Source organism: Flavobacterium sp. N2550, from assembly GCF_025947265.1.
GTDB classification, from domain to species: domain Bacteria; phylum Bacteroidota; class Bacteroidia; order Flavobacteriales; family Flavobacteriaceae; genus Flavobacterium; species Flavobacterium endophyticum.
Genome location: NZ_CP110007.1, coordinates 2,884,642 through 2,999,984 on the forward strand (window position 1 = coordinate 2,884,642; position 115,343 = coordinate 2,999,984).

The 115,343-nt window shown below is 40.2% G+C and carries 98 protein-coding genes, 2 tRNA genes and 3 rRNA genes (1 of these 103 running past the window's edge); 43 read left to right on the forward strand and 60 right to left on the reverse strand.

Features of this window, described 5'->3' with window-relative positions:
• On the forward strand, positions 1-546 hold the 3' portion of the coding sequence (locus tag OLM56_RS12730) for a YebC/PmpR family DNA-binding transcriptional regulator (RefSeq protein ID WP_264527227.1). It extends 171 nt beyond the left edge of the window; only the last 546 of its 717 coding nucleotides appear in the window; the start codon falls outside the window, past its left edge; its stop codon occupies positions 544-546.
• Positions 547-651: 105 nt separating this feature from the next.
• Positions 652-1,404, forward strand: a complete 753-nt coding sequence (locus tag OLM56_RS12735) for a head GIN domain-containing protein (protein WP_264527228.1) — start codon at positions 652-654, stop codon at positions 1,402-1,404.
• 72 nt (positions 1,405-1,476) lie between these two features.
• On the opposite strand, the gene OLM56_RS12740 is transcribed toward OLM56_RS12735, so the two are convergent.
• Both OLM56_RS12740 and OLM56_RS12745 read right to left on the reverse strand, forming a co-directional pair.
• Entirely contained in the window at positions 1,477-2,517 is a 1,041-nt protein-coding gene (locus OLM56_RS12740) for a PLP-dependent cysteine synthase family protein (RefSeq protein ID WP_121377144.1), read from the reverse strand.
• Positions 2,518-2,595: 78 nt separating this feature from the next.
• A complete protein-coding gene (locus tag OLM56_RS12745; protein WP_413614431.1) occupies positions 2,596-4,656 on the reverse strand; it encodes a S9 family peptidase in 2,061 nt (686 codons plus the stop codon).
• A gap of 145 nt (positions 4,657-4,801) precedes the next feature.
• On the opposite strand from OLM56_RS12745, the gene OLM56_RS12750 reads away from it, so the two are divergent.
• Entirely contained in the window at positions 4,802-5,125 is a 324-nt protein-coding gene (locus tag OLM56_RS12750; protein WP_264527230.1) for a YbaB/EbfC family nucleoid-associated protein, read from the forward strand.
• Positions 5,126-5,189: 64 nt separating this feature from the next.
• Here OLM56_RS12750 and OLM56_RS12755 read toward each other — a convergent pair whose 3' ends face one another.
• Positions 5,190-6,215, reverse strand: a complete 1,026-nt coding sequence (locus tag OLM56_RS12755) for a threonine aldolase family protein (RefSeq protein WP_264527231.1) — start codon at positions 6,213-6,215, stop codon at positions 5,190-5,192.
• A gap of 48 nt (positions 6,216-6,263) precedes the next feature.
• On the opposite strand from OLM56_RS12755, the gene prfB reads away from it, so the two are divergent.
• Both prfB and OLM56_RS12765 read left to right on the forward strand, forming a co-directional pair.
• A protein-coding gene (prfB, locus tag OLM56_RS12760) for a peptide chain release factor 2 (protein ID WP_121377148.1) occupies positions 6,264-7,362 on the forward strand; the annotation gives its coding sequence in 2 pieces (ribosomal slippage) (positions 6,264-6,326 and positions 6,328-7,362; 1,098 coding nt in all).
• 164 nt (positions 7,363-7,526) lie between these two features.
• Positions 7,527-8,753, forward strand: a complete 1,227-nt coding sequence (locus OLM56_RS12765; RefSeq protein WP_121377149.1) for a GAF domain-containing sensor histidine kinase — start codon at positions 7,527-7,529, stop codon at positions 8,751-8,753.
• Here the strand turns inward: OLM56_RS12765 and OLM56_RS12770 are convergent, their stop codons facing one another.
• The 3 genes from OLM56_RS12770 to OLM56_RS12780 form a co-directional block, all read right to left on the reverse strand.
• Positions 8,754-9,518, reverse strand: coding sequence for a dienelactone hydrolase family protein (locus OLM56_RS12770; protein WP_264527232.1), 765 nt, complete (start codon positions 9,516-9,518; stop codon positions 8,754-8,756). It abuts the gene before it with no gap.
• A 112-nt stretch (positions 9,519-9,630) separates the two neighbouring features.
• Positions 9,631-10,914 carry an inorganic phosphate transporter gene (locus OLM56_RS12775; protein ID WP_121377151.1) on the reverse strand — a complete coding sequence of 428 codons (1,284 nt, stop codon included), beginning with the start codon at positions 10,912-10,914 and terminating at the stop codon, positions 9,631-9,633.
• Between the two features lie 25 nt (positions 10,915-10,939).
• The gene (locus OLM56_RS12780; protein WP_121377152.1) at positions 10,940-11,584 is read right to left on the reverse strand and encodes a DUF47 domain-containing protein; all 645 of its coding nucleotides are present in this window, start codon (positions 11,582-11,584) and stop codon (positions 10,940-10,942) included.
• Between the two features lie 196 nt (positions 11,585-11,780).
• Here OLM56_RS12780 and OLM56_RS12785 point away from each other — a divergent pair, with 196 nt between their 5' ends.
• From OLM56_RS12785 to OLM56_RS12795, 3 genes are read left to right on the forward strand one after another with little or no spacing between them, the layout of a single operon-like run.
• Positions 11,781-13,409, forward strand: a complete 1,629-nt coding sequence (locus tag OLM56_RS12785; RefSeq protein WP_264527233.1) for an acyl-CoA carboxylase subunit beta — start codon at positions 11,781-11,783, stop codon at positions 13,407-13,409.
• Between the two features lie 5 nt (positions 13,410-13,414).
• Positions 13,415-14,080, forward strand: a complete 666-nt coding sequence (locus OLM56_RS12790; protein WP_264527234.1) for a class I SAM-dependent methyltransferase — start codon at positions 13,415-13,417, stop codon at positions 14,078-14,080.
• A gap of 6 nt (positions 14,081-14,086) precedes the next feature.
• The gene (locus tag OLM56_RS12795) at positions 14,087-15,703 is read left to right on the forward strand and encodes a M1 family metallopeptidase (RefSeq protein ID WP_264527235.1); all 1,617 of its coding nucleotides are present in this window, start codon (positions 14,087-14,089) and stop codon (positions 15,701-15,703) included.
• Between the two features lie 25 nt (positions 15,704-15,728).
• On the opposite strand, the gene OLM56_RS12800 is transcribed toward OLM56_RS12795, so the two are convergent.
• Both OLM56_RS12800 and OLM56_RS12805 read right to left on the reverse strand, forming a co-directional pair.
• On the reverse strand, positions 15,729-16,775 hold the full coding sequence (locus OLM56_RS12800; RefSeq protein WP_264527236.1) for an AMP-binding protein: 1,047 nt from the start codon (positions 16,773-16,775) through the stop codon (positions 15,729-15,731).
• Positions 16,768-17,739: a CPBP family intramembrane glutamic endopeptidase gene (locus tag OLM56_RS12805; protein WP_264527237.1), complete on the reverse strand. Its 972-nt coding sequence runs from the start codon at positions 17,737-17,739 to the stop codon at positions 16,768-16,770. Before OLM56_RS12805 ends, OLM56_RS12800 begins: the two co-directional genes overlap by 8 nt.
• A 124-nt stretch (positions 17,740-17,863) precedes the next feature.
• Between OLM56_RS12805 and arsC the strand changes: the two genes are divergently transcribed.
• Together arsC and OLM56_RS12815 are read left to right on the forward strand one after the other, a co-directional pair.
• Positions 17,864-18,205, forward strand: coding sequence for an arsenate reductase (glutaredoxin) (arsC, locus tag OLM56_RS12810; RefSeq protein ID WP_264527238.1), 342 nt, complete (start codon positions 17,864-17,866; stop codon positions 18,203-18,205).
• Between the two features lie 98 nt (positions 18,206-18,303).
• Positions 18,304-20,787 carry an outer membrane beta-barrel family protein gene (locus OLM56_RS12815; RefSeq protein WP_182494343.1) on the forward strand — a complete coding sequence of 828 codons (2,484 nt, stop codon included), beginning with the start codon at positions 18,304-18,306 and terminating at the stop codon, positions 20,785-20,787.
• A gap of 86 nt (positions 20,788-20,873) precedes the next feature.
• Here OLM56_RS12815 and OLM56_RS12820 read toward each other — a convergent pair whose 3' ends face one another.
• On the reverse strand, positions 20,874-21,044 hold the full coding sequence (locus tag OLM56_RS12820) for a hypothetical protein (RefSeq protein WP_056073767.1): 171 nt from the start codon (positions 21,042-21,044) through the stop codon (positions 20,874-20,876).
• A 188-nt stretch (positions 21,045-21,232) separates the two neighbouring features.
• Between OLM56_RS12820 and OLM56_RS12825 the strand changes: the two genes are divergently transcribed.
• From OLM56_RS12825 to OLM56_RS12835, 3 genes are all read left to right on the forward strand, one after another.
• Positions 21,233-21,787 (forward strand): STM3941 family protein, encoded by a 555-nt coding sequence (locus OLM56_RS12825; protein ID WP_264527239.1) that lies wholly within the window; start codon positions 21,233-21,235, stop codon positions 21,785-21,787.
• Positions 21,788-21,808: 21 nt separating this feature from the next.
• Positions 21,809-23,206 carry a class II fumarate hydratase gene (fumC, locus tag OLM56_RS12830; RefSeq protein WP_121377160.1) on the forward strand — a complete coding sequence of 466 codons (1,398 nt, stop codon included), beginning with the start codon at positions 21,809-21,811 and terminating at the stop codon, positions 23,204-23,206.
• Between the two features lie 469 nt (positions 23,207-23,675).
• The gene (locus OLM56_RS12835; protein WP_264527240.1) at positions 23,676-24,968 is read left to right on the forward strand and encodes a hypothetical protein; all 1,293 of its coding nucleotides are present in this window, start codon (positions 23,676-23,678) and stop codon (positions 24,966-24,968) included.
• A gap of 97 nt (positions 24,969-25,065) precedes the next feature.
• Here the strand turns inward: OLM56_RS12835 and OLM56_RS12840 are convergent, their stop codons facing one another.
• From OLM56_RS12840 to corA, 3 genes are all read right to left on the reverse strand, one after another.
• Entirely contained in the window at positions 25,066-25,626 is a 561-nt protein-coding gene (locus OLM56_RS12840; protein WP_264527241.1) for a hypothetical protein, read from the reverse strand.
• 40 nt (positions 25,627-25,666) lie between these two features.
• On the reverse strand, positions 25,667-26,374 hold the full coding sequence (locus OLM56_RS12845) for a DUF1003 domain-containing protein (protein ID WP_264527242.1): 708 nt from the start codon (positions 26,372-26,374) through the stop codon (positions 25,667-25,669).
• A 113-nt stretch (positions 26,375-26,487) separates the two neighbouring features.
• Positions 26,488-27,570: a magnesium/cobalt transporter CorA gene (gene corA / locus OLM56_RS12850; RefSeq protein ID WP_264527243.1), complete on the reverse strand. Its 1,083-nt coding sequence runs from the start codon at positions 27,568-27,570 to the stop codon at positions 26,488-26,490.
• Between the two features lie 127 nt (positions 27,571-27,697).
• On the opposite strand from corA, the gene hutI reads away from it, so the two are divergent.
• Entirely contained in the window at positions 27,698-28,933 is a 1,236-nt protein-coding gene (gene hutI / locus OLM56_RS12855) for an imidazolonepropionase (protein WP_264527244.1), read from the forward strand.
• On the opposite strand, the gene OLM56_RS12860 is transcribed toward hutI, so the two are convergent.
• The 3 genes from OLM56_RS12860 to OLM56_RS12870 form a co-directional block, all read right to left on the reverse strand.
• Complete coding sequence (locus tag OLM56_RS12860) at positions 28,911-29,150, reverse strand: hypothetical protein (protein WP_264527245.1); 240 nt, start codon at positions 29,148-29,150, stop codon at positions 28,911-28,913. The two genes, hutI and OLM56_RS12860, sit on opposite strands and share 23 nt — an antisense overlap.
• Positions 29,151-29,224: 74 nt before the next feature.
• Positions 29,225-29,458: a hypothetical protein gene (locus OLM56_RS12865; protein WP_121377167.1), complete on the reverse strand. Its 234-nt coding sequence runs from the start codon at positions 29,456-29,458 to the stop codon at positions 29,225-29,227.
• Between the two features lie 202 nt (positions 29,459-29,660).
• Positions 29,661-30,542, reverse strand: a complete 882-nt coding sequence (locus OLM56_RS12870) for a hypothetical protein (RefSeq protein ID WP_121377168.1) — start codon at positions 30,540-30,542, stop codon at positions 29,661-29,663.
• A gap of 108 nt (positions 30,543-30,650) precedes the next feature.
• On the opposite strand from OLM56_RS12870, the gene OLM56_RS12875 reads away from it, so the two are divergent.
• The 8 genes from OLM56_RS12875 (at position 30,651) to OLM56_RS12910 (ending at position 41,618) form a co-directional block, all read left to right on the forward strand.
• Positions 30,651-31,688 carry a formimidoylglutamase gene (locus OLM56_RS12875; RefSeq protein ID WP_121377169.1) on the forward strand — a complete coding sequence of 346 codons (1,038 nt, stop codon included), beginning with the start codon at positions 30,651-30,653 and terminating at the stop codon, positions 31,686-31,688.
• Positions 31,689-31,691: 3 nt separating this feature from the next.
• Positions 31,692-32,366 (forward strand): response regulator transcription factor, encoded by a 675-nt coding sequence (locus tag OLM56_RS12880; protein ID WP_182494336.1) that lies wholly within the window; start codon positions 31,692-31,694, stop codon positions 32,364-32,366.
• A 3-nt stretch (positions 32,367-32,369) separates the two neighbouring features.
• On the forward strand, positions 32,370-33,722 hold the full coding sequence (locus OLM56_RS12885; protein ID WP_264527246.1) for a sensor histidine kinase: 1,353 nt from the start codon (positions 32,370-32,372) through the stop codon (positions 33,720-33,722).
• A 95-nt stretch (positions 33,723-33,817) separates the two neighbouring features.
• A complete protein-coding gene (locus OLM56_RS12890) occupies positions 33,818-35,104 on the forward strand; it encodes a TolC family protein (RefSeq protein WP_264527247.1) in 1,287 nt (428 codons plus the stop codon).
• A gap of 25 nt (positions 35,105-35,129) precedes the next feature.
• On the forward strand, positions 35,130-36,209 hold the full coding sequence (locus OLM56_RS12895) for an efflux RND transporter periplasmic adaptor subunit (protein ID WP_264527248.1): 1,080 nt from the start codon (positions 35,130-35,132) through the stop codon (positions 36,207-36,209).
• A 24-nt stretch (positions 36,210-36,233) separates the two neighbouring features.
• Complete coding sequence (locus OLM56_RS12900; protein WP_264527249.1) at positions 36,234-39,323, forward strand: efflux RND transporter permease subunit; 3,090 nt, start codon at positions 36,234-36,236, stop codon at positions 39,321-39,323.
• 164 nt (positions 39,324-39,487) lie between these two features.
• Positions 39,488-40,738 carry a DEAD/DEAH box helicase gene (locus OLM56_RS12905; RefSeq protein ID WP_264527250.1) on the forward strand — a complete coding sequence of 417 codons (1,251 nt, stop codon included), beginning with the start codon at positions 39,488-39,490 and terminating at the stop codon, positions 40,736-40,738.
• A gap of 49 nt (positions 40,739-40,787) precedes the next feature.
• Positions 40,788-41,618 (forward strand): endonuclease/exonuclease/phosphatase family protein, encoded by an 831-nt coding sequence (locus OLM56_RS12910; protein ID WP_182494331.1) that lies wholly within the window; start codon positions 40,788-40,790, stop codon positions 41,616-41,618.
• Position 41,619: 1 nt separating this feature from the next.
• Here the strand turns inward: OLM56_RS12910 and OLM56_RS12915 are convergent, their stop codons facing one another.
• Together OLM56_RS12915 and ettA are read right to left on the reverse strand one after the other, a co-directional pair.
• Positions 41,620-43,827 carry an ATP-binding protein gene (locus OLM56_RS12915; RefSeq protein ID WP_182494330.1) on the reverse strand — a complete coding sequence of 736 codons (2,208 nt, stop codon included), beginning with the start codon at positions 43,825-43,827 and terminating at the stop codon, positions 41,620-41,622.
• A 70-nt stretch (positions 43,828-43,897) separates the two neighbouring features.
• A complete protein-coding gene (ettA, locus tag OLM56_RS12920; protein WP_121377178.1) occupies positions 43,898-45,592 on the reverse strand; it encodes an energy-dependent translational throttle protein EttA in 1,695 nt (564 codons plus the stop codon).
• 144 nt (positions 45,593-45,736) lie between these two features.
• Here ettA and OLM56_RS12925 point away from each other — a divergent pair, with 144 nt between their 5' ends.
• Complete coding sequence (locus OLM56_RS12925) at positions 45,737-45,913, forward strand: hypothetical protein (protein ID WP_182494329.1); 177 nt, start codon at positions 45,737-45,739, stop codon at positions 45,911-45,913.
• Between the two features lie 50 nt (positions 45,914-45,963).
• Positions 45,964-46,569, forward strand: a complete 606-nt coding sequence (locus tag OLM56_RS12930; RefSeq protein WP_264527251.1) for a DKNYY domain-containing protein — start codon at positions 45,964-45,966, stop codon at positions 46,567-46,569.
• Between the two features lie 793 nt (positions 46,570-47,362).
• Here the strand turns inward: OLM56_RS12930 and OLM56_RS12935 are convergent.
• Both OLM56_RS12935 and OLM56_RS12940 read right to left on the reverse strand, forming a co-directional pair.
• Positions 47,363-50,164 carry a T9SS type A sorting domain-containing protein gene (locus tag OLM56_RS12935; RefSeq protein WP_264527252.1) on the reverse strand — a complete coding sequence of 934 codons (2,802 nt, stop codon included), beginning with the start codon at positions 50,162-50,164 and terminating at the stop codon, positions 47,363-47,365.
• Positions 50,165-50,313: 149 nt separating this feature from the next.
• Entirely contained in the window at positions 50,314-51,039 is a 726-nt protein-coding gene (locus tag OLM56_RS12940; protein ID WP_264527253.1) for a hypothetical protein, read from the reverse strand.
• A gap of 173 nt (positions 51,040-51,212) precedes the next feature.
• Here OLM56_RS12940 and OLM56_RS12945 point away from each other — a divergent pair, with 173 nt between their 5' ends.
• Positions 51,213-51,776, forward strand: coding sequence for a Crp/Fnr family transcriptional regulator (locus OLM56_RS12945; protein ID WP_264529018.1), 564 nt, complete (start codon positions 51,213-51,215; stop codon positions 51,774-51,776).
• Between the two features lie 101 nt (positions 51,777-51,877).
• The gene (locus OLM56_RS12950; protein WP_121377181.1) at positions 51,878-52,204 is read left to right on the forward strand and encodes a DMT family transporter; all 327 of its coding nucleotides are present in this window, start codon (positions 51,878-51,880) and stop codon (positions 52,202-52,204) included.
• A 16-nt stretch (positions 52,205-52,220) separates the two neighbouring features.
• Here OLM56_RS12950 and OLM56_RS12955 read toward each other — a convergent pair whose 3' ends face one another.
• A complete protein-coding gene (locus tag OLM56_RS12955; protein ID WP_264527254.1) occupies positions 52,221-52,949 on the reverse strand; it encodes a siderophore-interacting protein in 729 nt (242 codons plus the stop codon).
• 118 nt (positions 52,950-53,067) lie between these two features.
• Here OLM56_RS12955 and OLM56_RS12960 point away from each other — a divergent pair, with 118 nt between their 5' ends.
• Positions 53,068-54,063 carry an AraC family transcriptional regulator gene (locus OLM56_RS12960; RefSeq protein ID WP_264527255.1) on the forward strand — a complete coding sequence of 332 codons (996 nt, stop codon included), beginning with the start codon at positions 53,068-53,070 and terminating at the stop codon, positions 54,061-54,063.
• A 49-nt stretch (positions 54,064-54,112) separates the two neighbouring features.
• On the opposite strand, the gene OLM56_RS12965 is transcribed toward OLM56_RS12960, so the two are convergent.
• The 3 genes from OLM56_RS12965 to OLM56_RS12980 all read right to left on the reverse strand — a co-directional run bounded on the left by OLM56_RS12965 (position 54,113) and on the right by OLM56_RS12980 (position 56,090).
• The gene (locus tag OLM56_RS12965; RefSeq protein ID WP_121377184.1) at positions 54,113-54,295 is read right to left on the reverse strand and encodes a CAL67264 family membrane protein; all 183 of its coding nucleotides are present in this window, start codon (positions 54,293-54,295) and stop codon (positions 54,113-54,115) included.
• Between the two features lie 105 nt (positions 54,296-54,400).
• A complete protein-coding gene (locus tag OLM56_RS17500; RefSeq protein ID WP_319800565.1) occupies positions 54,401-55,519 on the reverse strand; it encodes a GyrI-like domain-containing protein in 1,119 nt (372 codons plus the stop codon).
• 4 nt (positions 55,520-55,523) lie between these two features.
• The gene (locus OLM56_RS12980; protein ID WP_264527256.1) at positions 55,524-56,090 is read right to left on the reverse strand and encodes a YdcF family protein; all 567 of its coding nucleotides are present in this window, start codon (positions 56,088-56,090) and stop codon (positions 55,524-55,526) included.
• Between the two features lie 1,075 nt (positions 56,091-57,165).
• Between OLM56_RS12980 and OLM56_RS12985 the strand changes: the two genes are divergently transcribed.
• Positions 57,166-61,569 (forward strand): GEVED domain-containing protein, encoded by a 4,404-nt coding sequence (locus OLM56_RS12985; RefSeq protein WP_264527257.1) that lies wholly within the window; start codon positions 57,166-57,168, stop codon positions 61,567-61,569.
• 133 nt (positions 61,570-61,702) lie between these two features.
• Here OLM56_RS12985 and OLM56_RS12990 read toward each other — a convergent pair whose 3' ends face one another.
• The 11 genes from OLM56_RS12990 to OLM56_RS13040 all read right to left on the reverse strand — a co-directional run bounded on the left by OLM56_RS12990 (position 61,703) and on the right by OLM56_RS13040 (position 69,407).
• A complete protein-coding gene (locus tag OLM56_RS12990) occupies positions 61,703-62,197 on the reverse strand; it encodes a hypothetical protein (protein ID WP_264527258.1) in 495 nt (164 codons plus the stop codon).
• 23 nt (positions 62,198-62,220) lie between these two features.
• The gene (locus tag OLM56_RS12995) at positions 62,221-62,592 is read right to left on the reverse strand and encodes a hypothetical protein (RefSeq protein ID WP_264527259.1); all 372 of its coding nucleotides are present in this window, start codon (positions 62,590-62,592) and stop codon (positions 62,221-62,223) included.
• A gap of 32 nt (positions 62,593-62,624) precedes the next feature.
• Complete coding sequence (locus OLM56_RS13000; RefSeq protein WP_264527260.1) at positions 62,625-63,146, reverse strand: hypothetical protein; 522 nt, start codon at positions 63,144-63,146, stop codon at positions 62,625-62,627.
• A 52-nt stretch (positions 63,147-63,198) separates the two neighbouring features.
• Positions 63,199-63,699, reverse strand: a complete 501-nt coding sequence (locus OLM56_RS13005) for a hypothetical protein (RefSeq protein ID WP_264527261.1) — start codon at positions 63,697-63,699, stop codon at positions 63,199-63,201.
• A gap of 86 nt (positions 63,700-63,785) precedes the next feature.
• Positions 63,786-64,298 carry a hypothetical protein gene (locus OLM56_RS13010; RefSeq protein WP_264527262.1) on the reverse strand — a complete coding sequence of 171 codons (513 nt, stop codon included), beginning with the start codon at positions 64,296-64,298 and terminating at the stop codon, positions 63,786-63,788.
• Between the two features lie 43 nt (positions 64,299-64,341).
• Complete coding sequence (locus tag OLM56_RS13015; RefSeq protein WP_264527263.1) at positions 64,342-65,547, reverse strand: PQQ-binding-like beta-propeller repeat protein; 1,206 nt, start codon at positions 65,545-65,547, stop codon at positions 64,342-64,344.
• Positions 65,548-65,650: 103 nt separating this feature from the next.
• Positions 65,651-66,406 (reverse strand): LuxR C-terminal-related transcriptional regulator, encoded by a 756-nt coding sequence (locus OLM56_RS13020; protein ID WP_121377193.1) that lies wholly within the window; start codon positions 66,404-66,406, stop codon positions 65,651-65,653.
• A gap of 127 nt (positions 66,407-66,533) precedes the next feature.
• Entirely contained in the window at positions 66,534-66,821 is a 288-nt protein-coding gene (locus OLM56_RS13025; RefSeq protein ID WP_264527264.1) for a hypothetical protein, read from the reverse strand.
• A gap of 120 nt (positions 66,822-66,941) precedes the next feature.
• Positions 66,942-67,946: a DNA polymerase III subunit delta gene (gene holA / locus OLM56_RS13030; RefSeq protein ID WP_121377195.1), complete on the reverse strand. Its 1,005-nt coding sequence runs from the start codon at positions 67,944-67,946 to the stop codon at positions 66,942-66,944.
• Between the two features lie 131 nt (positions 67,947-68,077).
• Positions 68,078-68,479, reverse strand: a complete 402-nt coding sequence (locus OLM56_RS13035; RefSeq protein ID WP_182494310.1) for a hypothetical protein — start codon at positions 68,477-68,479, stop codon at positions 68,078-68,080.
• Positions 68,480-68,582: 103 nt separating this feature from the next.
• Complete coding sequence (locus OLM56_RS13040) at positions 68,583-69,407, reverse strand: helix-turn-helix domain-containing protein (RefSeq protein ID WP_264527265.1); 825 nt, start codon at positions 69,405-69,407, stop codon at positions 68,583-68,585.
• Positions 69,408-69,486: 79 nt separating this feature from the next.
• On the opposite strand from OLM56_RS13040, the gene OLM56_RS13045 reads away from it, so the two are divergent.
• The 3 genes from OLM56_RS13045 (at position 69,487) to OLM56_RS13055 (ending at position 71,863) form a co-directional block, all read left to right on the forward strand.
• Positions 69,487-69,933, forward strand: a complete 447-nt coding sequence (locus OLM56_RS13045) for a type I restriction enzyme HsdR N-terminal domain-containing protein (protein WP_121377197.1) — start codon at positions 69,487-69,489, stop codon at positions 69,931-69,933.
• A 23-nt stretch (positions 69,934-69,956) separates the two neighbouring features.
• Positions 69,957-70,943: a glycosyltransferase family 2 protein gene (locus OLM56_RS13050; RefSeq protein ID WP_264527266.1), complete on the forward strand. Its 987-nt coding sequence runs from the start codon at positions 69,957-69,959 to the stop codon at positions 70,941-70,943.
• Between the two features lie 83 nt (positions 70,944-71,026).
• Positions 71,027-71,863, forward strand: coding sequence for a flagellar motor protein MotB (locus OLM56_RS13055; RefSeq protein WP_121377199.1), 837 nt, complete (start codon positions 71,027-71,029; stop codon positions 71,861-71,863).
• Positions 71,864-72,074: 211 nt separating this feature from the next.
• Here the strand turns inward: OLM56_RS13055 and OLM56_RS13060 are convergent, their stop codons facing one another.
• Together OLM56_RS13060 and OLM56_RS13065 are read right to left on the reverse strand one after the other, a co-directional pair.
• Positions 72,075-72,695 (reverse strand): L-threonylcarbamoyladenylate synthase, encoded by a 621-nt coding sequence (locus OLM56_RS13060; protein ID WP_264527267.1) that lies wholly within the window; start codon positions 72,693-72,695, stop codon positions 72,075-72,077.
• A gap of 48 nt (positions 72,696-72,743) precedes the next feature.
• Complete coding sequence (locus OLM56_RS13065) at positions 72,744-75,068, reverse strand: ATP-dependent helicase (RefSeq protein WP_264527268.1); 2,325 nt, start codon at positions 75,066-75,068, stop codon at positions 72,744-72,746.
• 151 nt (positions 75,069-75,219) lie between these two features.
• Here OLM56_RS13065 and OLM56_RS13070 point away from each other — a divergent pair, with 151 nt between their 5' ends.
• Positions 75,220-75,741: a hypothetical protein gene (locus tag OLM56_RS13070; protein WP_121377242.1), complete on the forward strand. Its 522-nt coding sequence runs from the start codon at positions 75,220-75,222 to the stop codon at positions 75,739-75,741.
• A gap of 48 nt (positions 75,742-75,789) precedes the next feature.
• Here the strand turns inward: OLM56_RS13070 and OLM56_RS13075 are convergent, their stop codons facing one another.
• Both OLM56_RS13075 and OLM56_RS13080 read right to left on the reverse strand, forming a co-directional pair.
• Entirely contained in the window at positions 75,790-76,692 is a 903-nt protein-coding gene (locus OLM56_RS13075) for a patatin family protein (protein ID WP_121377202.1), read from the reverse strand.
• 66 nt (positions 76,693-76,758) lie between these two features.
• On the reverse strand, positions 76,759-78,831 hold the full coding sequence (locus OLM56_RS13080) for a M1 family metallopeptidase (protein ID WP_264527269.1): 2,073 nt from the start codon (positions 78,829-78,831) through the stop codon (positions 76,759-76,761).
• 110 nt (positions 78,832-78,941) lie between these two features.
• Between OLM56_RS13080 and OLM56_RS13085 the strand changes: the two genes are divergently transcribed.
• Both OLM56_RS13085 and OLM56_RS13090 read left to right on the forward strand, forming a co-directional pair.
• Positions 78,942-79,445, forward strand: coding sequence for a hypothetical protein (locus tag OLM56_RS13085; protein ID WP_264527270.1), 504 nt, complete (start codon positions 78,942-78,944; stop codon positions 79,443-79,445).
• A gap of 3 nt (positions 79,446-79,448) precedes the next feature.
• The gene (locus OLM56_RS13090; RefSeq protein ID WP_264527271.1) at positions 79,449-80,138 is read left to right on the forward strand and encodes an aspartyl/asparaginyl beta-hydroxylase domain-containing protein; all 690 of its coding nucleotides are present in this window, start codon (positions 79,449-79,451) and stop codon (positions 80,136-80,138) included.
• On the opposite strand, the gene OLM56_RS13095 is transcribed toward OLM56_RS13090, so the two are convergent.
• Both OLM56_RS13095 and OLM56_RS13100 read right to left on the reverse strand, forming a co-directional pair.
• A complete protein-coding gene (locus OLM56_RS13095; RefSeq protein WP_264527272.1) occupies positions 80,139-81,836 on the reverse strand; it encodes a carbamoyltransferase in 1,698 nt (565 codons plus the stop codon).
• A gap of 3 nt (positions 81,837-81,839) precedes the next feature.
• On the reverse strand, positions 81,840-82,385 hold the full coding sequence (locus OLM56_RS13100) for a DUF1697 domain-containing protein (RefSeq protein ID WP_264527273.1): 546 nt from the start codon (positions 82,383-82,385) through the stop codon (positions 81,840-81,842).
• A gap of 162 nt (positions 82,386-82,547) precedes the next feature.
• Between OLM56_RS13100 and recG the strand changes: the two genes are divergently transcribed.
• Positions 82,548-84,653 carry an ATP-dependent DNA helicase RecG gene (gene recG, locus OLM56_RS13105; protein ID WP_264527274.1) on the forward strand — a complete coding sequence of 702 codons (2,106 nt, stop codon included), beginning with the start codon at positions 82,548-82,550 and terminating at the stop codon, positions 84,651-84,653.
• A gap of 28 nt (positions 84,654-84,681) precedes the next feature.
• Positions 84,682-85,548 carry a bestrophin family protein gene (locus tag OLM56_RS13110; protein WP_121377209.1) on the forward strand — a complete coding sequence of 289 codons (867 nt, stop codon included), beginning with the start codon at positions 84,682-84,684 and terminating at the stop codon, positions 85,546-85,548.
• A gap of 67 nt (positions 85,549-85,615) precedes the next feature.
• On the opposite strand, the gene OLM56_RS13115 is transcribed toward OLM56_RS13110, so the two are convergent.
• The gene (locus OLM56_RS13115) at positions 85,616-87,559 is read right to left on the reverse strand and encodes a KUP/HAK/KT family potassium transporter (protein ID WP_121377210.1); all 1,944 of its coding nucleotides are present in this window, start codon (positions 87,557-87,559) and stop codon (positions 85,616-85,618) included.
• Positions 87,560-87,810: 251 nt separating this feature from the next.
• Here OLM56_RS13115 and pheT point away from each other — a divergent pair, with 251 nt between their 5' ends.
• Positions 87,811-90,234 (forward strand): phenylalanine--tRNA ligase subunit beta, encoded by a 2,424-nt coding sequence (pheT, locus tag OLM56_RS13120; RefSeq protein ID WP_264527275.1) that lies wholly within the window; start codon positions 87,811-87,813, stop codon positions 90,232-90,234.
• Positions 90,235-90,315: 81 nt separating this feature from the next.
• Here pheT and OLM56_RS13125 read toward each other — a convergent pair whose 3' ends face one another.
• The 10 genes from OLM56_RS13125 to OLM56_RS13170 form a co-directional block, all read right to left on the reverse strand.
• Complete coding sequence (locus tag OLM56_RS13125) at positions 90,316-90,879, reverse strand: fasciclin domain-containing protein (protein WP_121377243.1); 564 nt, start codon at positions 90,877-90,879, stop codon at positions 90,316-90,318.
• Positions 90,880-91,026: 147 nt separating this feature from the next.
• Positions 91,027-91,587 carry a fasciclin domain-containing protein gene (locus tag OLM56_RS13130; RefSeq protein WP_264527276.1) on the reverse strand — a complete coding sequence of 187 codons (561 nt, stop codon included), beginning with the start codon at positions 91,585-91,587 and terminating at the stop codon, positions 91,027-91,029.
• Between the two features lie 148 nt (positions 91,588-91,735).
• Positions 91,736-93,508 (reverse strand): 30S ribosomal protein S1, encoded by a 1,773-nt coding sequence (rpsA, locus tag OLM56_RS13135; RefSeq protein ID WP_121377213.1) that lies wholly within the window; start codon positions 93,506-93,508, stop codon positions 91,736-91,738.
• A gap of 269 nt (positions 93,509-93,777) precedes the next feature.
• On the reverse strand, positions 93,778-95,103 hold the full coding sequence (locus OLM56_RS13140) for a nucleoside permease (RefSeq protein WP_264527277.1): 1,326 nt from the start codon (positions 95,101-95,103) through the stop codon (positions 93,778-93,780).
• Positions 95,104-95,181: 78 nt separating this feature from the next.
• Positions 95,182-95,868 carry a (d)CMP kinase gene (cmk, locus tag OLM56_RS13145; RefSeq protein WP_264527278.1) on the reverse strand — a complete coding sequence of 229 codons (687 nt, stop codon included), beginning with the start codon at positions 95,866-95,868 and terminating at the stop codon, positions 95,182-95,184.
• Between the two features lie 6 nt (positions 95,869-95,874).
• Positions 95,875-96,894: a type IX secretion system protein PorQ gene (gene porQ, locus OLM56_RS13150; RefSeq protein WP_264527279.1), complete on the reverse strand. Its 1,020-nt coding sequence runs from the start codon at positions 96,892-96,894 to the stop codon at positions 95,875-95,877.
• Positions 96,895-97,038: 144 nt separating this feature from the next.
• Positions 97,039-99,489 carry an endopeptidase La gene (gene lon / locus OLM56_RS13155; protein ID WP_264527280.1) on the reverse strand — a complete coding sequence of 817 codons (2,451 nt, stop codon included), beginning with the start codon at positions 99,487-99,489 and terminating at the stop codon, positions 97,039-97,041.
• Between the two features lie 195 nt (positions 99,490-99,684).
• Entirely contained in the window at positions 99,685-100,578 is an 894-nt protein-coding gene (locus tag OLM56_RS13160; protein ID WP_264527281.1) for a DUF6252 family protein, read from the reverse strand.
• Positions 100,579-100,661: 83 nt separating this feature from the next.
• Positions 100,662-101,975, reverse strand: coding sequence for an MFS transporter (locus OLM56_RS13165; protein WP_182494293.1), 1,314 nt, complete (start codon positions 101,973-101,975; stop codon positions 100,662-100,664).
• Positions 101,976-102,057: 82 nt separating this feature from the next.
• Complete coding sequence (locus OLM56_RS13170) at positions 102,058-102,876, reverse strand: M48 family metallopeptidase (protein ID WP_121377221.1); 819 nt, start codon at positions 102,874-102,876, stop codon at positions 102,058-102,060.
• 234 nt (positions 102,877-103,110) lie between these two features.
• Here OLM56_RS13170 and OLM56_RS13175 point away from each other — a divergent pair, with 234 nt between their 5' ends.
• Genes OLM56_RS13175 through OLM56_RS13190 form a run of 4 tightly spaced genes read left to right on the forward strand, consistent with a single transcriptional unit; the run spans position 103,111 to position 105,519 of the window.
• Positions 103,111-103,971 (forward strand): alpha/beta fold hydrolase, encoded by an 861-nt coding sequence (locus OLM56_RS13175; protein WP_264527282.1) that lies wholly within the window; start codon positions 103,111-103,113, stop codon positions 103,969-103,971.
• 5 nt (positions 103,972-103,976) lie between these two features.
• Positions 103,977-104,465 carry a peptide-methionine (R)-S-oxide reductase MsrB gene (msrB, locus tag OLM56_RS13180; RefSeq protein ID WP_182494290.1) on the forward strand — a complete coding sequence of 163 codons (489 nt, stop codon included), beginning with the start codon at positions 103,977-103,979 and terminating at the stop codon, positions 104,463-104,465.
• A 4-nt stretch (positions 104,466-104,469) separates the two neighbouring features.
• Positions 104,470-104,862 (forward strand): peptide-methionine (R)-S-oxide reductase MsrB, encoded by a 393-nt coding sequence (gene msrB / locus OLM56_RS13185; protein WP_182494289.1) that lies wholly within the window; start codon positions 104,470-104,472, stop codon positions 104,860-104,862.
• A gap of 3 nt (positions 104,863-104,865) precedes the next feature.
• The gene (locus tag OLM56_RS13190) at positions 104,866-105,519 is read left to right on the forward strand and encodes an endonuclease III domain-containing protein (RefSeq protein WP_264527283.1); all 654 of its coding nucleotides are present in this window, start codon (positions 104,866-104,868) and stop codon (positions 105,517-105,519) included.
• A gap of 12 nt (positions 105,520-105,531) precedes the next feature.
• Here the strand turns inward: OLM56_RS13190 and OLM56_RS13195 are convergent, their stop codons facing one another.
• From OLM56_RS13195 to OLM56_RS13220, 6 genes are all read right to left on the reverse strand, one after another.
• The gene (locus OLM56_RS13195; RefSeq protein WP_264527284.1) at positions 105,532-105,831 is read right to left on the reverse strand and encodes a hypothetical protein; all 300 of its coding nucleotides are present in this window, start codon (positions 105,829-105,831) and stop codon (positions 105,532-105,534) included.
• A 157-nt stretch (positions 105,832-105,988) separates the two neighbouring features.
• Positions 105,989-106,098 (reverse strand): 5S ribosomal RNA (gene rrf / locus OLM56_RS13200).
• A gap of 136 nt (positions 106,099-106,234) precedes the next feature.
• Positions 106,235-109,116: ribosomal RNA gene (locus tag OLM56_RS13205) — 23S ribosomal RNA — on the reverse strand.
• 93 nt (positions 109,117-109,209) lie between these two features.
• Positions 109,210-109,283, reverse strand: a tRNA-Ala gene (locus OLM56_RS13210).
• 92 nt (positions 109,284-109,375) lie between these two features.
• Positions 109,376-109,449: transfer RNA gene (locus OLM56_RS13215), tRNA-Ile, on the reverse strand.
• A 93-nt stretch (positions 109,450-109,542) separates the two neighbouring features.
• Positions 109,543-111,056 (reverse strand): 16S ribosomal RNA (locus OLM56_RS13220).
• Together the 16S, 23S and 5S rRNA genes with 2 tRNA genes alongside form the textbook arrangement of a ribosomal RNA operon.
• Before the next feature lie 449 nt (positions 111,057-111,505).
• Between OLM56_RS13220 and OLM56_RS13225 the strand changes: the two genes are divergently transcribed.
• Positions 111,506-111,730, forward strand: a complete 225-nt coding sequence (locus tag OLM56_RS13225; protein WP_264527285.1) for a hypothetical protein — start codon at positions 111,506-111,508, stop codon at positions 111,728-111,730.
• Between the two features lie 66 nt (positions 111,731-111,796).
• On the opposite strand, the gene OLM56_RS13230 is transcribed toward OLM56_RS13225, so the two are convergent.
• Positions 111,797-112,453 carry a DUF4294 domain-containing protein gene (locus OLM56_RS13230; protein WP_121377630.1) on the reverse strand — a complete coding sequence of 219 codons (657 nt, stop codon included), beginning with the start codon at positions 112,451-112,453 and terminating at the stop codon, positions 111,797-111,799.
• A gap of 83 nt (positions 112,454-112,536) precedes the next feature.
• On the opposite strand from OLM56_RS13230, the gene OLM56_RS13235 reads away from it, so the two are divergent.
• Positions 112,537-113,628 carry a M42 family metallopeptidase gene (locus OLM56_RS13235; RefSeq protein WP_121377629.1) on the forward strand — a complete coding sequence of 364 codons (1,092 nt, stop codon included), beginning with the start codon at positions 112,537-112,539 and terminating at the stop codon, positions 113,626-113,628.
• Between the two features lie 68 nt (positions 113,629-113,696).
• Here the strand turns inward: OLM56_RS13235 and OLM56_RS13240 are convergent, their stop codons facing one another.
• Positions 113,697-114,083, reverse strand: coding sequence for an ankyrin repeat domain-containing protein (locus tag OLM56_RS13240; protein ID WP_121377628.1), 387 nt, complete (start codon positions 114,081-114,083; stop codon positions 113,697-113,699).
• A 190-nt stretch (positions 114,084-114,273) separates the two neighbouring features.
• A complete protein-coding gene (locus OLM56_RS13245; RefSeq protein WP_264527286.1) occupies positions 114,274-115,224 on the reverse strand; it encodes a phosphoribosylaminoimidazolesuccinocarboxamide synthase in 951 nt (316 codons plus the stop codon).
• Positions 115,225-115,343: the final 119 nt, after the last annotated feature.

Sequence of the window (115,343 nt, forward strand, 5' to 3'; positions counted from 1 at the left end):
AACATGCCAAAAGACAATGTCGAGAGAGCGATCAAGAAAGCGACCGACAAAGACACGGCAAACTATAAAGAAGTCTTATTTGAAGGATACGCACCCCACGGAATCGCAATCCTAATCGAAACGGCTACCGACAATAACAACCGAACTGTTGCGAATATCAGAAGCTATTTCAACAAATGTAACGGAACTATGGGAACTCAGGGTTCTGTAGAGTTTATGTTTGACCATACCTGCAATTTTAGGATTCCGGCTGAAGGAATCGATATTGAAGAAATGGAACTGGAATTTATCGATTTTGGTGCTGAAGAAATTTTTGCTGACGAAGACGGCATCTTGATTTATGCCCCTTTTGAAAGCTTCGGGGCTATCCAAAAAGAATTAGAAAACAGAGGCATTGAAATCCTATCTTCTGGATTTGAAAGAATTCCGCAAGTGACCAAAAAACTTACGGCAGATCAAGTGGCTGAAGTAGAAAAATTACTAGAAAAAATCGAAGAAGATGATGACGTTCAAAACGTTTATCATACTATGGAAGAAGAAGAATAGTTCCAAAAAAATATAAATCCAAATAAAAACTCTTGAGTATTGCTCAGGAGTTTTTTGTTTTATAGGAATTCCTTACATTTACTCAAATCATTAAATCAAATCATCATGAAAAAAACACAATTCTTATGGCTGTTTGGCCTATTCTTCGTTTTAACGGCTAATTCACAAACCAAAACTGAAAACAGAACCATCGGCGCTTTTTCTAAAATTGAATCCAGCGGTTCTTCTAAAATCATTCTTGTATCAAGTGACTCAAATACTCTTACGCTTGAAGGCGATGAGAAATCGCTGCAATATCTTGTAACTGAAGTAAAAGGAAATACGTTGAAGATTTATTATGAAAGCAATAAAAAGATAAGCTTCAAAGGAGGCAGTGTAACAGTAAGAGTTCCTTTTAAGAAGCTTGATGGAGTTAGCTTATCGGGATCTGGAAATATTTCTTCTGACGCTACTATTAAAACAGATAATTTTGCGGCATCTTTAAATGGTTCTGGGAAAATCAATTTGAATGTTGCCAGTACAGGCAACGCGTCTGCAAAACTAGACGGATCTGGAAAACTTGAGCTATATTTGACTACTAACAAAACAAGTGCAGAAATCAACGGTTCTGGAAAACTAACTCTTAAAGGAAAAACAAGCAGCTTTACTGGAAATGTTAATGGTTCGGGTCAACTAAACGCTTCCGAATTTACCTCTGAAACTTCTGATGTCAGCGTTCACGGTTCTGGAAACCTAACGACTGCTACAACAGGAACTCTTACAGCCAACGTACATGGTTCGGGAACTGTCAAATATAATGGAGAACCTAAGAAAATAAACAAAAATGTTAACGGTTCAGGAAAAGTGTCAAAAAGCTAATTTCCAAAAAATGATATAAAAACAAAAAACTCCAGAATTATCTGGAGTTTTTTTATGTTGTATAAGTAAGTCTTACTTTATGAATTCTATTTTCTGAGCCTCTTCAACATTAATACTGTCAAAAAAGCCTTGCTCGTTCATCCAGTCATCGCTAAATACTTTGCTCATGTATCTTGAGCCATGATCTGGGAAAATAGCAATTACGTTACTGTTTTTGTCGAATTCGCCTTCTTCTGCATATTGCTTGATGGCTTGAAGCACTGCTCCAGAAGTGTAACCTACAAATAGGCCTTCTTTCTTAGCAATTTCTCTTGTCGCATGCGCGCTTTCTTCGTCAGTAACTTTTATGAATTTATCAATTGAATCGAAGTCTGTTGCTGTAGGAATTAAGTTTTTTCCTAAACCTTCGATTCTGTATGGGTAGATTTCGTTCGCATCAAACTCTTTTGTCTCGTGGTATTTTTTCAATACAGAACCAAAAGCGTCAACACCTAAAATTCTAATGTTTGGATTTTTTTCTTTAAGGAATTTAGCAGCTCCGGAAATAGTTCCTCCTGTTCCGCTGCAGGCAATTAAGTGGGTAATTTTTCCGTTGGTCTGTTCCCAGATTTCCGGTCCGGTTGATTTGTAATGGGCATCAATATTTAGCTGGTTGAAATATTGGTTGATATAAACAGATCCTTTGGTTTCTTCGTGTAGTCGTTTTGCAACATTGTAATACGATCTTTCATCATCTGCTGATACGTGGGCAGGGCAAACATACACTTTGGCTCCCATACTTCTCAACATATCAATCTTATCTCTTGATGACTTTGAACTTACTGCCAAGATACAGTTATAGCCTTTTATAATGCTCACCATTGCAATACTAAAACCGGTATTTCCTGATGTCGTCTCAATTATTGTATCGCCTGGAGACAAGATTCCTTGCCTTTCTGCTTCTTCAATAATATATAATGCGATTCTATCTTTAGTGGAGTGTCCCGGATTAAAAGCTTCTACTTTTGCGTAGAAATTGCCTTCTATATTTTCAGTGACTTTATTGAGCTTAATAAGCGGGGTATTGCCTATTAATTCCAATACATTATTATAAGCTTTTATTTCTTCTTTCATAAAAAAATAGTTAATCAAGGCAACTCATTGAATTTTTATTGACCTCAAATCCTTGCAAATTTAACAAAAAAAATCTAATTAGTTTTCAATTCCTTCTAAATCTAACAAAAAACTAAATTCCTTAGCTAATTCTTTTAGCGCTTCAAACCTTCCTGATGCACCTCCGTGACCCGCATCCATGTTAGTATCAAGGAATAACAGATTATTATCGGTCTTCAGGGTTCTTAATTTTGCTACCCATTTTGCCGGTTCCCAATACTGAACTTGCGAATCATGAAGTCCGGTTGAAACATACATATTCGGATAATCTTGCGCTTTTACATTGTCATAAGGCGAATACGATTTCATATAGTCGTAATATTCTTTTTCATTTGGATTTCCCCATTCGTCATATTCACCAGTTGTAAGTGGAATCGTATCGTCTAGCATTGTCGTTATTACGTCTACAAAAGGAACTTGAGCGATAACGCCATGATACAATTCTGGAGCCATATTCACTACTGCTCCCATCAATAATCCTCCAGCCGAACCGCCTTCTGCATATAAATGTTCTTTGCTAGTGAATTTTTCGTTAATTACGTATTTAGAACAGTCGATAAAATCAGTAAACGTATTTTTCTTGTGAAGCAGCTTGCCGTTTTCATACCATAATCTTCCCATATCTTCGCCTCCGCGAATGTGAGCGATGGCATAGATAAATCCTCTGTCCAAAAGAGATAGTCTCGTAGAAGAGAAATATGGATCCATAGTAGCGCCGTATGATCCGTAAGCATAAAGCAATAAAGGATTTTTACCGTCTTTCTTTATTCCTTTTCTATAAATCATAGAAATTGGAATTTTCGTGCCATCTTGAGCTGTAGCCCAAACTCTTTCTTCGATATAGTTGTTCTTGTCGAACTTTCCGCCCAAGACTTGCTGCTCTTTTTTGATTTCTTTTTCTTTGGTCTTCATATTGAAATCAATCACAGAAGATGGAGTTCCTAAAGATTGGTAGCTATAGCGGAGAATCTGAGTGTCAAAATCAGGGTTTGTAGAAATATTAGCGGTGTAAGTCTCGCTTCCAAACGGAAGATAGTACTCCCCTTTTCCATTCCATGGCATAATTCTGATTTTGTTCAAGCCATTGGAACGCTCGCCGATTACTAAATAATCTTTGAAAATTTCGATATCTTCTAACAAAACATCGTCGCGATGCGGAATCAAATCCTTCCAATTTTCTTGGGAAGTCGCATTTTCAGGCGTTTTCATCAGCTTGAAATTCGTTGCATTATCTTTATTTGTCAAGACATAAAAGCTGTCGTTGTAATGCGCTATGCTGTATTCCATTCCTCTTACTCTAGGCTGAAAAACTTTAAATTCGCCATCAGGATTATCTGCCAAAAGCGTCCTGAACTCTGTCGTCAACGTACTGGAAGAACTGATTACGATATATTTTTTTGATTTTTCTTTGCTTACAGAAACATTAAAAGTATCGTCTACTTCATCATACACCAAGATATCTTCAGATTGTTTTTTACCCAATTTATGTTTAAAAACTTTATCCGAACGCAAGGTCTGCTTGTCTTGCTGTGTATAAAATAACGTTTTGTTGTCGTTAGCCCAAGTCGAGCTTCCCGTCGTATTTTCTATCTTATCCGTAAAAATCTTTCCTGTCTGAAGATCCTTTACTTGAACCGTGTAAATTCTTCTTCCTACAATATCGACTCCAAACGAAGCATATTTGTTATCGGGGCTGATGCTCAATCCGCCCAATTGAAAATAAGAATGTCCTTTAGCCAATTCGTTACAATCAAAAAGAATTTCTTCTTTTGCCGTAAGGCTTCCTTTTTTTCGAGCATAGATTGGATAATCTTTGCCCAATTCGAAACGTGTTATATACCAATATCCATTAAAGAAATACGGAACAGAAGCATCATCTTCTTTGATCCTTCCTTTCATTTCTTCAAAAAGCCTTTTTTGAAACTCTTTGGTATGGGCAGTCGTCTGCTCATAATATTGGTTCTCGCTGTTCAGATAGTCAATAACTTCTTTATTTTCTCTATCGTTGAGCCAGAAATAATCATCTACTCTTTTGTCGCCATGTTTTTCTAGCGTTTTCGGTATTTTTTTTGCAACAGGTGGGGGAATTGTTATAGACATTTTACGAAATGTATTTTGCGAATATGAAGTTGCAAAAATAACACAAAGGCAACACAAAATTAATTTATTTTTCATCGAATTCTCACTTGAATATGACTATGCAATTTAGTAATTTCGTAGTTACAAATCATAAAAATTATTAACAATGTTTGGAGACATAATGGGAATGATGGGCAAGCTAAAAGAGACCCAGCAAAAAATAGAAGAGACCAAGAAAAGGCTTGATTTCGTTTTGATTGACGAACAAAGCAGTGACGGGCTTTTAAAAGTAACATTGACCGCAAATCGCACTGTAAAATCAATAGAAATAGATGACAGCTTATTAGACGATAAAGAGCAATTAGAAGACTACCTTGTGCTAGTTATGAACAAAGCCATACAAAAGGCATCAGATGTAAATGAAGCAGAACTAGGAGCTGTTGCTAAAGACGGAATGCCAAACATTCCTGGAATGGACCTGTTTAAATAAGCTTTACGCAATACGCTTTAGGCTGTATGCAAATTGCTTACTGCCTAAAGCGTATCGCCTACAGCTAAAAAGTAAGCTTCTGCAAGGTTTCTATGACATATGTATGCATAACATCTCTGTAATCCAAATGCGTCACGATTCGTAGCTTTCCTTTACCTAAAGAACTGATAAAAATATTTTTCTGTTTCAGTTTTTCGATGACGACAGCTTCATTATACTGCTGTTTTACTGCAAAAATCAAAATATTGGTTTCCACAGGCTCTACACTTTCTACCCAAGGTAATTGTTTAAGTATGAAGCCTAATTCTTTTGCTTTGTTATGGTCTTCCTGCAAGCGGCTCACATTATGCTGTAAAGCATAAATCCCTGCTCCTGCTAGATAACCTGCCTGACGCATGCCACCTCCAAAAATTTTCCTAACTCTCAACGCGCGGTTCATCGTTTCTTTATCGCCAACCAAAACAGAACCAACCGGAGCTCCTAATCCTTTAGATAAACATACCGAAATAGTATCGAACAATTCTCCAAAATGCTTCGGATTTTGTCTTTTTGCGACTAAAGCATTCCATAATCTAGCACCATCTAAATGGTATTTCAAGTTATTTTCTTTGCAGACGTCTTTTATCTTTATCAGGTCATCCATCTCGTAACAAGCTCCGCCGCCTTTGTTTGTAGTGTTTTCAATGCTGACTAAACTGGTCAGCGGGCTATGGTAAAAATCAGGTGGATTGATAGCATCTCTTACTTGTTCGGCCGTAATCATTCCTCTTTTGCCATCTACCAAACAGCAGGAAACACCGCTATTAAAAGAAGCCCCTCCCCCTTCGTAATGAAAAATATGCGACCATTTATCGCAAATAATCTGCTCCCCCGGATTCGTATGTAGTTTTATAGCCGTCTGGTTTGCCATCGTGCCTGAAGGAAAAAAAAGCGCCGCTTCCATCCCAAATATATTTGCGACCATTTCCTCTAATTCGTTGACGGTCGGGTCTTGCTTGTAAACATCGTCGCCTACTTTTGAACGAAACATCTGCTGTAGCATTTCATTTGTCGGTTTGGTTACCGTATCGCTTACTAAATTTATTTCCATAATATCAAAAGTATACCTTATTTTTGTGGGTATAAAAGTATAAAATTTATGACAACTACCGAACAAATTAAAGGTATTGTGGAGCGCCTTGGTGCGTTGAGGAGGTATCTTTGACGTCGATAAGAAATTAATCGAAATTACAAACGAAGAAGAAAAAACATTAGCTCCCGATTTTTGGAACAACCCAAAAGAAGCCGAAGCGTATGTTAAAGTATTGCGTTCCAAGAAGAAATGGGTCGAAGATTACAATAAAGCCGTTTCTCTTGCCGACGAATTGCAGCTTGCTTACGAATTCTATAAAGAAGGCGAAATGACCGCCGACGAATTAGATGAGCAATACAATTTAGCCAATACGCACATCGAAAACATCGAATTCAAGAACATGTTGTCTGACGAGGGCGATACCTTGAGCGCTGTACTTCAGATTACAGCTGGCGCAGGCGGTACAGAAAGCTGCGATTGGGCACAGATGCTGATGCGAATGTACATGATGTGGGGCGAAAAAAACGGTTATAAGATAAAGGAATTAAACTTCCAAGCCGGAGAGGTAGCCGGAATCAAAACCGTTACCCTAGAATTTGAAGGCGATTATTCCTTTGGCTATCTAAAAGGCGAAAACGGCGTGCACCGCCTCGTAAGAATTTCTCCTTTTGACAGTAATGGAAAACGCCACACTTCTTTTGCTTCCGTCTATGTTTATCCTTTAGCTGACGACACGATTGAGATCGAGATCAATCCAGCTGATATTTCGTGGGAAACCATGCGTTCAAGCGGTGCCGGCGGACAGAATGTCAACAAGGTAGAAACTGCTGTACGTCTTCGTCACCATCCAACAGGAATTATTATTGAGAATTCTGAAACACGTTCTCAGCTAGACAATAAGACCAAAGCGATGCAGTTACTGAAATCTCAATTGTATGAGATCGAGTTGAAAAAGAAACAGGCGCTGCGCGACGAGATTGAGGCCAAAAAGATGAAAATCGAATGGGGCTCTCAAATACGGAATTATGTCATGCATCCTTACAAATTGGTCAAAGATGTCAGGACAGGCCACGAAACCAGTGATGTTGAAGCTGTGATGAACGGCGAAATCGACGAGTTCTTAAAAGCATTTTTGATGATGATGGGACAAAAAGAAGAAGAATAATCTTGAAAGCGTGGGCGATGCTCACGCTTTTTTATTTCGCTAATTTTAATATTTTTTTAAGAAATATGGTTTAAGTGTAACAATTTTCTTGAATTGGAGTCCTATCTTTATCAAAAGATTTTTAAATCAAACGTATTGGTTTTAAAATTAGAATCTTAAAAGATATGATCTACAAAAAACCAATTTCTATTATACCCAGTAATGAAGCCTTAAGGCTCCAAAAGCTGTATGACTACCAAGTTCTTGATACGCATTCCGAAGATACTTTCGACAAAATTGCCTTGCTAGCTTCGCAGATATTTAATACTAAAAATGCTTTCGTGACTTTTGTTGATGAACATCGCGTCTATTTCAAGGCAAATATTGGTGATTTCCAAGCCAGCGAAGTTTCTCGAGAAGACAGCTTATGTTCTTTGGCTATTTTAGATGAAAAAATGACGGTTTTTAATGACACGCATTCCGTTCCTGATTTGCTAAAAAATCCATTTGTTACCGCTACCAATGGCATACGATTTTATGCCGGCGCTCCTTTAAAATCTCCAGAAGGCTATTCTATGGGTACCGTTTGTGTTATTGACAGCGTTCCAAAAGAAGTAACCGAACATCAGATGGCAATGCTCCGTACGCTTTCCGATATTGTGATGAATAAGCTCGAAAGCAGGCTCCGCTACAATACAATTATCAAATCGCAAAATGATTTGATGGGAATTGCCCTGCATGAAATCAAAAATCCGCTGGCTTCTATAAGCCTTGCGAATGATATCTTGAGGATGGATACGTCAAAAACGCCTAAGATGACCGACATGATCAAGCGCTGCGTAGCCACTATACAAAATAAATTAGCTGACCTGCTCAAGCTTTCGGAAGATGAAGAAAAAGAACAAAGGCTTTCTATCGAAGAAGCCGATCTAAAAGAAATGCTAGATCGCTTGATTAACAATTTTGAATTGCTGGCCAATAAGAAAAATCAGATTATTGAGCTAACGATTGAAGATTCCTTGCCAAAAATCAATATTGACAAAACTAAAATTTCCGACGTGCTGCACAATCTTTTGAGCAATGCTATCAAATATTCGTACAGCAATTCTACTATCAAGATTATCGCTAAAAAGATTGACGACTTTGTAGAAATCGAATTCAAAGACCAAGGGCAAGGTTTAAATGACGAAGACGCTGACAAGCTTTTCAAAAAATTCGCCAAGCTAAGCTCGAAACCGACTGGAAAAGAAAGCTCTAACGGATTAGGTCTGTCGATCTGCAAGTCGTTTGTTGAATTACACAAAGGACAAATTTTCGCAAAAAGCCCAGGAAAAGAGTTAGGCACTTCCTTTTTCATCTCGTTGCCGATTATATTCAAGCAAGAAGAAGAAACAGAAAGCGCCTATCAATAATTATTTCAAAATCTCTTTGAAGAACAATTTCATTGCTTCCCAAGAGCGTTTGTCCGCTAATTCGTTATAAGCTGCTCCTTTAGAATTATCATTTCCAGCACTTTTTTCTGTAAAAGCATGCACAGCATCGGCATAATAATTCATCTGCCAGTCGGCTTTTGCAGTTCGCATTTCATTTTGAAAATCCTTGATATCTTTCTCTGAAACGTAAGGATCATCAGCGCCATGAAGTACCAAGACTTTTGGAGCTATAGCCTTAATTTCTCTGGAAGCATCTCTGCTCAAGCCACCGTGGAATGACACTACGCCTTTTACCTTCATGTTCACCCTAGCTGCTTCTAAAGCGCCAGTTCCGCCGAAACAATAACCAATTACGGCTATATTCTCGGCATTAGCACCTTGCTTGACTAATTCTGCCAAAGCCAACGAAATTCTTTTTTGGTATTCTGTTATATTTGTCTTGTAATAGCTTGATTTTTCTCCTGCTTCTTTTCCGTCTTTAGGTCTTTTGTCAACACCATAAATGTCGGCCACAAAGACATAATATCCCATAGCTGCTAGTTCAGTGGCAACTTCTTGTGAATGCTCATCGATTCCTTTCCAAGCTGGAAGAATCAAAACGCCAGGCTTGTTAGCCATTGCTTTTTTAGGCGTAACAGAAATACCGCTTAACACCTGCGTATTATCTTTATAATCCACCTTTTTTAGTTGTGCTACAGCCGTATTTGCTACCATTATCGAAAGAATAATTAAGTTTCTTGTCATATCTCAAATTTTATTAAAAATAACTATTTATCTAACAGGAATTAGTTAAGGATTACCTAAAACAGAAAACCATTGCAAAAGCAATGGTTTCTTAGTATTATTTTTTCTTTACTTACATAAAGAGATTTAAAACATAATAAATCAAGGCTGCAAGCAGTGCCGAAATTGGAATGGTCAATACCCAGGCCCAGATCAAGCTTACAGTAACTCCCCAGCGCACTGCAGAGACACGTTTTGTCAATCCAACACCTATAATAGAACCTGTAATAGTATGTGTCGTACTTACCGGAATTTTCAAATGCTCAGTAAAATACAAAGTCAATGCACCAGCTGTTTCGGCAGCAACACCTTCAAAAGAAGTCACTTTTGTAATTTTAGAACCCATTGTCTTAACGATTTTCCAACCACCGCTCAAGGTACCTGCAGCAATAGCAGAATAACACGCTAGCGGAATCCAAGCTGGCATATGGAAATCTCCTGTTTCATTAGGAAGTATCACGTTCAGCCACTCCGGCATGCTTTCTTGAGACAAACCGTTAGTGTGTATATACACAGCCACAGCAGCAGCAATGATACCCATAACTTTTTGCGAGTCATTTCCACCATGTCCTAAACTGAAGGCAGCAGAAGAAAGAAGCTGCATTTTCTTTAGCCAAGACTCGGCTTTACTATGGCTCAATCTGCTGAAAAACAAACAGAAGGTACTCACAGACAATATGATAAATGCCACTAAAAACCACTTGATATTGTGCGCTTCAAAAGCAACACTCCAAAAATGCGAATCAAAACGAGGCTTTTTGATTTTTTCGTAAGGAATCATTTGATATGCAACAAATACGATCGTAGCAATCATCAAAGCTCCAGTAAATAGTTTAGGATAAATGCTTTTTTTGGAGGAATTGAGAAGCCAAATCGAAATCAGATAGGAAGCCAAAGCTCCGAGCAGAGGCGCCAGGACAATAAAGGCGATAATGATAACCACACCTGAAGGCATGCCTCCGTCGCTTCCTGCTTTATACCAAGTAACCACGTCAAAACCAGCATGGGCAATAGCTGCTCCAGCAAAACCACCGATTAGCGTATGAGAAGAACTGGAAGGAATTCCCAGCCACCAAGTCAATAAATTCCAGCAAATTGCGGCTATGATTCCGGCCAAGATAACCGTTAAGTTGATCTCCATTGTATTGGCCGTTTTGGCAACCGTATCGGCCACTCCAAATCCAAACACCCAATACGCCAAGAAGTTAAAAAATGCCGCCCAAACAACAGCCTGGAATGGAGTAAGCACTTTTGTCGCAACAATAGTTGCAATTGCGTTCGCAGCATCGTGGAAACCGTTGATATAATCAAAGATTAATGCAAGAACGATTATGACAATTAATATCGTAAAATCCATAAGATTGTTGAGTCAAAAATGATATTTAAGAGTGCTTAACCACCACTGATTCTAGAACATTTGCTACACTTTTGCATTTATCAGAAGCTGATTCAAGTGCCGACAAAACTTCTTTGTATTTAATGATGTTTTTAGCATCAGTTTCATTTTCAAAAATATCAGCAACCGCTTTGTCAAAAACGTTGTCTGCTTTGCTTTCTAATTTGTTGATTTTCTTGCAAGCATCAGAAATCGCTTTTAGATTTTTCAAATCTTTTAGTTCTTTTATCGCAACACCAATGTGCTGGCAAGCTTCAAGATTGATTTCTGTTAACTTACGGATCGATTTTGTAATTTTTTCTACTTGATACAAACGCATTCTGCTCGCCGCACCGTGCATATAATCAGCAACATCATCCATCGATTTTACCAAGGCAAAAATATCTTCACGGTCAAAAGGAGTAATAAAATTTCGGCTTAGCTCAAGATGCGTCTTATGCGTAATTTCCTCAATAATAGCTTCTAGCTCTTCAATTTTTCTAAAGTAATTTTCTCTTTCTAATTTTGGAGCATTTACAGCCTCGTGCAATGTTTCAGCTAATAAAATTAAATTTTGTGAAGCTTGTTCGAAAAGAGGAAAGAACTTTTTATCTTTAGGAACTAAAAACTGGAAAATACTGTTTAAAGACATAGGTTTGTTATTTATTGCTGCAAATGTATCTCTTTAATGTTAAGGCAATATTAACAAATCATAAATAAGCAGTTATCAAAATTTACGATTTGATAATATTGGAAAAGCCTTGCCTGCAAACTCAGTTTCTTTTTATTGCAAACGTTTTCGTACTTTAGCAATCTCAAAAAATAAGCAAAATACACTCAAATACATTATGGACATCAACTTCAATAAAAACGAAGACCACAACAAACTTTTACTATCAGATTTAAAGCAACGATTCGCAAAAGTTAGACTAGGCGGAGGCGAAAAAAGAATAGAAAAACTACACGCAGAAGGCAAGATGACGGCTCGAGAACGAATCGATTATCTTCTTGACGATAAAAAAGAAAGCATTGAAATCGGCGCTTTTGTAGGCGACGGTATGTATGCCGAACATGGCGGATGCCCTTCTGGCGGCGTCGTAATCAAGATTGGGTATGTCAAAGGAAAGCAATGCGTTGTCGTTGCCAACGACGCGACCGTTAAAGCTGGGGCTTGGTTTCCGATTACCGGAAAGAAAAATCTCCGTGCCCAAGAAATTGCCATGGAAAACAGATTGCCGATTATCTATTTGGTAGATAGTGCCGGTGTTTACCTGCCGTTGCAAGATGAAATCTTTCCTGATAAAGAACATTTCGGAAGAATTTTCAGAAACAATGCCATCATGAGCAGCATGGGAATCACCCAGATTGCTGCAGTCATGGGAAGCTGTGTTGCCGGTGGAGCTTACCTTCCGATCATGAGCGACGAAGCCCTGATTGTGGACAAGACCGGAAGTATTTTCCTAGCAGGAAGTTATTTGGTCAAAGCGGCAATCGGCGAAAGCATCGACAATGAAACGCTTGGCGGCGCTACGACACATTGTGAAATCTCTGGCGTGACAGATTACAAAGCAAAAGACGACAAAGATGCTTTAGACAAGATAAAAAATATAGTAGACAAGATCGGCGATTACGAAAAGGCTGGTTTCAACAGAATTAAAGCAGAAAAACCTGCCCTTGATGAAAAAGAAATCTACGGCGTATTGCCTAAATTAAGAACCGAGCAATACGACATGATGGAAATCATCAAGCGTTTGGTCGATAATTCTGAATTTGAAGCCTATAAAGAAGGCTACGGACAGACGATTATTACTGGTTATGCCCGAATTGACGGCTGGGCGGTCGGAATCGTTGCCAACCAACGTAAAGTTGTCAAATCTAAAAAAGGCGAAATGCAGTTCGGAGGCGTAATCTATTCTGATTCTGCCGACAAGGCTACGCGTTTTATTGCCAACTGCAACCAGAAAAAAATTCCGCTAGTATTTCTTCAAGACGTGACCGGATTTATGGTAGGAAGCAAATCAGAACATGGAGGCATCATCAAAGACGGTGCTAAGATGGTTAATGCCGTTTCCAATTCTGTAGTTCCTAAATTCACGGTAGTGGTCGGAAACTCCTATGGTGCCGGAAACTATGCCATGTGTGGAAAAGCCTATGACCCGAGACTTATTTTTGCATGGCCAAGTGCCGAACTAGCCGTTATGGGTGGAACCCAAGCCGCAAAAGTTTTAATGCAGATTGAAGCTTCTTCCCTAAAAGCCAAAGGCGAAGTAATCGACGAAGCCAAAGAACAAGAGCTTTTTGACAAGATCAAAGCAAAATACGACGCACAAGTTTCTCCTTATTATGCTGCTTCGCGCTTGTGGACTGATGCTGTTATCGATCCTCTAGAAACCAGAACTTGGATTTCGATGGGAATCGAAGCTGCAAACCACGCTCCTATCGAAAAGAAATTTAACCTAGGTGTCATCCAAGTCTAACCAATATGGGAAACCTTGACGAAAAAGAATTACAAGAACTAGCCAGCCAATTGAGCCATCCTAATGGCGAAAATGGCATACAGACGGCCTTTAGCATGAACGTTGCGAATGATAATATGATTCGCAACGCCATTGCCCAAATCGAAATCAAGGATAATTCTAGCCTATTGGAAATCGGGCCTGGCAACGGTGCGCATATCAAATATCTATTTGAAGTTAATTCCAACATAAAGTATTATGGAATTGATGTTTCCAAACTCATGGTTGAAGAAGCGACAAAGCTTAATTCTGAATTTACCAACTCCGACAAAGCTATTTTTGAATGGACCGACGGAGAAAAAATAGCCCATCCCGATGCTGCTTTTGATAGCATCTTTACTACGAATACCATCTATTTCTGGAAAAACCCAGAAGAATACATAAAAGAGATTTTTAGAATCCTAAAAACAAAAGGCGAATTTATCCTGGCTTTTATTCCCAAAGAAGTCATGGAAAAGATTCCGTTTTCAAAATACGGTTTTGAGCTTTATGATAATGAAAAAGCAAAAGCTTTGTTACAGGATGCCGGATTTACGATTGTAAATACGCTATCAGAGCAAGAAGAAGTCTTGAGTAACACAGGCGATAAAAAAATCCGCACGTTTACAATTATCAAAGCAGTAAAACCATAATCAAGCATGGTAAAATTCTTTCCTTATTTTCTCTTCTTTATTGGACTGCAAGTTTCAGCCCAACAATTCACCAGAAAAGATTCACTGCGTGGCGGTTTTTCGTTAGAAAGAACCAGCTATGACGTACAGCGTTATGACTTGAATATCACCATAGACCCAGAAAAAAAATCCATCGTCGGCTATAACGACATTACTTTTAAGGTTTTAAATACGGTGTCGCAAATCCAAGTCGATTTATTTGAAAACATGAAAATCGACAGCATTGTTTTTGATGGAAAGCAACTAAACTATAAAAGAGAATTTGGAGCTGTTTTTATTTCTTTTGAAAAACCACTAACGGTTGACGGACTAAACAAGAAAATTCGTTTTTATTATTCCGGAAACCCATTAATTGCAAACTACCCGCCTTGGGATGGAGGCTTTGTCTTTAAAAGCGATAGCCAAGGCAAGCCTTGGATTGGGGTTGCCGTACAAGGCACGGGAGCCAGCTTATGGTATCCTGTCAAAGACTCCCAACATGACGAGCCGGATTTAGGCGCTACGATAAAAGTCGCCGTGCCTAATGGACTGATGAACGTTTCCAACGGAAGATTCATTGGAAGTGAAGACCTCAAAAACGGCTACACGCGCTGGGACTGGGAAGTAAAAAATCCGATCAACAATTACGACATTACCATAAACGTTGCCGACTACGCACATCTGCACGACACCCACAACGGACTAGATCTTGACTATTATGTCTTACGTGAAAACGAAGAAAAAGCAAAACAGCATTTTGAAGAAGTAAAACCGATGCTGGACTGTTTTGAGTCCAAATTCGGCAAATATCCTTTTGCAGAAGACGGCTATAAATTAGTCGAAACTTCTTATTTAGGTATGGAGCACCAAAGTGCTGTGGCTTATGGAAATAAATACAGGAAAGGCTATATGGGAAGCGATATTTCAGGCACAGGCATAGGCATGCTTTTCGACTATATCACCATCCATGAAAGCGGCCACGAATGGTTCGGGAACAGCATTACCTCTAAAGATATCGCCGACATGTGGATTCATGAAGGATTTACGACCTATTCCGAATCTGTTTTTGTAGAATGCTTGTACGGCTATGAAAAGGCGATGGAGTATATCAACGGACAGAAAAATCGTATTTCCAACAAAGCTCCGATCATCGGAACCTATGGCGTCAATGATAAAGGCTCAAACGACATGTATTATAAAGGAGCATTGCTGCTGAATACGTTGCGCCATATTGTAAACGACGATCCTAAATGGTGGCAAATACTATTGAAATATTCTGAAACCTACCGTCATAAGATAATCGATACCGAAACGGTCATTGCTTTTTTCAATACCGAAACCAACAGAAATCTCTCTCCTATTTTTGAACAATACTTAAAGCATAAAAACATTCCTGAGCTGGATGTAGAAATAGGAAAGAAAGAAGTAAGATTCAGATGGCATACCGATGTCACTAATTTTTCAATGCCTGTAATACTGCTCGTAAATGACACAGAGATTCGGCTCGAAGCCACTAATGACTGGCAATCCTACAAAATAAAGAAAACCAAAGAAGCGGTCAAGTTTGACAGCAACAGGTTTCTTATAAAAGTAAATTATAATTAAAAAGAGCGCCAATTGGCGCTCTTTTCTATACGCTCGACAAGCTTTCTTTTCTCAAGACCTTGCCTGTCGGTGTTTCTAAAAATTTAGGAATAAACAGCACTACTTTCGGCTTTTCGTATTTCCCTAATTCGCCAAAAGCAGCATCATCTATAACAAATGGATCGCCTTCGACTGCTAGGACTAATTTTTCGCCAAGCTCCTCATTTTCCTGAGAGGCTATAAAAAACCTCCGCTCAATCTTATGCGACAGCTTTTCCTCAATCTGTTCCGGAAAAAGCTTGACGCCTCCGCTGTTAATCACATTATCGATACGTCCCAGCCAGATAAATTCGTTCTCATTCAAGACTTTTACGACATCGTTCGTCACCACGGCTTCATCTGTAATGGTAGGCGCCGTTACGACCAAGCAATGCCTTTCGTCTTCTGCAACCGTAATGCCTGGCAGAACTTGAAAGGCTTCTTCTCCTACTCTTTTCGCCGCAATATGAGTTATCGTTTCCGTCATCCCATACGTCTCAAAAATAGCCGAAGAAACTTGCTGCAGTTCAGTTGCCAAAGCCGAGCTGACCTTCGCGCCGCCAATAATCAATTTTTTGATTTGCCCAAGCTGTGCTAAAGAATGCTGTGCCTGTAGCGGTACCATGGCCGCAAAATCATACGTCTCATCATTCCTTTCTAAAGGCGTTGATGTAGGTTCTACAAAATCGAGATCCAGTCCTAAAATAAACGCCCTGACAAACATCATCTTGCCTGCTACATATTGTGCCGGAAGACAATGAAGGACTTTATTTCCGGGTGCCAGATCAAAGAAATCACCTGTCGCCAAAGCCGAATTGACCATGGCCTGCTTGTTCACCTTAATCTTTTTAGGCGCTCCCGTCGTTCCCGAAGTCGTCATTTCGATATATTCCTTTTCATCAAACCAATCCAGTATAAAGATACCGACAGGTCGTTCAAAAGCTTCTCCTTCTTTGATAAAGCTATACGCCACACGGCACAAGTCATCCTTGTCAAGATGAAAGCCGTTCAGTTTAAAACGGTTGTGGACGCTATGGTAGGTTGGGTTATTCATCGTTTTTTCCTAATTCATTAATTTCGTGAAAACTCTCTTTTGTGGGAGGAACAATAACTCCTGTGAGCTTCTCCTTCCAGTTATTCCATTTATACTTCTTACTAAAGATAAACAAAAGAATCGGAAAAATGACAAACACCGGAAGCAAAACGTCAAATCCCGCTGTCGGTTCTGAATGGTCTTTTAAGATAGAATGCGTCTGGAAAACCGTCCAATCCGATGTCACCAGCAACGCTCCTACCAGATTATTCGCGGCATGAAAGCCCAACGAAAGCTCTATACCTTCGTCCATCAGCGCTACAATACCTAAAAACAATCCCGTGCCTATATAATAGACCAAGATAATGTAGCCCATCTTCTCGACCTCCGGATTCATGATGTGTAGCAGTCCAAAAATCAAGGACGTCATCATAAGCGGAAACCATTTATTTTTTGCCAAAAGTGCAAATCCCTGCATCAAGTACCCTCTAAAAACATATTCCTCCGTACTCGTCTGTATCGGAATCAAGGCTATTGCGATAATGGCAAGAACCGCAAACTGAACTGGCTGGAAATTAATTTCATAGTTCTCTGGAGAAGCATAATACGTTGCAATGGTTACGACTGTGGTAATCACTGCCCAAAGTCCGAAAGAAAAGAAAAAACGCGACCAGTCCATTTTTTTTCGGGAAGTCGCCACTTCGATAAACTTTTGCTTGTGGAAATATTTCACGATCAGATACAACCCAAGCATGGCAAAGACAAACGAAATCAGCATGAAAAACAAAGTCAGGTTCGAATTCAAATAGGTCATCATTGTGTTTTGATCTTGCGGAAACTCCTCTTTTTCTATAAACGATTTTACTCCCATGGCAATAATCCATGGGAATTGTCCTGCCGTAGAAGCTATAATTACCAGAATCGACCCTACGATGTACTTACCAAATCGATTATCCTTAATGTTAAAACCTTGTGCTATAAACATATCCTTATTTTTTGTGCTTGAATTTATTTGACCCCTAATTTATTCAATTGTTACAACATATTGGCCTATTTTTAATTTGCATTTCATTTCTTTGCAGCTCACTAAACTGCGTATAGAAAAAATCATGATCAAAATCTATCATAATCCACGCTGCGGAAAATCTAGGGAAGGACTCGAGCTTGTCGAAAAATCAGGGAAAGCATTTGAGGTCGTAAAATACCTTACGGACGTGCCTTCTTTTGAAGAATTACAAACCATCATCAAGCTGTTGGGCATAGCACCAATCGAGCTTGTCCGCCAAAAAGAAGACGTCTGGGTGAAAAACTTCAAAGGAAAAGAAGTATCTGACGAAGCAATCATCAAGATCATGATTGAAAACCCGATACTGATCGAAAGGCCGATCGTCATCAACGGAAACAAAGCGGTCATCGGTCGCCCGCCAGAAAAAATCCTCGACATAGTATAAGAATGTTAAATGACAGTATTTAACAAACCTTTATGAAATCAGGCTTAAACCAAAGGCTACTTTTGCGGTCTTAAGCTAAATAATCAACATTCTAGTTAATGAAAAAATTAAAATTTGCAATAACCCTCCTATTGCTCTCCGTTTCGCTTTTAAGTCTTGCCCAAGAAAGGCCGCAGGCTAAAAAAGTAAAGATTACAGGAAAAATCACCGAAAAATCTACGTCCCTTCCGTTAGGATATGCGACTGTAACCCTCCAAAACAGCAAGCGTCCTGACATTATTACTGGTGGAATGACTGATGAAAACGGAGTATTTACGATAGAGGCGAATGCAGGTACCTATGATGTGAAATTTGAATTTATCTCCTTCAAGGCGATAGAAATGAAGCAGCTGGCTATCCAAGAAGACAAAGATTTCGGAACTGTTGCCCTAGAAGCCGAAGCCGAAATGCTGGATGCCGTAGAAATCCGCGCCGAGCGTTCTACCGTAGAAATCAAGCTCGATAAAAAAGTATATAACGTTGGACAAGATATGATCGTGAAAGGCGGAACTGTAAGCGACGTCTTAGACAACGTCCCTTCTGTTTCTGTCGATGTAGAAGGAAACGTAAGCCTTCGTGGGAATGAAAACGTACGAATCTTGATCGACGGAAAACCTTCCGGTCTTGGCGGTATCAACATTGCCGATGCCTTGAAACTGCTTCCGGCCGATGCGGTAGACAAAGTAGAAGTAATCACCAATCCATCCGCACGTTATGATGCAGAAGGAGGCGGCGGTATCATCAATATCGTATTGAAAAAAGGAAAAAACCAAGGAATCAACGGTACGGTAACGGCTACGACAGGAGATCCTGCGAATCACGGCTTTACCGGAACGATCAACTATAAAACAGAACAATTCAACCTGTTCACAACCCAAGGCTACAGCTACAGAAAAGGGCCAGGAAACTCGCTGACCGATACGGAATATCTTGACGAAAATGGCGATATTACCAGCTACCTTAAAGAAAGAAGAAACAACGAAAGGCTGAACAAAAGCTACAATGCTAATTTTGGCTTGGAATGGTATCTTGACAAATCGACAACGTGGACCAATACGTTTTCGTACCGCAGAAGCTCTGGCGAAAACCCAGACAATGTCTTCCAGCACAAATACGATGCAGGAATGAACCTGCAAAGCATCACGAACCGTTTTAGCGACGAGTCTGAAAAAGACGAAAACGTAGATTTCTCTTCTAACTTTATCAAAAAGTTTAAAAAAGACGGGCATCAGCTGACTGTCGATGTCTCTTTTTCTCAAAGCGATGACGACGAGAACTCCGACATTCCTAGCCGCGACGTGCTTAACAACCTGCCGATAAGCGATCAGAGAACCGCCAACATACAAGAACAGAATCGAACGCTGTTACAGACAGACTACGTATTGCCAATTGGCGAAAAAAGCCAGTTTGAGGCCGGATACCGCGGCAACTTCAACGACCTGCTTACTGATTATTCTGTGGAAAATTTCAACTACGGAACAGGAGCTTGGGAAAACGATCCGCAGTTCACCAATACCCTAGAATACAAAGAAAAAGTAAACGCGCTGTATACGCAGTTCGGCACCAAAATCAACAAGATGTCCTACTTGGTAGGCTTGCGTTGGGAAGATTCGAACATCGACATCAACCAGCTGACACAAAACATCTACAAAAACAAAAAGTACAACAACTTTTTCCCAAGTGCCTTTTTAGCGTATGAGTTCAGCGAAAGCAGCAGCGCTTCGTTAAGCTACAGCCGTAGGATTTCAAGACCGCGCTCCCGTTCGATCAATCCATTTTCGAGCCTGTCGAGCAACATCAACTTGTTTAGAGGTAATCCAGACCTAGATCCGTCAATGACCGATGCGTTTGATTTCGGCTACCTTAAAAAATGGAACCAGCTGACTTTTAATACTTCTATGTACTTTAACAGAACGCAGGATGCCGTACAGTTTGTACGTAATACAGAAACAATAAACGGAACTGCCGTTTTAGTGACTTCTCCTGTAAACGTAGGTACTGAAGACCGTTTCGGATTTGAGTTCACGTTATCGTACAACCCTTATAAATGGTGGAGATTGAACAGCAATTTTAACCTGTTCAGAAACCAGACCAAAGGAAGCTATACCTATACCGACTTATCTGGAGCTTCAGAAACGATTGATTTCAGCAACACGGCTTATTCTTGGTTTGCACGAATCAATTCCAAAATCAACCTTCCTCTGGGCATCGACTGGCAGGCCAACACTACGTATAATGCGCCGCAGACTAATGCACAGGGACGTTCTAAAGGCATCATCAGCGCGAACCTAGCGTTTAGCAAAGATGTGCTAAAAGACAAAGGAACCGTTGCCTTAAACGTAAACGACCTTTTCAATTCCAGAAAAAGAATTACAGAAACCAACCTGCCTACGCAGAATGCCTATTCTGAAATGCAATGGAGAGAAAGACAAATCACCCTTTCTTTCACGTACCGTTTCAACAAGAAGAAAAACGAAAGAGAAAAACAGCCTAGAAAAACCGATGCCGACACTAACGGCGGCGGCGAAGAATACGGCGGATAAGAATTACCAGCTCCGGATCGAAAGGTTCGGAGCTGTCCATAAAAAAAGGGAACCAATGGTTCCCTTTTTATTTTGAGTACAGATGATTAGCTCAATGACTCTTGTTTCTTTTTAGCTCTTCTTTCTTTATATCTTTCGAATAAAGCGCCGCCAATCCAATAAGGCAGGAAGCTAACCAAGAAGATCATCAGCCAGAAGCCGATTGTCAAGATGGTTAAGAAAAGTAAGAAACCTAAATACTGTTGAAATTCAAACATGTTTTCCGGAATTTTTTGAATACCCGTCAAAGATAGGTGGAATATTCATTTTGACCAATAAAAACAATGAAAATAATTTTTAAATCATTTTTTAAACCTACTTATAATCCTTATTTTTGGGCTGGTTTTCAGAAAGTAATTCAAAATCCAAGCGACCCAATTTCTGTAAGCCAGCTAATTAAACAAAAATGAATACGCCCGCCTCAGAAACCATAATCATAAAGCTAAGCCGGAAAAAAATAGTCCTTACTATTCTGGGTGCCGCCTTGTTTGTGCTTATCGGAATCTGGCTGGTCGCCAAACACCAAGAAATCGACAGGCCGATAGATTCTCCCCTATTTGTGCTGATTATGGGTAGCATAGCCATCCTTTTCTTTGGCTTTATTGCCATTACGGCTATCCGAAAGCTAAGCACGCAATCTGACGGGCTTATCATCTCCTCAAAAGGAGTTACCGACAATTCTAGCGGCATCAGCGCCGGATTTATTCCGTGGGAAGACATTACCGCTATTACAGAAACCGCTGTCGTAAACCAGAACTTTGTAAATATCGTCCTTAAAGACCCCGAATCCTTTATCGCTGCCCAAAAAAGCAGCTTTAAGCGCAAGGCGATGACAGCCAACTATAAATCTTTTGGAAGTGCCGTAGCGATATCGGCTAACAGCTTAGATACTACGCACGAAAACCTTAAAAAGATTCTCGTCGAGAAACTGACCGAATACAATAGAATGAATCACATATAACAACAAACAATTTACAATACAATGGACTATAGAATAGAAAAAGACACGATGGGCGAAGTGCAGGTTCCTGCAGACAAATATTGGGGCGCACAGACAGAGCGTTCAAGAAACAACTTCAAGATCGGGCCATCGGCATCCATGCCAAAAGAAATTATCGAAGGTTTTGCCTACCTTAAAAAAGCGGCTGCCTATGCCAACCACGACCTAGGCGTATTGCCTGTTGAAAAAAGAGACGCTATCGCTCAGGTTTGCGACGAAATCTTGGCCGGAAAACTAGACGGCGAATTTCCTTTAGTAATCTGGCAGACCGGTTCTGGAACGCAAAGCAACATGAACGTAAACGAAGTGGTTGCGAACAGAGCTCAAGTATTGGCTGGACACAAGATCGGCGAAGGCGAACAATTTGTAAAAGCAAACGACGACGTAAACAAATCACAATCGTCTAACGATACCTACCCTACAGGAATGCACATCGCCGCCTACAAAGCGGTTGTAGAAGTAACCATTCCTGGCGTAGAAAAATTAAGAGACACGCTTCATGCCAAAGCAGAAGCTTTTAAAAACGTAGTTAAGATCGGAAGAACCCACTTGATGGATGCCACCCCGCTAACGCTTGGCCAAGAGATCTCTGGCTATGTAGCCCAATTGAACTACGGACTGAAAGCTTTAAAAAACACCTTGGCGCATTTGTCTGAACTGGCTTTAGGCGGAACTGCCGTAGGTACCGGACTAAACACGCCAGCAGGCTATGACGTAAAAGTAGCAGAATATATCGCCAAATTCACAGGACATCCTTTTGTAACGGCTCCGAACAAATTTGAAGCTTTGGCGGCACACGACGCTATTGTAGAAACGCACGGGGCGCTAAAACAATTGGCAGTATCCCTAAACAAGATTGCTAACGACGTACGAATGATGGCATCAGGTCCGCGTTCCGGAATCGGCGAAATCTTGATTCCAGAAAACGAGCCAGGTTCATCGATCATGCCAGGAAAAGTAAACCCTACGCAATGCGAGGCGTTGACTATGGTCTGCGCGCAAGTAATGGGCAACGACGTTACGATTACGATCGGCGGTACGCAAGGCCATTACGAATTGAACGTATTCAAGCCATTGATGGCATCTAACTTCCTGCAGTCTGCCCGTTTGCTAGGCGATGCCTGCGTTTCTTTTGACGAGCACTGTGCGCAAGGAATCGAGCCAAATTATACGCGTATCAAAGAATTGGTAGACAATTCATTAATGCTTGTTACGGCACTGAATACCAAAATCGGCTACTACAAAGCAGCAGAAATTGCACAGACTGCCCATAAAAATGGCACTACCCTAAAAGACGAAGCGGTACGCCTTGGCTATGTATCTCCAGAAGATTTCGATGCTTGGGTAAAACCAGAAGACATGGTAGGAAGCCTAAAATAGTCTTTTTTTAACCATACTATAGAAAACCTGAAGCTTGGCTTCAGGTTTTTTTTTTGTGCTCCTTTGTTTTGGATAAGCAGACCTTGCTCTTTACTATGGTCTACCTAGCCCTACATCATGCTATGCCTTGCTCTTCACTATAGTATGCCTAGCCTTCCATCAGGGCAGACCTTGCTATTTACTATAGTAAACTTAGGCCTACATCATGGTATACCTTACTATTTACTATGGTATACTTAAACCTATATCATGGTATACTTTACCACTCACTATGGCAAACCTAGCTATCTATCCTAATGTACCTTGCCCCTCATTTAAGGAAGCCTAGAGGCATACGTAGGCTCGCCTTGCTCCTTTCAAAGCATACTATAATTCCGTTTTATACGTTCTTGTTAACATCAACAATTGCTTTTGTAAGTTTTTTCTATACCAAGAATTAAGTATATTCGTAATTATCAAACCAATACCTATGGTCAAAACACACCCCCTTACAGAGAAAAAATGGTCGGCTACGCGCAAGTTTTTCACCCTGCTGCTTATTTTCTATTTGCTGTTCTATATGTTTCCTTTTCCGCTAGATCAGATTCCGGGAGTAAATATATTGACAGGCTTCTACGGAACGGCTATCGATTTTATCAACCTGTGGGTCGGGAAAAACATACTGAAGCTCGATACCCTGCAAAAAATACAAAACACGGGCAGCGGCGATACGACGTTTGATTATGTGAAGCTAGTTACCTTTATACTGCTGGCCTTCCTTACTTCGGTCATCGTTTTTTTTGCAACTCGAAAAAGAATCAATTACGACCGGCTGTATTATTGGACCATCGTATATGCCCGCTATTATGTAGGACTGTACCTAATTGTGTACGGCCTGCTAAAGCTTTTCGAAGGGCAGTTTTCGTTCCATGACTTTGGCCGTCTCGAAGAAAACTTTGGCGACGCTACGCCTATGGGACTGCTTTGGACGTTTATGGGCCATTCTAAAATATATGGCGGCTTTACCGGAATCATGGAAGCCGGAGCTGGATTTTTATTGCTGTTCCACAATACCAAGACATTGGGCGCCCTGCTTAGCGTGGCCGTAATGAGCAATGTGGTCTTGATGAATTTTTGTTTTGACGTGCCCGTGAAATTATTTTCGAGCCACCTCTTGATTATTTCGATCATCATCTTAGCGCCTAACGTAAGAAAGCTGTATAATTTCTTTGTGCTGAACAAGACCGAAACGCTCAACCACTGCAAGCTTGTTTTTGAAAACAAGTGGAAAGCAAGGACGCGGGCCATCGGAAAAGGAATCTTAATCTTAGGATTCAGCGGCTTTATCGTCGCCCAAGGCATCGAAGGGATGTATAGCTATGGCTCCTTGGCGCCAGAAGCACCGCTAAAAGGCAGCTACAAGACCCTTGCTTTTTATGACACTACAAACGATTCTCTAAAAGAAATCCAAGACAAGAACAGTCGTTGGAAAAACCTGCACATTTCGGGAACCTATGGCAGCATACTTACCGAAGCAGACAGCACGATCTATTATGCCCTAAAGATCGATACGATTAAAAAAACGGTGCAGTTCAAGTCTTACAAAGACACCACGAAGGTTTCAGTACTGCACTATGAAGAAAAAGCACCAAAAGCCTTTGTATTAAAAGGAAAGTTTGAGGAGAAAGACATACAAGCCGAATTCAGCAAAAAATCGCTGGAAGACTACCGCTTGGTCAATACCGGTTTTCATTGGATCAACGAATATCCGAACAACCAATAATAAGCTGAACTACGATACTACTAAAAAACCTGAAGCTGAGCTTCAGGTTTTTTTTATGTTTCTATACGAATAGTGACACTAAAGTTATGCTGGCACTTTACCTGCTTGCCCTTTCTATCATGGCTCTTAAGGTAGCAGTTACTAAATCATCATTGTATTTTTCGTCTTGTATTCTTTCAGAATAGTCAAAATAATGGGCCAGTGCAGTAGCCTCTTCAAAGGATATTGATTTGCATTTGTCTAAAAATTCAATATTGTCAATCAATCTTAAGAAAATATCATTCCGAAATCGGTCTCTTTTTTCACCAATCGCTAGTAGTTTTTTAAGGAGGTAAAACCTGTTCATTACGGTAGAGTTGGCAGCATCACTATCGCTTTCTGCGCTGCCTTCTACAATACATTCCGTAAAAATTTCCAGTTGATTTGTAGTCCAATTTTCTAGTTCGGTTTCCAGCTCTTTCCAATCTTCGTCCGAGAAATAGCGTGCCAATAGGCTGACTACGGTATCGTTTCCGCCTCCGACTGTCCATACATCGCTATCAACAACCTCGTGCTTTAATAGAAAAGAATACAATTCAAGAATGGCAGGATTCGAGCTTTTGGTCTTGCAGTTTTCTGCATACCGCTGCTTAAACAAGTCAAAATCTTTTGCTAGCATATTTTTTATTTTGAATCAACCAATACCGAACAGCCGATAGCTAGTCGTGTTTCTTGTTGCTTTCTATCTTTTTGAGGATATCCTCCATCATGTCCATCTGCACTTTCTGTATCTCGACAATCGACTGTTCTTGGTGCAGTAAAAGATGGTCGATCTTTTCATGGAGCATCCTGATTTCCAGTTCCGATTTCAGGTTGATCATATAATCCTTTTTGGCACGGTCGCGGTCTTTTTCCTCCTGCCTATTCTGGCTCATCATGATCACAGGCGCCTGCAGGGCCGCAATGCACGACAGGATCAGGTTCAAGAGAATAAAAGGATACGGGTCAAAGCCTTTGTTGGCCAGCATAAAAACGTTCGCTGCAATCCACAACAGCAAGAAAGTCATAAAGGAAATGATAAACGTCCAGCTGCCGCCAAATGAAGCCACTTTATCGGCAATTTTCTGCCCGAAGGTAAACTCCTGTATCTCATCGTCCAGCTTGTCAGAAAGAATCGTATTGTCGTTTAGGGCATCCAAAACCATCTGTTCCATATCCGACAGTTCGCCTGTTTCTTTCAAGAGCATTTCAGAAATGTATTTCTCACGAAAGCTGCGCAGCTCGTCGGCCGACATGCATTTGTCGTTTTCAAAATCAGGATGCTCCTGCTTGATAAAGTCCAAGATGGATTTTCGGACCAGTCTGGCCGTCACTCTTTCGGATTCTGGGTATTCGTTTCCGGAAATATCGCTGGTGAATTTTTTCATAGGGTGATGGTTGATAGTTTATAGTTGGTAGTTGGTAGTTGAAAGTTTAAAAGTTGAAAGTCAAAAGTTGAAAGTTGAAAGTCTAAAATCTTAAGTCTAAAATCTAAAATTACCTAAAACCAGTGTTTCCTTTTAAAGTAATACACCATGCCTAAAACGGTGAGAAACATAACGCCGAGTATGATAAAATAGCCGTTTTCTGTTTTGAGTTCGGGCATGTTTTCGAAGTTCATTCCGTAGACGCCGACGATAAACGTGAGCGGCATAAAGATGACGGAAAAGATGGTCAGCGTTTTCATGATCTGGTTCATGCGCTGGCTTTGGGACGAAAAGAACACGTTGGAAGCGCTGTCTAATGATTTCAGGTCGTAATCGATTTGGTCTAAGATTTCCAGGCTTTTCTGGTGCAGGCGCTCAAAAAAGGCATAGTTGGATTTTTCGATGCCTGCGAAATCCTCATCCTTCTGGTGCGTTTTTAAATTAAACAGGGCATCGCGGAGCGGTATGATCGAGCGCTTTAGAAAGTTCAGGTTTTCGCGTTCCTTTTCTATGTTTTCCAAGAAAACCGATTTGTAGCTGTTCTTGGCTTCGACCAGCAGCGCCTCGATTCCGTTTTCATAGCTTTCGATAGTGATAAAAAAGTTTTCCATCACGGCATCAAGCAGCAGGTACAGCAGGTAGTCGTTTTTCTTTTTTCGGACGATACCGCTGTGCGTCTTGATGCGTTCGCGGATGTGCGTAAAAAAATCGCTCTTTTTTTCCTGCAATGAAATCAGCACGTTGTCCTTTAGCAAAAAGCTGATCTGCTCTACCCTGACTACGGCCGAATCTTCTTCTTGCAAAATCGATTTGATGCTGAAGAAAAGAATATCGTCCAGCTCGTCCATTTTAGTCCTTCGCGAAACATTTAAGATATCGCCTACGACAAAATTCTGGAGGTTCAAAAGCTCACCGATTTCCTGTATCAGCTTTATATCATGGAGGCCGTGCACGTTGAGCCATTTGACATCTTCGGCCTGCAAAGGGTCTTCGATTTCTTTCTTGACACGGTCGAGCGAAACTTTTTTGTATTCTTCGTAGCCCAGGTCGTCATAGACAAACAGTTGCATTTCAACCGGATCGGCAGTATGGATTCCGGTATACTCAAAATAATTGGGCTGTACTTTGCGAACTTCTTTATAGCGTATTCTTCTCAAGGCATTTTAATTTGTCATAAAGATAGGAGTTTTTAAAATTCCATTTTACATTTACAGAAATATTTCAGCTTGGTTTTGGATTCGATTCCGGCCCCAAATCAGGCAAAGCTGCAAACCTATAGTACACATGAAAACACTGCTAATCAACATAAAAGAATTATTACAAGTCCGAGAAACACACGTTGACAAAGTTTCGGGAGCCGAAATGGCAACCTTGCCTGCCCTACAAAACGCCTACCTTTTGATCGAAGACAATTTGATAAACGGCTTTGGCACGATGGAAAACCTGCCCGAAGTTGCCGATGCTACGGTTATCGATGCTACAGGAAAGACCGTGCTTCCGGCCTGGTGCGATAGCCATACGCACATTGTGTACGCTGGAAACCGCGTACAGGAATTCGTAGACCGCATCAACGGACTGTCGTATGAAGAGATTGCCAACCGCGGCGGCGGCATCCTAAACTCGGCCAAAAAGCTGAACGAGACTTCGGAAGACGAAATCTACGACCAATCCAAGACACGCTTAGAAGAAGTCATGCTGCAGGGCACCGGAGCCGTAGAAATAAAATCGGGCTACGGACTGACGGTGGAAGGCGAATTAAAAATGCTGCGCGTCATCAAAAAGCTAAAAGAGAACTATCCTGTTGCTATCAAAGCAACTTTTTTAGGGGCACATGCTTTTCCTACGGAATTCAAAGAAAACCATTCCGGTTATATCGATACCCTCATCAACGAGATGCTTCCGAAAATAGCGGAAGAAAAGCTGGCCGATTATATCGATGCCTTTCTGGAAACAGGCTATTTTTCTGTCGAAGAAACCGAACGCATCATGGAAGCGGGCAAAAAATACGGACTGCCTGCCAAGATACACGTGAACCAGTTTACGGCCATCAACGGTATAGCAGCCTGCGTAAAGCACGGAGCGCTTTCTGTAGACCATCTGGAGATTGTGACCGATGAAGATATCGAAGTCTTAAAGAATTCGGATACGATGCCGGTTGCCTTGCCTTCCTGTTCTTATTTTATCAGCATTCCCTACACTCCTGCTCGAAAAATGATACAGGCCGGACTGCCGCTAGCGTTGGCGACTGATTTTAATCCGGGCACTACGCCTTCGGGCAATATGAATTTTGTGGTGGCTACTGCGTGTATCAAGATGAAAATGACACCCGAAGAGGCAATCAATGCGGCTACCATCAATGGGGCGTATGCTATGGGGCTTTCCAAAACCCACGGTTCGATTACCGTAGGAAAAAATGCTAATTTGATTATCACCAAGCCGATTACGTCGTTCTACCAATTGCCGTATGCTTTTGGTACCGATTTGATTGATCAAGTGGTTATAGAAGGGAAATTAATTTGATTATCATTCCCAAAAGACCTGCTACAGAAATAAAAATCGTCATTAATGATCTTGCCTTATATTTCTTTATATAAGCTTTATCATAAACAGGCAATTCATTAAATTTATCAGATGCCATTTCTTTTTTATAGTCTCTATAACCAGTAACGCCCCATATAAGCACAACACTACAGATTATACAAAAAAGCAAAATACCTATAACATCTTTTGTTTCCATATTTCTATTACACTAAGCGGAGCGAAAATTACATAAAAAAACCTTGAAAGATTATTTCAAGGCTTTTTTTGTTATTAGCATCTTGGGCCACCTGGACATGGTTCTAAAAGATTTTCACAACAATATTCAAGGCCGTTAAAATATTGTGCTGTGCCCGCAATACCGTTGATAAAGCATAAGCCGTTGGAATTAACGGTCACGCCAAATCCGCAATGACTCGGAACGGGATCTGTTCCTCCCTTAATTGCTTTTTGCTCTCCTTTTGTCAGTTCTTGAGCTCCCTCTAAATTTAAAAGTCTTTTTTTCATAATGTATATAGTTAAGTTAATAAAACAAAGTAAGACTGTGATACACAGCACAATTCAAATATACATATTTTTCTTACAACTTATTAATTACAGCTAACTTTAACATAGTATAAATCAATACAATGCATTATATACAGAGTAAAAAAAGGAGCCCATTGGGCTCCTTTTCTATGCAGTTTAAGTCTTGGTGTTTTGTTTGTCTTTATTTCAGCGTAAAGCTGGTTTTTGAAACTAGCGTCCCTTTGTCGAAGATATTTACATAGTAAACTCCTTTTTCAAAATCTACGCCGTTACCGTCTAAAAATTCGCATACATCGACTGCTTTGTTTTCATACGCCACTGTAGTCGTGAAGCTGTACGTTAAAGACATATCTCCGAAAGCTTCTGTCTTTTTCTCGCCCAGCACGTTATTTTTGCTGTCGATGATTTGAACGTAGTATAACTTGTTTCCAGATTTTGCGACTTCATTCTGTGCTATCGCAAAACAAACTTTAAGCTTGTCGGCACGTCTGGCTCTTTCAGTAACGACTTGTTTTCCTGAGCTTTTTTCTTTGATAGCTTCAGTTCTCAAGTTCATAACAGTAAGTTTTGACGCTTTCTCGACTGTTTTTGCCAAGTTTTCGTTTTGGATAACTAATGTGTCATTAAACTTTTTAGCCTCTCCTAATGCCAGACTGATGCTGTCATTTTTAGAAGTCAGAAGCGAATTCTGGTCTTTCAGCAATCCGTTTTCTTTCGCCAGCGCATTGAATTTCGCATTCAGCGTATTGTATTGGCTTTGGTATTTTTTCAGAGAAGCAATGTCTCCTTTTGATTTTTCGAGTTCGGCCATCAATTTGACAACTTTCTCTCTTTCTGCAATCAGCTCATCCGATACGGAAGTGTTTTCTGCAATTGCAGCATCTAATTTGGTTTTTAGAGCAGCCAGATCATTCATAGCAGACTCTTTGTCTTTGACCAGCAGCGTTTCTGTAGATTTCGCATCGCTGCTCATTTTGTACATGTAAACTAAACTCCCCGCGAGTAGAATTGCCAAAACGACGATAATCGCCTTTAGGCTGGAATTACTTTTTTGATTTTCCATGGTAATAGTGGTAATGGTTTAAACAAATTAAATAAAATTTTGGGGGATTTATAAGACAGTTAACGTAAGTTTATATAATTATATTATTTTTGGAGTTAAATTTTTTTTATGGAAAAGCTTATTCCCTTTACTGTGCACGATTTAGCTAGAGTAACTAATTTTCGAAGCGGTGAAGTCAAATTTGGCGAAAAGATGCAGACTATCCCAAAAGGGGCTGATACTGTTGAGTTTCTGCAAACTTCCGATGCAAAATTCGTATTGTTCGGAATTCCAGAAGACATAGGGGTTCGGGCTAATTTCGGGCGTCCTGGAGCAGCTTCTGCTTGGGAAAGTACCATAAAAAGTATTGCCAATATCCAGCACAATCGCTTTAGCAAGGGCAACCAGATTCTCGTCTTGGGCCATCTAGATGCTGCCGAAGAGATGAAAGAAGTCGAAAACCTCGATTTTAATATTCTGGAAGAAAGAAAACAGCTTTCTAAAGTTGTCGAGAAAATAGACAAGGAAGTCTCTCACATTATCTTTACGATTGTCAAGGCAGGAAAAATCCCTATCATCATTGGCGGCGGACATAACAACGCCTACGGAAATATAAAAGGAACGGCACTTGCCAAAGGAAAAGCCATCAATGCGATTAATTTTGATGCCCATTCCGATTTTAGGATCTTGGAAGGAAGACACAGCGGCAACGGCTTTTCGTATGCTTATGAAGAAGGCTTTCTGAAAAAATATTTTGTCTTCGGACTGCATGAAAGCTACACCTCTAAAAGCGTGTTGCACGAAATCAAGAAGTTGGACGAAAGAGTACGAATCAATACCTATGACGAAATCAACATCCGCAGGGAAAAAGATTTCAGGCTGGAAATGGAAAGAGCCTTTTCGTTTATCCGAAACGACTTTTACGGTATCGAAATCGATTTGGATTCGATTCCGGGCATTCCGAGCAGCGCCATGACGTTGAGCGGTTTTTCGGTAGAAGAACTGCGTCAGTTTATCCACTTTTTTAGCCAAGACCCGAACGCCTGCTACCTGCATATCTGCGAAGGCGCTCCTGATTTGGGCGATCCTAAAAACAGCCATCTGGTCGGAAAGCTCATCGGCTACCTTGTGACCGATTTCATGAAGGCGAAAAGCGAAACAGAATAATAGATGAATATACTTCTTATTGAAGATGACAAGCGAATCAGTGATTTTGTAATCAAGGGACTCGAAGAGAATGGCTTTTCGGTGACTCTTGCCGTTACAGGAGAAATCGCGCGCGAGATGATTTCGGAAAACGAGTGGGACATCATCTTGATGGACATCATGCTACCAGGAATTGACGGCATCCAGCTGACCAAACTTATCCGATTCAAGAAGAACCATACGCCGATATTAGTCCTCAGCGCACTCGATGATGCAGACGATAAAGTTTCGGCTCTTGACAGCGGTGCCGATGATTATCTCGTGAAGCCGTTCCATTTTAAAGAATTGATTTCGCGAATCAACGCGTTGACAAGAAGGACAAAATTCAACTATAAGGAAAAGGAACAGGTGTATGTCTGCCATAACCTGACAGTCAACCTTGATGAACACTCGGTATTCCAAGAAGAACAGCCGATTGATCTGTCGCCGAGAGAATACAAACTGTTGCTTTTTTTATTAGAAAACAAAAACAAGGTCGTTTCTAGGACACAGCTGTTAAATGCCGTCTGGGGCATCAATTACGACAACAATACCAATGTGGTCGATGTGTATATTTCGTACCTAAGAAACAAAATCGACGAGAACCAGCATAAATTCATCCACACAATCAAAGGAACAGGATACATGCTCAAAGAATAGCTTATGAAAATCCGAAACCGCCTTACGCTCATCTCATCCGCCACGTTCGGGTTTGTTTTCATAATCGCTTCGGTCTTGATTTATCTGGCTTTCTATAACAGCTCTGAAAAAGTCGTTTTTAAGGAACTCCAAAAAACCTGCCTGCTTTCGGGCATCTATTATCTTGAAAAAGATGAGCTTCCGCATTACGAACATTCTGCAATCAAAGAACAGTTTGAAGAAAACATACAGAATGATATCGTTCGAGTATATGATTGGAACAATACGATTGTTTATGGCGAAAAAGAAGCCGACAGAAATATCAATCCCAAGGAATTAGAGTTTGTCCGAAAGAACAAAAAGCTCAGTTTTAAATCCAACAATCACTTTTACTACGGTATTTTTTACAATGACAACCAAGGCGATTTCGTGGTTTTTGTAAAAACCAAAAGCGAAGTATTCAAGTCGCAGACCAACCGATTATTGGTCATTATGATTATCGTTTTGTTTGCCGGACTGCTGTTGATTTTCTTTTTGAGTCGACTGCTTTCTAATATTGCTTACCGTCCGATTACAGAAGTCATCAGTCAAGTTAATTCGATGGAATTAAACTCGTTAGATCAACCTATTTCATCCTCTAATACAAATGACGAAGTTCAGGATTTGATTACGACTTTTAATAATTTATTGAGCCGATTGTCGGATACTTTTGCGATACAGAAGAATTTTATCAATTATGTCTCGCATGAATTTAAGACGCCCCTAGCCTCCATTTCGGGAAACCTGGAAGTATTTGCCCAAAAGGACAGAACGCCGGAAGAATACCAAAAAGTAACGTCCGAAGCGTTAGAAAATGTCTATCATATCGAAGAAATCTTAAACAACCTGATGATGCTTTCGGGCCTAAAAACCATTACTCCCGAAAACGAGACATTCCGCATCGACGAAACGCTTTGGAACATCAATGATAAGATTTTTGAAGCCTATGACCAACAGGAAGTCCGTATTGATTTGGAAGTCAAAGACGAAAAGCTGCTGTCTGTCAAAGGCAGCGAGCTGCAGCTGCAGCTTGCCTTGTACAACCTGATTGAAAATGCTGTGAAATATTCTGACGGAAATCCGATAAAGATTTCTCTGTCTGAAACTGACGGCCAGCTCAAAATTACCATCCAAGACTATGGAAAGGGTATCTTGAAAGAAGATCTTGACTATATTCAGCAGACGTTTTACCGCGGCAAAAATGTCGGAAACGTTAAAGGAAGCGGTATCGGGCTTTCCTTAGCAACTATCATCTTCAAGCAAAACAACATCCAGTTCTCCATTTACTCAAAAGAAAACGCTGGAACCCTAATTACGCTACTGTTTCCAAAACTCTAATCGTTTTCTAATGTCAGCTTAATTTACTTTTAATGTGAGTCAAATACGGCTATAATCTTTGCCCGATAGCTTTGCAGTTATAAAAAAGACTCACATTGAAACGTATCGTATTTACCGCTTTTTTCGTTAGCCTTTGCTTTTCTGGCAAAGCACAAAATGCCACATCAAGAGACACTTTGTTGGTTTCAAGGGCTGAAGCCGAAGCTATTTTCTTGAAAAATAACCTAAGGCTTCTGTCTGAAAAACTCAACATCGACCAAGCTGAAGCGCAAGTTATCCAAGCCAAATTATGGCCCAATCCTCGATTAGAAGTCGGCGAGATCAATCTATGGTCGAATGCCAAATCCGAACAGCTCCCTCCTATTTCGGGCAACTGGGGAAAGACTTCTGAAGTAACTATTGGAATAGAACAGCTGATTTATACAGCACGCAAGAGAAAGAAATTGATGGCCATGGAGAAAGTTGGCGTGGAAATAGCACAGGAATATTTTCAAGATTTTCTTCGAATTTTAAAAGTGGAATTCCGAAACAATCTGACGCATCTGCAGTATGTCGAAGAAAAACAAAGCGTCTATAAAAAACAACTCGCTTCTATCCAAAAGCTATTAAATGCCTATTCTAATCAAGCTAAGCAAGGTAATATCAGCAAAGGTGAATTTATCCGACTTAAAGCTTCTGAATTGGAATTCGTGAAACAACTGAGCGATCTTCAGAAAGAAAACAACCAACTGCAGAAAGAATTAAAAACACTGATGAATCTTCCTCCACAGAACTTTCTAAAAATCAGCATGCATCAATTCGTACCTGATGTAAACAAAATGGAAAACATCAATCTTACAGCATTGACTGCCGATGCTTTGGAAAACCGTCCGGATGTAAAAGCATCCGTTTTAGAAGAAAAATACAACAATCGAAAATACAAATACGAACTGTCGCAACGCACTCCCGATGTGACTTTATTGGCCAGCTATGACCGCGGCGGGAATATCATGAATGATTTTGTAGGCGTCGGTTTTGCTTTAGACCTTCCTTTTTTTAGCAGAAATCAAGGCAACATCAAGGCTTCGAAAATAGAAATCCAAAAAAGCCAGTATATGAAAGAAGAGAAAAACAACCAAGCCCAGAATGAGGTCATCCAAGCCTACGAAGATTTGGTTGTAGCCAAAAAGTTATACGAAAATATTGAAGCTTCGTATGAAAAAGACCTCGATATGCTTTTGGAAAGCCATCAAAAAAACTTTGCCTTGAGAAACACGAGCATGCTCGAATACCTCGATTTTGTCAATGCTTACCTTGAAAATAAGACCATTATTCTGGATTCTAAAAAAGAACTCAACGAACATTTTGAAGAACTGCAGTTTGTGATTGGCAAAGAACTTTAATCCCTCTAATTAAGAAACACTTATTATGAAATATATCTATTTATCATTGCCATTGCTCCTGCTTTTCAGCTGTAAAGAAAAAGAAGCTGTTCTAGAAAAAAGCGACAAATTCTGCCTAAACGAAGACCTAAAGAAAAAAGTCACGATTGAAGAAGTCAGAAAAGAACCTATTTCAGAAACCTTTTCATTGACTGGAAATGTAACCTATAATACAGACAATGTGGTCCAATTTACCAGCCTCATCAACGGCGTAGTAACCAGCACTTATTTTTCTTTAGGCGATTATGTCAAAAAGGGACAAGTCTTAGCCGAAATAAAAAGTACAGAGTTAAACGGATTGCAGTCTGAAAACAAGTCCGTCGAATCGCAATTAGCTGTAGCGCAAAGACAGCTTTCTTCTGTAAAATCGATGTTTGAAGACGGAATTGCTTCACAGAAAGATTTAGTTCAGGCAGAAAGCGAGGTCAAAGTCTTAAAATCGTCGTTAGAAAATATCAAGAACAATCTTGCCTTATATAGTGCTAGTCCTGAAAAATCTGTATTCCAAATCAAGGCTCCGTCCAATGGTTTTATAGTTGCCAAGAACATGAGCTCTGGAATGCAGATTTCCTCAGGAAGCGAGCCGCTTTTTACAATTTCTGACTTAAATGAAGTATGGGTCATGGTCAATATTTATGCGACCGACATGCAGAATATCAAAGAAAACATGGAAGTCAAGATCAAGACACTGGCGTATCCTGATGCGATTTTCTCTGGAAAAATTACGGCATTATCGCAAGTATTCGATGCTGAAGAACGGGTGCTGAAAGCAAAAATCGTAATGAAAAATACCGACTTAAAGCTAAAACCGGGAATGTCTGCAGATATTATCCTGCAAAAACAAAATGTCTCCACAGAATCCATGATTGCCGTGCCGGTAAAAGCAGTAATTTTTGATGACAACCAAAATTTCATCATTGTCTATAAAGACGACTGCAATCTTGAAATCAGACAGGTCAATCCGGTAACCAAGAATAACGAGGTCGTTTATTTTGATAAGGGAATCCAAGAAAACGAAAAGATTATTTCCAAAAATCAGCTTCTGATTTATGAAAGCTTAAAATAACAGCAATCCATCCAAATACAATTTATGCAAAAGCTTGTACAAAATATAGTAGCCTTCTCGCTTAAAAATTCGCTCATCGTCTTCTTTGCCACCGCATTGCTGTTCGCGGGAGGAATCATAAGCTATATGCACACTCCTATCGAAGCGTTTCCTGACGTGACGAATACGAGAGCCCGAATTATTACGCAATGGCCGGGACGAAGCGCTGAAGAAGTAGAAAAATTCATCACGCTCCCGATTTCAAAACAGATGAACACGATTCCGAAAAAAGCAGAAGTGCGCTCGATTTCGCTCTTCGGTTTGTCTGTCGTAACCGTTCTTTTTGATGAAGATGTAGAAGATTTTTATGCCCAGCAATATGCTTCTAACCGAATGGCAAGCGTAAGTCTTCCCGAAGGTGCTGATGCTGAAATTGATCCGCCTTATGGAGCCACAGGCGAAATTTTCAGATACGTAGTAAAAGGCGACTTGCCAATAAAAGAACTGACCGCAATACAAGACTGGGTTATCGAACGCGAATTGGTTTCAGTTCCTGGCGTAGCAAACGTCGTAAGTTTTGGTGGCGAAGAAAAAATCTATGAAATAAAAATCAACCCGACAGAGTTGGTCAACTACAATTTATCGCCCTTAGACGTCTATGAAGCCGTTTCAAAAAGCAATATTAATGTGGGTGGCGATGTCATCCAGCGTGGTGATCAAGCCTATGTTGTTCGAGGTGTCGGTCTGCTCGATAATATTGAAGATATTGGAAACATATTGATCGAAGTAAAAGGCTCCACGCCGGTTCTTGTCAAACACGTTGCTGAAGTAAAAATTGGCGCCAAGCCCAGATTAGGGCAAGTTGGTCTAGACAATAGTGATGATTTGGTAGAGGGAATCGTTGTCATGCTTCGTGGCGAAAACCCAAGTGAAGTTATTGAAAATCTGCGTACTAGAATCGATGAGCTAAACGAAAGGATTCTGCCAAAAGGCGTAACCATTGAACCTTTTATCGACCGCACCGAATTGGTCAACACCACCGTTCATACCGTTACCAAAAACCTGATTGAAGGCGTATTGCTCGTCTCATTGATTGTTTTCATTTTTATGTACAATTGGCGTACGACCGTAATCGTTGCTTCTGTAATTCCGCTTTCGTTTTTGTTTGCGATTATCATGTTGCGTATCCAAGGACTTCCTGCCAACCTGATTTCAATGGGGGCGCTTGACTTTGGCTTATTGCTCGAAGGAACGCTCGTCATCGTCGAACAGGTCTTTGTATCGCTCGAAAAGAAAGCACATAAGGTCGGCATGAAACGTTTTAACAGTATGTCAAAAATGGGACTTATCAAGAAAAGCGTAGGAAGCGTGGCGACTTATATTTTCTTCGCCTTGATCATTCTGATTGTTGCCCTCCTGCCTATTTTCTCTTTCCAAAAAGTAGAAGGAAAAATGTTTTCGCCACTGGCATTTACCTTAGGTTATGCCTTGGTCGGCTCATTAATTTTGAGCTTGACGTATGTTCCGGCCATGTGTAAAGTCTTATTGACAAAAAACATTGTCGAAAAAGAAAATAGGATTTCCAGATTCTTCCGAAACAATCTGTACAAAATGTTCTTATGGAGTGAAAGGCATCGAAAAGCTACCGTATATGGCTTTATCCTATTGCTTGCGGTCTGCTTTGGACGGTTTATGTTCTACGGTTCTGAATTTATTCCAAAGCTGAATGAAGGCGCTATTTATATCCGAGCAACACTGCCGAATAGCATTAATCTGGACGAATCGGTTCGCCTTACCAAAGAAATGAAAACCAAGCTCCAAAAGTTTGACGAAGTAAAATTCATCCTCTCCCAAACCGGAAGGCCGAATGATGGAACGGACCCGACAGGCTTCTTCAATATCGAATTCCACATGGAATTAAAGCATCAGGACGAATGGAAGCGGAAAATTTCAAAAGAACAGCTGATCTCAGAAATCAAAGAAAAGCTTGAGGAATATCCTGGAATCAACTTCGGCTTCAGCCAGCCGATTCAAGACAATGTGGAAGAATATGTGGCCGGCGTAAAAAGTCCGTTAGTCATCAAGATCTTTGGCGACGACTTGTTCAAACTCGAAGAATATGCCAACAAAGTTGCTAAATCGATCGCTCCTGTAAAAGGTATCGAAGACGTAAATGTCTACAAAAACATAGGTTTACCAGAGCTTCGTATTCAACTGCACGATTCAAAAATGGCACGCTATGCCGTAACTACAGCCGATGCACAAGCTGTAATTGCCATGACTATTGGCGGACAGGCTGCTACGACATTTTATGAAAACGAACGAATGTTTGATGTCCGAATCCGTTTTGAAAAAGAATACAGAGATTCTAAAGAGAAAATCGAAAACATCCTGATTCCGACGATGGACGGCAAAAAAGTACCGCTTCGAGAAATTGCGACAGTCAGCTACCAAACCGGTCCGACTTTTATTTATAGGGAAGGGAACAGCCGTTATATTGCCATCGGCTTCAGTATTGAAGGACGCGATTTGGGAAGCACGATTGCCGAAGCGCAGAAAAAAGTGGCTGCAGAAGTAAAACTTCCGAAAGAAAACACCATGAAATGGGCGGGTGAATTCGAAAGCAAAGAACGTGCCTCTAAACAGCTGGCGATTATCGTTCCTGTTGTATTGCTGTTTATCTTGTTCTTATTGTATTTCAACTTCGGAAACATGAAAGACACGCTGATTGCGACAAGCACGATTCCGTATGCTTTTGCCGGAGGATTCCTTTCGCTTTGGATGACGGGAACTATCTTTGGCATCTCGGCAGGTATCGGTTTTATTATCCTTTTCGGAGTAAATACGATTAACGGAATTATATTGATTGCAGTCATGAAAGAAAATTTACGGGCAAAAATGCCGTTACGAAAAGCCATTTCAGAAGGAGTTTACAGCAGAATTCGTCCCATTGTGATGATTGCGCTGATGGGTTCTATGGGTCTATTGCCTGCAGCGCTTTCATCTGGGATGGGTTCTGAAATCCAGAAACCTTTGGCCATTATGATTGTCGGCGGATTGCTTTTCTGCATGATTTTCTCCCTGACCGTCTTGCCACAAGTATTTTATAATGCCTATAGAAAAAAACATGAGTAGTTGCATGTTGGTTTGTTTTTATATTGGTTAATAGTGATCAAAGCTCCATAGATATGGGGCTTTTTTCTTTTAATTATTGCAAAAAAGCAAACGAAATCTATTAAATAATAAAAACTATCTTTGCACCGTATTTGCAATTACTGCAAAGACTTAAATTACCTTTTATGTTATTTGAAGATTTATCACTTTCCAAAAGTATACAGAGAGCCGTTTTTGAAATCGGCTATTTGGAAGCAACACCAATACAAGAAAAATCAATTCCGATTATTTTAGCAGGAAACGATCTTGTAGGCTGTGCTCAGACTGGTACTGGAAAAACAGGCGCATTCGCAATTCCTATTATTCATCATATTCACCGCATTGTTGGCTCGTCAAAAAAAGCAAAACAAATCAGGACTTTGGTTGTCACTCCTACGCGCGAGCTTGCCGTACAAATCGGCCAAAGCTTTGAAGCGTATGCAAAATATACCAACCTTGTTCAGCTGACCATCTTTGGTGGTGTTTCACAAGTACCTCAAGTAGATATCTTGAAAAAAGGCGTCGATATTTTGATTGCCACGCCAGGACGATTATTAGACCTGCACAAGCAAGGCTTTATTGATCTTGACCATCTGCATACGCTAGTGTTAGACGAAGCCGACCAGATGCTGGACATGGGCTTTATCAATGATGTCAAGAAAATCGTGAAGCTTACGCCAAAAAACAGGCAGACGCTTTTGTTTTCTGCTACTATGCCTATGGCAATTAGAGAATTGGCGGAAACGTTCCTGAACAAGCCCGAATATGTTTCTGTCTCTCCTGTTTCATCAACTGCAGAAACTGTAGAGCAGCGTGTTTATTTTGTAAACAAGGAAGACAAGAGACAACTTTTATATCATCTAATTAAGAACGAAAATATTTCTGATGTCTTGGTTTTTTCAAGAACCAAACATGGAGCAGACAATGTTGTCAAAGCTTTAAGAAAGCAAGGGATCGCTGCTGAAGCCATCCACGGCGACAAATCACAGAATGCCAGACAGCGTGTATTGGAGAGCTTTAAGAGCAAAGAAGTCGGTGTTTTAGTAGCAACGGATATTGCCGCGAGGGGAATCGACATCGACAAACTGCCGTATATCATCAACTTTGACCTTCCTAATATTCCTGAAACTTACGTGCATCGAATTGGAAGAACAGGCCGTGCCGGAAATGGCGGTATTGCCATCTCTTTCTGCTCTAAAGATGAAGAAGGTTACTGGAAAGACATTCAGCGCTTGATTAAAGTAAATGTCAAAACGGTTAATGACCATCCTTACCCTTGGAAAGATACCGTTCCTGATCCAAATGCAAAACCGGACTTGAGAAATAAAAACAAGGCTAAAGAAAATAATTCGAGAAAATCGGATGCTTCAAAAAAGAATAAAAAACGCTGGTACTAACCAGCGTTTTTTGTTTTAAATTTGTATACCTAAAAATCCCCCCTGACGTATGAAATCTTTTTACTTCCTATTCTTACTGGCCGCACAGGCATTATTTTCACAAGATCTTAAAGTGATGAGCTATAATATTCGACTGGATACCCAGAGCGATGGTGAGAATCAGTGGTCGAAGCGAAAAGAATTCATGACCGATCAGGTAAAATTCTACATGCCCGATTTTATGGGAGTACAGGAAGCATTACCTCAGCAGATGAGTTATATCGACAGTACGCTCACTGGATATGGCTTTATTGGAAAAGGACGCGACGACGGAAAATCAAAAGGAGAACATAGCGCTATTTTTTATAATTCGGACAAGTTTAAGCTGTTGGAAGAAAATACATTTTGGCTGTCTGAAACTCCAGAAAAGCCGTCAAAAGGATGGGATGCCGCTTACAACAGGGTATGTACGTATGGCTTGTTCCAAAACAAAAAGACCAAAAAGAAACTTTGGGTTTTCAATACGCATTTTGACCATGTCGGGGATATTGCCAGAGCCGAAAGCTCAAAACTGATTTTAGAAAAAATCCGAAAAATAAACAGGGACAACCTTCCTGTGGTCTTGACGGGAGACTTTAATTTAGAAGCCGAAACGCTTCCGTTACAGCTTATCAAGAAAGAGCTGGATGATGCCCAAAAAGTATGCAGAGGAATTGTTTTCGGACCTGAAGGTACTTTTAATGCTTTTGAATTTAATAAGCCTGTAACGACACGAATCGATTATATTTTTATCAACAGAAATACGATGGAAGTTGTCAAATTCGCCACCTTAAGCGATTCTAAAGACTGCCGTTATCCATCGGACCACTTGCCTATTTATGCTGAGATAAATTTCAAATAAGCTAGTGCTGCGTTGAGTATTTTGCAATCTGGCTATTGATAATCTGGAATAAGCGCAAAGGCTCAAAAGGCTTGATTAAGATGTCGTTCATTCCTGACAGTTTTGCTTCGTCGGTAATTTCATCTTTATCAAAAGCCGTAAGGGCGATTATAGGTATGTCTATTCCTTTGTCGCGAATCATTCGGGTTGTTTCAAATCCGTTGATGACAGGCATGTTGATGTCCATCAAGATAACGTCAAATGTTTCTTTTTCGAGAATGTCCAGCGCCGCATAACCATCATCAACAACAAAGCATTTGTAGTTGTTCTTTTCGATGATTTTCTTGGTCACCATCTGGTTGATTTTGTTGTCTTCTACAACAAGAATCTTATACGAAGAAATATTTGTCGTATCGACATCAATGTTTTCAATATACATTTTTGTAGCGTTCGCATCATATTCGAAAGGAATCGTAAACGTGACGGTGGTTCCTTCGCCCTCCTTGCTCTCTAGACGAATACTGCTTCCAAGAAGCTCTAAAAGACGTTTTACGATAGAAAGCCCGAGGCCAGTTCCTTGATAATCTCCTTCTTTTCTGTCAATCTGTACAAATTTCTCAAAGATCTTGTTCTGATTTTCGACTGCAATACCGCATCCATTGTCTACAATCTCAAATTTTATGTAATAGGTATTTCCTTCTTTTTTCTCCAACGCGGCGGCTAATTTTATGACTCCGTTTTGCGTAAATTTCAAGGCGTTGCTTGTAAGATTTACCAAAATCTGAGACAAACGCAGCTTATCGCCTATCAAATATTCGGGTATTTCGATATCTACGTCAATCATCACCTTGTTCCTGTTTTTGATGGCGATAAACTGAAGGGCTTCTTTCACTTTTTCGATCTCATCCAAGACATTCAGCGGAAGTTCTTCCAGCACTATCTTCTTATCTTCTATTTTGTGGATTTGCAACAGGTCATTCACGAGCGATAAAAGGTAACGCGCCGAAAACTTTAAAGAGTTGATGTGCGGACTGTTTTCTAGTTCCTTATGTTCATCAAGAATTAAGTTGGTGATTCCGATAACGCCATATAAAGGCGTCCGCAGCTCATGGGTTACGGTAGAAATAAACTGGCTTTTGAGTATAGACGATTCTTCGGCCTTGTCTTTTGCAATCTTTAGCTCTTCATTGCTTTCCAGCAACTTCTGATTGACTTTTTTTCTGTAGATGCTGTTCTTGTAAAAAGTATACAATAGCAAAAGCAGAATGATTAGTATGGCAAGAAATAAGATGACAATAATCTTTGAATTCCTTAGATTCTTTTGCTGGGCATATTTCTCAAGCTCAATCTTGTCGATTTTTCTTCTGGACTCATCAAGCTCGATCTGGATTCCTGCTATCTGGGCGCTTTTTAATTTTTCGTGATTGTGAAGGTCGTCTTTCAGCTCTTCATAGTGTACTTTATTGATATAGGCATTTTTATAATCCTTGATTTGATAGAGATGCTTTGAATATTCTGCATAAGCGTCTGCCAAGGCATTTTGCTGCTTGTATCGGATTCCATAATCAATGGCAAGCTTAAAATACGAATCGGCCAGCCGGGCATTGCCGTTACTGCTGTAGTACATCCCGAATAGGTTGTTTACGATTACTTTGGATTCGATATCGCCATACTTGTCAAGGTGTTTTTCGACATTCTTTAGATAAGGAAGACCCTGCACGAAATCTTTCTTGTTGAAATACGCCCAAGCCAGGTTCATTTCTGTAAAGATTATTTCGGTAGTGTCTTTTACTTTTTGGGCATACTGGAGCGATTTTTTATAATGGTAAATTCCCTTGTCGTAGTCTTTTATCGCAAAATTGTAGAGATTGCCAATGTTGTTGTAAATCCAGTCCTTGATCGTATCATTTTGAGTCTTTTGAGAATAAATAAGGGCTTTATTATAATAGGCCAAAGCCATATTGGTATTCATGAGTTCTTCATGGCAGCCCGCAATAGTATTATAGGACATCGCAACATAATCGTATTGCTTGTTCTTATATGCCAAATTCAAAGCCTGTTTGGAAACCTGCAGCGATTCCATATATTTCAGGTCTGTCAGCAAGCCATCGGCTTTACAGATGAGATCATAAATTCGGGTTCTAGTATCTTTTATATTTTCTTGCGAAAAAGCCAGGCTGCAATAAAGTAGTAGGACCAGAACAAATGAAATTATTCTATTTCGGGGCATAGATAATTTTTACTCCAAATATACTATAAATAAAAAAAATCTCGGTCTATACCGAGATTTTGTTATTTTATTAATTCCTAATCAATTTTTTGTATTTGATTCGTTTCGGAGTCAGGTCGCCGCCTAATCGTTTCTTCTTGTTTTCTTCGTACTCTGAGAAGCTGCCTTCAAAGAAATAGACTTCAGAATTTCCTTCAAAAGCCAAGATGTGCGTACAGATCCTGTCTAAGAACCAACGGTCGTGGGAAATAACTACCGCACAGCCCGCAAAATTCTCCAAACCTTCTTCTAAAGCACGAAGCGTGTTGATGTCCAAGTCGTTGGTAGGCTCATCCAGAAGCAATACGTTTCCTTCTTCTTTTAAGGTCATTGCCAAGTGAAGACGGTTTCTTTCTCCTCCAGAAAGCGTATTTACCTTTTTGTTTTGGTCGCTTCCTCCAAAGTTGAAACGGCTCAAGTAGGCTCTTGAATTTACCTGCTTGCCGCCCATCATGATTAACTCTTGTCCGTCGCAGAAATTCTCCCAGATGGATTTGTTAGGATCGATGTTTGAGTGCGCCTGATCTACATACGCAATCTTCACCGTTTCACCAATAGAAAATTCTCCTTTGTCTGGCGTTTCTTCGCCCATAATCATTCTAAAGATGGTCGTCTTACCCGCACCGTTAGGTCCGATGATTCCAACGATTCCAGCTTGAGGCAATGTAAAGTTCAAGTCTTCATACAACAATTTGTCGCCATAGCCTTTCGCAACGCCTTTTGCTTCGATCACATTGGTTCCCAAACGAGGTCCGTTCGGGATATAGATTTCTAGATTTTCATCCAGTTGTTTTTGGTCTTCGTTTAAAAGCTTGTCATAGTTCTGAAGACGCGCTTTTTGTTTTGTCTGGCGGCCTTTTGCTCCTTGGCGTACCCAGTCTAACTCACGCTCTAAAGTCTTTCTTCTTTTTGAAGCTACTTTTTCTTCAAGCGCCATTCTGCTTGATTTTTGGTCTAGCCAAGAAGAATAGTTTCCTTTCCACGGAATACCTTCTCCTCTATCCAGTTCTAATATCCAGCCTGCTACATTATCCAAGAAATAACGGTCGTGGGTTACGGCAATTACGGTTCCTGAATATTGTGCCAAATGCTGCTCTAGCCATAGTACTGATTCAGCATCTAAGTGGTTGGTAGGCTCATCCAGCAATAATACGTCTGGCTGTTGCAATAACAGTCTGCATAATGCCACACGTCTTTTCTCACCACCAGAAAGTACCTTGATTGGGGTATCTGGTTCTGGAGTACGAAGCGCATCCATAGCAATTTCTAGTTTGGTATCGATTTCCCAAGCACCTAAAGAATCAATCTTATCTTGAAGCTCAGCTTGACGGTCCATCAGTTTCTGCATCTTATCAGCATCTTCATATACTTCTGGCAATCCGAATTGGTCGTTGATTTTGTTGAACTCGTCTAAAACCGCCATGGTTTCTGCCACGCCTTCTCTTACGATTTCAATCACAGTTTTGTTTTCGTCCAATTGAGGCTCTTGCTCCAGGTAGCCTACTGTATAGCCCGGTGCAAAAACCACATCGCCTTGGTAGTTTTTATCAACACCTGCAATAATTTTTAATAGGGATGATTTTCCCGAACCGTTAAGCCCGAGAATACCGATCTTCGCTCCATAAAAGAAACTAAGATAGATGTTTTTTAATACCTGTTTGTCGCTGCTTTGGTAAGTCTTGCTTACTTTCTGCATCGAAAAAATTACCTTCTTATCGTCTGACATATAGAAATTTAAATTATATTAAACATTTGATTATTAAGCTTTAATCTTGACTCGTTTTTGCTTGTTCCTATGAAAATCTCTCAAATGTTCCCACTTTATGTTCCCACTTGGAAACTAAACTTATATTAGCTAAAACTTAAAACTATGGCAACAAAGATAGTCTTAAATAAAAAAAAAGCAAGCGATGAGTTCGGTATAATTGGCATTCAATCCTTTAATAATGAAAAAAAGACTGCGGAGATTTCGGTAACCGGAAGTTGTGTTTCACGAAGAAATTCTATCTTAGCAGAGAGTACTCAGTTCGCTTTGATCCGCAACTGACGGTTACAGGCAAAACGTTAGCAGTAATTATCAGAACATTAATCTTAAAGATGAAAATACAACTATTATTTCTAATTATTTTTTCCTTGAGTTTATCTAATTGTAAAAATTCTAGCAATGAGAGCATAGATAGAATCAACGATGATTTAAATTGGACTAAAACTAATTATGCTTTATGGAAATCTAAAAATGGTGATTTAGGAATAAAAACAGTAGAAGTAAATGATGATGGAAGTAGAACCAACATATATATCACAAAACTTTCTTATAATAATTCTATTAAAGAAAAAAGCATAAATTCCGTAATTGATACTTTAACTTTTGAATATCTAGGAAGTTCTTTTTACAAGGATAAAAAAAATGTTTATAGACATTATTTAATGTCTGATGGTGGTAATTTCGCAATAGTTGAAAACTCTGACGTAAAAACATTTAAAGTAATTGGGGATTGTTATGCAAAAGACAAAAACTATATTTACGGGGAAAGAGCCATGAGAATGGATTCGGTCGACTATGAGACTTTTAAAACTGAAAAAGGTTTCGGTCCATATGCAAAAGACAAAAACGGATTTTACTTTTGGGACACTAAAATTGATTTGAAAGAGATTGAAAACACTGAAACTGAAAAAATCATTGAACAATTAAAAAAGTTATAACTAGCTGTTTGCGCTGGTTTAAAACGCGTCCGGAAATTAGAACGTAATCATTGAAACATGTTAAAAAAACTCCTTAGTATAAGTTTATTAGAAAGCAAAATTTCAATAATTCTTAGATTTTTAAATTTTATATTTTGGTTATCAGTTATAATGAGTTTCGCGTCATTCTTATTTGTTATTTTTTCAACAACAAAGTATTATTATCATTTTAGCAATCCTTCATTTTTAGATGTATTACAAGCATTAACTGTTTATACAGCTTTTTATATAATTATTTTTGTTACTTTCCCTGCAGTGTTAATTCTGATTTTAACTTATTTTCTATTTAAAGTTAAATTCAAAAAGAGCTTACAAATCAAAAAACACATTTGGCTAATAATTTTAAATATTTTGATTTTGATCGCTATTTTCTTGATTGTTGCTATCAATAAGCCATAATTGTCACAGCATATAACCGCTGTAAAATTGATTATATAAATATCAAAGCTTTAATGTAACTTTTATCGGGTATTGGATTTCAAAGCTTAAATCCTCAAGCAATAAAAATCCTGACAAAACATCTTATAAATATTGAAAACAAACACATTAAAATAATTCAATTATCTTCTTATCGTCTGACATTTTTATTTATTAACACTGTACATAATTTGCTTAAAAGCCGACTATCAAGATAGCTTTTAAATGCAAGTCTAGAAATGTTTATTCATCAATAGCGCTACTGTTTTCTTTGAAAATGTATCTAGCCTAAAACTAAAAAAGACGCTCTAGGCGTCTTTTTCTTTTTATAGAATTGCTATTGTTTTATAAACTTGGTAGTAGCGCTTCCTTTTTCAGTATGTACTTTTATAAAATAGGCTCCAGCTGCTAGAGAAGACACATCAAGTGTAGTCGTCGGCTGCGGAACTGCCATAATGACTTTACCGTCAAAAGAATATATTTCGAGAGAGCTTAGTCCTAGTCCGTCTTTGGTTTCGATAGTTATAAGATGTTTTGTCGGATTTGGATACAATTTGAAATAATCCCCAAAATTAAAATCAGGTCGACCTAATAGTGCTATAGAAGTAGAAGCCAGATTCGTCACGATTGGCAAATTATAGTCAAAATAGATTTTCGCTTCATTAGTAAAGGTACTTCCTACTCCTAAGTTCGTTTTGGTTTTGATCTTGAACATGATATATCCATCGTTAGTAGCATCACTAAATGGGAGATTAATATTTTCAAAAATGAACTCTACTTTCTGATCTTTTATGTTAGTGACATAAGGATGACTTCCTAAAATAGGCTCCAAACTATTTATTTCAAACTTAGCAGCATCAATTATATCTGTCACAACAACATTCTCTGCAGGATATGTTCCCGTATTTTCAAAACGTATCAAATAGTGAACATATTTGCCTATAGCTGTTAAAGGAATAACGGTTCCTTCTAAACAAGTCTTGTCGTTCGGATCGTAAGATCCAACAACAATCTGGTTGAGCTTAAAAGTATTGTTATACGTGTCAATATCTGTATTAGCAGTAGCAACATTTGCAGTATAATATAAAGTATCCCCATTATTTACAGCAGGTATTTCCATAGGGGAATTGACATTAAAGACCAAGGTTATCTCACGGGTTTCCATTGGGCTTAAATTACTGAAATTCCATGTCAGCATTCCATTGCTAAATGTTGCAGCAGGCACTGCTGATACTAAATCAATACTATTGTCTGGAAAGGCCAAGTTTATCGTGCCACTTTCGACTTGATTGCCTTTGTTCTTATAAATTAACTTATAGGTTGCATCAAAACCTGGACGTGCAGCCGTAATCGGCATCATTGTGATCTGGACATCTGTCTTGTTTCCTACAGGTGTAAAACAGAAAGATAGATTGTGTGGGCTGGTAGCCGTACTGAAGTTAATTGTAGCATTGGCAGGAGAAATCGTAAAATAATCTGTATTTTCCGGCATAGGGGTAATTAAATAATTTCCTGTTTGTACAGGAATATTAAAAGAACCATCTGCTTTTGTCACTAAATAAGTGCTATTGGAGCCTTTAGTTACTTTAAGTTTCAAGTTTGAATATATCGGATCTGTGGTACTACAACCATTCGTATTTACATCGATCCTATTAGTCCCTTGTATCTCATAAAAAACTCCTCCTGGATGAAAATTACAATATGAATTAATCTCACATTGGGTTATACCGTAACTTGTCAATCGTGCCTGATAACCTTCAACGTAACTTTCATCTACACATAAATATCTCAAAGAAGGGTTATTAAAATTATAAGTCCCAGGTCCACGTCCATTTTTTATTAATAATGTTTTTAAGTTTTGGCATGAATTCAAATTAAGTGCACCAAGATTATTAGCATTAGAAACATTCACAAAAGTTACCGCACTATTATTACCAGTAACATTTCTTAGCAGCGGGCTGTTTTCTAAATCTACACGAGAAATCGATGAATTTTCAAAATTGATAGTTTCTAGGGCTGGCAATTGAGTAGAAATAAAGTTAGTTAAAGCCGGAGTAAGCTCCAAATTAATCTTTTTTAGTCGCAATAAACCCGAAACATTTAATGTTGTAATATAATCCTGGAATTGAATATTTAAATATTCTAAATTAGTCAACATTGTTAAATCTGAAGAAGCAATCTTGGTTCCTGACAATCCCAAACCTGTCAGATTGATACATCCTGTTAAATCTAGACTTGTAAGGAGTTGTGCATTAGAAAAACTTGCATCTATCAAATTCTGCAAGCCAGAAACGTCTAAAGATGTGTAATCATTCAATCCTGCGTCTAAATTTTGAAGATTCTGAAGGGCAGATAGGTTTACTGTCCCAGCAATCTTATTAATATTAAAATTTAAATCCTGTAATTCATTTAAACCATTTAAGTTTAAATTAGTTATTAAATTATTACTACAATCAACGTATTTTAACAACGTATTGCTTGACAAGTTTAGGGTAACTATTTTGTTTCCTCCACACTCCAGCTTCGTCAATTGAGTTAACCCTGTCAAATTAAGCGCTGGCAGTCTATTATTGGCACACATGAGTTCTTTTAATTGGGTCAGCATTGAAACATCCAGATAGTTGAGATCGCACATATTACAATCTAGATATTCTAACAAGGGAACGGAAGAAACATCTAAACCGAGGAGCAATGTAAAATTACCTGAGACATTTAATTTTTTTAAATTAGGAATGCCTGCCAAATTTATGGTCCTTATCTGAGTTGAGCCCGTAAAAGTCAAATCTTCCAACAAAGGAAAGGCTTCAAAAGATGCATTTGTATTATAATAAAAATGCATGACCAACTTGCGGATATTTACAAAATGTTCTAACCCAACCATTGAATTATAGGCATTGCCCAAATGGGTCTCCTCTACATTCAGGTCAAGCTGGTATACCAGTTGTGCTTCAGAAACCTCAATCTCATTATTGCCATTAGCATCGATTTTTATCTGATTGCCATTAACATCTTTAGCAGTGGCATTTGTTACATCAGAGTAAAGCAATTTATTTTTTAACTTGACGTCTCCAAAAGAAATAGTTTGGGCTTGAGACATAGTAGTCCAAGTTAAGAATAAAAAAAAGATACAGCTTTTCATTTAAAATTTTATTTGATCGGCAAATATATAGAATTGTAAGTGGATTCTGTTCAAAGGATTATAAAATTTATTCAGTTTTTTCCATCGAAAAAATTGCAATTCAACCAACAAATAAAACACTCATGTATAAAATTCCTAACGTATTAAATCTAATTTTTCAACTTTCTGAAATCCTCTTTTTTTGAAATCAGAAAATCGGTTACTTCTAGTACATTGTTAGTATTAGCAATAATTGTCGCTTTAGGATCGGCATAACAGAATTCAAGAAAAATACCAATCTCTTCTTCCTTTAATTTTAAAGTCTTAAGGAAAAAGTCTTTGTTGAAATTATCAGAAACATACTCCTTAATGTCTACATTGGCTACAGCCTTGTCGTCTTTATTTCCTTTAAAAAGCTTTCCGATCATTTTACCTATGGCAACAAAATTAAGTCCGTGGTTTATGGCACCGTTATAGACCATTGTGTTGGTAGGAGAATTCAGTATATTGTCCACAGACCGCAATGGCACAGCAGTAGGAGCATCGAGTTTTACATCATCTGTCTCTTTTGTAATTTCTACTTCTACCAGCTGTATTGCTTCTTGATTTAAAGCGGCCTCCATGCCGGCCTTTTCAAAATCTTTCTGTTTGAGGAAAATCCTCCTAGTCGTATAATTCTTTCCTGCAAAAATGAGAACATCGCCGACTTTTGCCGAGATAGAAAATTTTCCCGAAGCATCCGTCACAGTCAAGGTGCTGTTGGTTTGATTGATAACATCAATACCTGCAATCGGAAAACCATCAGTACTAACCTTTCCATGAAGCAGTTTTTCTGACTGGCACAAGCCAAGCTGGAATACAAATAAAAATACAGCAATAAAAGAAGTAGTTTTCATCAATACGAAAGATTTAAATAGTTATGCAAGCCTTTCAAAAATAGGCTTTTTCTTTCATCCATAGATTTAGGCACTTACTTTTACAATAAAATTAACGTCTGCTTTGCCTGCTTAAGTATTCCATCTTCTGGCGTTGCAGAAAAATAAGTACCTTGCAGAAACATTTATCCGGAATGGACATTCTCGAAATACTGAACCACATACATCCGCTTTCTAAAGAAGCGGGTCAAAAAATAGTGCAATATAGCACCGAAATAAACCTACCGAAAGGACATATCATCTTAGAAGCTGACAAGACGGAAACTTCCGTCTATTTTATCAAGAAAGGTATCGTCAGGGCTTTTGCCCCTAAAGAAGAAAAAGACATTACTTTTTGGTTTGGCAGAGAAGGCGACCCTATTGTTTCCATGAAAAGCTATGTAGACAACAAGCCCGGCTATGAATGCGTAGAACTATTAGAAGACTGCGAACTCTATGAAATCAAGAACCATGATTTGCAGCAGCTTTTTTTAGAAGATATCAGCATAGCCAATTGGGGACGAAAATTTGCAGAAGCTCTGCTTCTCCATACCGAAGAACGGCTTATCTCCAAACTGTTCAAATCGGCTAAAGAGCGCTATCTGGAACTGCTCGAAGACAATCCCGATTTTGTACAAAGAATACAGCTTGGCTATATCGCATCTTATTTGGGCATTACGCAGGTCAGCTTGAGCAGGATCAGAGCCGAGATTAAATAAGACCCTCCTGGCTTTTTACTACCGCTTATTTTTTATCATTTGTAAAAAAAGATCTCGCAATAAGAAACGACCTTTGCCTAAATTTTAAAAGAATAGCATTTATGAACTGGATCATACTTATTATAGCCGGATTATTTGAAGTCGCCTTTACGTTTTGCTTGGGCAAGGCCAAAGAAGCTACAGGAACAGAATCGTATGCATGGTATGGCGGCTTTTTGGTTGCCTGTATCATCAGCATGTCGTTGCTGATCAAGGCCACGCAAAACCTGCCGCTCGGAACAGCTTATGCGGTGTGGACAGGAATCGGCGCGGTAGGAACCGTATTGCTAGGCATTTTTGTGTTTAAAGATCCTGCCAACTTCTGGAGAATCTTTTTTATCGCGACATTGATCGCTTCGATTATCGGCCTGAAAACCGTTTCGCATTAATAACTACAGCGGGCTCTTACAGCCCGCTTTTTCCTTCTGCCCAATAGGGTTCTGATTTTATCCGATTGCTGCTGATGCCTTTCGATAAGAGAAACTTGCGGAAGGCTTGTATCGACTTTGTTCGCCCTGTAAGATAAAAGACAGTATTCCCAGCAGTTTCCCAAAAATCTTCTTCCCATTCTTTTAGGATATCGATCACGGGCTGCGCCGGATTGTCTGATGACTTCTCTACTATTTTCACAGAACTCCCGAGTCGGCTCGCCCAATCTTGGTGCGGTTCGTCCAGTTCTGCAAAACCGAAGAAAAATTCCTCCCGACGTTCGGCTTCTTCTTCCATACATTTCATCCACCCTAAAGAGGTTTCGTCGCCAAACAAAAAATGATTCTCTTTGCTTTCAGAATAATGCAGCTTTCCGCCGGGCCCTAACAACTTGACCTTGTCTCCCATCCGCAAGGCTTCTGCCCAGCTGCTTCCCGGTCCCATGCCGTGCAGATAGAAGACTATTTCGCAGTATCCGACTGTCGTATCAAACGCCGATAATGTATAATGGCGGTACTCGGTATCGTTCACGCGTACTTTGACGACATAGCCGGGTATAAATTTTACTTTTCTGAGGTCGCCTTCAAAGCGTACTCGTTTTAATTTTTCATCTAGGTATTCTACATCGGTTACGACCATTTCGTGCATAAACCGCTGATAAACCACTTCCATCGTATCTCCCAACCATTTTGGTACTGTTGCCATTCGTAAAAATTATTTTGTTTAGATTGATTCTAAATAACTATCTTTGTACAAATGTCCGAAATGCCTAGCTATCTTAGCTTACGCAAAGCGGATGTTGTTTTACGCTAAACGGATTACGATGAAAATAACCATAAATGACAGCGACCTCGACGAAATTCTTTTCGAAAAAGATTTCCACGCGGCTCATGATGGCATTACTGATGTCATCGAACAAGAAACACATTTGTTTGACAATAAGATCGGACATGCCGCCATTTCAGAAATCTGGTTCGACGGCGTTCATGCCTTAAAGCGCCGCAGCATGTTGCATCAAGAAGTGTGTATGAATTTCAAGAGCGATTATTCTGTTTTTGAAATGCATTTTTCGCTTGCAGGACATGCTGAAGTAGAATCGCTTAACTCTAAATATGATTATTCTTTCGGACCTCAGCAGCATAATTTCTTCTATTCCAGCAATTTTGAAGGGAAGTTCAGAGGCGGCAAGCAGGAAGTGCCGAACGATGTTTTCGAGATTCATTTTACAGAAAATTATTTTAACCGTTTTGCCGATTCCGAAAGCAAGACCATCGACAAGTTCCTGAAGGGCATCGACAAGCAGGAAATTAGCAATTCCTTGAGTCCGCAGAACATGCCTATCACGGCGCAGATGAATCTCCTTTTAGCCGACATCAGCCAATGCCAGCGAAAAGGGGTATTAAAACGCTTGTTTTTAGAATCTAAGATATTAGAGCTTTTCTTGCTGCAAATCGAGCAGTATGAAAGCACGCATTCTGTAGTGCCTTCGGAAAAGATACGAAAGGAAGATGTAGAAAAAATTCACCATGCCAAGATGCTGCTGGAACAGAACATCACCAGCCCCTACTCGCTGTTAGAGCTGTCGCGCAAGGTGGGCCTTAACGACTTCAAGCTCAAGAAAGGCTTTAAGATCCTTTTCGGCACTACGGTATTTGGCTATTTGCATGAAATCAGGATGCAGCAGTCCAAGCGCATGCTGCTGGAAGAGAATAAGCCGGTCAAGGAAGTGGCGGCGTATTGCGGCTACCAGTATGTGCAACATTTTACGACTGCTTTTAAGAACAAATTCGGCATCACGCCCGGCAAGCTGGCCCATTAGCATAAAAAAATCCGCCTTTTAGGCGGATTCGTTTTTTATACCAGTATTATCATACGCGGCCTTTCAGCGAGCTGAAAACCCAGGCGATTGCGAAAAAGCCGATTCCTACGGCTGCGAAACCCCAGCCGGCTACATCGTCATAGCGAAATATGCCCAGACCGATTAGCAGCAGTCCCATCAGAACCATAACAAAAGTTGCCCAGCCCAGAATGGTGTTCTTGTTCATTCCCATAAATATTTTTGTTTATTTATTTTAAATTGCAGAGTGCAAATATCTGTAAAATTATTGTCATTGCCCAGAAGAATCTAAATTTTAAGAATTTAGGTTGCTAAACGGTTATGCCTTTCGGGCAATCAGCAGCAGGTCGGTTACGGGCGCGCCATCCCTTCCTTCAGTAAACTTGCGTTGCTGGTCAATAATTATAAAACCGTTGTACTTCAATTCGGCAACCAGAAATTCGGCTTTATGGTAGTGCATAAAAACCTCTTCGCCGTTGCTTGCCTTTTCCCATCCCGATTTTTCGTAATCGTCTTCCATCGTGCTCAGGAACAGCACGCCATCGGATGCTAATACTTTAGAGGCATCTTGCAGCAGCTTGGCTGTTTCTTCTTTTGAAAGATACGGCAGGCAGAAAGCGCAGACGATACCGTCATAGGTTTCAGAAACCTTCCCTAAGTCCTTGCAGTCCATGAGTTCAAAGACCGCTGTGGGGTTGTTGGCTCTGGCGAGTTCAAGCATCCTAGGAGCCAGATCGGTTCCTAGCATCTTAAAATCAGGACGTTTATCGAGCAAGTACTTTGTTACGTTGCCGGGCCCGCAGGCTAATTCTAATAGGGCCGCATCTTGCTTGGCGATGCTGTCACAGAATCGATTAAATGAATCGCTATACAAGCTCACATCCATGCATCTAGTCTGGTACGATTTGGCAAGCTTGTCGAATAAGCCTACTGCAATTTTTGTCTTGTCCATCAGTTCTTTTTTTAGCTTGACCGGAATCCAGATTTCTTCTTCCGAATCGGGATCGTTGTTTTTATATTTAGACCCTAACAGCTCAAAATGCTCCCGCTGGTCTAACACATAGTCTGAAGCAGGAAGCCATGTCTGGAAGATATAGTCAAATACTTTTGCTCCTTCTGCGGGTCCGCCCTTGTGCATAAAAACGGCATAGTCGCCGCCTTTGAGACCATAGGCTTCCATTCCTTCAGGGATGCTTGCTGAATCGTCTACCGCTACGGCCGCCCATTTGGTGAATTCGGCATCGAGGCTGAAATTGTCAAAATACGAAGCGTCATAGACCTGCATCGAATACAAGTCGGTACTTATGCTGTTCTTGATTTCCTTACGCCTTGGCATAAAAGAATTCCAGAGCAAGAACGTCTTGTTATCAGACAAAGACATCTTTAGGCGCATGCCTACCAATTGGGTTGGCGTAAGGTTTTTTATAATAGGTTCCATAGTACTAAAATAATCGATCGTAATAATACGCAAAAAACTCCCTGAACAGGGAATAAAAATCTCGGTATTCAAAATACCTCGGGCTTGCGCTGCTCACATTCTCTAATCCTTCTTTCTTAAAAAGCATCTTGGTTCGCGTGAGGTGGAAATATTGCGACACCACAATCAGGTCGTCATAGTGCAGGCTGTCTTTCATGCGGATAACATTTGCTACGGTTGCTGTCGTATTATTTCCTTTATTGTCTACGATAACCAAAGAATCGGGCACTCCTTTTCCTACCAGATATTCCTTCATCTTGTCGCCCTCAAAAAAGCCTTCTTTTCCGAAGCCGCCGCTGACGATAATCTTTTTCACGCGCTTGTCTTGATAGAGTTTCAGTACGCATTCCAATCGCTTTTCTAGACGTTCTGACAAGGTACCGTCTGTGTTTACGGTTGTTCCTAATACTACCGCCATATCGGCTGATTTTCCTTCGTCTTTCCTCCCATCAATTATGGTATAGACGATATGAATACAGAACCCTATAAAAAGAAGGGCGATTGTTATTTTTAGAATTTTTTTAATATTCATGCAAGTTGTCTATTAACTTAAAAGCTGTTGGAGGTCTATGATTGACACTACCAAATATAAATCATGCTGCACAAACTATCTTCTTTTTTAGGCAAAAAAGCAGGCCGAAAACTTGATTAAGCAATTCCTAGGTCATAATTCAGGTTTTTAGTACCTCTATTGAAAATGCAATTATCGGTCAATCCTATCAAATTCTCATTCATAGGCACCGTTTACTATTTTCATATTGTAGCATTAGCAGCAAAAAACAATCTTTGGGTTGTTAAATTGTTGGTGCAATTGATTTACGGAATTAATTAAATTCTAAATACTTTTTTACAACAAGGTGCCTCGCGTTATTTTCTTCATGATATGACACGGTTTAGTTAATACAAAATAAGCCAAAAGAGGCACTTTAAAAAAGTAAGCACAACGTTCTTAAGATTTCATTATAAGTAAAGGATCCTAACTCAAAATCAAGAAGGCTGGCTCGTAATTTTTTTCATACAGATTGGATTATATTGATTAACAGCAAAATATATCTTTTAAAAAATGATGAACAGCTTTCTTTTTTACGATTAAGGCAAAATAAAAAAAGTGCTTCTTCTTTCTTCATGGTTTAGTTTTTTTGTGAATTACGCAAAGGGAAGCACTTTTAAAATATGAAAACACCTAATTCAGCTAACAATAAAATGCTATGAAAGAAAAAGGTGTCTCTTGTTAAAAGTTAATTATGGTTTTTAGTTCATATGAGTTTACAGATTTAGGGGATCTAGTTCATCGGCTATAATTTTTTTAGAGACACTTTGCTATTAAAAAATAAGGCGCGCTCTCCAATAATTTCATGAAAATTTATCATCATAGTTTTATTCAGTGAAAATTATTACGTTATACAGATTTAGCAAGGAGGGCCTCCTATTTTTTAGCACATCATTTATATTCTTAGGATATAAAAATTTGAGATTTTAAAAACCTAACGCCATAAGGAAGTGACTTTGTACGCACGTCTTTATGGTTTATTTATTTACACTATAAAAATACCCAACTTATAGCACTGCTGTGGTGCTTGTTTACTTTAATCAATTTATACTTAAAAATGAAAAATTTTACCCAACCTAATCGGAAGAAATTCCGAACCAAACAATGGCTGACCTTGCTGTACTGTCTGGGCATGAGTATCTTTCTCTATGCTTATTCGGGTCCAAGGCCAGACAATTACACTGCAGAAACTGGCTCACTAGCCTACTGTACTCCTGCCGCTACAGGAACATCCTACTATATTAAGGATTTTTCAACTACGGGAGCTACCCTAAATATCTCTAACCTTAGTTCTGGGATGGGAACCGGAGGCTATTCCGACCAAACAGCCAGGATCGTTCGCCAAGCGGCCAGCGGAACCATTAATTTCTCCGTAGCCTACAGCAGCGGTACTTATGGCCTTGCTATCTGGGTAGACTGGAACGGCGACACTACTTTTGATACTTCAGAAAGAGTATACCGTACTTCAGCTTACGGCTCATCTGCATCAGGAACCATCACTATTCCTGCAACAACAGCAGTCGGAAGCTATAGAATGAGAGTGTTGGCCGATTACAATAAAGCCGATCCTGAAAATCCATGTACCTTCAACTCAGGAAATGGCGAAGCAGAAGACTATACGCTTGACGTAACAAGTCCTCCTAACTGCCTGCCTCCTTCTGACTTAGGAATAGGAAACGTGACCTTTACAGGAGCACAGTTTTCTTGGCTAAGCGAAGGAACTGTATTTGACGTAGAATACGGACCAGCTGGATTCACGCAAGGAACGGGAACTATGGCATCATCTGTCGGAAATCCTTACGACGTTTCTGGACTGACGGCTGATACTGCTTACCAATATTATGTACGCAAAGACTGCGGCGCTGGAGACAAAAGCGTATGGGCTGGCCCGTTCCGTTTCTTTACCGGATACTGCCTTCCTGCAGCGACTTCAACTAGCTACTTTATCAATAGCTTCACCACTACGGGAGGTTTTGCCAATATCACTAATACGGGCACAACCATAGGAACCGGAGGCTATTCTAACTTCGCGGCTCAGAAAGTAAGCCACTTCGAGGGCGGAGCTGTAAGCTTCAGCGCAGCCTATAGCGGCGGCTCTGGATTTGCCATCTGGGTAGACTGGAACAACAACATGGCATTCGAGACTGGCGAAAGAATGTTCACTACGACTGCCTACGGATCGTCTGCAACAGGAAGCTTTACCGTTCCTGCCGGAACTCCGGTTGGAAACTACCGCATGAGAATCCGTATGGATTATAACAATAGCGGTCCATCTGACGCTTGTACCTTTGCTTCCGGCAATGGTGAGGCAGAAGACTATACTTTTGAGGTAGTCACTCCTCCATCCTGTCTTCCTCCAACGGAACTAGGTGCCGGAAACATAACCTTTACGACAGCACAATTCTCTTGGCTGGGCGAAGGAACCGTGTTTGACGTAGAATACGGCCCTGCCGGATTCACGCAAGGCACGGGAACCATGGCATCTTCTGTAGGAAATCCTTATGATGCGTCTGGACTGACTCCTGATACATCGTACCAATATTATGTACGCAGGGTCTGCAGCAGCACAGACAAGAGCCCATGGGCAGGACCGTTCCGTTTCTATACCGGATACTGTCTTCCTGCCGCCACGGGAACAACTAACTATATCAAGGATTTTTCTACTACAGGAGGCTTTTCTAACATCAGCAACCTGAATACAACCCAAGGTACTGGCGGCTATTCTAACTTTGCTGCCCAAAAGGTAAGCCATTATGAAGGCGGAGCTGTAAATTTCAGTGCAGTATACAACAGCGGAACCTTCGGTCTGGCGATCTGGATTGACTGGAACAAAAACTTGGTTTTCGAGTCTACCGAAAGAATGTTTAATACTACAGGATACAGCTCATCGCAAAACGGAACCATCACGATTCCTGCGGGAACGCCAGTGGGCAATTACCGCATGAGGGTATTGGCCGACTATAACAAGGACAATCCTGAAAATCCGTGCGGCTTTAACTCCGGCAACGGAGAGGCAGAAGACTATACTTTTGAGGTAGTTACTCCTCCTACCTGCATGCCTCTTACAGAACTAGGAGCCGGAAACGTAACCTTTACGACAGCACAGTTTTCTTGGCTGGGCGAAGGAACTGTGTTTGACGTAGAATACGGCCCTGCCGGATTCACGCCAGGTACGGGAACTATGGCATCATCAGTAGGAAACCCTTACGACGTTTCTGGACTGACGGCTGATACTTCGTACCAATATTATGTACGCAGAGATTGTGGAGCCGGAGACAAGAGCCCATGGGCAGGTCCGTTCCGTTTCTATACTGGTCCTTGCCGTTTTGCAGCGACGTCTACAAGCTATTTTATCAAAGACTTTACTACGACCGGAGGATTCCTGAACATCAGCAATACTGCTACAGGCATCGGAACCGGAGGCTACTCTAATTTTGCTGCCATGAAGGTACAGCAGTCTGAAGGCGGAACAATCAACTTCAGCGCGGCTTATAGCGGCGGTTCTGGATTTGCGATCTGGGTAGACTGGAACAAGAACATGGCATTTGAAGCTGACGAAAGAGTATTCAATACGACAGCCTACGGTGCTGCAGCAACCGGAAGCTTCACGGTTCCGGCCGGAACTGCCTTGGGCAGCTACCGCATGAGAATCATGATGGACTACAACAGCAGCAGCCCGACCACGCCTTGCGCGCCAAGCTCTGGCAACGGAGAAGGAGAAGACTACACGGTTGAAGTAGTAACGCCTCCGTCTTGCCTGCCTCCGACAAATCTAGCAGTAGGAAACATGACGCCTACAGCAGCACAATTGACTTGGACAAGCACAGGAACGTTGTTTGACGTAGAATACGGCCCTGCCGGATTCACGCCAGGTACTGGAACCATGACAACAGGAACTGCCAATCCTTTGAACATTTCAGGACTTACGGCAGAGACCGCGTACCAGTTCTATGTACGTAGAGACTGCGGTACCGACGGCAAGAGCTCCTGGGCAGGACCGTTCCGTTTCTTTACCGGATACTGCACGCCTGCTGCGACTTCAACGAGCTATTTTATCAGCAGCTTCACCACTACGGGCGGATCTGCAAATATCAGCAATACGGGCACGACTATCGGAACCGGAGGCTACTCTAACTTTACGGCCATGAAAGTGCAGCAATACGAAGGCGCTTCTGTCGGCTTCAGCGCTGCCTATAGCAGTGGCTCTGGATTTGCAATCTGGATCGACTGGAACAACAACATGGTTTTTGATACCAACGAAAGAGTATTCAGTACGACAGCCTACGGTGCTGCAGCATCTGGAAGCATTACCGTTCCGGCTACGACTCCTGTAGGAAACTATAGGATGAGAATCCGTATGGACTATAACAACAATGCTCCTGCCGATGCCTGCGGCTTTAACTCAGGAAACGGAGAAGCAGAAGACTATACGTTTGAAGTAGTTACTCCACCATCATGTCCTGCACCGACAGGCGGAGCAGCTGGAAACCTTACTACTGCTACAGCACAGCTGACATGGGTAAGCAGCGGAACGTCGTTTGACGTAGAATACGGCCCTAGAGGATTTACGCAAGGCACGGGAACAATGGCAACTGCTGTAGCACAGCCGCATACCATTTCTGGACTTACTGCCAATACAGCCTACCAGTTCTACGTACGCAGAAACTGCGGTGCCGGAGACCTAAGTACTTGGGCTGGACCGTTCTCTTTCACGACGGCTTGCGGAACACAGACCGTTCCTTACTTGCTTGACTTTAACGAGGTAACAGTTCCTGCATTGCCGTTATGTACGTCTATCCAAAATGCCGGAACTGGAAATAACTGGAAAACCGACAACGTAAACGGATGGGGCTTTGCTTCTAAAGTTCTGAACTACAGCTACAATTCGACAAACCCGGCTAATGCTTGGTTCTATACGAACGGAATCCAATTAGAAGCGGGAACAAACTATACGCTGAAATTCCAATACGGAAACAGCGGCAATACGAATTATGTAGAAAGACTAAAAGTCAACATCGCTTCTTCTGCCGATTATAATGCGATGACAAGAAATATCGTAGACTATCCGGCCATCACAAACAACACGCCGCTAGAATCGTCTACTACCTTCACGGTAGAAACAAGCGGTGTGTATTATCTAGGATTCAACGCCTACTCTATTACAGACAGGGCTCAGATCTATGTGGATAATATTGCGGTTGACGTATCGCTTTCTACTCCGGACTTCGAAACGACAGCTTTCAAAGCGTATCCGAACCCGGTAAAAGGCATACTGAATCTTTCGTATACGAAAAACATCACTGATGTTGCGGTATTCAACTTAATTGGACAGCAGGTAATCGCCAAGCCGATCAATGCTGATAATGGCCAAATTGATATGTCAAGCCTGCCAGCTGGTACGTATCTGGTAAAAGTAACTGCTGACAATGCAGTGAAGACCGTCAAGATCATAAAAGAATAGTTTAGGTTTCTTTTTGAGAATGGGCATGTATATTTTATATGCGTCCGAACATTAAGGTCGGTGGTAGTAGATCTTAATGCTAGAAAGCACTTCAAGTTTTGAAGTGCTTTCTTTTTTTATAGCATAAGCCAATTTATTCGTAAGATCTATAGTTGATATACAAGATACATTGAGGAAGTATCTTTTTCATCTCCGCCACATGCTCTAATAAAATCTCCTCGTTCTCTTCTTCCGTAGAAACATATAGCTCTTTGAGTTTTTGGAGCTGGAATAAGCCAGGCAGGTCTTTGAGTCCGATTTTTGTCTTTACGAGATCCAGATACACTAGATCGGCCAGTTGGTTCAGGTACGGCACGCTTTCGTTGGTAATATCCTTATGGTCCCGTAAGGTAAGTTCTGAAAGGCTGGCAATCTTGCTGATATGCCTTACTCCTTCATCCGTAATGTTGGTAAATTTCAGATAAATTCCATGTATGGTCGGAATCCTGGAAGTCAGATACTCTAAAAACTGATCGTCTGTTTCTGAATCGATCGATTTATAGCCGCTGATTTCGAGCGGAATGTCTGCCAGCTTGGAAATGCCAAAATTGTTTTTCCAAAAATGTTTTTCTTTTCCTTTTAAATGCATGGCCTATTCTGTGGGATAATTTGCTATTCCTCTTTAAACCGCAGTTCGGCATAAAAAAGGATGCCATTTAAAATAATGTCCTTGATATCCTTATACTTTTTTGCCTCTTTTTCTTCTCCCATGCAATCAAACTTTTTGCTTTCGTAAAAATAGGTAGCCGTATTGCCATATCCATCGCCTTCTTGTATATTAATGGAAACGATACGCTCCAATTTCATCACAGAAAACTTTTCGCTTGCCACGATAACGCCGTTCTTTTGTATGTTATAGTTTCCTTTGTAATCAGAATCTTGGCTGGTAACATGATCAATGCTAACAGTATAAGCTCCAGAAGTTACGCTTTGTGCAGTGGCTGCACACGCCATAAAATAAATAATGATAAAAAGTTTGTTCATGATTTTAAGGTTTGGTTATTAAAACGAAGTACCTATTCAATTATTCCGTAAGTCAGCTCTCCTGTATTATTTGAATTGCTAAAATACGTCCGAAAGCTATTTTTATTTCTCGATTTCCTCCATATATAATGTGTTACTGTTGAGCCAAGTATCTCAAAATTATCTATTTTGGATTTATATTTTTTATCCTTCAATTCTTTTTCGATCAAACTGGTGTTTGCTGCTCCATAAAAATCATACGTCACTTCTACGATTTTTTTGTTCTTTCCGTAGAGAATCTCAATTTTTTCAAGTTCCCCTTCATTCTCTAGATAAAATGAAAAGACTAGTTCTTCTTCAATTTCAACTCCTGATTTAAGATATTCCGTCTTTTCGACTTTATCGGTATCAAAATGCTTATTTTCCATATAAGAAACGATGTTCTCTCTTGTGGTGTTATGAAAAATATCATTGACCAGTGCCAATTTCTCATTTTCGAATTTTTCTTGTGCAAAAGAAAAAGTCGTGATAAGCAGAAAGCTTATAGCTAAAAATAATTTGAATTGAATTTTCATAATTTAAATGGTTTAGTTCGTTTTTATTTTATCCGCGAAGTAACAGTACAAATCATCTATAATACGTGCGTATCACGCAATTGGGTAATGTTTCTTCTGCCTTTATAATCTTTTCCAAAATAGTTTCTTGGTCGGACTCATCTTCTTCATCGTTGGGAGAGACATACAGTTCTTTCAAGTTTTTCAGATCGGTCAAAGCTCCCAGATCTTCCAATCTAATTTTGGTTTTCCAGACATCGAGATATTCCAAATCTGTTAATCTATTGATATAAGGCAAGCAGTCCTTGGTAATGTTTTCATGCTTCATAAGCGTCAAACGCTTCAATTGCTTGAAACCACTAAGCAATTTCACACCTGTATCGGTCACCTTGGTTTCTTTTAAATATATCTGATGAACAATAGAAACTTTTGCGGCAATCATGCCTATATAGTCATCATCAATGTCGGAATCATCTATACCGGTGAAACCAGACAATTCGGTAGGAATATGCTTCGAATCGGTAATCTGTCTAAAGTGCCACCAAAACTGTTTCTCTACTCCTTTAAGTTTCATAGTACATCTTTGTCTTAACTCATTTTTCTTATGCAAGAGTGATTATAGATGACCACTCAATAGCGAACGTATAAATCAACAATAGCCTAAGAGTTCGCAAGTTCTTGAAATAGTTCTTCTAATTCATCATAGATCTCATAGCCGTCGCTTCCTTTCATCATGATATACATGACCACCATATTCGATTTGTCGCGTGTCGTGCTGCCGCCCTGTACGCTAGTTATCTCCACATCGTTATTGCCTTCGAGCGTAAGAGCGAACAGAAAAGCCTTGTTGCCTCGTTCCTTATCTACCTCATCGTTAAGGCTCACTTCTTCAATCTTTTTCGGATCGAAAGAATACGTGATGGTAAGATCTTCATAACCGCTTCCCCAGGAAGTTACGCTGGTAAAAGAAACCCATCCCTTTTTAGAGGCGTGTTCCGAAAAATTCATGTAGGTATGCGTCAGGTGTGACGGACTGCTATCGCCAGTCCTAATACGCACGTTTTTTACATTTTGGAGCAGCCCGTTGATGTCTTTGATAATTTCTGATCTGCTTTGCGCTAAAAGGTTGAACGAGCTTGCAACCAATAGGAGTACCAATACTTTTGTTTTCATAATTTTAGGGGGTTAGTTAAATTTAGTTGTACTTTTTTTACGTCTATTTTCTATTCTTCTTATTTTTTAATTTTTCCTGCGCTGCTTTTGCCGCTTCGATCTTTTTCGGATCCACGGGTTTCGGGTTGTTTATTTCCCATTGTCTTTCTGCCTGAACCCGCAGCCTATCTGCTGTTTGCTGATCCGGTTCAAAGTCCAGTCCATACAGCTGTCCATCGTTTTTAGAGATCAGCCAGATGGTCCTGCCGTCTACCCTAACCTGATGCGGATTCCAGCTGGTCAAATCGAGCTTTCGCAGCAGCTTGCTGTTTTTAAAATCATAATGGATGAGCTGCTTTTGGCAATACAGCCAGACGCTTTCGGCATTCGTTGTCAGGATTGCGCCAGCGTCATCGGGATCAAAATACGGTTCTTCTACTATGGTTTCTAAAGCTAATGAGCCGGCTTTTCTTTTGTTAGTGCCAAGCACCAAAAGCTGCTTCTCGCTTAAAATAAAAGTGTGGCTCTGGGTTCTCTTGACCTGATGCTCCAGAGGGTCTATCTTATTCTTCCTTAAAAAGTCTGGCGTAATTTCTTTGCCGTCATGTGTCAGGAATTTATATTCTTTTACAAAAACTTCGACAGTATCGATATAGGCATGCTTGCGGGCTTTTCCCTTTAGCAGGTTTCCGCTGTAGTCTGTTTCAAACCAATTGTCGTCTTCCGCATTAGCAATAATTCGGTCTGGGCGGTACGCAGGCGCTACTTCAGCCCCATGCCCTATGTTTTTCTGCCAGAGCGTCTTGTCTTCTTGAAGGTCGTACGCCACTAATTTTCCGCCATCCCATAAAACCGTACAATACATCCTGCCATTGGCAATATAGGGTTCGGATTGTAGCGATTCAAAAGGAAGCTCCTTACGTTTTGCTCCCGTATTCAAGTCGTATTGCGCCACTCTTGTCCTTCCCTTTTCATAATTTCCATAGAAAAAGGCAGCATCGTGCAGGTACGGCGGAGTATTCGATTTCCAGCCTGTATAAATTTCCCAGACCGGCTGCAAGCTTGTCTTATCGATAGCATAGATTTTATAATCGGCAGCGTTGAAAAGAACCTTGTCGGCAGCAATAACAAGGGAAGCCGAGAGCGAAGTGGCCTCGAAGTTTTTAAATACACTATTGGATTTGTAAATTTCAGTCTGCGAAAAAGCCGCCGTGCTAGCCAAAAGCAGGACATATGGCAAAGAATAAGAAAGAAAGCTCGCTTTTAGCATGATACTGTTTTACGTTTAGGCCGTCCTTTATTTTAACAAAACTAGTACAAATACAAACTTCATAAAATACCCCTAAAGGGGTATTCTTTTGCGATTGCGAAACTTAAATAAGTCCTTGGAGGATGCTGTTTTTTATCAACTCGACCGTGTTTTTGGAGTCCGACTTCGCCAAGATATTCTTGCGGTGTTTTTTGACCGTTAGCGGACTGATAAATAGCTTTGCTGCTATTTCATTATTATTTAGCCCGTTGCCTAGGAGTCGGATAATATCAATTTCCCGTTTCGAAAATTCGATGCTGTCTCCGTCATTTTCATCCAGGCTTAGATTCATAAAAGAAGGCTCTCCGTGCAGGCCGATAAGCGAAATCTTATAGGTATTAAAATTAGTAAGGTGGTCGATACGGGTATGGATGTTGAGCGATTTTCCGTAGCCTCCGTCGTCATCCATAGTGAGCATCAAGGCTTGGTGGTTAAATAAGGCATACTCGCCATTGTGCAGCCTGCCCCTGTGGCAATAGCTAATCTTATAGCTCATCAGTTTATCACGGCTTATGTTTTCTGAAAAAAAACGGGTCAGAAAAGCTTCGGCCTTTACGACAAAATCTAAATCTTCTGGATGGATTGCGCCCAGTATATGGTTAAATGTGGTATCCTCCTGATCAAATCCATGCATCTGGTAGAGCGCCGGACTTATGTGCGAGAGCGACATGTCGAAAAAATCAATAATGTAAAAATAAAACGGACCCGTGCTGATAATCGAATTCGTCAGGTCGTCAAACGAAATGGGATGCGACGATGTGGTTCTGGTGGTTCTGTTAGAAAGCCAGACATTATGAAGATTTTGTATTTCAGCGTCCATGCTATTGAGATTTGGCAAACAAATTAACATAAAATAAATTAAAAAAATACGCAAAACCCAAAAAACATGAGACATTAGTTTTCATTGCCAAAATAGTAGCAGCATACTCTAGCTTCCAGAAGTTTTTTTAAAAAAATCTTCCCAACAGAGTACGGTTGCAAAAGTTCTTATAGGCACTACTCATCTTCTTATATCCTCTGCTCAAGTTCTTATATGCTCTCCTCATCTTCTTATTGGCTCTGCTCATTTTCTTATTGGCTCTGCTCATCTTCTTATTGGCTCTGCTCATTTTCTTATTGGCTCTGCTCATCTTCTTATTGGCACTGCTCATTTTCTTATTGGCTCTGCTCATCTTCTTATTGGCACTGCTCATCTTCTTATTGGCACTGCTCATCTTCTTATTGGCTCTGCTCATCTTCTTATTGGCACTGCTCAAGTTCTTATTAGCGCTACTTGTTTAGTAGTAGACAAAAGAAATGCGCTTCCCAAATGCAGCGCATTTCTTTTTATATAATTGTATTCTACTCTATCAGTACTAGCTAAAAATATTGGCGAGCATTTCCTTCATCAGGTCGCCTGGCGGCAGCCCATTGGCACCTACGCCTTTGCTCTTGACGTCGATATCGCGAAGCGAAGCCACAATCTGGCTCACTTTTTTCATCGGGTAATTCTTGATGGCCACGTCATACTCCTTAACAAAAAAAGGATTGATGCCCAAGGCCGAGGCCACGTTCTTCGGATTGCGGTCTTTCAGTCCGTGGTATTTCAACAGCTGTATAAAAAAGCCGAACGTCTGCCCTACGGTCAATACCAGCGGATTGTCTTTCGGGTTGTCTGCAAAATACTGTGCGATCTGGTAGGCTTTTTTGATGTTCTTCTCGCCAATGGCCTTGCGCAGCTCGAACACATTAAAATCCTTGCTGAATCCGATGTTTTCTTCTATAATTTCGGGCGTCACCGTGCTGCCTTGCGGCAAGATGATTGCCAGCTTGTCCAGCTCGTTCGCAATCTTGCTCAGGTCGGTGCCCAAAAAGTCGACAAGCATTGCCGCTGCCTTGGGCTCGATGTTGAGCTTCTTTCCGGCGAGCACGCGCTTGAGCCAGTCGCCTACTTGGTTTTCGTATAATTTCTTGCTTTCGTAGACCAGTCCGTTCTTGTCTAAGACCTTCGTCACCTTCTTTCTCTTGTCGAGCGTCTTGTATTTATAGGCCATGACCAGCACCGTTGTCGGCATCGGATTTTCGGCATAGCTTTCCAGCTTGTCGATGGTGCGCGAAAGCTCCTGCGCCTCCCTGACGATCACTACCTGCCGCTCTGCCATCATCGGATAACGCTTGGCGGTAGACACGATATCTTCTATAGACACGTCGCGCCCGTAGAGTATCGTCTGGTTAAAGCCTTTTTCGTCTTCGGCAAGAAGATTCGCTTCCATATATTCCGTCAGCTTGTCGATATAATACGGCTCCTCGCCCATCAAGAAATAAATAGGCTTGATGATACCCGCCTTGATATCGTTGACAATTTTTACTACCTCATCCACACTTTTCTAATTTTGTATGCGTATTAAAGACCAAAAATAGTGCTTTAAAAGCAGAACTTATTGCTAAAAATAGCAATAAGTTCTAAAAAAAACCATAGCAGTGTAGGCCGCTGCCGGCTAAAAGGAGGATATTATCTGAGGCTGTACTGCGCTTGGCTTACCAAAGCTGTCCCCGTACTCGTGCTTTCTTTTTTTAAGACACCATCTACAAATACCTGCAGTTTCAAGGTCGAAGAAGCATTCGCTCCTACTGCATTTACGACAAAACTCGCTACTCTCGCATTGGCAGGTGCCGTAACTTCTGGGCTTGTCCATGCCAGTCCGCCCAGGCCCGTGACTGTCGTCAGGCTGGTATCATAGCCGTATACGGATTGGTTGATGGAAGATCCTGCAGAAACTTCTGCCTTAAACACAAGCTTGTGTGAATTTCCTCCGTTGGCATCATCGCCATCATCTTTAGAACAGCTCGTAAAGGCGAAAGCCGAGAGTGCAAGAATAAGGAAGGTTGCAATTTTGTTTTTTTCTGTTTTCATACATAAACGATTTTAAGGATTAAGAATTTTTGATCTGGACCAAGCCAGAAATCTTTTCCAAAATTAAAATCGAGAATCCTAACAGAATTGTATCAGAACGACATCACGCCATTGGGTCGGGGTAGATAAACGAAGCGCTCTCAGAGCCTAGGTTGGCCTGCCTCACAAAGTCATACGGAGAAAGGCCTGAGAATAATTTAAAATCTTTTATAAAATGAGACTGGTCGGTATACTCCAAATCGTAAGCCACTTGGGTAAGATTGCCATATTGTACGGAAGAAATGGCTTGCAATGACTTCTCGAATTTGGCAATCCTTGCAAATTTTCGGGCAGACACGCCTACGTTTTGCTTGAACTTGCGCTGCAGCTGCCGTTCAGAAATATGATAGTGCGAGGCAATGGCCGCAAGGCTCTTTTCATTGTCCAATCGGTCGGCCCAATCGCCTTGAAAAAGGTTGTTGATAATCGTATCTCCTTTGGCTTGGGCTATCTTTTTATAAAAGTAGTGGCTGAGCAGGGCAACTCTTTCGAGATGGTCGTGAGCTTCTGTCAATAAGGCCGCGATTTCGGTCTTGTCCAAGAGTCCGATGTCGGGCATCTGATCGGTAAGGTCGGCCGCATTGATGCCAAAGAAAGTATGCAGGGCATGAGGCTGGAAGCTTATTCCGAAATGCGAAAAACGGCTGTCCCAGAACGCATCGGTGGGCTGCGTATCGACACCGCTCAGGTAGCAGATGGGCTTGATGCCGCCATCGGCACCCTTGATGGGCGAAAACGAACGGATGTCTTGAAAGATAAGACGGGGATATCGGTCTGCAAAGGAACGGACGTGCAATACCTGCGTTTCTGAAGTACATACGTCGTAGCTCCAGAAATAACGTATCCAGTTTTTAAGGTCTGGATGTACAGCATATTGTTTATACGTCATACTTTTCCGATTTCATCAATTGCTTTTGCATCAAATATACAAACAGGAAACATACAAACAAATTTTGTTTCTTTGCAGCATGCAGCAGCTCAATTTCAACACCTATGAATTCCGCTTCAAAAATACGGAAGGAAGGATCTCTATTTTCGACGAAATCCGCAGGAAATTTATTGTCCTGACGCCCGAAGAATGGGTCCGACAGAACGTAGTGCAGTACCTGCTTCAAGAAAAGAAATACCCGAAGTCGTATATTAATGTAGAAAAGATCATCAAGCTGAACGGCTTGGTCAAGCGCTATGATATCGTTGTGTTTCAGCCCGACGGCAAGCTGTTTCTTTTGGTGGAATGCAAATCGACCGACATAATCATCAGCCAGGATACTTTCGACCAGATTGCCCGCTACAATATGGCGCTCGAATCGGAATATTTAATGGTAACCAACGGCCTAAATCATTATTTTTGCCAGATGGATTATCACGAAGAAAAATACAATTTCTTAAAAGAACTTCCTGATTTCAGAACTTAGCCCCAATCGAAAACCAACATCTGATGAAAAAAACCGCCATCGTCATACTCAACTGGAACGGCCAGAAGCTGCTCGAAGAATTCCTGCCTTCTGTGGTGCGATTTTCTTCGGAAGCGAACATCTATGTGGCCGACAATGCTTCGTCGGATACTTCAGTTGATTTTATCAAAAAGACATTTCCGTCGGTAAAGATCATACAGAACACCGAGAACTTCGGCTTTGCCAAAGGCTATAACCAAGCCTTGCGGTTTGTAGAAGAAGAATATTATGCCTTGGTCAATTCTGATATTGAAGTGACTGAAAACTGGCTCACGCCCATTATCGAGCTGTTCGACCAAGAACCTGAAACGGCTATACTGCAGCCCAAAATACTAGATTATAAAAACAAGCAGTGGTTTGAATATGCTGGTGCCGGAGGCGGCTTTATCGACCAATATGCTTTTCCGTTCTGCCGCGGCAGGATCTTCCAGACTCTTGAAAAAGACAACGGACAGTATAATGATATTGCAGACATCTTTTGGGCATCCGGAGCCTGCTTCTTTATCCGAAAAGACGTCTACCGAAAGCTGGGCGGTTTTGACGAAGACTTTTTTGCGCACCAAGAAGAAATCGACCTTTGCTGGCGAGCCTTTAACCAAGGACTGAAAGTAAAATACTGTGGAAAGTCTACAGTCTACCACGTTGGCGGGGCGACTCTGAAGGAAACCAATCCGCACAAGACTTTTCTCAATTTCCGCAATTCGCTGTGGATGATGCTAAAGAACCTTCCGAGAAAGCGATTGTTTCCGGTTCTTTTCATTCGGCTGTCGCAAGACGGGCTTGCCGGAATCAAGTTTGTGCTTGAAGGCAAGTTTGCGCACACTTGGGCGATCCTGCGCTCGCACTTTAGTTTTTATTTGAATTTATTTAAATTCTTAAACAAAAGAGAATCAAACCAATACGATAATTACTACAAAATAAAAAGCATTACCTACCGGTATTTTGCCAAGAAAGGCAAGGTTTTTGAATAAAATTTTAACAATAGTTTATAGATGTTAAACTTGATACCCTAGTATTAATCCTTAAATTTGTTAAAATTTTAAAACCGAAACCTATGAAAAAAGTCATTTTTATACTTTCGATTGCAGCATTTACGCTGACCTCGTGTGGTTCAAAAAAGAAAATTGCCGAACTAGAAGCAAAAAACAAAGAAATTCAAGACCTGCTGAACACTGCCACTGTGAAGCTGAACACTTGTTTGACAGAAAGAGAAGCTTTTGCCAACCAGCTTGAATTCTTGAAAAAGAACAATGCTGACCTTATCAACAATATGGGCAACTTGACTACCCTTTCTTCAAAAGGAGCAGAAAACCTTGAAAAATCATTAGAGAGCCTGAAAGAAAAAGACATCAAGATTACTCGTCTTCAAGACGCCTTGACCAAAAAAGACTCTGTTACATTGGCTTTGGTAACCAGCCTAAAGAGCTCAGTGGGTATCAGCGATCCGGATATCGAGATCAATGTTGAAAAAGGAGTTGTTTTCATCTCTATTGCAGACAAGCTTCTTTTCAAAAGCGGCAGCTACGTCGTGAGCGACAGAGCAAAAGAAATCTTGGCTAAAGTAGCGAAGGTAGTAAACAGCAAGCCAGACTTTGAATGTATGGTTGAAGGACACACCGACAATGTTCCTTACAAATCAAACGGTGTCTTGCTAGACAACTGGGATTTGAGCGTGAAACGTTCTACTTCTATCATCCGCGTATTGCAAGAGCTGAATGTAAATCCAAAACAGTTGATTGCAGCAGGAAGAAGCGAGTACATTCCGTTAGTAGACAACAACTCTGCTGAGAACAGATCGGTTAACAGAAGAACTAGAATTGTGGTATTGCCAAAAATCGACCAGTTCTATGACATGATCGAAAAAGAAATGAAAAACTTGGCGAAGCAATAAGCCGTCCAAAATAAGCAGTAAATGAAAAAGCAGGCCCGAAAGCCTGCTTTTTATGTATCCCTAACTTTTTTTATTAATAACCAATTAAATATTTAAATTAAGAATAGCATACGGTATAGATCGTTATCACTAGTAGGAACTTCTTAATTGGTAATGCTAAATTAGAATTAAATTATCACAAAAGCGAAAGTTTTGTCATAAAACTCGCATTTTATAAAAAATCAATACTGCCTTTTCCTTCCCTTACGACTACGGGTTCGCTTCCCGACAAGTCAATTATCGTCGATGGCTGGTTGTCTCCATAGCCCCCGTCGATGACCACATCTACCAGATTCTGCCATTTCTCAAAGATCAGTTCCGGATCGGTAGTGTACTCGATTACATCATCATCATCGTGGATGGACGTAGAAACGATAGGATTCCCAAGCTGTTTTACAATCTCCAAAGCAATCGAATTATCCGGTACACGAATACCTACTGTATTTTTTTTCTTGAACTCTTTTGGCAGGTTGTTGTTGCCCGGCAAGATAAACGTATAGGGCCCAGGCAACGTTCTTTTTAGCAGCTTGAACGTAGATGTATCAATCTGCTTTACATAGTCTGAAATATTGCTCAGATCGTGGCAGACAAAAGAAAAGTTAGCTTTGTCGAGCTTTATGCCCTTGATCTTGGCGATACGCTCCAATGCTTTTGTATTGGTAATATCACAGCCAAGACCATAGACAGTGTCTGTAGGATAGATAACTAACCCTCCTTCTTTCAGCACTTTGACTACGCGGTCGATTTCTTTCTCGTTGGGATTCTGAGAGTATATTTTAATAAATTGCGCCATTTTTCTTAAAGTCTTTTGATTAAAGTTACGACAATTTTCCCAAACAATTTAGGATAGGACATCCAGCTTGGCAAAACGCAGCAACAATTTTTTGATGCCTCCGACCTCAAATTTAATTTCAGCCTTCTTGTCGGCACCCGCTCCTTCGATATTGAGCACCTGCCCTTTTCCAAACCTTTCGTGCATGACGACATTGCCCACATTCAGCTTGCTGTCTGAAACTGGAGCACCAGACGAAGCATTAGAAGAAACAGGCTTTAATCTTCGGATGCTGGAAGGCGGTTCTTCTTCACCGTACTTTTTAGGTGCCGTGCCGTTTGTAGGCTTTGCCAGTCGCAATTTCGACTTATCTACGTCTCCAAAAATATCCATATCAATCATCGGCTTGTAACGGTAGTTGCCTTCTGCCGGAGTCAGGTATTCTAGATATTCGCCATCGATTTCTTCAATAAATCGCGATGGTTCAGAATCAGTAAGTTTCCCCCAACGGTAACGCGATTGTGCGTAGGTCAAATAGGCTTGATGTTCGGCACGTGTCAAGGCTACATAAAACAGCCTTCGCTCCTCTTCCAACTCGCTTCGGGTGCTCATACTCATGGCACTCGGAAACAAGTCTTCCTCCATCCCTACGACAAATACATACGGAAACTCCAGTCCTTTTGCCAAGTGAATCGTCATCAACGCCACGCGGTCATCATCGCCTGTATCTTTGTCTAAATCAGTAGCCAAGGCCACATCTTCTAAAAACTCAGACAAGGCGCCTCTTGCTCCGTCGATCTCTTTCTGTCCTTCGATGAAATCTTTGATACCGTTTAAGAGTTCTTCTATATTTTCAAGACGTGCGATTCCTTCCGGAGTACCGTCTTTTTTCAATTCTTGTATTAATCCGGTCTTTTTGGTCACATGCTCTGCCAGATAAAAAGCGTCGTGGTTCTGGTCGATGACCTGAAAGCTTTTGATCATGGTCACGAAATCCTGCAGCCTCGATTTTGTTCCTGAATTCAGCTTCAGGTCAATCTTGTCGATATGCTCCATCACTTCAAAAATCGAACGCTTGTAGTGGTTCGCCGCAATCGTCAGCTTTTCGACCGTAGTATCGCCGATGCCTCGTGCCGGATAATTGATAACGCGGATTAACGCTTCTTCATCCTTCGGATTGATAATCAATCGCAAGTAACAAAGAACATCCTTGATTTCTTTTCTTTGATAGAACGACAAGCCGCCGTAGATTCGATACGGAATGTCGCGCTTTCTCAAGGCATCTTCCATAGCACGCGACTGGGCGTTGGTTCTGTACAAGATGGCGAACTGTCCGTTCATCATCTGGAGCTGCATCTTCTTTTCAAAGATTTCGCTGGCCACAAATCGGCCCTCTTCACCATCGGTCAGGCTTCGGTGTACTTTAATCTTCGGACCATCAGCATTTGCCGTCCAGACAATCTTGTCGAGCTTGGTCTTATTCTTGTCGATGATCGAGTTGGCCGCTTCGACTATATTTTTAGAAGAACGGTAATTCTGCTCCAGACGGTAGGTCTGTACGCCTTCATAATCTTTCTGGAAGTTCAAGATGTTATTGATGTTCGCTCCGCGGAAAGCATAAATACTCTGCGCATCGTCACCAACGACGCAGATATTTTGGAATTTGTCCGACAAAGCACGAACGATCAAATATTGCGAATGGTTGGTATCTTGGTACTCATCGACCAAGATATAGCGGAATCGGTCTTGGTATTTTGCCAACACATCCGGAAAACGGTTCAGCAGTTCGTTGGTCTTTAATAACAGATCGTCAAAATCCATTGCGCCTGCCTTAAAACAGCGCTCAACATAGTTCTGGTAGATTTCTCCAAGACGCGGCTTTTTCGACATGGCATCCTGCTCCTGCAAGTCTGGATTATTGAAATAGGCCTTGACCGTAATCAAACTGTTTTTATAGGAAGAAATACGTCCAAAGACCTGCTTTGGCTTGTAGACGTCCTTATCCAGTTGCATTTCTTTGATGATAGAGCCGATCAGTCGCACCGAATCCTGCGAGTCATAAATCGTAAAATTGGAAGGATAGCCTAGCTTGTCGGCTTCAGAGCGCAACATTCTTGCAAAAACCGAGTGGAAGGTTCCCATCCAAAGATTCTTCGCCTCGCTCGAACCTACGATATCTGAGATACGCTTTTTCATTTCACGGGCTGCCTTGTTCGTAAACGTCAAGGCAAGGATATTAAAGGCATCGACACCCTGATGCATCAGGTAGGCAATGCGTATGGTTAATACCCTGGTTTTTCCTGAGCCTGCTCCTGCAATAATAATCATTGGGCCGTCCTTTTGGAGAACAGGCGCCTGCTGGGCTTCATTAAGCTGGCTTATATACTGCTGCATTTTTTTTGTTTCTTTTACTTGCAAAAATAAGGATTTAGATTGTAGAAAAATAATGGCACCTATAAGAAATGGCTGCCGTTCTTATTTAGTTATAAACAATGAATTTTATGAAAAGAATGTTCTATTTTTGCGTTCTTTAAAAGCATATTCTATGGATACTACAAAAATAATCGAGCTGTTGAGCTATACTCTTCCTGCCGTAATCACTGGAGGCGTAGCCTACTATTTTTTCAGCCTTCATACTAAAAACGAAGAAGGCCGCCGCAGGTACCTCATCCAGAAAGATGCGCAGAAAAGCGCGCTTCCTATCCGACTGCAGGCTTATGAAAGAATGGCTTTGTTTTTAGAAAGAATAAACCCTTCCAACCTTTTGATCCGCATTGCTCCTACTTCGAGCGACAAGATGGATTATCAGGATTTGGTCATTTCGCATATCGAAAACGAATTTGAGCATAACCTTACGCAGCAGATTTATTTATCAGACGAATGCTGGACGATTATCACGACAGCTAAAAACGCTACGATACAGATGATCCGAAAAGCGGCCCTGAATCCTGCAACGGATACAGCAAACAAATTACGCGAAGCGGTCTTGAGCGAACTGTTGGAAAAACAATCGCCAAGCAACAATGCTTTGGCTTACATCAAAGATGAAGTTGGAGGACTTTGGTAGACTGTCAGAAATAAAATTATAATGAAAGCTTCTTTACAGAGGCTTTTTTTATATCTGGATCTGGCTCATGTTTTCGCTCTTATTTTTAGCATAATCATAGCCTTGGTGCCACCAATCTAGCATTATTTTTTTATTAAAAACAAGCGGGTTGTCGGTCAGTTTTGTCGGTGTGTAATAGAAATTGAGTTTTACATTCTTGGCTGCTGCTGCCAATCGACCGATAATAATATCTTTTCGTTCGACTTGGTCGATAATCGTTCCGAACAAATCAATCGTAAGCGAGAAAGGATTTTTTCCGATGACTTTCTCGGCCGTATTGTGTTCGGTTTCCAAAACAATAACGTCTACTTCTGTCGCACCACGATTGATGGCTTCTTGTATCGGAATTACATTGGAGATACCGCCGTCTGCATATTCAAAATGGTCTTTGGTTACAAGGCTCATAAAAGGGATATAGTTGCAGGAAATCCAAATCCAATCACAGAAATCTTCATAGCAGCAATCGAGGATGGATTTGTATTCTACGCAGTTCTTCGTGATGTTGGTAACCGCTACGATAATTTCTTTGGAGGAATTCCGAAGTTCGGCAAATTCTTCTTTTGAGAAATTATCTTCGATATAGTTTTTGAGGTTTTTGCTTTCGCCGAAAGTACGCTTCCCTTTCATGAATTGCATGATCACGTTAAAGTGATTGATGGTAATGACTTCCTGATTTTTCTTATGCTTGATAATAAAGGGATTTACGCTGAAAATTTTGTCCATATCCACGTTCGTATACAGCTTGAAAATCTTGTCTTCTTTATCCAAGGCCAGATGCGGAATCAAAAGGCTTCCTGTGGAAGACCCGATAAACAAATCATAGCATATATTTTTTTCTTTGATAAGGTATTGGGCAACGCCGCCAGCAAATGCTCCTTTGCTTCCGCCGCCCGAAATAACTAATGCTCGCATAAATGTGTGGTGATTTTTCTTTAAAAATAATGCTATTCTGCTGAACTAAGGACAACTTTAACAGTTCTATGGATTTAATAGTCTTTCTAACGCCGCCTTTTCATTTTCTGGCAAGGAGGGCAAAAGCTCGGAGAAAAACAATTTGTATTTTTCCTTTTTGATAAGCTCTCTTATCTTGTCTCTTGCAAATTTAGAGAACTGCCACTTGTGGTGCGTCAACGGATTGACAAGCATGCGAAGGACATTGGTATCGTTCGGATTAATATACAGAAGATTAATCAGCGCATTTTGGCGGATAGAACTTTCGTAATTTGAAGAAGCATAGCCTAAAAGCTCGTCGTAATAGCCTAGCTTATTTTCAGGCTCAAAATCTTTTGTAGCCAAGGCCATCGTAAGCCATAAGATTCTGAGGTTTTTGTCGTTCATGCCAATCCAATTCCTAGATTTGTCCAAATATTTTGTCCTGTTATCCGGAAACTGCGACCATAAGACATTTAAGGCTATTTCTTTTGTGACATAGGAATTGTCATCTAGAAACGTTTCAAAATCAGGCAGAAATTCTGTCGGAAACTTATTCAAGGTCTTGGCAACTGCCTGCCTTACTTTTATATCTTTTGACTGCATCGCAATCTGGATAAAAGGAAGCTTTTCAGGAAATTCTAACGATTGCAACTGGAAAAGAATTTCTTCTTTTATCGGATAGTAGGCCTCCGATTTCAAGGTTTCTTCGAAAATCTGCTGTTTTTCGGCCAAAGGTTTTTCGGCTAATGAAAGTACGTCTAGATAGTTCTTGATAAATTTATTCTTTTGCAAGATTCCCAACGCTTCTGTTACTTCAAAGCCTGATTTTTCTAGCCATATTTCTTGGAAATTCTTTGTATCGTACTTAGAAACAGCATTGATTTCTGCCAAAAAATCAGCGGTATTTACATTTTTGAAAGCGTATTTTTCCAGGTATTTTTTTACGGCTTTGTTGAAGTTGTTGGCCCCTACGTTTTCACGCAGCACATGCAAGGCCCAGGCACCTTTCTGGTAAAAAGTAAGCGCGCTTGCCTTCTCGTTCATCAACGGAATGGTATCTGTTTTAGACGCCTGCTGCAGCCTTTCGGCAATCTCGTACATTTCCCAATTAAAATGGTCTTCCCCAAAAAGTTCTTTTTCAGCCAGAAGCGCATAATAGGTCGCAAAACCTTCCTGCAACCAATGATGCTTTCCTGAGGTTGCGGTAATCAGATCGCCAAACCATTGATGCGCCAATTCGTGGGCATTGACGTTGATGTAATTTCTATCGTTAAAACCGATTTCATCGACAACATAATCTTGGGAGAAAATCGTGGAAGTCGTATTCTCCATTCCCCCATATAAAAAGTCTTTTACCGGAACCTGCCTGTAAATTCCCCACGGATATTTCACGCCGATTTCGTTTTCGAAAAAGTCAAAAATTACCTTGCTGTATTTATAAGTGTATTCAAATTTTGAGACATCTTCTTGCGAAAGATACATTTCTAAAGGTGTTCCGGATGCAGTAGTTTCAGTCTGTTTTGCAAATTTCCCGATAGCAAGCATGGCCAGATAAGAGCTCATTGGCTTTTCCATCTGGTATTCCCATTGTTTTTGCGCTTGATTTACATTGGCTACCTTTTTCAATTTGCCATTAGACAACACCGTGAAATCTTTATCAAAAGAAATAGTCAGTCCAAAAATGACTTTCTCGTTTACGTCGTCAAAACTTGGCAACCAATGGCTGGTGTATTTGCCTTGGCCTTGTGTCCAGATCTGTAGATTTTCTTTTTCGCCTATAAAGTACAATGTCTGTTTTGGAGTTGCTTCGTACTCAAACGTGAGCGTATTCCTTCCTTTCTTGAAGCCTTTGAAAAGTAATAGTTCTTTGCCCGAATTCTTGAACTCGACTGTATTATTGTTGATCTTTAAATTCGAAAAACTCATGTTTTTGGCATCAATCCGAATCGTATCTATGGTTGAAAGTACTTCAAAAACATACGTAGTTTTTCCTGCTATCTTTTTGTTGACCGTGTCTAAAGAAAGCGTGGCATTCAACGTCTTGAAGTCCACTTTTTGCAGTTGCTGTGAAAAAAGAAAATAAGGGAAAAGAAGAAAAAGAAATTGTAGTCGTCTCATTTTAAAAATATCTGAATTTCAAAGTTACGAAGGTTTCAGAAACAATACAGAATTATTCTATTTACACGAAACTTTTTTGCTATATTGTGTTGCCCAAACTTGTATTGATCATGTTCGAGAAACATCCTCATTTGGAAAAAACAATCCGATTCCTTGAAGAAATCGGAATATCGGTAGTTGTGAAAAATCTAGAAGAAGGAACGTTTCTTCCCGGATTGGCTTTAGGTCCTGGCACTGTTTACGTAGATTATGAAAAGCTAAAATATCCAGGCGATATGCTGCACGAAGCTGGTCATTTGGCCGTGACGACTTCTGCAGAAAGAAATCGAGCCGGAACAACCGAAATGGCAGCAGATTGGCCTACTCAAGGCGAAGAAATTGCGGCCATGCTTTGGTCTTTTGCGGCAGCAAAACACTTGGGCCTGCCGATTGAATTTGTCTTCCATCCCGACGGCTATAAAAATAATTCGGATTGGCTGATTTCTAATTTTAATGGCGAGAATTATATCGGATTGCCTTTATTGGAATGGGCCGGACTTGCTTTTGGCAAAGAACGCGCGCTCAAAGAAGAAAAGGAAGCTTTTCCTGTAATGGCTAAATGGTTAAGAGATTAAATCATGGATAAACTAGTACGCTCTATACAATTTCCTCTGTTTTTTGATACTGAAAAACTTAAAACGGATGTCCAAAAAATCATCAATGAGAATTGGACCGCACATTACAATACAAAGGATTATACCGGAAAATGGACCTCGATTGCATTGATGTCTGAAAGCGGCAAGTCGGACCAGATTTATGCGTCGCCGAATGCGACGGAAAAGTTAGTTCCGACTGAAATTCTAAACTCTTGCACTTATTTTAAAGAAATACTCGACAGTTTTCTTTTTGAAAAAACGGCTGTCCGTTTGCTTCAACTGGCTGTAGGTGCCGAAGTCAAACCGCATAGCGACAACTGTCTTGGATATGAAGACGGCTGTTTTAGATTGCACATCCCAATCATTACCAACAGCGAAGTCGAATTTATTTTGGACGGCAAGCGCCTGATTATGAACGAAGGCGAATGTTGGTATATCGACGCCAACTTTACGCATTCTGTCGCCAACCGCGGAACAGAAGATCGTATTCATTTGGTAATTGACGGCTTGAGAAACGAATGGACCGATGCCTTATTTTTTAAGCAAGCCGATCCAGAACAATTTATAAAGCCAGTGCCTGTACTAAGCGAAGAGCAGAAACAGCAAATGATTGCCGAATTGCAGCGTATGAATACGCCAATGGCAAATGAATTGATTAAAAATTTGGGATAATTATTTTTCTAGTATCGTATTCTCCATTACCAATATGTCCAAATCGGTTATTCCGAATAGATGGATGGCTTCTTCGGGAGTTTCGACAATTGGCATCCCTTTTTTGTTCAAGCTTGTATTCAGCAGCACTGCAATTCCTGTCTGTTCATAAAAAGCCTCAATCAATAGAGCAAACTTTGGATTCCAGATTTTTTCAACCGTCTGTACACGAGCCGATCCGTCGCGGTGCGTTACATTTTTAAGAGCTTGGATGTATTCAGGACGTGTCTTATCTACTAAAATCATATACGGACTGTATCGTGCAGATTGGAAATAGTTGCCAACTTTGTCTTTTAGTACTGCAGGCGCAAAAGGACGGAAATCTTCTCGGAACTTGATATCCAGATTGATATGGTCTTTCATGTTTTCAATTCCAGGGTGCGCCAAAATACTTCTTCTGCCTAAAGATCTCGGGCCAAACTCTGAGCCCGATTGGAACCAGGCTATGGTTTTTCCTTCTTTTAATTTTTCGGCACAATAACGAACCAATTCGGCTTCATCGGTTATTTTCTTCGGATTGTATTTCTTGTTTTCTTCTTTGTCAAAGGCAGCATCAATCTCGCTATCAGTATATGTTTTCCCAAAACAGGTACTGCCATCATGTGGTACTTTCGGCATTTTGAGATAGTCAAGCCAGCCGTAAAAAGCACAGCCCAAAGCCAAGCCATTATCGGCAGCGGCCGGTTCAAAATAGATGTCTTCTGCTATTTGTGCATCCTGAAGCTTCGCGTTTGCAACGGCATTGAGCGCAACACCTCCAGAGTAACATAAATTCTGATGTGGAAATTTCTCTAATCGGTTTTGAATGCATTGCAACACTGCTTTTTCCACCTGTTCTTGGGCCCATTTGGCTACATTGGCATAATAGTCAAAATGTTCTTTAAAATAAGCATAGCCTTGGGATGAATTATCGAACTGGTTTTTCCAGCCATCATTGACAAACAGGTTTCCGGACTTAAATTCAAAAGCCTCGAAATCATAGGTTCCCGATTTTCCAAACGGTGCCAATCCCATCAATTTCCCGACATCATCCATATCGCCAAAGACATAATTGCTTACAGCGGCATAAAAACCTCCTATCGAATGTTGTGTCGTAGGAAGCGAAAACAAATTATCTGATTGTCCCGCCATTTTGCTGAAATCCTTGGCTAAAGGAGTCAGTTGTTGTCCATCAAAATGATAAAAGCTGTCTTTTTCACAGAGCATCTGGTTTTCGTTCAAGAACTCGGGAGCTATATGCTGCTGTTGTTCGGGATGCAATTTCAAGAATTGTTCCAGCGGACTTCCGCAACCGTCGATAACCATAACGGCACACTCCGAAAAAGGCGAAGTGCCAACAGCGCTATAGGCATGGGCTAAATGATGTGAAATATCTACAATCTTAAGATCTTTGGCGTCTGCAAAGATTCTTTTTCCTTTATAATTATTTCGGTCTGGAATCTCAAAGTTGGCGCATTGCACGACAAGCGAAAGGTCTTTTAATTCTATGCCTTCAGCATCCAGGCAATATTGTATGGCCAGCGTGTCATTGCCGCCATCATGTTTTATACGGGTCAGTCGTTCTTTTTCGATACCCACACAGACGCGTCCGTCTTTTAATAAAACCGCAGAACCGTTATGCGAAAGTCCCGTACCGAGGATATAAATAGGTTTTGCCATGTTTTATCTTTCCTCAAAGAGTGTTAGTAATTGAGTAACGGTATTCCAGTTTCTGATTGTAGCAGTAACATTGAGCTTCTTTTCGATATATTTTTGGTCGAATCTGGTTTTTCCGGCACCGACTGCATATTTGATATAAATTCGGCTTCCATCGATACTTGCTTCGTCGGGTTTGAATTGGCTTATCTTCAAATCATTAATACTTTCGCTCTTCAAAGTAGTAGAAACAAAAGCGACATATAGTTTTTTAGTATCGATATCTTTTTCTTTCAGGAAAGGATTGTTTCGAAAGCAGATCGCCAAATCATCTTTGTCAATAACAACGACAGGTACTTCATGGCCGAAAACTTTGAAAATTTCCTGTCTAATCAGAAAACCTACTTTTAAAGCATTCTCTTCTTCTGTATCTACAAAAACATTTCCCGATTGTATATAGGTCTGTACATTTTGAAAGCCGATAGCTTCTAGCGTCGTTTTCAGGGCTTCCATTTTAATCATATTATGTCCGGAAACGTTAATGCCGCGAAGCAATGCAAGGTGCGTTGTCATTTAGATTGAATTTGAATCCAAATATATCATTTTCTTTAGCCAAAATCTTACTTTAGAATAAAATCTGTATAATCAAGAGATAAGTCTAATCCAAGACAAACAAGTTCGGCTCGCATTTTATAGTTTTCAATTAATGGCTTATATTCGTGTTTTAATTAGACAATGCAAAACAATTTATTAGAAACTCCTATTGAATACCTAAAAGGCGTTGGCCCGGCTCGTGGCGAATTGCTTCGGAAGGAATTAGGCATTCACAAATATGGCGACCTGATAAATTTATTTCCAAATCGTTATATCGACAGGACGCGTTATTATAAAATAAACGAATTGCAGAATACCAATGCAGAAGTCCAGATAATCGGAAAGATAATCCACATCAAGACCGTTGAGCAAAAAAAGGGCAAGCGTCTTGTCGCGACTTTTATCGATGATACGGGAGAGATGGAACTCGTGTGGTTTCAAGGTCAGAAATGGATTCGGGAAAACCTAAAATTAAACACGGTCTATGTTATTTTTGGAAAATGCACTTCTTTTAACGGACAGTTCAATATGGCACATCCAGAAATGGAATTGCTTGCCGAGCATGAACAGAATCTCCGTTCAGCGATGCAGCCTGTTTATCCGTCAACCGAAAAATTGACACAGCGGGGAATTTCAAACCGCACAATCAATAAATTGATGCAGCAGCTTTTTGTAGAAACACAAGCGCTGTTTCAGGAAACGATACCTAATTATCTGATTGAAGAGCTCAAGCTGATTCCTAAAAATGCGGCTCTGTTCAATATTCATTTTCCAAAAAGTCCTGATTTATTGGCAAAAGCACAATTTCGATTAAAATTTGAGGAATTGTTTTTTATACAGCTACAGCTTATCACTAAAAACCTGATCCGAAAAAGTAAAATTAAAGGACATCCTTTTGAAAAAGTAGGCGATTATTTTAATAATTTCTATACCAACCACTTGCCTTTTGATCTGACAAATGCTCAAAAAAGAGTATTGAAAGAAATCCGAAATGACATGGGGAATCCTGCCCAGATGAATCGATTGCTGCAAGGCGACGTGGGTTCAGGAAAAACCATCGTAGCGCTAATGAGCATGCTTCTGGCTTTGGATAATGGCTTTCAGGCATGCCTTATGGCACCGACAGAAATCTTGGCTAACCAGCATTTTAATGGATTGTCAGGATTAGCCAAACCGTTGAATATTAACATCAAAATACTGACTGGCTCGACTAAAACTTCAGATCGAAAAATCATCCATGAGGAATTAGAAAACGGAAGCCTCCACATCATTATTGGGACTCATGCTTTATTGGAAGATAAAGTAAAGTTTCACAATTTAGGCCTTGCTATTATTGACGAACAGCATCGTTTTGGCGTAGAACAGCGTTCCAAGCTCTGGAAGAAAAATGATATTCCGCCGCACGTTCTGGTCATGACAGCAACGCCGATTCCAAGAACCTTGGCCATGAGTTTGTATGGCGATTTGGATATTTCGGTAATTGACGAATTGCCACCAGGAAGAAAGCCGATTCAGACCGTCCACCGTTATGATTCGAACCGATTAAAGGTCTGGAAATTCATCAAAGATGAAATTGAAAAAGGCAGGCAGATTTACATCGTATATCCTTTAATACAAGAATCCGAAAAGATGGATTACAAAGACTTGATGGACGGTTATGAGAGTATTTCAAGAGATTTTCCGTTGCCGAAATACAGCGTCAGTATCGTTCATGGAAAAATGAAGCCAGCCGACAAAGATTCCGAAATGCAGCGATTTTCACAAGGGAAGACCAATATTATGGTCGCAACCACCGTTATTGAAGTCGGCGTGAATGTGCCCAATGCCAGCGTGATGATTATCGAAAGTGCAGAACGTTTCGGCTTATCGCAGCTGCATCAGTTACGCGGACGCGTAGGACGTGGCGCAGAACAAAGCTATTGCATCTTGATGACGGGCCATAAATTAAGCAACGACAGCAAAATCAGGATGGAAACAATGACTCGGACAAACGATGGTTTTGAAATTGCAGAAGTCGATTTAAAGCTTCGAGGACCAGGTGACTTGATGGGAACCCAGCAAAGCGGCGTCTTAAACCTGCAGATTGCCGATTTAGTAAAGGATAGGGAGATTTTACAATTAGCAAGGCATTATGCCGTTAAATTATTAAAAGACGATACTTCGATGACCAAGCCGGAACATCAAAACTTGCGACAGATTTTTATCGAAATGTCGAAAAAGAAAAACATCTGGAATTATATAAGCTAGTACAGCTAATCACTAAAAACAACAAAAAATGATTTCATACAATCCAAAAGAATGGTTTTCATTCATCTTTAATTTCCATAAGGGCGATACGATCCGAAAGCTTTTCTGGATAATGATCTTGATCGGTCTTTATTCCGCAGGAGTCGCCTATCTGGAATTAGAATATTGGAATTTATCCGAAAACAGCCATGTCAAAAACATAACGGTAATGCACAATATGCTTGGCTTTGTGATTTCCCTTTTATTAGTATTCAGGACAAATACAGCTTATGACCGTTGGTGGGAAGGCCGAAAAATGTGGGGCGCTTTGGTCAACAACAGCCGTAATCTCGCTATAAAATTGTCTGTAATGCTGCAAGATAAAGAGGATAAAGATTTTTTTAGGAAAATCATTCCTGCTTATGCTTCCGTACTAAATCTGCATCTTAAGACAGAAAGTATCAGCCATGAGCTTTTTGATGACAAGACTTTATCGAAAGATCATTATAAGCACAAGCCGAACCAGATTGCCAAAACAATGATACAGCGTGTAAATGAAATGTATCTTTCCGGAAGAATTTCTGGCGACCAATTGATTGTATTGAATGCAGAAATTCAATCGTTTACAGATGTCTGCGGGGCATGCGAAAGAATTAAAAATACGCCTATTCCCTACTCTTACAGTGCGTTCATCAAGAAATTCATCTTTACTTATGTACTGACGTTGCCTTTTGGCTATGTCTTCCAATTAGGATATTATGTTGTTCCTGTTGTAGTCTTCATCTTCTATGTATTGGCCAGTTTGGAACTTATTGCTGAAGAAATTGAAGATCCATTTGGAAATGATCCTAATGACCTTCCAACCCAGAAAATTTCAGAAAATATCCAAAAAAATGTAGAAGAACTGATTTATTAATTCTTGAGCTCTTTCAAACAAAAAAGCCGAAGCAGTGCTTCGGCTTTTTATATTTTATAGATTGTTATTAATCAACTCTAGTAAGGCAAATTTCCCTTGGAGCTGTAATAAGCAGCGGGAACGACTCTATGGTCACCGAACTGGAATCCAGTCCGAAAGCCTTCTCTTCTGAAAGTCCCATTTTCTTCAAGATGTTATACGTATCGAGAATCCATTTTTCGTAGAATGGCAGATCGTTATCATAAGAAATAAACTTCTCTATCAAGATAAATCTGAAATCCCCAATAATGTTATTCTTGTTCAGAGAAGCATAACGGCTTGTTACATCCACTTCTTTGTTTTTCACCATGTCTTCCACCACTTTCTTGAACATCAAGCTAATTCTTGGCGCTACGCGGAAACCGAGCCTGAAATCGATTCGGATTACGTCATCATGAATAAATTCATTCACGCGGTATTCCATCGTATACGGTTCATCGACAACATGTACGTGAACAAACCAATAAATATCCGCACGTTTTGGCTGTTTATTTAAAATCGAATACATAATCTTCGACTCGATTTCTGTCCTATGATCGGCACTGGTCAGATAGACTAAGTTTGTAGCATATTTCGGCACGCTCATGTCTCGGCTCAAATCTTCCAAGACAGGCAAATAATCTGATAATTTGACAAATACCAAATAACGATTCCTGATTTTTCTAGCAAAATACCAGACAAACATCGTTGCCATCAGCATCATCGCAATCAGCAATGTGATGTAACCGCCGTCTGAGAATTTATGAAGATTGGCAATCAAGAATGAAATTTCGATTATAGCATAGGTCGTAATTAATACGGTAATAAAAATCTTGTTGTACCTTTTTAAAATCAGATAGAAATTTAATAAAGAAGTCGTCATCAACATCGTCATTACGATTGCAAGGCCGTAAGCGGCTTCCATTCCTGAAGATTCTTTGAAATATAATACGACAAGAACACAGCCAATCCATAACATCCAGTTTAGAGAAGGAATGTATAATTGTCCTTTTAATTCAGTAGGATATTTGATTTTTACTTTTGGCCAGAAATTCAATCGGATAGCCTCGTTAATCAGAGTGAAAGAACCGCTGATCATTGCCTGGCTGGCCACAACGGCAGCCAATGTCGCTATTCCGATTCCAAAAGGCAAGAACCATTCTGGCATGATGGCATAAAACGGATTCGTAACTCCAACAGATTTCAGACTCATGCCTTCATGCGATATCAACCAAGCTCCTTGTCCGAAATAGTTCAGCAAAAGCATGCATTTTACAAAAATCCAGCTTACGCGGATATTTTCTTTACCACAATGTCCTAAATCAGAATATAAAGCTTCAGCTCCAGTCGTACATAAGAAGACGGCTCCTAAAATCAAGAAGCCTTGTTTGTGGTTCATCAAAAGTTCATAGGCATGATATGGGTTGAATGCAGAAAGAACATGAACATTTGTTCCTAACTGTATCGCTCCTAAAATACCAAGCATCGAGAACCAAGTGAACATGACAGGCCCGAAAAATTTTCCAATCAGCTTGGTACCAAACTGCTGTAATCCAAAAAGAATAGTAATAATCGCAATAACAATCGGAATTGTTGGAATGTCTGGATTAATAACTCTTAGTCCTTCAATAGCAGAAGAAACCGAAATCGGCGGCGTGATAATTCCGTCTGCTAAAAGCGTACTTCCTCCAATAATGGCTGGAAAAAGCAACCATTTTACTTTGGTTTTTCTAATTAAAGTATAAAGTGAAAAAATACCGCCTTCACCCTTGTTATCTGCACGAAGCGTAATGATAACGTATTTCACGGTGGTCTGTAATGTCAAGGTCCAAAAGATAGCCGAAATGGCTCCAATGATATCTCTCGAAACAATAGGGTCGTCTCCGACTATGGCTTTTAAAACGTACAACGGCGAAGTTCCGATGTCTCCAAAAATAATTCCTAAAGTAACTAATAATCCTGCAGCAGATAATTTGTGAATATGTTTTCCCACGGAAAGTCAATTTAAAAGAGAACAAAATTACAAATAATTACCTTATCCAAATTAAAATCAGGCAAGTATTATTTTAACATAATTTTTTGAAATCGATTTCTTTCTGTCTATCGGCTTTGTTGTCACCCGATTCATCCTAATTTTAGACATTTTGGAGCGATTTTTACCTAATTTATGCACCTTAAAAATTCTTTAAAAAATCAAAAAATCCTATCTTTGCAACCTTACAAAAAATAATACCAAAAACAACAATGAAAATTTCATATAACTGGCTTAAGCAATTTATCAAAACAGATTGGAAATCTGATGAAACAGCATCACTTTTAACCGATTTAGGTTTAGAAGTCGAAGGTGTTGAAAAATACCAATCCGTAAAAGGAGGCTTAGAAGGCATTGTTGTTGGACATGTCCTGACTTGCGTACAGCATCCGAATGCAGACCGCCTGAAAGTCACTACGGTTGACTTAGGCACGGGTACTCCAGTTCAAATTGTCTGCGGCGCAGCGAATGTTGCGGCTGGACAAAAAGTGCCTGTTGCAACAATCGGAACTACATTATATGATAAAGACGGAAATGCTTTCCAGATAAAAAAAGGCAAGATCAGAGACCAAGAAAGTCATGGAATGATTTGTGCCGAAGATGAATTAGGTCTTGGAACAAGCCACGACGGAATCATGATTCTCGATGACAAATATGCTCCCGGAACTCCAGCATCTAAAGTATTCAATATTGAAAATGATGAAGTATTCGAAATTGGATTGACACCCAACCGAGCTGACGCTATGAGCCATCTTGGTGTGGCAAGGGATTTGAGAGCCGGAATGCTTCAGACGAATGCTCACACAGAATTGATTACGCCTTCTGTCAGCAACTTTAGGGTTGACAAAAGGACGTTGAAGATGGACATCAAAGTAGAAGATTCTAAATTGGCTCCAAGATATTGTGGTGTTACTATTTCAGAAATAGCGGTAAAACAATCGCCAGAATGGTTGCAAAACCGACTGAAATCAATCGGGCTTACTCCTAAAAATAATATTGTAGACGTAACCAATTACGTAATGCACGAATTGGGTCAGCCGCTTCATGCTTTTGATGCCGCTAAAGTAAAAGGAAATAAAGTTATCGTAAAAACAGTACCAGCCGGAACAAAATTCACGACTCTTGATGATGTAGAAAGAACGCTCCATGAAGAAGACTTAATGATTTGTGATGAAAATGGGCCCATGTGTATTGCGGGTGTTTTCGGAGGAAAAAATTCAGGTGTTTCTGAAAATACGACTTCTATCTTTTTAGAAAGTGCTTATTTCAATCCCGTAAGCGTTAGAAAATCAGCCAAAAGACATGGTTTGAATACGGATGCTTCTTTCCGTTTTGAAAGAGGAATCGATCCGACGATTACTGAATACGCGCTGAAACGCGCAGCCTTATTGATTCAGGAAGTAGCCGGAGGTGAGATTACTTCCGACATTATCGATATTTATCCTAAAAAGATAGAGGATTTCCCTGTGTTCTTGAATTTTGCCAAAGCAACAAAAATCATCGGACAGGAATTACCAAAAGAAACCATCAAGAAAATCTTAGTTTCCTTGGACATAAAAGTAAACAGCGTATCTGATGCAGGATTAGGACTGATTATTCCATCCTACCGAGTTGACGTGCAAAGAGAAATCGACGTGATTGAAGAAATCTTGAGAGTGTATGGTTACAACAACATCAACTTTACCAAAAAGTTCAATGCTACTGTTTCTAATGCAGCCAGGACAGAAGATTATAAAGTACAGAATATTATCGCGACGCAGTTAAATTCGCAAGGATTCAATGAGATGATGGCCAATTCGCTGACGTCTCCAGAATATGTGCAATTATCTGAAATGCTTCGAGAAGAATTCAACGTTTTAATCATGAATCCTTTGAGCAATGATTTGTCTGCGATGAGACAGTCGTTATTGTTCTCTGGCTTGGAAGCTGTTTCATATAACATCAACCGAAGAAATTCCGACTTGAAGTTGTTTGAATTTGGAAAATCTTACCATAAACTGCCGTCAGGATATAACGAAAACAAACACCTTACGTTATTTACGACTGGAAATCGTCTTGGCGAAAGCTGGAACGCACCGCAAAAAACTTCTGATTTCTTTTTATTCAAAGGTTATGTTACTGCAATTTTATCAAGACTTGGAATCGAAAAAACAAACAATAGGCCGGTAGAATCTGATGTGTTTGCAGAAGGAATCGCTATTGCCGTAGGAAATGATATTGTTGTGGAATTGGGACCTGTTAAAAAATCAATCCTGAAGCATTTCGACATCAAGCAAGAAGTCTTGTTTGCAGATTTCAATTGGAACTTGGTATTGAAATTGATTTCAAATAAAATCAAATTCACGGATATCCCTAAATACCCTGAAGTACGAAGAGATTTGGCATTGCTTGTCGATCAAAATGTAGCATTTGATGCTATATATACCATCGCACGCCAGACCGAAAAATCCTTGCTGAAAGACATCAATCTTTTTGATGTTTATGAAGGAAAGAATCTTCCTGAAGGCAAAAAATCGTATGCAGTAAGCTTTATCATTCAAGATAATTCTAAAACCCTTACTGATGCGCAAATCGACAAAATCATGGGGAAATTACAGCACAATCTCGAAACGGAGCTTGGCGCTGTACTTCGCTAAAATAAATACTTTTTTAAATAGAAAAATCCCGATAGTATCGGGATTTTTCATTTACAAATTCAAAAATAGTATCTAGTTGAATTATGCCTTTGGAGTTACTACGGCATCCACTACATGGATAACACCGTTTGATTGGTTTACGTCAGCAATCGTGACTTTTGACTTAGCTCCGTTTTCGTCCGTTATATAAAGGTCTTTTCCTTCCATCCAAGCTGTCAGTTTTCCTCCTTGAACAGTTGTCAGTGTTGCTTTTCCGTTTCCTTTCTTTATGGCTTTGGCTATATCGGCTGAGCTCATTTTTCCTGCTACAACGTGATACGTCAAAATAGATTGCAGCTTTGCTTTGTTTTCTGGTTTCAATAGCATTTCTACGGTTCCTTTTGGCAATTTTGCGAAAGCTTCATTGGTTGGAGCAAAAACTGTAAAAGGTCCTTTTCCTTGCAATGTAGCCACTAGATCTGCTGCTTTTACCGCAGCGACCAAAGTTGTATGATCTTTAGAGTTTACAGCGTTTTCAATGATATTTTTTGAAGGATACATTGGCGCTCCTCCAACCATAACTGTTTTTTCTTTTTGAGCAAATACAGAAGTTCCAAGTAGTAATGTAAATACGATTGCGATTGATAAAAATTTGGTGGTTTTCATAATTAAATGTTTTTTAAAAAGTTTATAATGGCATTTACGCAAATACATTTGTTTTGGTTTTTTTTCATTTTTACTATTTATTTTAAAAAAGCTATAAAAACAAAAAGCCCCGCATTCTGCGGGGCTTTTTCTATATGAAATATTTTTTTATTGGTTTGAAGAGAAAACTCCGTCAATACCGTGGATGATTCCATTGCTTTGTATTGCATCTGAGAAAACAACTTTTGATTTGTTTCCTTTGCTGTCTGTAAAATAGAAATTTCTATTTTCCCAAGTAACTGTAAGAACTTCTCCGTCGGCAGTTTTGATTTCGCCTTTGCCTTTGCTCATTCTTACTAATTTTCCGAAGTCATTTGCATACCATTTTCCATAGATAATATAGTAAGCCGCTACATCTTTTGTACGCAAGATGTTTTTTGAATCTAACAAGAAGTCTACTCTTTCAGAAGCTCTGTTAAAAGCTTCGTTGCTTGGTGCTAGAATTGTATAAGGTCCTTCTTCGCTAAGTAGTTGCTCAAATTCTGCGGCTTTAAAAACTTTTGCTAGAGAGGAATAATTCTGAGATGCAGAAAGGTTTTGAATAATGTTTTTAGTCGCATCAAATTTTGGATCAACAGTATTCGTGTTTTTTTGAGATTTTTGAGCAAAAGAAGCAATGCTTAAGAATAACACAAACATTGTAATTGCCAGATTTTTATTAGTCTTCATAGTTAGTTTTTAAAATTGCATTCGTATTAGAATATAATTCCATGATTTTAGGATTTCAAATTTAAACAAAATTTTAATACTATCATTTAAAATAAATAAAAAAGCCTCACATTTCTGTGAGGCTTTCGTATTTAAAAACGGTCAGGAATTAGTTTCCTCCTTTTTCCATTTTAGCTTTTAATTCAGCAAGAATATCATTGTTGTCTCCTAAAGTAGATGCAGAAGCATTGCTTGAAGATACATTGTTATTCTCAGTTGCAGCTTTCACGTTTTTCTCTTCTTCTTCACGGAAGATAGCAGTGTGAGAAGCAACTACTCTTTTGAATTCTTTGTTGAACTCGATAACTTTGAAGTCAGCGCTTTCGCCTTTTTTCAATTTCTTACCGTCTTCTTTTTCAAGGTGACGTGTTGGAATGAAAGCAACGATATCATCACCGAATTCTACAGTAGCTCCTTTATCAACGATTTCAGAGATTTCTCCAGTGTGGATAGTTCCAACAGCGAAAGAATCTTCATATTTGTCCCAAGGATTAGCAGTAGTTTGTTTGTGACCTAAAGATAATTTACGTCCTTCAACATCTAATTCTAATACTACTACGTCAAGTTTTTCACCAACGCTTACGAATTCAGATGGGTGTTTGATTTTCTTAGTCCAAGAAAGGTCAGAAATGTAGATCAAACCATCAATTCCTTCTTCTAGTTCTACGAAAACTCCAAAGTTTGTAAAGTTTCTAACGATACCTGTGTGTTTAGAACCTACAGGATATTTAGAAGTGATATCAGTCCATGGATCTTGAGTCAATTGTTTGATACCTAATGACATCTTACGATCTTCTCTATCTAAAGTCAAGATAACAGCTTCTACTTCATCACCAACTTTTACGAAATCTTGAGCACTTCTCAAGTGAGTTGACCATGACATTTCAGAAACGTGGATCAAACCTTCAACACCTTCAGCAACCTCGATGAAAGCACCGTAATCAGCGATTACAACTACTTTACCTTTTACTTTATCACCAACTTTCAAGTCAGCATCCAAAGCATCCCATGGGTGAGCGTTCAATTGTTTCAAACCAAGTTGGATTCTTGTTTTCTCATCATCGAAATCAAGGATTACAACATTTAATTTTTGGTCTAATTCAAGAACTTCACTTGGGTGGTTGATTCTTGACCAAGAAAGGTCAGTAATGTGGATCAAACCATCAACACCACCAAGGTCAATAAACACACCATAAGAAGTAATGTTTTTAACAACACCTTCTAATACTTGTCCTTTTTCTAATTGACCGATGATTTCTTTTTTCTGTACTTCAATATCAGCTTCGATAAGCGCTTTATGAGAAACAACAACGTTTTTGAACTCATGGTTGATTTTCACAACTTTGAATTCCATCATTTTGTTTACATATTGATCGTAATCTCTGATTGGTTTCACGTCGATTTGAGATCCTGGCAAGAACGCCTCGATTCCAAATACGTCAACGATCATACCACCTTTAGTTCTGCATTTAACGAAACCGTTAACGATTTCACCTGTTTCATTAGCAGCAATAACTCTGTCCCAAGCTTTGATTGTACGAGCTTTTCTGTGAGAAAGAACCAATTGACCTGTTTTGTCCTCACGAACGTCAATTAATACTTCTACTTTGTCTCCAACTTTCAAGTTTGGATTGTAACGGAATTCGTTTAAAGAAATAACACCTTCAGATTTAGCGTTGATATCAACGATTGCATCTCTGTCAGTAATTCTAACTACCACGCCTTCAACTACTTCTTCCTGATCTGTAGAGATAAAAGTTTTTTCAACTAATTCCTCAAATTCTTGCAGGTTTTTTTCGTCAACAGCATCAATACCTTCTTGGAAGTTATGCCAGTTAAAGTTCTCTAAAAATTCCGCTTGTGTTTTTGTTTGTTCAGACATCTGTTCTGATAAAAATTTGTATTCTGTGTTTTCTCGAGTTTCTTGATGCGATAGAAAAAACAGAAGTGTTTTACATAAATAGTTGATACCTAAAGGAAACTCTTCTCTGCCAAAAGGTTTGCAAAATTAATAATTATTTTTTAATCTGCAAAATAATTTAGCAATGATGATTTTAGCATAAATATTTATAAATCAATCCTTAAAAGCTTCAAATTGCAAGTTATTTTAGTACAATAAAAAAGAGCTTCTTATTGGAAGCTCTTTTTTATTTAGTGTGAAATAGTCTCAACATCTTCTGGTTTGTGCTTATGCTTGAACATAACCGCAAATGCTATGGCAATTATCAAAGCATATAAGGCGAAAGAAAGCCAGATACTATGCCAGTCTTTAGTATCATCATGTGTAAAATATTTGTCTATCGCATAACCACTAATCACACTTCCAAGGTACGCTCCTACTCCATTGGTCATCATCATGAATAGTCCTTGAGCGCTTGCGCGTATCTTCGGGTCAGTAGTCGTCTCGACAAACAAAGAACCTGAAATATTAAAGAAATCAAATGCCATTCCATATACGATACAAGAAAGAATAATCATCCATAAGCCTTCTACTGGATCTCCGTAAGCAAATAATCCAAAACGCAGAACCCAGGCAATCATAGAAAACAACATTACTTGTTTGATTCCAAAACGTCTCAGGAAGAAAGGAATTGCCAAGATAAACAACGTTTCTGAAACTTGAGAAATCGACATGATTATGGTAGAATATTCCACCACAAAAGAATCTTTGTATTCTGGAATCTTAGCAAAATCGTTTAGAAACGCATCTCCATACATATTAGTCAGCTGCAAAGCGCCACCTAAAAACATAGAAAATACAAAAAACAAAGCCATTTTATAGGAGCTGAATAATTTGAAAGCATTGAGACCTAATTGTTCTACAAAGCTAGCATCTTTTGAGATGGATTTCTGTGGCGGACATTTTGGCAACGTAAAAGAATAGATTCCTAATAGGATAGCTACAAAAGCCGCAATATAAAACTGATTCGCATAAATAGGGTTTCCTGAAATTTCAGAAATAGCATTACCCACACTTAAGCCCAATCCTTTGAAAATCTGAGGTGGCGTAGGCGAACTGAAAATATTCGTAATCCACATAGCAACGATGAAACCGATAGTTCCCCAAACGCGGATTGGTGGAAAAACTTTTACGACATCGTATTTATTATTTTTTAAAATAGTATAAGCGATAGAATTCGAAAGTGAAATGGTCGGCATATAGCAGATCATCGCTCCAAATATGACATAGAACAAAATGTTAGGGTCATTAACTTGGGGAACATATAAAAGGATAAGGCCGTAGAAAATGTGCAGTATTCCGTATAGCTTTTCGGCATTCAGCCATTTGTCGGCTATGATTCCGGTCAGTGCCGGCATAAATAGTGAAGAAAGTCCTAATGTTGAAAATATGGCGCCAAATTCTGCACCAGTCCAGCCTTTTGCATTAAAACAATATGTTCCAATCGTGATCAGCCAAGCTCCCCAAACAAAAAATTGAAGAAAGCTCATCAAAGTTAACCTAAATTTAATTCCCATAAATTAGTTTGTATGTTGAAAATTTAACAGCCTGTAAATCTACTATTAAAAATGAGATAAACAAAAAATTACAACGTTTTAGCTTACAGTATTTACCAATTCTAAAACTTTGTCAAATTGTTCTTGGATGGAAAGATGAGAATTGTCTATTTCGATAGCATCTGCTGCTTTTGTCAAAGGTGAGTCTTCTCTGTGAGTATCAATATAATCGCGTTCTTGCACGTTTTTAAGTACTTCTTCGTAAGTTACTTCTTGCCCTTTCTCAATAAGTTCGTCATAGCGTCTTTTAGCTCTTGTTTCCGGACTTGCCGTCATAAAAAGCTTTAATTCGGCATCTGTAAAGACTACGGTTCCGATGTCCCTTCCATCCATTACGATACCTTTATTTTTGCCCATCTGCTGTTGCTGTTCGACAAGCTTGGCACGGACTTCAGAGATTTCCGCAATCTTGCTGACGAAATTTGAAACCGCCAATGTTCTGATTTCTGTTTCAACGTTTTTTTCGTTCAAATATATTTCGGCAAATCCCAAATCAGGATTGAAAAGAAATTGCAGACTGATCTTAGGTAATTTTTCGACAAGCGATTTTTTGTCAAAATGAGTTTCTGAAATAAAATCATGCTCCATTGCATAGAAGGTCACCGCACGGTACATCGCGCCAGTATCGACATAAATATAGCCTAAGTATTTGGCAAGCTGTTTGGCCAGCGTACTTTTTCCTGTAGACGAAAAGCCATCAATGGCAATAGTAATTTTTTTATCCAAAGTAGTTTATTGAAGGTTAATCATTAATCCAAAAAGGCTTGTGTTTGCAGCCGAAGTATATCTGGAATAGGAATAATCAAATCTGATTTTATTAAAACGCAATCCGAAACCGGCTGACAATCCTGAGAAATTTCGCTGTTCTACAATACGAAGTTCTTCTGCTCTTCTAAAATTATATCCAAGTCGAATTGAAAAACTTTTTTCAGGGAAAAGTTCTGCACCTAAGATGACGTGTCTCAAGGCATTGTTCATAAAACCTACTTTCTCTTCTTTTGAACCGCCGTCTAAAGAACCTTCTGTTCGGTTAGGATTAGAGAAAGCAATATTCCATTGCTGCAGGTTTTCTAATGTCAGGTGCCAGCGAATCGGCACATTTTCTAATTCTTGCGAAATTCCTGCTACGATTTCCATCGGCAATTTTTCGTTGGTATCCTGATATGGCTTTATCTGCACACCGATATTTCGTATGGCAAGACCAATATTAATATCGTTATAATCGTCAACATACAAAGCGCCCAAATCCATTGCAGCTCCAAAAGAATTATAGCTTTCTAAGGTAGAAGAAATCAATTTGCCGTTCGCACCGATAAAGATATCTGTCCATGGTATGTTATAAGCATATCCGAAAGACAGTGCGATTTCGCTACCTGTAAAATCAGACGTTTTCTGTCCGTTTTCGTCATATCCTTCAAAATTACCGTAGTTGACATAATTGACGCCTACATGGAAAGTTTGGACATGTCGGTCATAGGTGTAAGCATAAGCAGCAGTTCCGTAAGTTACCTCACCATAATAACTGCCATAATTTACAGAAAGACGATTGTCCATTTCTGGATTGATGGTTGCCGGATTAAAGAAGCCCTGATTGACATCATAATCGTAGATGGTTACAGTCTTTCCTCCTAATGCCGCCTGTCTTGGAGAAGTTACCAGATTCAGAAACTGATATACATATTTACCGCCAATTTGACTGAAAGCTTCAGTACAAAACAGTATTAGAAAAACAATAAGCAGCTTCTTAAACATTTAGGGATTTTTCCTTATTTCTGAATATATAACGCAGATGCGAAGATATTATTTTTTAAAGCAAAAGATAAAACAGAAAAGGCAAAAGTTTGAAAATTAATTTCACTTTTGCCTTTTCGAGTAAATAGTTTGTAAATCTAAAGATTAGAGCGCTTTAGCATTCTTAGCTTTCTGGTCTGTTATTGCTATGGCTAACACTTCGCTCATTTCTTTCACATAATGAAAAGTCAGTCCTTCTAGATATTCTGGCTTGATTTCATCGATATCGCGCTTGTTTTCATGGCAAAGGATGATTTCTTTAATGTTAGCTCTTTTGGCAGCTAATATTTTTTCTTTGATTCCGCCAACCGGAAGTACTCTTCCACGAAGTGTAATCTCACCAGTCATCGCAAGACTTTTCTTTACTTTTCGCTGTACGAAAGAAGAAACCAAAGAAGTCAACATGGCAACTCCGGCACTAGGACCGTCTTTGGGAGTAGCTCCTTCTGGAACGTGAACATGGACATTATAATTAGCAATTACCTCAGGATCAATTCCCAATCGTTCTGCATTCGACTTGATATATTCTAGCGCGATTGTAGCCGATTCTTTCATTACCGTTCCCAAATTTCCTGTCATGGTCAAACTGCCTTTTCCTTTAGATAGTATCGATTCTATAAAAAGAATATCACCTCCTACGCTTGTCCAAGCCAATCCTGTAACGACTCCGGCCACATCATTATTTTCATATTTGTCACGTTCCATTCTTGCGGCTCCAAGAATTTTGACAACATCTTCATCGGTTACTTTTACGTTATACTCCTCTTCCATCGCGATAGATTTTGCAGTATTACGAACCATTTTGGCAATTTGTTTTTCCAAGCCTCTGACTCCAGATTCTCTTGTATAGCCTACAACGATTTTTTCCAACTGTTTTTTACCAATAGACAAATCTTTTGTGGTCAGTCCGTGCTCTTTTAATTGCTTTGGAAGCAGGTGCTGCTTTGCAATTTCAACTTTTTCTTCAACGGTGTAGCCTGTCATGTTGATGACTTCCATCCTGTCTTTCAGTGCTGGCTGTATCGAAGCCATATTATTAGAAGTAGCGATAAACATCACCTTAGAAAGGTCAAAGCCCATTTCTAAAAAGTTATCATAGAAATCTGAGTTTTGCTCAGGATCCAAAACTTCCAGCAAAGCTGAAGACGGATCGCCGTTGTTACTGCTTGATAATTTATCTATTTCGTCTAAAACAAAAACAGGATTAGATGTTTTTGCTTTTTTAAGGCTCTGGATAATTCTTCCTGGCATAGCGCCGATGTAGGTTTTCCTGTGACCTCTGATTTCAGCTTCGTCACGCATACCGCCTAAAGAAATCCTAACATATTCTCTTCCCAAGGCTTCAGCAACCGACTTTCCAATAGATGTCTTACCCACTCCTGGAGGTCCATATAAGCAAAGAATAGGAGACTTCATATCATTTCGCAATTTCAGAACTGCCAAATGCTCAATCATTCTTTTCTTTACGTCTTCCAATCCGAAATGATCTCTATCTAATATTTTTTGGGCACGTTTCAAATCGAAATTGTCTTTAGAAAATTCATTCCAAGGCAATTCAAGATACAGCTCAAGATAGTTTCTTTGTATTCCGAAATCGGGAGACTGCGGATTCATTCGCTGCATTTTTGAAAGTTCCTTCTCAAAATGATTCTTTGTCTTTTCGTTCCATTTTTTCTTGAGTCCTTTTTCGCGCATATCATCAATTTCTTCTTCATGAGAAACGCCTCCTAATTCTTCCTGGATCGTTTTCATTTGCTGATGAAGGAAGTATTCGCGCTGTTGCTGATCCAAATCAAAACGAACTTTAGACTGGATATCGTTTTTCAGTTCCAGCTTCTGCAACTCGACGTTCATGAAACGCAAAGTAGACAGTGCTCTTTCTTTCAAGTCATTAATCATCAACAAATCTTGCTTTTCTTTCACAGAAAGATTCATATTCGAAGAAACAAAATTGATCAAGAAAGACTTGCTTTCAATATTTTTTATAGCAAAGGTAGCTTCCGTTGGAATGTTCGGGCTTTCTTTTATAATCTGAATTGCCAATTCTTTTACAGAATCAATAATCGTAGAAAATTCCGCTTCATCGTTATCTGGACGTTTTTCAGGAACTTCTTTGATGGTTGCTTTCAAGTAAGGTTGTTCTGAAGTAACGGTATCAATTTCAAAGCGTTTTTTTCCTTGAAGGATTACGGTCACGTTTCCATCAGGCATTTTTAATACGCGAAGGATTCGAGCTACTGTCCCAACTTTATTGATGTCTTCTGGCGACGGATCTTCGTCTTCTTCATTCTTTTGAGAAACGACTCCGATTACTTTTCCGCCTGCGTTGGCATCGTTAATAAGCTTGATGGATTTGTCACGACCAGCCGTAATAGGAATTACGACTCCCGGAAACAAAACTGTATTTCGTAATGGCAGGATCGGAAGATCACTCGGAAGCTGCTCATTATTCATTTCTTCTTCATCCTCAGGGGTTAAAAGAGGGATTAATTCTGAATCGTTATCGAATTCTTGAAGTGACAGATTGTCAATTGTAAGTATTTTTTGATTTGACATAGTATATTTAAGTCATTTTGTCATTAAACATTTTTGGAGGGAATCCTGTTTTGCTATAGTACTAACCTTATTCCTTTGAAAACCAAACAGTAATAAAACGAATTTATTGGCTTCGTTTATATAAAATCAATCTTTATGCCATAAAAAAATCCCGAATGAATCGGGATTTTATATTATAGATGTTGACATGACTTATTAATACTCAACATCAAAAGCTCCATTTGTAATTTGATAGGTAACAGCACCGATAACTACGGTTCCTGTAAATGTAGCTTTAATTCTGGTTGCTGTTTTCTCAATTATAGTAACAGAACCGCTCGTTGCCGGTGTTCCAAAGCTGGCACTCTCAGGTTTAAAATTAACTTGAACAACATCAGTCGCTATGTTTCCTGTTATGGTATAAGTACCTGCCGTCAAGTTCGATCTCATGCTTACAGTAATGCTTTGTCCAGCATTATTTTCTGCAGCCACAGAAATAAAATCTTGTCCGCCAACCGATATTTCACTTGTGAGGATGTCTGTATCATTAAACGGCAGACTGTTCAAAGTCGCATCAAAAGTATCGCCAGTCGGATTGGTTGTAGTGTATGGGATATTCGTAAATACTCCATTACTGAATGTTTTCGGAGCCACAGTCGTACTTTCATCGCTCCAGTAGCCTGTAAAAGTAAATGTTCCAGAAATGGTACGATCCGTAGTGTTAATAGAAGTAATGATAACAGAGCCTGTATCCGCATTTTCATCAGTCGGATGCGATCCGATAAATCCGTACTCGCTTCCTGGTGGTGTGTACGTTATAAGATTATCGTTTGCAGGATAAGTTCCTGTAACAGTACCATCCAGAATCATTGAAAAATTTTCTCCATTAGATCTGTAGGCACCAATAATTATAGAACCGCCAGAAATATAAGCCATAGTTGTGGTTGTTGAAAATGTTTGCCCATCAAAATCAGCTTTAAATAATGCTTCTTCTGTTTCGCCTCCTTCATTCGGGTCTATAGCGCTGTCTAATGGCTCATTATCACATGAAGTGAAGTTAAAGGCTGTGAAAATTAGCGCAAAAGCAGCTAAAAATTTTAATTTGCTCATTCTATTTTTGTTAGGTTTAATTAGGTTTCCAAATATAATTTTTTTATTTGAAACGCATAATATATATTTTTATTCTTTCGGGGCTATCTTTTTGGCACTCTAAATAAAAGAACTACTCCTGTAATAAAAAATATGGCTAGAAAAACGATAGCATTTCGCATGCTTCCTGTAATTTGATCAATAGCCGCAAAGATTCCCATTCCAATTACGATCCCTATTTTTTCGGCTACATCATAAAAGCTAAAAAACGAGGTCGTATCTTTTGTTTCTGGCAGTAATTTCGAATAGGTAGATCTCGATAAAGACTGGATACCGCCCATAACCAATCCCACAAAGCTGGCTACAACATAAAACTGGTTTGGAGTCTCGATAAGATAAGCTGCACCACAGAGTGTAATCCATATAAAATTTATAAATATCAATGTACGGATATTTCCGAATTTAAGCGCTGCTCTCGAAGTTAGTATAGCTCCTGCCACTGCAACTAATTGAATCAATAGTATACAAATGATTAATCCTGAGGTTCTTTGTGAATCGGTTTCCCAATTAACTTCTTGTTCTCCAAAATAAGTAGCCGCAAGCATAAAGGTTTGGACTGCCATGCTGTAGACAAAGAAACTATAAAGGTATTTTTTTAGAGTAAGATTCTCTCCCAACAAATTCCATACTTTTCGTAATTCCTTAAAGCCGTTGAAGAAAACAGATTTCGTGATTTTATTTTCATTATTTCCTTTCGGCAGATAGTAAAATGAATACTGCGCAAATATAATCCACCAAGCTCCAACAGAAATAAAGCAGTAGCGCATGGCTTTCATGGCTGCTTCACCTTCTGTACCAGTGATTCCAAATAATTCTGGCTTCATGACCATGGCTAAATTAACCACTAATAAGACGACGCTTCCTATATATCCTAATGAATAGCCTCTAGCACTCAATTTGTCTTGCTGTTCTGGAAAAGCGACATCAGGTAAATATGAATTATAAAAAACCAAGCTTCCCCAAAAACCGATCAAGCCGAAGAAATAGAAAGTCAAGCTGATATAAATCTGACTCAAATCAAACCAATACAGGCCAATACACGAAAAAGCACCTAAATAGCAGAAAAATTGCAGGAAGGTTTTTTTATTTCCGACATAGTCTGAAATTCCGGAAAGCAACGGCGAAATAAAAGAAACAACTAAAAATGCTGCCGCCGTGACAAAACTAATTAATGCCGAGTTTTTGAGCGTAGTTCCAAAAACATCAATATAAATATCTCCTTTAATTTTAAAAAGAGCTCCATAATAAATAGGAAAGATCGCTGAAGCAATAACCAAGGTATATACCGAATTTGCCCAATCATAAAACGCCCAAGCGTTCATTAGTTTTTTACTTCCTTTTGGTAAAGCTGTTTGCATAAGTTTGTTTTTAGGTATAAAAAAAGCTGCTCGTGAGAACAGCTTCGAAGATATTATTTTTTTATCTAATCGAGATTATCTTTTATTTAAATGTCACGCCGTATTTTGCCGCTTCAGCTTTGGCTTGTGGAATCAAGGCTTTCAGGTTGGCAATTCTTGTGGAATTTGACGGGTGAGTACTCATAAACTCTGGCGGCGCACTGCCTCCTGAATTAGCAGCCATTCTTTCCCAAAAAGCAACCGACTGGTCTGGATTGTAGCCTGCTATTGCCATTAATGTCAGTCCGACTTTATCTGCTTCACTCTCATGGCTTCTGCTAAAAGGCAGGGTCACTCCGTATTGCGTTCCTACCCCATAGGCCTGCATTGCAATTTTCTGCGTAGCTTCAGTTTGGTTGCCGACAGCAGCTCCTACACCCGCAGCTCCTAATTGCTGCAAGACATCGGCACTCATTCTTTGCTGGCCATGATTTAATAGTGCATGGGCGACTTCATGCCCCATAACAACAGCCATGCCTGTTTCGTCTTTTGTGATCGGAAGAATTCCAGTATAAAAGACAATTTTTCCTCCTGGCATACACCACGCATTTACTTCTTTGCTATCGACCAATTTATATTCCCATTGGTAATCTTTCAAATACCCTTTATAGCCGTTAGCGTTCAAATATTTTTCGGCTGCATTTTTAATTTTTGTACCTACAGTAGTTACTCTTTGCGCATCAGCTGTTCCTGTAATTACCTTATTCTCCTTTAGAAAGGCGCTATATTGCTGAAATGCCGATGGAAGAATTTGCGAATCGGGAACCAATGCCAACGTACTCTTACCCGTAAAAGGATTTGTTGCACAGGAATAAACAATACCAAAAATAGCAATCGGTAGTATCAGATATCTTCTTTTCATAAGAATCAATTTAATTGGTTATACTCAAATTTACTAATTTACTTCGACATTAGTTTCGAAGAAATCTTTATTTGTTGTTAAGATACTAACAATATTTCTATCAAGCGCTATATAAAAACGGACTTTAAACCTAACAAATTGATTAATAGTACAAATGTCTTTTATGTTTAATTTATGATTCCTAAATTTAATAAACTTTAGCAGAAGTAATAACTTGCATAAAAATTTTGCCTTATGTCTGATCAACCGAAAATACATCAACAAACCTTAAAAATACCAAAGTCGATTTTGATTACCGCTAAATTATTGGAAGTTACTTCTTCAAAATTAGCGATGAAATTTGCGGCAAAATTATTTACATCACCCGTAAAATACAAGCTGCCCAAAAGAGAAATCGAAATGGACAAGAATTCGCTACAGCAAAACGTAACAATTTCAAGCATTGAAAAAGAAATAGTCGTTTATAGCTATGGGAAAAGCGATAAAAAAATCTTGCTCGTCCATGGTTGGTCTGGAAGAGGCACACAGCTGGTAAAAATAGCGGACGAAATGCTGAAGTTAGGCTATACAACCATCAGCTTCGATGCGCCTGCTCATGGAAAGTCTCCAGGAAAGACGAGCAATATGACTGAATTTATAGCCAGTATTTTAGAATTGGAGAAGAATTTCGGCCCTTTTGAATTCGCAATCGGACATTCTTTAGGGGGCATGTCGATCCTCAATTCTATAAAAAGAGGACTGAAAGTAAAAAAAGCAGTCATCATTGGAAGTGGTGATATTGTGGAAGATATTATGGATGATTTTGTAGAAAAATTAGGAATGAATATTGCTATAAGTAAAAAGATGAAAGCTAGTTTCGAAAAGAAAATTGGAGAAACCATGGACAGCTTTTGTGCGTATGTAGCAGCAAGGGAAGTCTCAATTCCGGTTTTAGTACTTCATGATAAAGACGATGAGGATGTTCCTGTCAAGGCTGCCTATCACATTAATGAAAATCTAAAAGAAAGCGAATTGGTCATTACCGAGGGACTTGGCCATCGTAAAATATTAGGCGATGCAAAAGTCATTAAAAAAATTACAGACTTTTTAAAATAAAAACTATGAAAAATTACATCCTTCTATTAATTTCTCTTTTTACCTTTTTATCCTGCCAAAGCCAAGAGAAAAAAGAGGTTGCGAAAAACGAACCTGCTGCAAAAATCCAAAAGACAGATGCCGAATGGAAAAAAGAATTGACACCAGAACAATATGAAGTCCTTCGTAAAAAAGGCACAGAAAGAGCCTTTACTGGCAAATATTATAACCATTTTGAAAAAGGCAAATATGTCTGTGCCGCCTGTGGAAACGTGCTTTTTAATTCTGATGCAAAATTTGACTCCGATTGTGGATGGCCTTCTTTCGATCAAGCCATAAAAGGCTCGGTAATATATAAAGAAGATACGAGTTTTGGAATGACAAGAACTGAAGTCATGTGCGCAAAATGTGGCGGCCATCTAGGACATGTTTTTGATGACGGCCCGAAAGAAACAACAGGAAAGCGTTTCTGTACAAATTCAGTTTCTATAAAATTTGAACCTGCTAAAAAATAATGCCATGAAAGAATATCCGATAAACAAAACCGAAGAGGAATGGAAAGCCCAATTAGGCTTAGAGCGTTATAAAATATTACGTCAAAAAGGAACAGAATTTCCACATTCTGGAAAATACAACTTGCTTTTTGAAAAAGGAACCTACTGCTGCGGTGCCTGCGGAGAGCCACTGTTTAAAAGCGACTCGAAATTCGATGCCCATTGTGGCTGGCCTTCTTTTGATGAATCGATTCCTGGAAAAGTAGAATATATAAAAGATACTTCTCATGGAATGTTACGAACCGAAATTTTATGTGCCAACTGTGGCAGTCATTTAGGCCATGTTTTTGACGATGGTCCTACAGAAACAGGGCAACGCTACTGCGTAAACTCACTATCTATTGATTTCAAAGAGTAAAAGATGGATTTATTTAATGAGTCGACCGACTGGGCCGCAGCCCTTAAGCCATTAATTGTAAAGTATAAGGACAAGAAACATCCTCTTGACTATAAAAATCTGTATCAATTATTGGTCATGGTAGTTTTATCTGCGCAAGATAGCGACGCTCATATTAACAAAATTGCCCCGGAATTATTCAAGGCATTTCCGAACATGAAGTCCCTAGCAGAAGCAGATGAAAAGTCACTATTACCTTATATAGAAGAAGTTCGCTTTCACGGAAATAAACTTAAATGGCTTCTTGAGATTGCAGAAAACATAAAACAAGACAAGAATATACCTCTGACAATGAAGGAATTGACAGCATTAAAAGGTATAGGCAGAAAATCAGCCAATGTAATCATGAGAGAAGCTGGGGCAGCCCCCGAAGGTATTATGGCCGATCTGCATGTTGTCAGGGTAGCGCCAAGATTAGGAATTGCCAAATCAAAAGACGCAGACAAAATTGAAAAAGAAATGATGGAAGTCTTGCCAAAATCGATGTGGTCTGAAGCTGGTCTTGCCATCTCCTTTTTAGGTAGAGAAACGTGCAGGCCAACAAATCCAAAACACAGTGAATGCATAATGAACTCTGTATGTGAGTTTTATAAAAATAAAAAAGGCGGTCAAAATTGACCGCCTTTTTTATTATAATATTTTTATTAAATCTCCAGCAGAAGTAAATAATGCTGTTAGTGAAGCATTGTCTTTTTTTAATACTAATTTATATTCTCCATCTGCTGCCACAGCAGCTTCCACAATTTGATAATCGCCATATTTAGCTTTTATATTCATAAGAGCCTCTTTATTAACCTCTTCTGGTGTTATCTTCTTGTATTCTTTTTCTTGTGATACTACCATAGCTGATTTCTCAGTTGCTTTAGCTTCAGTTGGTATACAGATTCCTATACCAAGGTACATTATCGATAAACAAAATAACTTTTTCATAACTATAATTTTTGTGTTGTTATAATAAAGTTAGTTCATTCATTATAGTAGTAAAAGAATTTTAAACAAACTTTAGTAGTTAACGCCAATTTGATTAAGATGCCTTGCATATATGCAAAAAAAAAGAGTCCTTACATATCGTAAGGACTCTTTCAAAGGAAGGCGGCGACATACTCTCCCACAGGATTGCAGTACCATCTGCGCAGGCGGGCTTAACTTCTCTGTTCGGGATGGGAAGAGGTGAGCCCCGCCGCAATAACCACCTTGGATCATTCTTGCCGTCGGGCGGCATGTCCATGGCCTCTTTTTACGGATACCATGGCAATATCTTGGCATACTGGGATAAAATACATTTTTAAGTTTTATAAGAAAGTTTCTTCCTGCCCCGGAGGGCAGGAAAATCGCGCATAAGCTTACGGGTTATTAGTACTGCTCGGCTATGACATTACTGCCTTTACACCTGCAGCCTATCGACGTGGTCATCTCCCACGACCCTTAAAAGAAATCTCATCTTGTGGTGGGTTTCGCGCTTATATGCTTTCAGCGCTTATCCCTTCCCGACGTAGCTACTCTGCGATGCCCCTGGCGGGACAACAGATACACCAGCGGTCGGTCCAATTCGGTCCTCTCGTACTAGAATCAGATCCACTCAAATTTCTTGCGCCCGCAGTAGATAGAGACCGAACTGTCTCACGACGTTCTGAACCCAGCTCGCGTGCCACTTTAATGGGCGAACAGCCCAACCCTTGGGACCTTCTCCAGCCCCAGGATGTGACGAGCCGACATCGAGGTGCCAAACCCCCCCGTCGATATGAGCTCTTGGGGGAGATCAGCCTGTTATCCCCGGCGTACCTTTTATCCTTTGAGCGATGGCCCTTCCATGCGGAACCACCGGATCACTATGCTCTACTTTCGTACCTGATCGACCTGTATGTCTCTCAGTCAAGCTCCCTTATGCCATTGCACTCTGCGCACGGTTACCAAGCGTGCTGAGGGAACCTTTAGAAGCCTCCGTTACTCTTTTGGAGGCGACCACCCCAGTCAAACTACCCACCAAGCAATGTCCCCCGCAGCGCGGGGTTAGGCTTCAGACAAGCAAAGGGTGGTATTTCAACAATGACTAACCTACGCCTGGCGACGCAGGATCGAAGTCTCCCACCTATCCTACACATCACTTGTCCAAAGTCAATACTAAGCTATAGTAAAGGTGCACAGGGTCTTTTCGTCCCACTGCGGGTAATCGGCATCTTCACCGATACTACAATTTCACCGAGCTCATGGCTGAGACAGTGTCCAGATCGTTACACCATTCGTGCAGGTCGGAACTTACCCGACAAGGAATTTCGCTACCTTAGGACCGTTATAGTTACGGCCGCCGTTTACTGGGGCTTCAATTCAATGCTTCTCCGAAGATAACATCTCCTCTTAACCTTCCAGCACCGGGCAGGTGTCAGGCCCTATACTTCATCTTACGATTTTGCAGAGCCCTGTGTTTTTGATAAACAGTCGCCTGGACCTCTTCACTGCGGCCAGCTTGCGCTGGCGACCTTTCTCCCGAAGTTACAGGTCTATTTTGCCTAATTCCTTAGCCATGAATCTCTCGAGCACCTTAGGATTCTCTCCTCGACTACCTGTGTCGGTTTACGGTACGGGTTCTTATAATCTAAGTTTAGAGGTTTTTCTTGGAAGCCCTTAGGCACACTATCGCTTTGTCCGAAGACTCCGCGTACTATCGCATTTCGCCATTCCCTACGGATTTGCCTATAGGAAATATAGCTAGGTGCTTCAACGAACTATTCCGTCAGTTCGCGGTGCTTTCATCACTCCGTCGCCCCATCACAATTATAAGAAGTACGGGAATATTAACCCGTTGGCCATCGACTGTCCCTTTCGGGTTCGCCTTAGGACCCGACTAACCCTCAGCTGATTAGCATAGCTGAGGAAACCTTAGTCTTTCGGTGTGCGGGTTTCTCGCCCGCATTATCGTTACTTATGCCTACATTTTCTTTTCTGGTCGGTCCAGCATACCTTACGATACACCTTCGCCCCAGCCAGAATGCTCCCCTACCACTTGCAATAAATTGCAAATCCATAGCTTCGGTAATATGCTTATGCCCGATTATTATCCATGCTCGTCCGCTCGACTAGTGAGCTGTTACGCACTCTTTAAATGAATGGCTGCTTCCAAGCCAACATCCTAGCTGTCTGGGCAGACAAACCTCGTTCTTTCAACTTAGCATATATTTGGGGACCTTAGCTGATGGTCTGGGTTCTTTCCCTCTCGGACTTGGACCTTAGCACCCAAGCCCTCACTGTTATGAAACATTATACAGCATTCGGAGTTTGTCAGGAATTGGTAGGCGGTGAAGCCCCCGCATCCAATCAGTAGCTCTACCTCTGTATAACTTTACGCATAACGCTGCACCTAAATGCATTTCGGGGAGTACGAGCTATTTCCGAGTTTGATTGGCCTTTCACCCCTACCCACAGGTCATCCGAAGTCTTTTCAACGACAACCGGTTCGGACCTCCACTGTGTGTTACCACAGCTTCATCCTGCCCATGGGTAGATCACACGGTTTCGCGTCTAACACTGCCGACTATGGCGCCCTATTCAGACTCGCTTTCGCTACGGATCCGTGGCTGAACCACTTATCCTTGCCGGCAACGTTAACTCGTAGGCTCATTATGCAAAAGGCACGCCGTCACCCCACTAAAGGGCTCCGACCGCTTGTAGGCGCATGGTTTCAGGATCTGTTTCACTCCGTTATTCACGGTTCTTTTCACCTTTCCCTCACGGTACTGGTTCACTATCGGTCTCTCAGGAGTATTTAGCCTTGGCGGATGGTCCCGCCGGATTCAGACAGGGTTTCACGTGCCCCGCCCTACTCAGGATACCGCTATCTATTACAATCATTGCCCGTACGGGGCTGTCACCCTCTATGGCGCGACTTTCCAGTCGCTTCCGGTTCTTCTTGCATAAAATGTCGCGGTCCTACAACCCCAGGTATGCCGTAACATGCCTGGTTTGGGCTAATCCGCGTTCGCTCGCCACTACTTACGGAATCACTTTTGTTTTCTTCTCCTCCGCCTACTTAGATGTTTCAGTTCAGCGGGTTCGCCCTCCTATCGGAGTACTATGCCTTCAGCATAGTGGGTTGCCCCATTCGGATACCTGCGGATCGATCGGTGTGTGCCCGTCCCCGCAGCTTTTCGCAGCTTATCACGTCCTTCTTCGCCTCTGAGAGCCTAGGCATCCCCCATGCGCCCTTATTTTGCTTATTGCGCTTTCTCTTCTGATAAATCAGAAGAATGCTTTCTACTTTTTAAATGTTTTCTTATCCCAATATGTCAATGAACTTTTTTCCTTCCGGAAAAGTGGAGAATATCGGAGTCGAACCGATGACCTCCTGCGTGCAAGGCAGGCGCTCTAGCCAGCTGAGCTAATCCCCCATCTCTAATCTTAAATTATGAATGTTGAATCTTGAATTAATGCGTAATTCGTACTCATACTTCTAAAATTTCCTATCAAAGCCTTAAAAAAGTAGTCCCGGGCAGACTCGAACTGCCGACCCCTACATTATCAGTGTAGTACTCTAACCAGCTGAGCTACGAGACTCTGTTTTATTGCTTTTCTTTAATATTTTTGAACCAACAGCGAGAGCAGGCGGACCATGATGGCCCCCGCAGCGAGATTTGCGTCTTTCTCTAGAAAGGAGGTGTTCCAGCCGCACCTTCCGGTACGGCTACCTTGTTACGACTTAGCCCCAGTTACCGGTTTTACCCTAGGCAGCTCCTTGCGGTCACCGACTTCAGGCACCCCCAGCTTCCATGGCTTGACGGGCGGTGTGTACAAGGCCCGGGAACGTATTCACCGGATCATGGCTGATATCCGATTACTAGCGATTCCAGCTTCACGGAGTCGAGTTGCAGACTCCGATCCGAACTGTGAACGGTTTTGTAGATTCGCTCCTGGTCGCCCAGTGGCTGCTCTCTGTACCGTCCATTGTAGCACGTGTGTAGCCCAGGGCGTAAGGGCCGTGATGATTTGACGTCATCCCCACCTTCCTCTCAGTTTGCACTGGCAGTCTCGTTAGAGTTCCCGACATGACTCGCTGGCAACTAACGACAGGGGTTGCGCTCGTTATAGGACTTAACCTGACACCTCACGGCACGAGCTGACGACAACCATGCAGCACCTTGTGACCTGCCCGAAGGAAAAACCGTTTCCGGTCCTGTCAGGCCACATTTAAGCCCTGGTAAGGTTCCTCGCGTATCATCGAATTAAACCACATGCTCCACCGCTTGTGCGGGCCCCCGTCAATTCCTTTGAGTTTCATTCTTGCGAACGTACTCCCCAGGTGGGATACTTATCACTTTCGCTTAGCCACTCAGGTTGCCCCGAACAGCTAGTATCCATCGTTTACGGCGTGGACTACCAGGGTATCTAATCCTGTTCGCTACCCACGCTTTCGTCCATCAGCGTCAATGTATTGATAGTAACCTGCCTTCGCAATCGGTATTCCATGTAATATCTAAGCATTTCACCGCTACACTACATATTCTAGTTACTTCCCAATAATTCAAGCCCTGCAGTATCAATGGCAATTTCCCGGTTGAGCCGGGAGATTTCACCACTGACTTACGGGGCCGCCTACGGACCCTTTAAACCCAATGATTCCGGATAACGCTTGGATCCTCCGTATTACCGCGGCTGCTGGCACGGAGTTAGCCGATCCTTATTCCTACGGTACCGTCAGTCTGGCTCACGAGCCAGGGTTTCTTCCCGTATAAAAGCAGTTTACAATCCATAGGACCGTCATCCTGCACGCGGCATGGCTGGATCAGGCTTGCGCCCATTGTCCAATATTCCTCACTGCTGCCTCCCGTAGGAGTCTGGTCCGTGTCTCAGTACCAGTGTGGGGGATCTCCCTCTCAGGACCCCTACCCATCATTGCCTTGGTAAGCCGTTACCTTACCAACAAGCTAATGGGACGCATGCCCATCTTCCACCGATAAATCTTTAATACCATCCCGATGCCGGGTCGATATACTATAAGGTATTAATCCAAATTTCTCTGGGCTATCCCTTTGTGGAAGGCAGGTTGCATACGCGTTACGCACCCGTGCGCCGGTCTCGATATCCGAAGACATCTACCCCTCGACTTGCATGTGTTAGGCCTGCCGCTAGCGTTCATCCTGAGCCAGGATCAAACTCTTCATCGTATATTTTAATAATTTCGACGAATCTCAGCTTTGTTGCGGGTCTTATCTAAAGACCGCGCCGCTCTCTCTTTTTTAGCTCCGGCATCGCTGCCGAAACTGCTGTCAATCCAATATGTCTATGAACGTGTTCTTCTATTCTTTCGCCTCTCTCGAAGCGGGTGCAAAAGTACGATTATTTTCCGAACCTGCAAGACTTTTGAAAAAAATTTTGAATCTTTTTTTCTCCGGCCCTTCCGGCCCCTTCCGATCGGTGTTTTGCGGACGGCAAAGATATGACCCTTTTCCGTTTCCTGCAAATCTTTTTCGGATTTTTTTTCAGGCCTTCTGTTTCAGTACTCGGTAGGAACGTTGCTTGATTGCGGGTGCAAAAGTAGCCCCTTTTTCCGCTTTTCCAAACTTTCAGCATACTTTTTTTTAAAGTTTTTCGCAATGCGCTGGAACACAGTTTTATGGAAACCGAAGTTTTTTCGGCTCCGCAGGAAGGAAACGGCGAAGCCGCGCGTGCGCTCCCTGAAAAAGGGCCGGAGAAGCCGGAACGGCCAGCGGCTTCTGTGCCGGAAAAGGCAGAAATATTAGGCAGGAAGCATCCGAAGGAAGATGAAAAACGTCGGGAAACTAAACTGCAACCTACTATTTTGACATATTTAAGTTCGGTTCTGATTATTGAACAATAAAAACTAGCAACTAAAAAAGGCAACCTATCTTTAGATTGCCCTTATACATATATATTATAGTATGTATTATGTTTTAGATTTTGCTACTTTCTCATTCCATGATTTAGAAAGTTCTTGATAGTTTATATTGATGCCTGGTTTTTGTTTGGGAAGCCTGCCTTCTTCAAAAGCTCTTACTAATATGGTTTCGATAAGAAAATCTTCGGCTACATTATAAGGATTGTACTGCGTCTTTAGGTTTATGCTAAAAACTCGAGCCGTCTTGTTTGCCCAGAAAGCTTTCCAGCCACTTTTTTGCTCTTTAATCAGATCGAAGGTAGTAGAACCCGTTTGCCTATGAATCAACTTCACCAATATCTGTCCGTCTCTTCGGGACAGCTTTTTCAGTTGGCCTTCAAATTCGTTTTCGAGATACTTCTCTACAATCTTGAAATATTTCTTTTTCTCTTTCTCAGTTTTCAACTTGGCCATTCCTTTATCTAATGCGACCAATCTGTCCGCCGCAGTTTTCGCATACGGATAGACTCGCTGGACTCTTCGTTGCAAAACCAGAAAGTTCTTCTTGCTTTCTTCGTCAACTTCTCCTTTTAATATAAGTACTTCATCGAGCTGCACGACCTTGATCGTATCCGGCTCGTTCAAATACTCATCGTTTTTATCAACTTGTGCCTGCAGCGCATTGGATAAAAAGAACAGGATAGAGAAATAGTATATAGCTTTCATTAAATTGACTGTTTGTTGTGTAAAATTATATAATATATGGATAACTGTTATTTCAAATTTATATTTTAGCGAAAAAATAAATTATGGCATCAAAATCTATATTAAAAAAGTCGTCTTTGACCTTTTTGGAAAACTACTTAAACAATGCTTCACCGACCGGATACGAATCGAACGGACAAAAAATCTGGATGGATTACCTAAAGCCATACGTCGATACTTTTCTTACCGATACTTATGGTACCGCTGTCGGAATTATCAATCCTGATGCCCAGTACAAAGTTGTCATTGAAGGGCATGCCGATGAAATTTCTTGGTATGTTAATTATATTACTGATAATGGTCTTATTTATGTTATCCGAAATGGCGGTTCTGATCATATGATTGCTCCTTCAAAGCGCGTCAATATTCATACCAAAAATGGAATCGTGAAAGGTGTTTTTGGATGGCCTGCTATCCACACTAGAAATCGCGGGAAAGAGGAAGCGGCGCGAATCGATAATATTTTTATTGATTGTGGATGCGAAACCAAAGAAGAGGTTGAAAAATTAGGCGTTCATGTTGGTTGCGTAATTACGTATCCTGACGAATTCATGGTCTTAAACGAAAATAAATTTGTTTGCCGAGCGATTGACAACAGAATGGGTGGCTTTATGATTGCTGAAGTAGCCCGACTGCTTCATGAAAACAAAAAGAAATTGCCTTTTGGATTATACATTACTAACTCCGTTCAAGAAGAAGTAGGATTGCGCGGTGCAGAAATGATTACTAAAACAATCAGGCCTAATGTTGCTATCGTTACTGATGTCTGCCATGATTCTACTACTCCGATGATCGACAAAAAAATTGAAGGTGATACTCAAATCGGGAAAGGACCTGTGGTAACTTATGCTCCTGCTGTTCAAAACAACCTGAGAGAGCTAATTATAAATACGGCTGAAGAGAAGAAAATTCCTTTTCAAAGGCTGGCTTCTTCTAGAGTTACAGGTACCGATACCGATGCTTTTGCTTACAGTAATGGCGGTGTTGCTTCTGCTTTGATTTCTCTTCCGTTGCGTTATATGCACACGACTGTTGAGATGGTTCACCGCGAGGATGTCGAAAATGTGATTCAGCTTATCTACGAGTCTTTGCTTAAAATCGAAAGTGATGAAACTTTTACTTATTTCGGAAAATAAGAAAACTTACTAAAACAAAAGTCCCGTTATTGATGAGATAGCGGGACTTTATTCTGATTGATGATTTGTTAAGCTTTTTTGTGGGCTTTTATAAGTTCAGCTGCTTCAGTAGCATTTGATAATTCTGCATGTTTTAATGCTGTAAATCCTTTTTCGTCTTTTGTGTTTACTCTGGCTCCGTTTTGCAAAAGCAGTTGTACGATTTCTACTTTGTTATAACGTGCAGCAAACATTAATGGAGTCATTCCGTTTGATGTTGCATTAACATCTGTTCCAAACTGGATCATTTTTTTTACGGTGTCAACATCGCCTTTAGCGATAGCTTGACATAAAGGGTTTACACTTTTGCTTACAACAGCAATTTTTTCTGTTAGGCCGGTTTCAGTGTTTGCTGCGATAGCAACATTTCCAAATGCAAGTAATGCAATTCCTAAATAAACGATTGATTTTTTCATGATGATTGTGTTTTAAATTATTTTTTGATTTGATTGTATAGAATAGACGACGAACTTTATCTTTTGTTACAGCATTATTTTTTTATAACATAACTTTAACATTTCAGTTAACTAATTGCTTCTTTTGCTGTTACAAAGAACAAAAAAAACACGCAAAGCGTGGTTATTATAGAATTATGATTGTGTTAGATTATTTGTTCAGAAAGTCCAATACATTTTTTTCGATACGTTCATCTATGTTGGAAACGTCTGCCTTGAAAAATTTTTCTCCTAGAATGTTTTCGTATAGCTCGATATATCTTTCTGAAACCGATTCAATATAGCCTTCTGTCATTTCTGGAATTTGCTGTCCTTCCTTACCTTGAAACCCATTAGCGATAAGCCACTGTCTTACGAATTCTTTCGACAATTGTTTCTGGGCCTCGCCTCGCTCCTGTCTTTCTTCATATCCTTCTTTGTAAAAGTAGCGAGAAGAATCTGGCGTATGTATTTCATCTATCAAAACGATTTTGCCCTCTTTGGTCTTACCGAATTCGTATTTGGTATCTACTAAAATCAATCCTCTATCTGCCGCAATCTGCGTACCTTTATTATACAATACTCGGGTATAATTCTCCAATACTTCGTAATCTAGCTCAGAAACGATTCCTCTTTCAAGAATTGCTTCTTTAGAAATATCTTCATCATGTTCTCCATTGTCAGCTTTTGTCGTAGGCGTGATAATCGGTTCTGGAAACTTATCATTTTCTTTTAATCCTTCTGGCATTTCTACGCCACAGATTATTCTTTTTCCTGCCGCATATTCTCTTGCTGCATGGCCTGAAAGATAGCCGCGAATTACCATTTCGACTTTAAACGGCTCGCATAAATGACCTATAGCAACGTTCGGGTCGGGCGTGGCGATTAGCCAATTGGGTACAAGATGTGAAGTCATTTCCATGAATCGGGTTGCAATCTGATTCAGGATTTGTCCTTTGTATGGAATTCCTTTTGGCAAGACTACGTCGAAAGCAGAAAGCCTATCCGTAGCAACCATTACAAGAAGCTCGTCGTTGATATTGTATACTTCACGGACTTTTCCTCTGTATACTGATTTTTGGCCTGGAAAATTGAAATTGGTAGCGGTTATGGTATTACTCATTTTTTTGGTTGTTGTGTTGTTGTTTGAAAGATACAAAAGTAATTTGTTTCGCAGAGATACACAAAAGAAGCAACAAAGTTTCACTAAGTTTATCGGAAAGGTTAGGTTCTTTGTTAATT

Excerpts from the sequence above, each read along its gene's own strand:
- OLM56_RS12735 (WP_264527228.1), top strand. The coding sequence starts at position 652 with ATGAAAAAAACACAATTCTTATGGCTGTTTGGCCTATTCTTCGTTTTA.
- OLM56_RS12740 (WP_121377144.1), bottom strand. The coding sequence starts at position 2,517 with ATGAAAGAAGAAATAAAAGCTTATAATAATGTATTGGAATTAATAGGC.
- OLM56_RS12745 (WP_413614431.1), bottom strand. The coding sequence starts at position 4,656 with ATGTCTATAACAATTCCCCCACCTGTTGCAAAAAAAATACCGAAAACG.
- OLM56_RS12750 (WP_264527230.1), top strand. The coding sequence starts at position 4,802 with ATGTTTGGAGACATAATGGGAATGATGGGCAAGCTAAAAGAGACCCAG.
- OLM56_RS12755 (WP_264527231.1), bottom strand. The coding sequence starts at position 6,215 with ATGGAAATAAATTTAGTAAGCGATACGGTAACCAAACCGACAAATGAA.
- OLM56_RS12765 (WP_121377149.1), top strand. The coding sequence starts at position 7,527 with ATGATCTACAAAAAACCAATTTCTATTATACCCAGTAATGAAGCCTTA.
- OLM56_RS12770 (WP_264527232.1), bottom strand. The coding sequence starts at position 9,518 with ATGACAAGAAACTTAATTATTCTTTCGATAATGGTAGCAAATACGGCT.
- OLM56_RS12775 (WP_121377151.1), bottom strand. The coding sequence starts at position 10,914 with ATGGATTTTACGATATTAATTGTCATAATCGTTCTTGCATTAATCTTT.
- OLM56_RS12780 (WP_121377152.1), bottom strand. The coding sequence starts at position 11,584 with ATGTCTTTAAACAGTATTTTCCAGTTTTTAGTTCCTAAAGATAAAAAG.
- OLM56_RS12785 (WP_264527233.1), top strand. The coding sequence starts at position 11,781 with ATGGACATCAACTTCAATAAAAACGAAGACCACAACAAACTTTTACTA.
- OLM56_RS12790 (WP_264527234.1), top strand. The coding sequence starts at position 13,415 with ATGGGAAACCTTGACGAAAAAGAATTACAAGAACTAGCCAGCCAATTG.
- OLM56_RS12795 (WP_264527235.1), top strand. The coding sequence starts at position 14,087 with ATGGTAAAATTCTTTCCTTATTTTCTCTTCTTTATTGGACTGCAAGTT.
- OLM56_RS12800 (WP_264527236.1), bottom strand. The coding sequence starts at position 16,775 with ATGAATAACCCAACCTACCATAGCGTCCACAACCGTTTTAAACTGAAC.
- OLM56_RS12805 (WP_264527237.1), bottom strand. The coding sequence starts at position 17,739 with ATGTTTATAGCACAAGGTTTTAACATTAAGGATAATCGATTTGGTAAG.
- arsC (WP_264527238.1), top strand. The coding sequence starts at position 17,864 with ATGATCAAAATCTATCATAATCCACGCTGCGGAAAATCTAGGGAAGGA.
- OLM56_RS12815 (WP_182494343.1), top strand. The coding sequence starts at position 18,304 with ATGAAAAAATTAAAATTTGCAATAACCCTCCTATTGCTCTCCGTTTCG.
- OLM56_RS12820 (WP_056073767.1), bottom strand. The coding sequence starts at position 21,044 with ATGTTTGAATTTCAACAGTATTTAGGTTTCTTACTTTTCTTAACCATC.
- OLM56_RS12825 (WP_264527239.1), top strand. The coding sequence starts at position 21,233 with ATGAATACGCCCGCCTCAGAAACCATAATCATAAAGCTAAGCCGGAAA.
- fumC (WP_121377160.1), top strand. The coding sequence starts at position 21,809 with ATGGACTATAGAATAGAAAAAGACACGATGGGCGAAGTGCAGGTTCCT.
- OLM56_RS12835 (WP_264527240.1), top strand. The coding sequence starts at position 23,676 with ATGGTCAAAACACACCCCCTTACAGAGAAAAAATGGTCGGCTACGCGC.
- OLM56_RS12840 (WP_264527241.1), bottom strand. The coding sequence starts at position 25,626 with ATGCTAGCAAAAGATTTTGACTTGTTTAAGCAGCGGTATGCAGAAAAC.
- OLM56_RS12845 (WP_264527242.1), bottom strand. The coding sequence starts at position 26,374 with ATGAAAAAATTCACCAGCGATATTTCCGGAAACGAATACCCAGAATCC.
- hutI (WP_264527244.1), top strand. The coding sequence starts at position 27,698 with ATGAAAACACTGCTAATCAACATAAAAGAATTATTACAAGTCCGAGAA.
- OLM56_RS12860 (WP_264527245.1), bottom strand. The coding sequence starts at position 29,150 with ATGGAAACAAAAGATGTTATAGGTATTTTGCTTTTTTGTATAATCTGT.
- OLM56_RS12865 (WP_121377167.1), bottom strand. The coding sequence starts at position 29,458 with ATGAAAAAAAGACTTTTAAATTTAGAGGGAGCTCAAGAACTGACAAAA.
- OLM56_RS12870 (WP_121377168.1), bottom strand. The coding sequence starts at position 30,542 with ATGGAAAATCAAAAAAGTAATTCCAGCCTAAAGGCGATTATCGTCGTT.
- OLM56_RS12875 (WP_121377169.1), top strand. The coding sequence starts at position 30,651 with ATGGAAAAGCTTATTCCCTTTACTGTGCACGATTTAGCTAGAGTAACT.
- OLM56_RS12880 (WP_182494336.1), top strand. The coding sequence starts at position 31,692 with ATGAATATACTTCTTATTGAAGATGACAAGCGAATCAGTGATTTTGTA.
- OLM56_RS12885 (WP_264527246.1), top strand. The coding sequence starts at position 32,370 with ATGAAAATCCGAAACCGCCTTACGCTCATCTCATCCGCCACGTTCGGG.
- OLM56_RS12895 (WP_264527248.1), top strand. The coding sequence starts at position 35,130 with ATGAAATATATCTATTTATCATTGCCATTGCTCCTGCTTTTCAGCTGT.
- OLM56_RS12900 (WP_264527249.1), top strand. The coding sequence starts at position 36,234 with ATGCAAAAGCTTGTACAAAATATAGTAGCCTTCTCGCTTAAAAATTCG.
- OLM56_RS12905 (WP_264527250.1), top strand. The coding sequence starts at position 39,488 with ATGTTATTTGAAGATTTATCACTTTCCAAAAGTATACAGAGAGCCGTT.
- OLM56_RS12910 (WP_182494331.1), top strand. The coding sequence starts at position 40,788 with ATGAAATCTTTTTACTTCCTATTCTTACTGGCCGCACAGGCATTATTT.
- OLM56_RS12915 (WP_182494330.1), bottom strand. The coding sequence starts at position 43,827 with ATGCCCCGAAATAGAATAATTTCATTTGTTCTGGTCCTACTACTTTAT.
- ettA (WP_121377178.1), bottom strand. The coding sequence starts at position 45,592 with ATGTCAGACGATAAGAAGGTAATTTTTTCGATGCAGAAAGTAAGCAAG.
- OLM56_RS12925 (WP_182494329.1), top strand. The coding sequence starts at position 45,737 with ATGGCAACAAAGATAGTCTTAAATAAAAAAAAAGCAAGCGATGAGTTC.
- OLM56_RS12930 (WP_264527251.1), top strand. The coding sequence starts at position 45,964 with ATGAAAATACAACTATTATTTCTAATTATTTTTTCCTTGAGTTTATCT.
- OLM56_RS12935 (WP_264527252.1), bottom strand. The coding sequence starts at position 50,164 with ATGAAAAGCTGTATCTTTTTTTTATTCTTAACTTGGACTACTATGTCT.
- OLM56_RS12940 (WP_264527253.1), bottom strand. The coding sequence starts at position 51,039 with ATGAAAACTACTTCTTTTATTGCTGTATTTTTATTTGTATTCCAGCTT.
- OLM56_RS12945 (WP_264529018.1), top strand. The coding sequence starts at position 51,213 with ATGGACATTCTCGAAATACTGAACCACATACATCCGCTTTCTAAAGAA.
- OLM56_RS12950 (WP_121377181.1), top strand. The coding sequence starts at position 51,878 with ATGAACTGGATCATACTTATTATAGCCGGATTATTTGAAGTCGCCTTT.
- OLM56_RS12955 (WP_264527254.1), bottom strand. The coding sequence starts at position 52,949 with ATGGCAACAGTACCAAAATGGTTGGGAGATACGATGGAAGTGGTTTAT.
- OLM56_RS12960 (WP_264527255.1), top strand. The coding sequence starts at position 53,068 with ATGAAAATAACCATAAATGACAGCGACCTCGACGAAATTCTTTTCGAA.
- OLM56_RS12965 (WP_121377184.1), bottom strand. The coding sequence starts at position 54,295 with ATGGGAATGAACAAGAACACCATTCTGGGCTGGGCAACTTTTGTTATG.
- OLM56_RS17500 (WP_319800565.1), bottom strand. The coding sequence starts at position 55,519 with ATGGAACCTATTATAAAAAACCTTACGCCAACCCAATTGGTAGGCATG.
- OLM56_RS12980 (WP_264527256.1), bottom strand. The coding sequence starts at position 56,090 with ATGAATATTAAAAAAATTCTAAAAATAACAATCGCCCTTCTTTTTATA.
- OLM56_RS12985 (WP_264527257.1), top strand. The coding sequence starts at position 57,166 with ATGAAAAATTTTACCCAACCTAATCGGAAGAAATTCCGAACCAAACAA.
- OLM56_RS12990 (WP_264527258.1), bottom strand. The coding sequence starts at position 62,197 with ATGCATTTAAAAGGAAAAGAAAAACATTTTTGGAAAAACAATTTTGGC.
- OLM56_RS12995 (WP_264527259.1), bottom strand. The coding sequence starts at position 62,592 with ATGAACAAACTTTTTATCATTATTTATTTTATGGCGTGTGCAGCCACT.
- OLM56_RS13000 (WP_264527260.1), bottom strand. The coding sequence starts at position 63,146 with ATGAAAATTCAATTCAAATTATTTTTAGCTATAAGCTTTCTGCTTATC.
- OLM56_RS13005 (WP_264527261.1), bottom strand. The coding sequence starts at position 63,699 with ATGAAACTTAAAGGAGTAGAGAAACAGTTTTGGTGGCACTTTAGACAG.
- OLM56_RS13010 (WP_264527262.1), bottom strand. The coding sequence starts at position 64,298 with ATGAAAACAAAAGTATTGGTACTCCTATTGGTTGCAAGCTCGTTCAAC.
- OLM56_RS13015 (WP_264527263.1), bottom strand. The coding sequence starts at position 65,547 with ATGCTAAAAGCGAGCTTTCTTTCTTATTCTTTGCCATATGTCCTGCTT.
- OLM56_RS13020 (WP_121377193.1), bottom strand. The coding sequence starts at position 66,406 with ATGGACGCTGAAATACAAAATCTTCATAATGTCTGGCTTTCTAACAGA.
- OLM56_RS13025 (WP_264527264.1), bottom strand. The coding sequence starts at position 66,821 with ATGAGCAGAGCCAATAAGAAGATGAGCAGTGCCAATAAGAAGATGAGC.
- OLM56_RS13035 (WP_182494310.1), bottom strand. The coding sequence starts at position 68,479 with ATGAAAACAGAAAAAAACAAAATTGCAACCTTCCTTATTCTTGCACTC.
- OLM56_RS13040 (WP_264527265.1), bottom strand. The coding sequence starts at position 69,407 with ATGACGTATAAACAATATGCTGTACATCCAGACCTTAAAAACTGGATA.
- OLM56_RS13045 (WP_121377197.1), top strand. The coding sequence starts at position 69,487 with ATGCAGCAGCTCAATTTCAACACCTATGAATTCCGCTTCAAAAATACG.
- OLM56_RS13050 (WP_264527266.1), top strand. The coding sequence starts at position 69,957 with ATGAAAAAAACCGCCATCGTCATACTCAACTGGAACGGCCAGAAGCTG.
- OLM56_RS13055 (WP_121377199.1), top strand. The coding sequence starts at position 71,027 with ATGAAAAAAGTCATTTTTATACTTTCGATTGCAGCATTTACGCTGACC.
- OLM56_RS13060 (WP_264527267.1), bottom strand. The coding sequence starts at position 72,695 with ATGGCGCAATTTATTAAAATATACTCTCAGAATCCCAACGAGAAAGAA.
- OLM56_RS13065 (WP_264527268.1), bottom strand. The coding sequence starts at position 75,068 with ATGCAGCAGTATATAAGCCAGCTTAATGAAGCCCAGCAGGCGCCTGTT.
- OLM56_RS13070 (WP_121377242.1), top strand. The coding sequence starts at position 75,220 with ATGGATACTACAAAAATAATCGAGCTGTTGAGCTATACTCTTCCTGCC.
- OLM56_RS13075 (WP_121377202.1), bottom strand. The coding sequence starts at position 76,692 with ATGCGAGCATTAGTTATTTCGGGCGGCGGAAGCAAAGGAGCATTTGCT.
- OLM56_RS13080 (WP_264527269.1), bottom strand. The coding sequence starts at position 78,831 with ATGAGACGACTACAATTTCTTTTTCTTCTTTTCCCTTATTTTCTTTTT.
- OLM56_RS13085 (WP_264527270.1), top strand. The coding sequence starts at position 78,942 with ATGTTCGAGAAACATCCTCATTTGGAAAAAACAATCCGATTCCTTGAA.
- OLM56_RS13090 (WP_264527271.1), top strand. The coding sequence starts at position 79,449 with ATGGATAAACTAGTACGCTCTATACAATTTCCTCTGTTTTTTGATACT.
- OLM56_RS13095 (WP_264527272.1), bottom strand. The coding sequence starts at position 81,836 with ATGGCAAAACCTATTTATATCCTCGGTACGGGACTTTCGCATAACGGT.
- OLM56_RS13100 (WP_264527273.1), bottom strand. The coding sequence starts at position 82,385 with ATGACAACGCACCTTGCATTGCTTCGCGGCATTAACGTTTCCGGACAT.
- recG (WP_264527274.1), top strand. The coding sequence starts at position 82,548 with ATGCAAAACAATTTATTAGAAACTCCTATTGAATACCTAAAAGGCGTT.
- OLM56_RS13110 (WP_121377209.1), top strand. The coding sequence starts at position 84,682 with ATGATTTCATACAATCCAAAAGAATGGTTTTCATTCATCTTTAATTTC.
- pheT (WP_264527275.1), top strand. The coding sequence starts at position 87,811 with ATGAAAATTTCATATAACTGGCTTAAGCAATTTATCAAAACAGATTGG.
- OLM56_RS13125 (WP_121377243.1), bottom strand. The coding sequence starts at position 90,879 with ATGAAAACCACCAAATTTTTATCAATCGCAATCGTATTTACATTACTA.
- OLM56_RS13130 (WP_264527276.1), bottom strand. The coding sequence starts at position 91,587 with ATGAAGACTAATAAAAATCTGGCAATTACAATGTTTGTGTTATTCTTA.
- rpsA (WP_121377213.1), bottom strand. The coding sequence starts at position 93,508 with ATGTCTGAACAAACAAAAACACAAGCGGAATTTTTAGAGAACTTTAAC.
- OLM56_RS13140 (WP_264527277.1), bottom strand. The coding sequence starts at position 95,103 with ATGGGAATTAAATTTAGGTTAACTTTGATGAGCTTTCTTCAATTTTTT.
- porQ (WP_264527279.1), bottom strand. The coding sequence starts at position 96,894 with ATGTTTAAGAAGCTGCTTATTGTTTTTCTAATACTGTTTTGTACTGAA.
- lon (WP_264527280.1), bottom strand. The coding sequence starts at position 99,489 with ATGTCAAATCAAAAAATACTTACAATTGACAATCTGTCACTTCAAGAA.
- OLM56_RS13160 (WP_264527281.1), bottom strand. The coding sequence starts at position 100,578 with ATGAGCAAATTAAAATTTTTAGCTGCTTTTGCGCTAATTTTCACAGCC.
- OLM56_RS13165 (WP_182494293.1), bottom strand. The coding sequence starts at position 101,975 with ATGCAAACAGCTTTACCAAAAGGAAGTAAAAAACTAATGAACGCTTGG.
- OLM56_RS13170 (WP_121377221.1), bottom strand. The coding sequence starts at position 102,876 with ATGAAAAGAAGATATCTGATACTACCGATTGCTATTTTTGGTATTGTT.
- OLM56_RS13175 (WP_264527282.1), top strand. The coding sequence starts at position 103,111 with ATGTCTGATCAACCGAAAATACATCAACAAACCTTAAAAATACCAAAG.
- msrB (WP_182494290.1), top strand. The coding sequence starts at position 103,977 with ATGAAAAATTACATCCTTCTATTAATTTCTCTTTTTACCTTTTTATCC.
- msrB (WP_182494289.1), top strand. The coding sequence starts at position 104,470 with ATGAAAGAATATCCGATAAACAAAACCGAAGAGGAATGGAAAGCCCAA.
- OLM56_RS13190 (WP_264527283.1), top strand. The coding sequence starts at position 104,866 with ATGGATTTATTTAATGAGTCGACCGACTGGGCCGCAGCCCTTAAGCCA.
- OLM56_RS13195 (WP_264527284.1), bottom strand. The coding sequence starts at position 105,831 with ATGAAAAAGTTATTTTGTTTATCGATAATGTACCTTGGTATAGGAATC.
- OLM56_RS13225 (WP_264527285.1), top strand. The coding sequence starts at position 111,506 with ATGGAAACCGAAGTTTTTTCGGCTCCGCAGGAAGGAAACGGCGAAGCC.
- OLM56_RS13230 (WP_121377630.1), bottom strand. The coding sequence starts at position 112,453 with ATGAAAGCTATATACTATTTCTCTATCCTGTTCTTTTTATCCAATGCG.
- OLM56_RS13235 (WP_121377629.1), top strand. The coding sequence starts at position 112,537 with ATGGCATCAAAATCTATATTAAAAAAGTCGTCTTTGACCTTTTTGGAA.
- OLM56_RS13240 (WP_121377628.1), bottom strand. The coding sequence starts at position 114,083 with ATGAAAAAATCAATCGTTTATTTAGGAATTGCATTACTTGCATTTGGA.
- OLM56_RS13245 (WP_264527286.1), bottom strand. The coding sequence starts at position 115,224 with ATGAGTAATACCATAACCGCTACCAATTTCAATTTTCCAGGCCAAAAA.